General features: G+C 39.4%; 106 protein-coding genes (2 of these 106 cut by a window edge). 48 read left to right on the top strand and 58 right to left on the bottom strand.

All coding sequences use genetic code 11. The features are described 5' to 3' along the window. From OM33_RS10835 to OM33_RS10825, 3 genes are all read left to right on the top strand, one after another. A protein-coding gene (locus OM33_RS10835; protein ID WP_038641622.1) for a hypothetical protein crosses the window boundary here: on the top strand, window positions 1-348 show its 3' portion. It extends 78 nt beyond the left edge of the window; only the last 348 of its 426 coding nucleotides appear in the window; its start codon lies beyond the left edge, outside the window; its stop codon occupies window positions 346-348. A 138-nt stretch (window positions 349-486) separates the two neighbouring features. Then, entirely contained in the window at window positions 487-1,146 is a 660-nt protein-coding gene (locus OM33_RS10830) for a hypothetical protein (protein WP_038641618.1), read from the top strand. 206 nt (window positions 1,147-1,352) lie between these two features. Further along, entirely contained in the window at window positions 1,353-1,763 is a 411-nt protein-coding gene (locus OM33_RS10825) for a hypothetical protein (protein WP_038641616.1), read from the top strand. 13 nt (window positions 1,764-1,776) lie between these two features. Here the strand turns inward: OM33_RS10825 and OM33_RS10820 are convergent, their stop codons facing one another. The 3 genes from OM33_RS10820 to OM33_RS10810 all read right to left on the bottom strand — a co-directional run bounded on the left by OM33_RS10820 (window position 1,777) and on the right by OM33_RS10810 (window position 4,421). Continuing rightward, a complete protein-coding gene (locus tag OM33_RS10820; protein ID WP_038641614.1) occupies window positions 1,777-3,033 on the bottom strand; it encodes a Y-family DNA polymerase in 1,257 nt (418 codons plus the stop codon). Continuing rightward, window positions 3,033-3,434: a translesion error-prone DNA polymerase V autoproteolytic subunit gene (umuD, locus tag OM33_RS10815; protein WP_038641612.1), complete on the bottom strand. Its 402-nt coding sequence runs from the start codon at window positions 3,432-3,434 to the stop codon at window positions 3,033-3,035. The genes OM33_RS10820 and umuD overlap by 1 nt, the downstream gene beginning before the upstream one ends. Window positions 3,435-3,629: 195 nt before the next feature. Next, on the bottom strand, window positions 3,630-4,421 hold the full coding sequence (locus OM33_RS10810; protein ID WP_052140976.1) for a substrate-binding periplasmic protein: 792 nt from the start codon (window positions 4,419-4,421) through the stop codon (window positions 3,630-3,632). 503 nt (window positions 4,422-4,924) lie between these two features. On the opposite strand from OM33_RS10810, the gene OM33_RS10805 reads away from it, so the two are divergent. From OM33_RS10805 to OM33_RS10790, 4 genes are read left to right on the top strand one after another with little or no spacing between them, the layout of a single operon-like run. Continuing rightward, the gene (locus OM33_RS10805; RefSeq protein WP_038641611.1) at window positions 4,925-5,830 is read left to right on the top strand and encodes an AAA family ATPase; all 906 of its coding nucleotides are present in this window, start codon (window positions 4,925-4,927) and stop codon (window positions 5,828-5,830) included. Between the two features lie 2 nt (window positions 5,831-5,832). Then, window positions 5,833-6,804, top strand: coding sequence for a DUF58 domain-containing protein (locus OM33_RS10800; protein ID WP_038641609.1), 972 nt, complete (start codon window positions 5,833-5,835; stop codon window positions 6,802-6,804). Beyond that, window positions 6,797-8,740 (top strand): transglutaminase TgpA family protein, encoded by a 1,944-nt coding sequence (locus OM33_RS10795; RefSeq protein WP_052140975.1) that lies wholly within the window; start codon window positions 6,797-6,799, stop codon window positions 8,738-8,740. Before OM33_RS10800 ends, OM33_RS10795 begins: the two co-directional genes overlap by 8 nt. Continuing rightward, window positions 8,737-10,056: a Na+/H+ antiporter family protein gene (locus tag OM33_RS10790; RefSeq protein ID WP_038641607.1), complete on the top strand. Its 1,320-nt coding sequence runs from the start codon at window positions 8,737-8,739 to the stop codon at window positions 10,054-10,056. Before OM33_RS10795 ends, OM33_RS10790 begins: the two co-directional genes overlap by 4 nt. Window positions 10,057-10,079: 23 nt before the next feature. Here OM33_RS10790 and OM33_RS10785 read toward each other — a convergent pair whose 3' ends face one another. From OM33_RS10785 to OM33_RS10770, 4 genes are all read right to left on the bottom strand, one after another. Further along, a complete protein-coding gene (locus OM33_RS10785) occupies window positions 10,080-10,511 on the bottom strand; it encodes an Mpo1 family 2-hydroxy fatty acid dioxygenase (protein ID WP_038641604.1) in 432 nt (143 codons plus the stop codon). A gap of 82 nt (window positions 10,512-10,593) precedes the next feature. Continuing rightward, window positions 10,594-11,019, bottom strand: coding sequence for an acyl-CoA thioesterase (locus OM33_RS10780; protein ID WP_038641601.1), 426 nt, complete (start codon window positions 11,017-11,019; stop codon window positions 10,594-10,596). A gap of 2 nt (window positions 11,020-11,021) precedes the next feature. Continuing rightward, window positions 11,022-11,837 (bottom strand): M23 family metallopeptidase, encoded by an 816-nt coding sequence (locus OM33_RS10775; RefSeq protein ID WP_038641599.1) that lies wholly within the window; start codon window positions 11,835-11,837, stop codon window positions 11,022-11,024. After that, window positions 11,830-12,684 (bottom strand): 6-carboxytetrahydropterin synthase, encoded by an 855-nt coding sequence (locus tag OM33_RS10770; RefSeq protein WP_038641597.1) that lies wholly within the window; start codon window positions 12,682-12,684, stop codon window positions 11,830-11,832. Before OM33_RS10770 ends, OM33_RS10775 begins: the two co-directional genes overlap by 8 nt. Before the next feature lie 148 nt (window positions 12,685-12,832). Here OM33_RS10770 and fabA point away from each other — a divergent pair, with 148 nt between their 5' ends. Then, the gene (gene fabA, locus OM33_RS10765) at window positions 12,833-13,348 is read left to right on the top strand and encodes a 3-hydroxyacyl-[acyl-carrier-protein] dehydratase FabA (protein ID WP_038641595.1); all 516 of its coding nucleotides are present in this window, start codon (window positions 12,833-12,835) and stop codon (window positions 13,346-13,348) included. Window positions 13,349-13,403: 55 nt separating this feature from the next. On the opposite strand, the gene rmf is transcribed toward fabA, so the two are convergent. The 9 genes from rmf to OM33_RS10720 all read right to left on the bottom strand — a co-directional run bounded on the left by rmf (window position 13,404) and on the right by OM33_RS10720 (window position 23,408). After that, the gene (rmf, locus tag OM33_RS10760; protein WP_010560105.1) at window positions 13,404-13,574 is read right to left on the bottom strand and encodes a ribosome modulation factor; all 171 of its coding nucleotides are present in this window, start codon (window positions 13,572-13,574) and stop codon (window positions 13,404-13,406) included. Window positions 13,575-13,994: 420 nt separating this feature from the next. After that, the gene (locus tag OM33_RS10755; protein ID WP_038641593.1) at window positions 13,995-15,836 is read right to left on the bottom strand and encodes a protein kinase domain-containing protein; all 1,842 of its coding nucleotides are present in this window, start codon (window positions 15,834-15,836) and stop codon (window positions 13,995-13,997) included. Window positions 15,837-15,926: 90 nt separating this feature from the next. After that, complete coding sequence (locus tag OM33_RS10750) at window positions 15,927-16,688, bottom strand: SDR family oxidoreductase (protein WP_038641591.1); 762 nt, start codon at window positions 16,686-16,688, stop codon at window positions 15,927-15,929. 1 nt (window position 16,689) lies between these two features. After that, complete coding sequence (mmsB, locus tag OM33_RS10745; RefSeq protein ID WP_199922541.1) at window positions 16,690-17,586, bottom strand: 3-hydroxyisobutyrate dehydrogenase; 897 nt, start codon at window positions 17,584-17,586, stop codon at window positions 16,690-16,692. A gap of 2 nt (window positions 17,587-17,588) precedes the next feature. Beyond that, window positions 17,589-18,692 (bottom strand): enoyl-CoA hydratase/isomerase family protein, encoded by a 1,104-nt coding sequence (locus OM33_RS10740; RefSeq protein ID WP_038641588.1) that lies wholly within the window; start codon window positions 18,690-18,692, stop codon window positions 17,589-17,591. Beyond that, window positions 18,692-19,468, bottom strand: coding sequence for an enoyl-CoA hydratase (locus tag OM33_RS10735; protein WP_038641585.1), 777 nt, complete (start codon window positions 19,466-19,468; stop codon window positions 18,692-18,694). The genes OM33_RS10740 and OM33_RS10735 overlap by 1 nt, the downstream gene beginning before the upstream one ends. Before the next feature lie 10 nt (window positions 19,469-19,478). Then, window positions 19,479-20,636 carry an acyl-CoA dehydrogenase family protein gene (locus OM33_RS10730; protein WP_010560111.1) on the bottom strand — a complete coding sequence of 386 codons (1,158 nt, stop codon included), beginning with the start codon at window positions 20,634-20,636 and terminating at the stop codon, window positions 19,479-19,481. A 35-nt stretch (window positions 20,637-20,671) separates the two neighbouring features. After that, window positions 20,672-22,162 (bottom strand): CoA-acylating methylmalonate-semialdehyde dehydrogenase, encoded by a 1,491-nt coding sequence (locus OM33_RS10725; RefSeq protein WP_038641583.1) that lies wholly within the window; start codon window positions 22,160-22,162, stop codon window positions 20,672-20,674. Window positions 22,163-22,211: 49 nt separating this feature from the next. Beyond that, a complete protein-coding gene (locus OM33_RS10720; protein WP_038641581.1) occupies window positions 22,212-23,408 on the bottom strand; it encodes an acetyl-CoA C-acyltransferase in 1,197 nt (398 codons plus the stop codon). A gap of 287 nt (window positions 23,409-23,695) precedes the next feature. On the opposite strand from OM33_RS10720, the gene OM33_RS10715 reads away from it, so the two are divergent. The 9 genes from OM33_RS10715 to asnB all read left to right on the top strand — a co-directional run bounded on the left by OM33_RS10715 (window position 23,696) and on the right by asnB (window position 34,085). Further along, window positions 23,696-24,094, top strand: coding sequence for a MerR family transcriptional regulator (locus OM33_RS10715; protein ID WP_010560114.1), 399 nt, complete (start codon window positions 23,696-23,698; stop codon window positions 24,092-24,094). Window positions 24,095-24,142: 48 nt separating this feature from the next. Beyond that, window positions 24,143-25,318 (top strand): isovaleryl-CoA dehydrogenase, encoded by a 1,176-nt coding sequence (locus OM33_RS10710; protein ID WP_038641579.1) that lies wholly within the window; start codon window positions 24,143-24,145, stop codon window positions 25,316-25,318. A gap of 8 nt (window positions 25,319-25,326) precedes the next feature. Beyond that, window positions 25,327-26,934 (top strand): carboxyl transferase domain-containing protein, encoded by a 1,608-nt coding sequence (locus tag OM33_RS10705; RefSeq protein ID WP_038641577.1) that lies wholly within the window; start codon window positions 25,327-25,329, stop codon window positions 26,932-26,934. Between the two features lie 9 nt (window positions 26,935-26,943). Continuing rightward, window positions 26,944-27,711, top strand: a complete 768-nt coding sequence (locus OM33_RS10700; RefSeq protein WP_038641575.1) for an enoyl-CoA hydratase/isomerase family protein — start codon at window positions 26,944-26,946, stop codon at window positions 27,709-27,711. 11 nt (window positions 27,712-27,722) lie between these two features. Further along, window positions 27,723-29,684 (top strand): acetyl/propionyl/methylcrotonyl-CoA carboxylase subunit alpha, encoded by a 1,962-nt coding sequence (locus tag OM33_RS10695; RefSeq protein WP_038641573.1) that lies wholly within the window; start codon window positions 27,723-27,725, stop codon window positions 29,682-29,684. Continuing rightward, the gene (locus tag OM33_RS10690; protein ID WP_038641571.1) at window positions 29,684-30,583 is read left to right on the top strand and encodes a hydroxymethylglutaryl-CoA lyase; all 900 of its coding nucleotides are present in this window, start codon (window positions 29,684-29,686) and stop codon (window positions 30,581-30,583) included. The genes OM33_RS10695 and OM33_RS10690 overlap by 1 nt, the downstream gene beginning before the upstream one ends. 34 nt (window positions 30,584-30,617) lie before the next feature. Further along, window positions 30,618-31,316: a CoA transferase subunit A gene (locus tag OM33_RS10685; RefSeq protein WP_010560120.1), complete on the top strand. Its 699-nt coding sequence runs from the start codon at window positions 30,618-30,620 to the stop codon at window positions 31,314-31,316. A gap of 8 nt (window positions 31,317-31,324) precedes the next feature. After that, complete coding sequence (locus tag OM33_RS10680) at window positions 31,325-31,981, top strand: CoA transferase subunit B (protein ID WP_038641568.1); 657 nt, start codon at window positions 31,325-31,327, stop codon at window positions 31,979-31,981. Window positions 31,982-32,423: 442 nt separating this feature from the next. After that, entirely contained in the window at window positions 32,424-34,085 is a 1,662-nt protein-coding gene (gene asnB / locus OM33_RS10675; RefSeq protein ID WP_038641566.1) for an asparagine synthase B, read from the top strand. Window positions 34,086-34,135: 50 nt separating this feature from the next. Here asnB and trhO read toward each other — a convergent pair whose 3' ends face one another. After that, on the bottom strand, window positions 34,136-35,119 hold the full coding sequence (gene trhO, locus OM33_RS10670) for an oxygen-dependent tRNA uridine(34) hydroxylase TrhO (RefSeq protein WP_038641564.1): 984 nt from the start codon (window positions 35,117-35,119) through the stop codon (window positions 34,136-34,138). Window positions 35,120-35,324: 205 nt separating this feature from the next. On the opposite strand from trhO, the gene OM33_RS10665 reads away from it, so the two are divergent. Both OM33_RS10665 and OM33_RS10660 read left to right on the top strand, forming a co-directional pair. Then, window positions 35,325-36,659, top strand: a complete 1,335-nt coding sequence (locus tag OM33_RS10665; RefSeq protein WP_038643268.1) for a DEAD/DEAH box helicase — start codon at window positions 35,325-35,327, stop codon at window positions 36,657-36,659. Beyond that, window positions 36,659-37,495 (top strand): CvfB family protein, encoded by an 837-nt coding sequence (locus tag OM33_RS10660; protein WP_038641563.1) that lies wholly within the window; start codon window positions 36,659-36,661, stop codon window positions 37,493-37,495. Before OM33_RS10665 ends, OM33_RS10660 begins: the two co-directional genes overlap by 1 nt. A 26-nt stretch (window positions 37,496-37,521) precedes the next feature. Here the strand turns inward: OM33_RS10660 and OM33_RS10655 are convergent, their stop codons facing one another. The 10 genes from OM33_RS10655 to gyrA all read right to left on the bottom strand — a co-directional run bounded on the left by OM33_RS10655 (window position 37,522) and on the right by gyrA (window position 48,216). Continuing rightward, window positions 37,522-37,908, bottom strand: coding sequence for a hypothetical protein (locus tag OM33_RS10655; protein ID WP_038641562.1), 387 nt, complete (start codon window positions 37,906-37,908; stop codon window positions 37,522-37,524). Window positions 37,909-37,998: 90 nt separating this feature from the next. Next, entirely contained in the window at window positions 37,999-38,697 is a 699-nt protein-coding gene (pyrF, locus tag OM33_RS10650; RefSeq protein WP_038641561.1) for an orotidine-5'-phosphate decarboxylase, read from the bottom strand. Between the two features lie 36 nt (window positions 38,698-38,733). Further along, window positions 38,734-39,870, bottom strand: a complete 1,137-nt coding sequence (locus tag OM33_RS10645; RefSeq protein WP_038641560.1) for a heat-shock protein — start codon at window positions 39,868-39,870, stop codon at window positions 38,734-38,736. 3 nt (window positions 39,871-39,873) lie between these two features. Continuing rightward, on the bottom strand, window positions 39,874-40,080 hold the full coding sequence (locus tag OM33_RS22340) for a LapA family protein (protein ID WP_234402735.1): 207 nt from the start codon (window positions 40,078-40,080) through the stop codon (window positions 39,874-39,876). A gap of 69 nt (window positions 40,081-40,149) precedes the next feature. Then, window positions 40,150-40,437 carry an integration host factor subunit beta gene (gene ihfB, locus OM33_RS10640; RefSeq protein WP_038641558.1) on the bottom strand — a complete coding sequence of 96 codons (288 nt, stop codon included), beginning with the start codon at window positions 40,435-40,437 and terminating at the stop codon, window positions 40,150-40,152. A 61-nt stretch (window positions 40,438-40,498) separates the two neighbouring features. Continuing rightward, window positions 40,499-42,166, bottom strand: coding sequence for a 30S ribosomal protein S1 (rpsA, locus tag OM33_RS10635; RefSeq protein ID WP_038641557.1), 1,668 nt, complete (start codon window positions 42,164-42,166; stop codon window positions 40,499-40,501). Window positions 42,167-42,239: 73 nt separating this feature from the next. After that, window positions 42,240-42,932: a (d)CMP kinase gene (gene cmk / locus OM33_RS10630; RefSeq protein WP_038641555.1), complete on the bottom strand. Its 693-nt coding sequence runs from the start codon at window positions 42,930-42,932 to the stop codon at window positions 42,240-42,242. Window positions 42,933-43,039: 107 nt separating this feature from the next. Next, complete coding sequence (gene aroA / locus OM33_RS10625) at window positions 43,040-44,317, bottom strand: 3-phosphoshikimate 1-carboxyvinyltransferase (protein ID WP_038641553.1); 1,278 nt, start codon at window positions 44,315-44,317, stop codon at window positions 43,040-43,042. After that, complete coding sequence (gene serC, locus OM33_RS10620) at window positions 44,317-45,396, bottom strand: 3-phosphoserine/phosphohydroxythreonine transaminase (RefSeq protein ID WP_038641552.1); 1,080 nt, start codon at window positions 45,394-45,396, stop codon at window positions 44,317-44,319. Before serC ends, aroA begins: the two co-directional genes overlap by 1 nt. A gap of 123 nt (window positions 45,397-45,519) precedes the next feature. After that, window positions 45,520-48,216, bottom strand: a complete 2,697-nt coding sequence (gene gyrA / locus OM33_RS10615) for a DNA gyrase subunit A (protein ID WP_038641550.1) — start codon at window positions 48,214-48,216, stop codon at window positions 45,520-45,522. Between the two features lie 154 nt (window positions 48,217-48,370). On the opposite strand from gyrA, the gene ubiG reads away from it, so the two are divergent. From ubiG to OM33_RS10580, 7 genes are all read left to right on the top strand, one after another. Then, the gene (ubiG, locus tag OM33_RS10610) at window positions 48,371-49,081 is read left to right on the top strand and encodes a bifunctional 2-polyprenyl-6-hydroxyphenol methylase/3-demethylubiquinol 3-O-methyltransferase UbiG (RefSeq protein WP_038641548.1); all 711 of its coding nucleotides are present in this window, start codon (window positions 48,371-48,373) and stop codon (window positions 49,079-49,081) included. A 6-nt stretch (window positions 49,082-49,087) separates the two neighbouring features. Next, window positions 49,088-49,762 (top strand): HAD family hydrolase, encoded by a 675-nt coding sequence (locus OM33_RS10605; protein WP_038641546.1) that lies wholly within the window; start codon window positions 49,088-49,090, stop codon window positions 49,760-49,762. Between the two features lie 400 nt (window positions 49,763-50,162). After that, complete coding sequence (nrdA, locus tag OM33_RS10600; protein WP_038641544.1) at window positions 50,163-52,448, top strand: class 1a ribonucleoside-diphosphate reductase subunit alpha; 2,286 nt, start codon at window positions 50,163-50,165, stop codon at window positions 52,446-52,448. Window positions 52,449-52,512: 64 nt separating this feature from the next. Next, the gene (nrdB, locus tag OM33_RS10595; protein WP_038641542.1) at window positions 52,513-53,643 is read left to right on the top strand and encodes a class Ia ribonucleoside-diphosphate reductase subunit beta; all 1,131 of its coding nucleotides are present in this window, start codon (window positions 52,513-52,515) and stop codon (window positions 53,641-53,643) included. Beyond that, window positions 53,643-53,906, top strand: coding sequence for a class I ribonucleotide reductase maintenance protein YfaE (yfaE, locus tag OM33_RS10590; RefSeq protein ID WP_038641540.1), 264 nt, complete (start codon window positions 53,643-53,645; stop codon window positions 53,904-53,906). The genes nrdB and yfaE overlap by 1 nt, the downstream gene beginning before the upstream one ends. Window positions 53,907-54,075: 169 nt before the next feature. Beyond that, window positions 54,076-56,571 carry a TonB-dependent receptor gene (locus tag OM33_RS10585; RefSeq protein WP_038641539.1) on the top strand — a complete coding sequence of 832 codons (2,496 nt, stop codon included), beginning with the start codon at window positions 54,076-54,078 and terminating at the stop codon, window positions 56,569-56,571. A gap of 131 nt (window positions 56,572-56,702) precedes the next feature. Beyond that, window positions 56,703-57,416 carry a nucleoside-binding protein gene (locus OM33_RS10580; protein WP_199922444.1) on the top strand — a complete coding sequence of 238 codons (714 nt, stop codon included), beginning with the start codon at window positions 56,703-56,705 and terminating at the stop codon, window positions 57,414-57,416. A gap of 58 nt (window positions 57,417-57,474) precedes the next feature. Here the strand turns inward: OM33_RS10580 and OM33_RS10575 are convergent, their stop codons facing one another. Further along, entirely contained in the window at window positions 57,475-59,169 is a 1,695-nt protein-coding gene (locus OM33_RS10575) for an NAD-dependent malic enzyme (RefSeq protein ID WP_038641537.1), read from the bottom strand. 185 nt (window positions 59,170-59,354) lie between these two features. Beyond that, window positions 59,355-61,094: a gamma-glutamyltransferase gene (gene ggt, locus OM33_RS10570; RefSeq protein WP_038641536.1), complete on the bottom strand. Its 1,740-nt coding sequence runs from the start codon at window positions 61,092-61,094 to the stop codon at window positions 59,355-59,357. Window positions 61,095-61,244: 150 nt separating this feature from the next. Between ggt and rrtA the strand changes: the two genes are divergently transcribed. Further along, window positions 61,245-61,751 carry a rhombosortase gene (rrtA, locus tag OM33_RS10565; protein WP_234402690.1) on the top strand — a complete coding sequence of 169 codons (507 nt, stop codon included), beginning with the start codon at window positions 61,245-61,247 and terminating at the stop codon, window positions 61,749-61,751. A 34-nt stretch (window positions 61,752-61,785) separates the two neighbouring features. Here rrtA and OM33_RS10560 read toward each other — a convergent pair whose 3' ends face one another. Continuing rightward, the gene (locus OM33_RS10560; RefSeq protein WP_038641532.1) at window positions 61,786-64,263 is read right to left on the bottom strand and encodes a S9 family peptidase; all 2,478 of its coding nucleotides are present in this window, start codon (window positions 64,261-64,263) and stop codon (window positions 61,786-61,788) included. Between the two features lie 307 nt (window positions 64,264-64,570). Between OM33_RS10560 and OM33_RS10555 the strand changes: the two genes are divergently transcribed. Beyond that, window positions 64,571-64,864, top strand: coding sequence for a hypothetical protein (locus OM33_RS10555; protein WP_038641530.1), 294 nt, complete (start codon window positions 64,571-64,573; stop codon window positions 64,862-64,864). 30 nt (window positions 64,865-64,894) lie between these two features. Here the strand turns inward: OM33_RS10555 and OM33_RS10550 are convergent, their stop codons facing one another. Further along, window positions 64,895-66,040: a 5-(carboxyamino)imidazole ribonucleotide synthase gene (locus tag OM33_RS10550; RefSeq protein WP_038641528.1), complete on the bottom strand. Its 1,146-nt coding sequence runs from the start codon at window positions 66,038-66,040 to the stop codon at window positions 64,895-64,897. A 1-nt stretch (window position 66,041) separates the two neighbouring features. After that, a complete protein-coding gene (gene purE, locus OM33_RS10545) occupies window positions 66,042-66,524 on the bottom strand; it encodes a 5-(carboxyamino)imidazole ribonucleotide mutase (RefSeq protein ID WP_038641526.1) in 483 nt (160 codons plus the stop codon). Between the two features lie 213 nt (window positions 66,525-66,737). Here purE and OM33_RS10540 point away from each other — a divergent pair, with 213 nt between their 5' ends. Beyond that, on the top strand, window positions 66,738-66,941 hold the full coding sequence (locus OM33_RS10540) for a hypothetical protein (protein ID WP_038641525.1): 204 nt from the start codon (window positions 66,738-66,740) through the stop codon (window positions 66,939-66,941). Between the two features lie 30 nt (window positions 66,942-66,971). Here OM33_RS10540 and htpX read toward each other — a convergent pair whose 3' ends face one another. From htpX to bioB, 5 genes are all read right to left on the bottom strand, one after another. After that, window positions 66,972-67,832 carry a protease HtpX gene (gene htpX, locus OM33_RS10535; RefSeq protein ID WP_038641523.1) on the bottom strand — a complete coding sequence of 287 codons (861 nt, stop codon included), beginning with the start codon at window positions 67,830-67,832 and terminating at the stop codon, window positions 66,972-66,974. Window positions 67,833-67,965: 133 nt separating this feature from the next. After that, a complete protein-coding gene (bioD, locus tag OM33_RS10530) occupies window positions 67,966-68,652 on the bottom strand; it encodes a dethiobiotin synthase (protein ID WP_038641521.1) in 687 nt (228 codons plus the stop codon). Next, a complete protein-coding gene (gene bioC, locus OM33_RS10525) occupies window positions 68,649-69,407 on the bottom strand; it encodes a malonyl-ACP O-methyltransferase BioC (RefSeq protein ID WP_038641519.1) in 759 nt (252 codons plus the stop codon). The genes bioD and bioC overlap by 4 nt, the downstream gene beginning before the upstream one ends. Continuing rightward, window positions 69,404-70,534, bottom strand: coding sequence for an aminotransferase class I/II-fold pyridoxal phosphate-dependent enzyme (locus OM33_RS10520; RefSeq protein ID WP_038641517.1), 1,131 nt, complete (start codon window positions 70,532-70,534; stop codon window positions 69,404-69,406). The genes bioC and OM33_RS10520 overlap by 4 nt, the downstream gene beginning before the upstream one ends. Continuing rightward, on the bottom strand, window positions 70,535-71,575 hold the full coding sequence (gene bioB / locus OM33_RS10515) for a biotin synthase BioB (RefSeq protein WP_038641515.1): 1,041 nt from the start codon (window positions 71,573-71,575) through the stop codon (window positions 70,535-70,537). 96 nt (window positions 71,576-71,671) lie between these two features. Here bioB and bioA point away from each other — a divergent pair, with 96 nt between their 5' ends. Then, the gene (gene bioA, locus OM33_RS10510; protein ID WP_038641512.1) at window positions 71,672-72,949 is read left to right on the top strand and encodes an adenosylmethionine--8-amino-7-oxononanoate transaminase; all 1,278 of its coding nucleotides are present in this window, start codon (window positions 71,672-71,674) and stop codon (window positions 72,947-72,949) included. 16 nt (window positions 72,950-72,965) lie between these two features. On the opposite strand, the gene OM33_RS10505 is transcribed toward bioA, so the two are convergent. After that, entirely contained in the window at window positions 72,966-73,397 is a 432-nt protein-coding gene (locus tag OM33_RS10505) for an ATP-binding protein (protein ID WP_038641511.1), read from the bottom strand. Then, on the bottom strand, window positions 73,394-73,741 hold the full coding sequence (locus OM33_RS10500; protein ID WP_038641509.1) for a hypothetical protein: 348 nt from the start codon (window positions 73,739-73,741) through the stop codon (window positions 73,394-73,396). The genes OM33_RS10505 and OM33_RS10500 overlap by 4 nt, the downstream gene beginning before the upstream one ends. Window positions 73,742-73,910: 169 nt before the next feature. Between OM33_RS10500 and asnS the strand changes: the two genes are divergently transcribed. Next, on the top strand, window positions 73,911-75,308 hold the full coding sequence (asnS, locus tag OM33_RS10495; RefSeq protein WP_038641507.1) for an asparagine--tRNA ligase: 1,398 nt from the start codon (window positions 73,911-73,913) through the stop codon (window positions 75,306-75,308). A 268-nt stretch (window positions 75,309-75,576) separates the two neighbouring features. On the opposite strand, the gene OM33_RS10490 is transcribed toward asnS, so the two are convergent. Both OM33_RS10490 and OM33_RS10485 read right to left on the bottom strand, forming a co-directional pair. Further along, complete coding sequence (locus OM33_RS10490; RefSeq protein ID WP_038641505.1) at window positions 75,577-76,503, bottom strand: electron transfer flavoprotein subunit alpha/FixB family protein; 927 nt, start codon at window positions 76,501-76,503, stop codon at window positions 75,577-75,579. Continuing rightward, window positions 76,503-77,252: an electron transfer flavoprotein subunit beta/FixA family protein gene (locus tag OM33_RS10485; RefSeq protein WP_038641503.1), complete on the bottom strand. Its 750-nt coding sequence runs from the start codon at window positions 77,250-77,252 to the stop codon at window positions 76,503-76,505. The genes OM33_RS10490 and OM33_RS10485 overlap by 1 nt, the downstream gene beginning before the upstream one ends. A 169-nt stretch (window positions 77,253-77,421) precedes the next feature. On the opposite strand from OM33_RS10485, the gene OM33_RS10480 reads away from it, so the two are divergent. From OM33_RS10480 to OM33_RS10465, 4 genes are all read left to right on the top strand, one after another. Next, the gene (locus OM33_RS10480; RefSeq protein ID WP_038641502.1) at window positions 77,422-79,068 is read left to right on the top strand and encodes an electron transfer flavoprotein-ubiquinone oxidoreductase; all 1,647 of its coding nucleotides are present in this window, start codon (window positions 77,422-77,424) and stop codon (window positions 79,066-79,068) included. Between the two features lie 119 nt (window positions 79,069-79,187). After that, the gene (locus OM33_RS10475; protein ID WP_038641500.1) at window positions 79,188-79,664 is read left to right on the top strand and encodes an acyl-CoA thioesterase; all 477 of its coding nucleotides are present in this window, start codon (window positions 79,188-79,190) and stop codon (window positions 79,662-79,664) included. 62 nt (window positions 79,665-79,726) lie between these two features. Further along, window positions 79,727-80,437 (top strand): tRNA (N6-threonylcarbamoyladenosine(37)-N6)-methyltransferase TrmO, encoded by a 711-nt coding sequence (gene tsaA / locus OM33_RS10470; protein ID WP_038641498.1) that lies wholly within the window; start codon window positions 79,727-79,729, stop codon window positions 80,435-80,437. A gap of 91 nt (window positions 80,438-80,528) precedes the next feature. Further along, window positions 80,529-82,253 carry a proline--tRNA ligase gene (locus OM33_RS10465; RefSeq protein ID WP_038641496.1) on the top strand — a complete coding sequence of 575 codons (1,725 nt, stop codon included), beginning with the start codon at window positions 80,529-80,531 and terminating at the stop codon, window positions 82,251-82,253. 112 nt (window positions 82,254-82,365) lie between these two features. Here OM33_RS10465 and OM33_RS10460 read toward each other — a convergent pair whose 3' ends face one another. The 11 genes from OM33_RS10460 to lrp all read right to left on the bottom strand — a co-directional run bounded on the left by OM33_RS10460 (window position 82,366) and on the right by lrp (window position 96,472). Further along, entirely contained in the window at window positions 82,366-83,643 is a 1,278-nt protein-coding gene (locus OM33_RS10460) for a sensor histidine kinase (protein WP_038641494.1), read from the bottom strand. Continuing rightward, window positions 83,633-85,000, bottom strand: a complete 1,368-nt coding sequence (locus OM33_RS10455) for a sigma-54-dependent transcriptional regulator (RefSeq protein ID WP_038641491.1) — start codon at window positions 84,998-85,000, stop codon at window positions 83,633-83,635. The genes OM33_RS10460 and OM33_RS10455 overlap by 11 nt, the downstream gene beginning before the upstream one ends. 6 nt (window positions 85,001-85,006) lie before the next feature. Then, the gene (locus OM33_RS10450; RefSeq protein ID WP_038641489.1) at window positions 85,007-87,397 is read right to left on the bottom strand and encodes an ABC transporter permease; all 2,391 of its coding nucleotides are present in this window, start codon (window positions 87,395-87,397) and stop codon (window positions 85,007-85,009) included. Window position 87,398: 1 nt separating this feature from the next. Further along, on the bottom strand, window positions 87,399-88,121 hold the full coding sequence (locus OM33_RS10445; protein WP_038641487.1) for an ABC transporter ATP-binding protein: 723 nt from the start codon (window positions 88,119-88,121) through the stop codon (window positions 87,399-87,401). A 12-nt stretch (window positions 88,122-88,133) separates the two neighbouring features. Next, the gene (locus OM33_RS10440) at window positions 88,134-89,384 is read right to left on the bottom strand and encodes an efflux RND transporter periplasmic adaptor subunit (RefSeq protein WP_038641485.1); all 1,251 of its coding nucleotides are present in this window, start codon (window positions 89,382-89,384) and stop codon (window positions 88,134-88,136) included. Between the two features lie 239 nt (window positions 89,385-89,623). Next, window positions 89,624-90,916, bottom strand: a complete 1,293-nt coding sequence (gene serS / locus OM33_RS10435; protein WP_038641484.1) for a serine--tRNA ligase — start codon at window positions 90,914-90,916, stop codon at window positions 89,624-89,626. A gap of 6 nt (window positions 90,917-90,922) precedes the next feature. Then, the gene (crcB, locus tag OM33_RS10430) at window positions 90,923-91,309 is read right to left on the bottom strand and encodes a fluoride efflux transporter CrcB (RefSeq protein ID WP_038641482.1); all 387 of its coding nucleotides are present in this window, start codon (window positions 91,307-91,309) and stop codon (window positions 90,923-90,925) included. After that, window positions 91,296-92,639 (bottom strand): replication-associated recombination protein A, encoded by a 1,344-nt coding sequence (locus OM33_RS10425; RefSeq protein WP_038641480.1) that lies wholly within the window; start codon window positions 92,637-92,639, stop codon window positions 91,296-91,298. The genes crcB and OM33_RS10425 overlap by 14 nt, the downstream gene beginning before the upstream one ends. Continuing rightward, on the bottom strand, window positions 92,632-93,315 hold the full coding sequence (gene lolA / locus OM33_RS10420) for an outer membrane lipoprotein chaperone LolA (protein ID WP_052140974.1): 684 nt from the start codon (window positions 93,313-93,315) through the stop codon (window positions 92,632-92,634). Before lolA ends, OM33_RS10425 begins: the two co-directional genes overlap by 8 nt. A 1-nt stretch (window position 93,316) precedes the next feature. Beyond that, window positions 93,317-95,908: a DNA translocase FtsK gene (locus tag OM33_RS10415; protein ID WP_038641478.1), complete on the bottom strand. Its 2,592-nt coding sequence runs from the start codon at window positions 95,906-95,908 to the stop codon at window positions 93,317-93,319. Between the two features lie 96 nt (window positions 95,909-96,004). Continuing rightward, window positions 96,005-96,472 (bottom strand): leucine-responsive transcriptional regulator Lrp, encoded by a 468-nt coding sequence (lrp, locus tag OM33_RS10410; protein WP_038641477.1) that lies wholly within the window; start codon window positions 96,470-96,472, stop codon window positions 96,005-96,007. A 147-nt stretch (window positions 96,473-96,619) separates the two neighbouring features. Between lrp and ald the strand changes: the two genes are divergently transcribed. Next, complete coding sequence (gene ald / locus OM33_RS10405) at window positions 96,620-97,738, top strand: alanine dehydrogenase (RefSeq protein WP_038641475.1); 1,119 nt, start codon at window positions 96,620-96,622, stop codon at window positions 97,736-97,738. A 70-nt stretch (window positions 97,739-97,808) separates the two neighbouring features. Here the strand turns inward: ald and pssA are convergent, their stop codons facing one another. After that, entirely contained in the window at window positions 97,809-99,134 is a 1,326-nt protein-coding gene (gene pssA, locus OM33_RS10400) for a CDP-diacylglycerol--serine O-phosphatidyltransferase (RefSeq protein ID WP_038643262.1), read from the bottom strand. A 245-nt stretch (window positions 99,135-99,379) separates the two neighbouring features. Here pssA and trxB point away from each other — a divergent pair, with 245 nt between their 5' ends. The 4 genes from trxB to infA all read left to right on the top strand — a co-directional run bounded on the left by trxB (window position 99,380) and on the right by infA (window position 102,105). Next, window positions 99,380-100,333 carry a thioredoxin-disulfide reductase gene (gene trxB, locus OM33_RS10395; RefSeq protein ID WP_038641473.1) on the top strand — a complete coding sequence of 318 codons (954 nt, stop codon included), beginning with the start codon at window positions 99,380-99,382 and terminating at the stop codon, window positions 100,331-100,333. Between the two features lie 41 nt (window positions 100,334-100,374). Beyond that, window positions 100,375-101,094, top strand: a complete 720-nt coding sequence (aat, locus tag OM33_RS10390) for a leucyl/phenylalanyl-tRNA--protein transferase (RefSeq protein WP_038641471.1) — start codon at window positions 100,375-100,377, stop codon at window positions 101,092-101,094. After that, a complete protein-coding gene (locus tag OM33_RS10385) occupies window positions 101,087-101,797 on the top strand; it encodes an arginyltransferase (RefSeq protein ID WP_038641469.1) in 711 nt (236 codons plus the stop codon). The genes aat and OM33_RS10385 overlap by 8 nt, the downstream gene beginning before the upstream one ends. Window positions 101,798-101,886: 89 nt before the next feature. Further along, a complete protein-coding gene (gene infA / locus OM33_RS10380) occupies window positions 101,887-102,105 on the top strand; it encodes a translation initiation factor IF-1 (RefSeq protein ID WP_010560183.1) in 219 nt (72 codons plus the stop codon). Between the two features lie 62 nt (window positions 102,106-102,167). Here the strand turns inward: infA and clpA are convergent, their stop codons facing one another. After that, on the bottom strand, window positions 102,168-104,438 hold the full coding sequence (gene clpA / locus OM33_RS10375; protein WP_038641466.1) for an ATP-dependent Clp protease ATP-binding subunit ClpA: 2,271 nt from the start codon (window positions 104,436-104,438) through the stop codon (window positions 102,168-102,170). Window positions 104,439-104,460: 22 nt separating this feature from the next. Continuing rightward, complete coding sequence (gene clpS / locus OM33_RS10370) at window positions 104,461-104,778, bottom strand: ATP-dependent Clp protease adapter ClpS (RefSeq protein WP_038641464.1); 318 nt, start codon at window positions 104,776-104,778, stop codon at window positions 104,461-104,463. A gap of 257 nt (window positions 104,779-105,035) precedes the next feature. Here clpS and cspD point away from each other — a divergent pair, with 257 nt between their 5' ends. The 8 genes from cspD (at window position 105,036) to OM33_RS10330 (ending at window position 113,419) form a co-directional block, all read left to right on the top strand. Continuing rightward, window positions 105,036-105,251 carry a cold shock domain-containing protein CspD gene (gene cspD, locus OM33_RS10365; RefSeq protein WP_038641462.1) on the top strand — a complete coding sequence of 72 codons (216 nt, stop codon included), beginning with the start codon at window positions 105,036-105,038 and terminating at the stop codon, window positions 105,249-105,251. Between the two features lie 274 nt (window positions 105,252-105,525). Next, window positions 105,526-107,754: an NADP-dependent isocitrate dehydrogenase gene (locus OM33_RS10360; protein ID WP_038641460.1), complete on the top strand. Its 2,229-nt coding sequence runs from the start codon at window positions 105,526-105,528 to the stop codon at window positions 107,752-107,754. A gap of 90 nt (window positions 107,755-107,844) precedes the next feature. After that, window positions 107,845-108,513 carry an rRNA large subunit pseudouridine synthase E gene (locus tag OM33_RS10355; RefSeq protein ID WP_038643259.1) on the top strand — a complete coding sequence of 223 codons (669 nt, stop codon included), beginning with the start codon at window positions 107,845-107,847 and terminating at the stop codon, window positions 108,511-108,513. A gap of 87 nt (window positions 108,514-108,600) precedes the next feature. Then, the gene (gene mnmA, locus OM33_RS10350; protein ID WP_038641459.1) at window positions 108,601-109,701 is read left to right on the top strand and encodes a tRNA 2-thiouridine(34) synthase MnmA; all 1,101 of its coding nucleotides are present in this window, start codon (window positions 108,601-108,603) and stop codon (window positions 109,699-109,701) included. After that, a complete protein-coding gene (gene hflD, locus OM33_RS10345) occupies window positions 109,701-110,300 on the top strand; it encodes a high frequency lysogenization protein HflD (RefSeq protein WP_038641458.1) in 600 nt (199 codons plus the stop codon). The genes mnmA and hflD overlap by 1 nt, the downstream gene beginning before the upstream one ends. Before the next feature lie 28 nt (window positions 110,301-110,328). Beyond that, on the top strand, window positions 110,329-111,699 hold the full coding sequence (gene purB / locus OM33_RS10340; RefSeq protein ID WP_038641456.1) for an adenylosuccinate lyase: 1,371 nt from the start codon (window positions 110,329-110,331) through the stop codon (window positions 111,697-111,699). Between the two features lie 80 nt (window positions 111,700-111,779). Next, window positions 111,780-112,949: a cupin domain-containing protein gene (locus tag OM33_RS10335; RefSeq protein ID WP_038641454.1), complete on the top strand. Its 1,170-nt coding sequence runs from the start codon at window positions 111,780-111,782 to the stop codon at window positions 112,947-112,949. 11 nt (window positions 112,950-112,960) lie between these two features. Continuing rightward, the gene (locus OM33_RS10330; RefSeq protein WP_038641452.1) at window positions 112,961-113,419 is read left to right on the top strand and encodes a GNAT family N-acetyltransferase; all 459 of its coding nucleotides are present in this window, start codon (window positions 112,961-112,963) and stop codon (window positions 113,417-113,419) included. On the opposite strand, the gene OM33_RS10325 is transcribed toward OM33_RS10330, so the two are convergent. The 3 genes from OM33_RS10325 to gltS all read right to left on the bottom strand — a co-directional run. After that, complete coding sequence (locus tag OM33_RS10325; protein WP_038641450.1) at window positions 113,403-113,843, bottom strand: DUF4826 family protein; 441 nt, start codon at window positions 113,841-113,843, stop codon at window positions 113,403-113,405. The genes OM33_RS10330 and OM33_RS10325 overlap by 17 nt on opposite strands. Window positions 113,844-113,911: 68 nt before the next feature. Beyond that, window positions 113,912-114,442, bottom strand: a complete 531-nt coding sequence (locus OM33_RS10320) for a DUF924 family protein (RefSeq protein WP_038641448.1) — start codon at window positions 114,440-114,442, stop codon at window positions 113,912-113,914. A 2-nt stretch (window positions 114,443-114,444) separates the two neighbouring features. Further along, on the bottom strand, window positions 114,445-115,343 hold the 3' portion of the coding sequence (gltS, locus tag OM33_RS10315; RefSeq protein WP_038641446.1) for a sodium/glutamate symporter. The gene runs 307 nt beyond the window's last position; 899 of the gene's 1,206 nt are visible here — the last part of the coding sequence; the start codon falls outside the window, past its right edge — the gene reads right to left on this strand; its stop codon occupies window positions 114,445-114,447.

Raw genomic sequence — 115,343 nt, 5'->3', positions numbered from 1 at the left:
GCCAAAAGTAATCAAGATCCAATTTTCATAGAAAAATGTGAACTATATAAACAAGCGCTGAAAGAAGGAGATTTACCTTTGCTCAAAAGCTTTGTAGAGAAACGTTGGCTTGAAGGCGACAAAGCGCCGCGTGTGGAGCAACATATTTTAAAAAAGGCCAATCGTTATCAGCAAGTTTTGTCAGATGCAGGTAATTATATAGTTCAAGAAAAACGCCTTTCAACAATGACTAAGGACAATGTGGCACAAGTACTGATTACCTGGACAAATGGCGATAAATTTACCATGCATGATGGCTGTGTCTTTGAGAAAATAGAGTCTTCTGAGTTGTGGGAAATAGATCTTTAAGTTTTCTTATTTAGCATACTGACTTTATTATATTTTTTTAGTTAAAGTTTTTTTGATAAAGACCATTAATTAATAAACATCTTTATTAAATAATGGTATATGACTAGTCTATTAGTGTACTCACATTTTGAGCCTGTCATGAAACGTTATTTCACGCTTACATTTATAGCTTATCTGTTATCTATTTTTAGTGCTTTTGCCTTGGACACTGATAATGATAAAGTTCTAGATCAATACGATTTAAGCCCACAACAAAAAGCTAAATCGTTTGCAAAAACGGATGCTTATCTTGTTCAGCTTTCAGGTGTTTATTCAGACTCAATAGCGTCTGGGCGCTATCGTTATGGTGATGAAGTTATTATTAGCGGTAATCAACTTAGTAATTTGGCAAATCCAATCATTGTCATTTACCAACATAATAATATTTTTAATTTTTTACCTATAACAAATACACTCGATGGGCTCAGCTTTAAGCTTGATGTACCTAAAAGTAAATATTCCTTATTTATTTACGATAACGATCAAAAAACCAATGAGCTCAAACTGGAGCCTTTCGCCGCCAATACACCGCTTATTTTTGGCGAAACATCAGTGACTCTTGAAAAAGGTAAAAGTGTTTCTCTTGCAGGTATTGGTTTTAATAAAGATTCAAAAGTCGTTTTAGGATCGTTAAAAATTGTCCCTAAGTCTTTTTCAACTACACGTTTAGTATTTGATGTTCCTTATAATGCTGCAGGACTTCAACTTTATATTGAAAATAAGGACCTAAAAGGGAACATTATCAAAGTAAGTTATTAGTTTGGTATGTAGGTACACTATTATTTGGGATTTAATCCTTCATCTTAATGCTGTAATCGTTTTTTATTTTTAATATAGTTACTTATTTTGTTCATATTTGATTAAATTATCGTTGCTTATTTTAAACGTATTAACTTTTGAAAGTCCGATATAATCTACACAGCTTATTTTTTAAGGTTTTATCTTTTTGTAAAGGGGTTTAACAGGTGCTATTTTCAAAACGTTTTTTGATTATTTTGCTTTTCTTTTTTGTTACTGTAGCCGGCTGTAAGAGTACTGCTAAGCCGTCGCTAACTGTATCAGGTCTCGCTTTTTATAATGATGCAAATAGCACCATCTTAAATATTAAATTAACCGTTGTTGAATCAGCTAAAATGGTAAGTTGTAATATTGTCGAACCCCAAAGTTATTGTGGTACCGGATTTCCGCAAGCGCGCTATCAGGGGGCTGATTTAATGCTTTCTTGGCAAACACCACAAGGAGAAATCATCTCGCGTCCAGTTCAGCTAGCACAACCAGATACTTTTGATGCTTCTAAGCGTTATGCGGCAGTTATTAAATTCACTGACACAGCAAACTTCGAGGCTTTTTTTACTATTAACCCTAGACCTTTTTAATTGCGAATTGCCATTAACATTTTATTCTAGGAATATCTGACCAACGGGTCGTATATTTTGGGGATAAAAACTCACGTCGCATGCGCCAAAAAGAGGTTTGCTTTTCACTCGCAAGCTTAAGCGTGTCATTACCAAAACGTTGATTAATCGTATCTAAGCACTTCATGAGCTCAGGTTTATCCTGGGAGAGATTAAACAAATCACCTTGTCGATACATTTCATCTTCTAATTCAATAGCCCCAACACCACATTTTTGAAAGCGTACATTTGGGCTATAAATATTTAAGAATAGGTGTTTAACCGCATTGGAAAATACGCTGACATCGTTTGATGCTACAGGAAACTCGTAAATAAAGCTGCGCTTATAGTAATGATCTTCAAAAGGGGAGCTGTGGGCAAAAATCACAATACGTTTTGCAAGTGAACCTTGCTTTCTGAGCTTACGGGCTACAATATTGCAGTGTGCCGCAAAGGCTGCACGTAAAGAGTGAGGATCGGTAATACGTTCACCAAACGAACGGGTGGAGTACACTTCTTTTTTTTTCTGTTTTACATCATCCCATGATAAACAAGGTGTGCCATTTAGCTCATTAATTGTACGTTCAAGCACCACACTAAACTGCTTACGCATTAATTTGGCTGGTTGATTTGCTAAATCAAGCGCAGTGTGGATATCCATTAATTTTAGCTTTTTACTAATTCGCCGACCAACTCCCCACACATCTTCTACAGACATGAGTTTCAGAATGCGTTTACGAGACAGCTCATTATTGATGACGGCTACACCATCAAATCCGGGTAGTTTTTTTGCTGCATGATTGGCAGCTTTTGCAAGTGTTGCCGTAGGGCCAAAACCTACGCCAACAGGGATTTTAGTTTTACGCCATACAGCTTTACGAATGGTGTGGCCATATTCATTCCAGTCGTTGATAAGATGATTAAAGCCGGTAAAATTTAAAAACGACTCATCAATTGAATAAATATATTGGTTGTCACTAAACCTGCTTATTTCGTTCATCATGCGGGCACTGAGATCAGCATAAAGCTCATAATTAGATGAACGCACAACCACATTATATTTATCCAGTTGGGCTTTCACTTTGAAATAGGGTTCAAATTTAGGAATGTTAAGCTTTTTAGCGATTGGGCAAACGGCACATATGCAGCCATCGTTATTCGTTAATACAACTACTGGGCGCTTACGAATAGTAGGATCAAATACTTTTTCGGCACTGGCATAAAACGATACCGCATCTACAAGCGCAAACATTAAAATAACGCCTTGCGGGCACGATGTAAGCGAACTGATGTACTGACAACACCCTCATATTGAAATGTATCGCCTTTACTCACTAAAATTGGCGAGTAGTGTGGTGAACTCGATATCAACATACCTCGCTGTTTATCAAAAATTTTACAAGTGAATACGCCATTGAAATTAGCCACAATTACATCCCCTTGATGAGGTTCAAGTGCGCGATCCACAATTAAAATATCACCATCAAAAATACCACTACCGACCATAGAGTCACCTGTTGCCACACCGACAAAAGTGGCGTTAGGGTGTTGGATCAGCAGTTCATCAAGAGATAATCCAAGCTCTTGATATTCGGCAGCAGGGGACTCAAACCCAGTAATGCCAGCTTCAATTTTTATTGGTACAACTTTCACAAATTTGCAAACATCAAAATAACTGTATAAATATACAGTTTAGTGTAAATTTGAAAAATTAGGTAGTACTAGATTGCTAACCTGTAAAAGTTTTTAACACCTTTAAAATATACACTTATTAATCAATATACTGGGCGTTTAAATAGATATAAATAACAGCGAGGCTGTTGGATGAACTGTACTAAAAGCCGTTAATTATAGGTGCTTAGTATCATACCAAGGTTCGGTATTATATTGGTTCAGGATCCGTTGGAGCTTGCCATCTGTTTTTAATTGGGCAATACCGTTATCAAAAAGAGTGATGACTTGATCATTGAATTGTGCATTAAAACCAATATAGAGAGGTGTTAAATTACCCTCAGTCGCGACACGAACGATATTGTGCAAATTAAGTTCTGACAATAGATAATTTAGATTGAAACGAGAATCTAATAAAAAGTCGATTCGACCTTTTTGTAACAGTCTAATATTTCGCTTCAGTGGCGCGTTTCCTGTTGCATAATAAACACTATCAGGTTGTTTTGTTAAGAGCTTTTCGAGTTTATTACCGTAATGGTATCCTTTAATTACACCAATACGATGATTGTTATTAAAAATAAACGGAACGGTATAGGCTTGCTTTGAAGTCTGATTAGCAGCTTGATTTAAAGTATAAAAATCATTGTACCAACCACCAAACGTTGCATTAGAACGCTTTAAGTTAAATTCGGAAATATGCTGTTGAGTCAGTGCTAATACAATATCGACTTCATTTTGAGTAGCCATTTTAAGTGCACGCGATAATGGCATAATTTGAATATCAAGTAACAGTTGATTATTAAGGGCAATTTCATTGATGATTTCAATTAAAATACCAGGAGCATGCCGATTATCACAAATAAATGGGCACCAATAATCAGAAGCAACTCTAAGCGTTTTTGCATTTAAAGAAATACTGCTAACAAGAAGTAATATGAATAATGAAAATCGAAACAACGATTGGTACATACCTAAAGGAATATCTTATTTTAAAATAAGCAGTTGCATAAGATCTTATCTAAAATTGGTACGTGATACTAGCTAAGTTTTAAAGCTATGATGATTATTAGGATTAGGTTAACGATGAATCAAAGTAACTCATAATGTATATTATGTTAAATCAGATGTGCTTTTATAATTCATTAGTATCGGTCTCAAATTATCGATGCTTCTACACCCTTTTTTGGCACATTAATTTGATAATATGCGTTTAAAAATAGATGCTTTGATGCGCGAGTGAATTTTGCAAGCTATATTAAGTGACACTTCCTAGTGATTGTAATCAAACTAGATACCTGTATATTAAGTTCGACAACAACCTTTTAAGAGATTTGATACATTCACGTTACGGCTATGAATGCTATCTTTTAAATAAAAAACAAACTTATTAGATTTGGCTAATTACTTTCTCCGCTGTTAACTTCGTGAGATATAAACGTGTAAATCTAACCAATGGAAAATAGCAAAACATAATGAATCAAGCGCTTGACCAAATCATCCAACAATTAAATTCTGTCATTTTAGGCAAACAACAACAGATTAAACTCTCTTTGTGCTGTTTACTTGCAAAGGGTCACCTACTTATTGAAGATTTGCCTGGTATGGGTAAAACCTCTCTTGCGCATGCACTTTCAAATATACTGGGGTTAGATTATCAACGAGTACAATTTACAAGTGATCTCTTACCGTCCGATATTACAGGCAGCACTATATTTGATCCAAATAAGCAAACATTTCACTTTCACCCAGGACCATTATTTAATCAAGTTGTTTTGGCTGATGAAATTAATCGTGCGGGTCCAAAAACACAAAGCGCATTGCTCGAAGCAATGGAAGAACAGCAAGTAAGTATTGATGGTAAAAGTCACCCATTACCGGTGCCATTCTTTGTTATAGCTACCCAAAACCCAATGCATCAGGCTGGTACATTTCCACTTCCAGAGTCACAACTTGATCGCTTTTTGATGCGTATTGGATTGGGGTATCCGGATAAACAGTCTGAAAAAGCCATTTTACTTGGCGAAATTAATACAGCGGCTAAAAAAATCAGCGCGTTACTTGACCCAACGACATTAGTTGAGATGCAGTCTTTAGTAAATGATGTGATGTTATCTGATGCGGTTGCTGAGTATATTCTTGATTTAGTGAATGAAACAAGAAATAGCCCAGATTACCCTATGGCGTTATCACCAAGAGCGTCAATTGCTGTCGCAAATGCGGCAAAAGCTTGGGCATTTATTCATATGCGTGATTATGTAATACCCGACGATGTACAAGCAATTTTCCCATCTGTTGCAGAGCATCGCCTTGGGCTTTCAAGTAATACCTCTAATAAATTGTCTGATAACCTACTGAGCAAAGTAAAAATTAAGCCTTAGTTATGTCCGATACTAAAAGTGGCGTACGAAGCCGATTAAACGCCTATATAAATGCATGGTTCAATAAACAACTAAAAAAACGTAAACACAGTGCAAAAACAATCAAGTTAAGCCATAAAAATATCTATATTTTACCGAGCAAATTTGGTTTAGCGTATTTGTTGGTTAACTTATTAGTGTATGTGTTGGGTATTAATTACCAAAATAACTTAGTAATTATGTTCAGCTATTTAATGCTGTCATTTTTATTAGTAAATTTTATCGTTGCCTTTATAAACCTCTATAACCTGACTATCACACTGTCTCATACTAATGCAGGATATCAACATACTGGCTATCAAGCTCAGTTCCATCTAAGTAATCGAGATGGAACAACAAGCCTTGAAATTCAAGGTGAAAACATCAAAAATTTGTTCGTGGATGGTATCGGTGAAGAATTTATCAAATTAGATGTAACAGTAAATGAAGCGATGCGAGGTGCCCATCGTTTACCAAGGATAAAACTACTATCACGTTACCCATTTGGCTTAGTGACAACCTGGAGCTATTTTGTTTCAGAGGCAATGACATACATCTACCCTACTCCATTGGCCTTTTCTTTTCACCAAGTAAGCCAAGCTGAGTTGGAGTCTGATAACGACAACAATAAAACAACTTTTGCCAGTGAAAATTATCAGGGAGTGCGTCCCTATATTGAGGGTGATAAAGTAAACAGAATTTCTTGGAAGCACTATGCGAAACATCAAGTATTAGCAACAAAAGACTTTACCTCTGGCAGCTCAAGCGAATACGAATTCAGTTTGAATATTGTTCCAGGCAATTTGGAACAAAAGTTACAGCACTTAAGCTATTTGATTACCCATGCAGAAAATGAAAGCTTGCAATACAGTTTAGTATTACCCAATAGTAAAGTTGAACTCAATAATGGTATGCATCACATGACTCAGTGTTTAGAGAGGTTGAGTGATGTTTAATCAAAATACGGTAAAAAGCCTTTCAGCGCTGATAATCGCAATAGTAAGTGGATTGTTGTTTGATCAATTAGCATTATTATTTTTGGCAACCGTCGCATTGCTAATTATATGGGTTTTTGCAATTTGTTACACCAAAGCGAGCGCTCCAACCACAGTTGTTGCCAATATATTAGCGCTGGCATGTACCATTACCTTATTTTTAACAATAGGAATAAGTGAGCTTGTTAACTTGTTTGTCGCGATGTTGTTGCAAGCAAATTGTTTGAAACTACTCATTGCAAAACAGTCGAGGCAACTAAAGACAATAGTATTGGTTAATTTCTTTATTGCCTGTTGTGTGTTTTTATTTTATCAATCATTGCCTGTTACTTTTTTAGTGCTGCTTTTATTTTTAATAAATATTACCGCACTTTATTTACTAACAAATCGTAAGGTAATTAGACAGAGCAGCATTCGTGCTTTAAAACTTTTAGCACTAAGCTTGCCCATTACCTGTGTATTGTTTTTATTTCTGCCAAAACTCCCTGCATTTTGGCGTATGCCCAATATTTCCAGTGCGCAAGTAGGTTTATCGGAATCAGTAAACCCTTTTAATATTTCTGACCTTACCAAATCAGATAAACTCGCATTTCGAGCCTTGTTACCGAATACAAAAAAGGCCCCATTTTATTGGCGAGCAATGGTACATGAAGAGTTTGATGGTAAGTCGTGGAACATTCTCAATTCAGCAGACCAAAAACTGCCATTGCCAACAGTTAAAGAAAATGGCAGTACAATTAAAATATACCATGAACAATCATCTTTAAATTGGCTTCCTACCTTGTTTAATAGCAAGACAAATACAGCTAATATCTTTACAACCATTAACGGTAACTTATATCGAACAAACCCGAATAACCAAAAATTCAGTTACGAATTTAGCGAAATCGAATTGAATGCCAACCTGACTAGACAGCAACGCTGGCGAAATTTGACATTGCCATCTAATTTAAATAACGACAGTATCGCTTTGGCAAATAGACTGAAAATGCAAGCAGAAACATCTGAAGCTTTTATAAATTTATTAGCCCAGTATTACCGAAATAATGGCTTTATCTATACATTAAAGCCGCCTATTTATAGTAATCAAGACGCTATCGACCAGTTTATGAATAACAAAGCTGGATTTTGTGGCCACTACGCCAGTAGTAGTGCGTTTATTTTCCGAGCTGCGGGCATTCCTGCCAGGGTTGTCTCAGGTTATTTAGGGGGCGAATTTTCTGAAAATACCGAATATTTATCAGTTTATCAGTATGATGCCCACGCATGGACAGAAGTTTGGGTAGAAGAAAAAGGCTGGGTAAAATTTGATGCTACTGAATTTGTAGAGCCTGATAGACTGTATGGCTCGCTATCACAATTAGACAGCACTCGTAATGAGTTTGAAGATAATATAGGGCTTGGCTTGATTAGTTTAAGTGAAATAGCCCTCTTTAACGAATTACGTTTGTATTTAGAACAGTTAGATTATCAATGGACTGCATGGGTACTTAGCTTTGATAATACGGCGCAAGAAAAGCTATTAAAAGAGTTAATGGAAGATGTCAGTGCGATTAAAATAGCCATTATCATAATGTCATTGATTGGCTTATTTTTACTCTCCTTTTTAGCATTAAAATTGTGGCAGCGAAGAGTTCGTTATGAGGACCCGATTATTTACTATTTACTCGCAATTGAAAACTACGCAAAAGGAAAAGGCTTCGAACGAACAGATGGAGAAACAGCAGAGGTATTCCTAACACGCCTAAGCAATGTCATACCACAACATAAGAAAGATTTTATGAGCTTTTTAACACTCTATAGTCGCCATCGCTACGGTGGTAAAACACTGACTAAAGCACAAGTTAAAACGCTTAAACGCAATGTCAATAATATAAAATATAAGAGACAACTATGAACTCAGTCGTACTCGGCGTTAGTGTAATGCTGATTTTAAGTTTACTACGAATTAATGTCATTGTGGCAATGACAATTGCTGCAATTACAACAGGACTTACCGCAGGACTTGGTTTAGAACAAACCCTGCAAGCATTCAATGATGGATTGCAAGGTGGTGCTAAAACGGCACTTAGCTATGCCATGTTGGGTGGATTTGCGGTTGCTATTGCCAAATCAGGATTGACCGATATTCTTGCTGAAAAATTGATAAGTCAGATTAAAGGTGAACAGTCACGTTACTCAGCACTTTTTATTAAAGGCAGTGTTTTATCTTTAATACTATTGGTTTCAATTAGTTCGCAAAATTTAATCCCTGTACATATTGCATTCATACCTATTTTGATCCCGCCACTGCTCATTATATTTGATCACTTAAAACTCGACCGACGTGCAATAGCGTGCGTGTTGACCTTTGGTTTAGCAACAGCATATATGGTATTGCCCTATGGTTTTGGTGGAATTTTTCTATACGATATTGTACATGCAAATCTTGAAAAGAATACGCTGGTAATAGCCCCTGATAGCGTTCCTTATGCCATGGTAATTCCGGCATTGGGCATGTTAGTTGGCCTTGTGATTGCAGTGTTTTTCAGTTATCGCAAAGAACGTACGTATAAGGAAATAAACCAAGGTTCTGAAATCAAATTACCTAAAAATAAAAGCAAAGTAATTGCCGTTGGCATTATCGCCATTGCTACTTCTTTGTATGCCCAAACAATCACGAATTCAATGATTTTGGGTGGCTTAATTGGTGTGCTGATTTTTACCATTTTTGGTGTAGTTAAATGGCAAGAGTCGTCTGATATATTTAGTAAAGGTGCTGCGATGATGGCAATGATTGGCTTTATTATGATTTCAGCACAAGGTTTTGCCTCTGTGATTCAACAAACTAATGAAGTATCAACACTTGTAGAAAGTATTTCAAGCTCAATTGGCGATAGTAAAGCATTTGCTGCAGCGTTAATTTTGATTATTGGTCTATTGATTACCATGGGCATTGGTAGCTCATTTTCAACGGTGCCCATTGTTGCAACTATTATCGTGCCCCTAGCAATTACACTTGGTTTTTCTCCCATGGCAACTGCGGCCTTAGTAGGCACAGCGGGTGCGTTAGGTGATGCGGGCTCCCCTGCATCCGATTCAACACTCGGGCCAACATCGGGCTTAAATGCCGATGATCAACATGATCATATTAGGGATACGGTTATTCCAACCTTTATTCATTTTAACATTCCATTATTAATATTCGGTTGGATAGCGGCAATGGTGTTATAAAAAAAGGCCTGAAAAGGCCTTTTTTACTTTTTATCAAAGCTAAATATCGGATTGAATACCCAGGCAGGGCCAATTAATAAAAAGCTTAAATCATCGAAAAATGATGGCTTCTTCCCTTCAACTTTATGACCTACAAATTGAAAAATCCATGCAATAACAAACACAGTAATCGCAATTTCGATAACATAGTTCGCAACACTATTCGCAGCATAAATACACAACGCGGTGAAAATTGTCATAACAAAACCGAGTTTAATGCTAAGCACAAAATAAAAAATTAGTGCGGCAAGCGAAACTGCAGCAAGAATAACTTGTCCTGTAAGGCCAGGTATAGCAGTTATAAGAGCAACTACAGAGAAATAAATAAGTGGTACGGCAACTTTGTGAATTTTGATATTGGTAGGATTTTGGTGGCTCTCGCCATATAAAGAAAACCATTGTTCAATCGTTTTCATAATTACCTCAGCGTTATTAGATTTATTAGAATAATTACACTAACAACATTAATACACTGAGGTATAAAAAGCCAGTTGCTTATTAATTGTCGAAACCTGTAAGCATTTTATCGCATACAACCGGTGTTGGTTTGTGTTCTGCATCAACGGCAACAAAAGTGAAGCTACCTGAAATAGCTTGGTGTTTATCGTCTTTATGCATTGTCTCAAGGTAAATAATTACCTCGACTTTTAAACTCGTATTACCAACATGTACAACACTTGCAACTAGTTCAGCAAAGGTGCCTGCAGGAATTGCTTCTTTAAAATCAACACGATCTGAAGAGATTGTAACAAGAGGCTTACGGCAAAAGCGCGTTGCAGCAATAAATGCTACTTCATCCATCCAAGCTAAGGCATCACCACCAAATAAAGTATTGTGGTGATTTGTACGGCTTGGGAATACCGTTTTAGTGACTGAAGTGATGGAGTCTTTAATACGTTGATCAATAATATCTTGTTTTGTCATGATTACTTTTGTTTACTTGCAAGTTCAACTTGCATCAATAATGCGGGATCTAGGCGAACCTGACCCCAGTTTAAGCGCCAATCTAAATGAGGCCCAGTAACGCGGCCAGTAGCGCCAATTTCAGCGATTTTGTCGCCTAATTTTACTTCCTGCCCTGCTTTAACGTGCAATTTATGAAGGTGAATATAGGTTGTTGTGACACCATAGCCATGGTCCAGAATTAAAGTACCACCCGAATAGTATAAGTCATTATTTGCGAAAACGACTTTGCCAGATACTGGCGCGTAAATAGGTGTGCCCGTTTTATTTGCAATATCTAACCCAAAGTGTGGGCGTTTAGGCGTACCGTTAAAGTAGCGCTGGCTACCGTAAACACCAGAAATTCTACCCGTTGCCGGTCGATAAAGCGGTGATAAAAAGTCTTCTCTATGTGAAAAGGTATTTCGGGCTTCTTTAACTGCTTTCGCTTCTTTGCGAGTTCGCTCTAGCACTGATTTTGGTGGCGACACATACTTTTTCTCAACACCAGTGATTTTATCGATGTCATAATCACGCTTGGTAATAATCAGTGGCTGTTTATGCCACTGACCATCCGATGTTTGCCAAGAAAGTGTATGCGTTAAGGCCTCATCTCTACCAAAACCAAATACAAAATGACCACCAGGTGTAATTGCAAGGTTTGTATCGTTTAACTTAACTTGCTTCACATTAGTTAACTGACCAGTAACTAAGCCGCCTTGCGTTAAATGGCCTTTTAGTTCAAGCGCATTGGCAGAACTGAAAACACAGAGGGTTAGTGCTAAAAGACGTTTAAGCATAGGCGATAGCCCCTTTGCCGACACCTTCATAAGCGGCAACACGGAAACTTGAGTCAGGATTGTCGAGTTTTAAAGTTTGAGCAATGTGTTGCGCAATACATTCAACGGTTGAATCAACGGGTAAAATATCAACAACCGCTTCACTGATACTTAATTCAAAATATCCTTGTGATGCGGTGTATGCCGAATGTACACCGTTCTCGATTGGTGTTACAAACTTTAGTTCAGCTGCGCTAATACGGTCTTCTGCACTGACAAGATAAATGTCCTGCCACTTTTGACACCAAAGTTTATTAAGCCTAGGGCTGCGCATGCCATTTTCTTCAATTTCAATGGTGCTACGGTGGCCGTGAATAATACGCTGACAATTACCATCGTGTTTTTTCAAACCATGACTGTAGTGATAATAAAAACCATTGGTGTGTTCAGGTCTTAAATTAAGCACTATTTTACTCACATTTTTCGGTAATTGAGGCAAAATAGTGTCTTCTAGAAATTGCTTTACACTTGCTTCATTTATCTTATCTGTATCAATTAAGCAAAATGCTTGGTGTGGCGAACTTACAGCAAGTTGATGGTTTCCAAATGAAAAATTAACATTTGTTTGTTCACCTGATGTTGAAACAATCGCATCACCTTGGGTAGCAATCGCTAATTTATGGTCAATCACATCATCAATAATCCGTTTTACTTGCTTTTTTACTAATGAGAAATCAAGCACCATAGATTCTTCGTTAAGATCACCGTGCATTTCAAGGTCAACTATCCAGCTTTCGCCAAGCGGGCCTCGTGCACTGCAAAGGTAAGAAAAATCGATAACAGTTAAGTCTTTTACAAATAAAATCATAGATAAGCTGCGCTTTTTAACAATGCTGTAATTATAAAGGGATAACTTCGCTATTAGTAGCAAATTTACAGAATTCAACTGTTCGGAGTTGTTTAGCGTACAAGTGTAAGCTAAAGTAGCGACAAAAATTTATAAAGTTAAAGAAGTTATGGAACAGAAAAACAGTTATAACAAAGCCGAATTAGAAGCATGTGGTCGTGGTGAAATGTTTGGAGAAGGCAATTGCCGCCTACCTTCAGATAATATGCTAATGATGGATCGCATTATCAATATCACTGATGAAGGCGGTGAATATGGTAAAGGTGAAATCGTAGCAGAACTTGATATCGACCCTAGCCTTTGGTTTTTCGACTGTCACTTTAAAGGTGACCCAGTAATGCCAGGTTGTTTAGGCCTTGATGCTATGTGGCAATTAGTGGGCTTTTTCTTAGGTTGGTCTGGTGGTCCAGGTCTTGGCCGTGCACTCGGTGTAGGTGAAGTTAAATTTACGGGTCAAATTTTACCTACAGCTAAAAAAGTAACGTATCGTTTAAATATGAAACGTGTAATTAAGCGTAAATTATTTATGGGTCTTGCAGATGGTACGGTAGAGGTTGATGGCCGTGTAATCTATGAAGCGAAAGATTTGAAAGTTGGTTTATTCCAAGATACTAGCGCGTTTTAATTTAAAACGAGTTAATACAAAAACGCCCACTAAATGTGGGCGTCGTCTCCTAAAACTATGATTTAAACATTGTGCGATCTTCCATCGCTTCTCGCCATCCACCGAGCCATTGAGATCTTGGGTCAATATTGTCATACGGACACATTTCTTTGGAACGACCTGCTAGGCCTGCTTTATAACCTTGAGAATGTGCTCTTTCTAAACGATCTCTTTTTTGTCTCTTCATAGGTAATGTCCTCACCTTTTTATTAAACTAATTGGATGTTGAAGTTGGGTCTTTTGCCCTAAACCAATAACTTAAAATTAGTAACGAAAACCGTTACAGCTAAGGGTGTTTAACATTTCCTTGTTAGTAATTTTAACTAACAAATGGAAGTGCTCTACATAGATTTAAGTTGCTCCTTACTTACATATTGAGATTGTAAATTGGCTTAAAAGCCACTTGTCTAGAAGACCATATTTATAAGGTTAGATCAAACATTCGATCCGTGCTAGATAGAATAAACATGACAAATGTATGAAGATTTAATTGCATATTTGGGAAAACAATGCAGATAAATTTGAATAGGAAAATTATATTTTACTCAAATGAATTTAAGCGAATAAAAATTTTTATTTATGTTTTTTTCAAAACAAATTTGGAACTTTATGATTGACTCTTATCCATTTGATTTTCAATGAATAATTTGGGGTTTTTCGGGTAGTAAAAGCTAGGATGTTGATCACAAAGAGAAAATTCTCGCGTGTTCTTATAAGGTAGTTTCATAAACCCTGCAACGCCAACATCACGTATACGTACGATGTTAGACATAATACGATTAAGTAAGTTTTCAAATAGGCCTTTTTTAGCAGGATCTAGCAAACGATAGTAATAATGCACTTTTATACGCTCAGGCAGTGACTCTATGATAATACAGCCTGTGTGGTGAATTTGGTTTAAACCGAATACCGCTTTTAGAATTTCATTTGGTAAAGATAGTTGTTCGTCAGGGTCTTTGCCGTCTTCAAAGTAACTGTGCGGCCTTACTATTTCACTGTCAGGCATTTCTGAGACAGAATATTTTAAAGTAGGTAATTCATCAAAAATAAGCGCGCCCTCTTGGTCTCGCTCAAGCTGAATTGTCTGCCTTGCATCAAATAAACAACACTTAAATAACCCTTTTTGTTTTATGCCCTGCGCAATACGAATAGTGTTATTTACAGCTTGTGTAAAGGCTTTACGGTAAGTTTCATCATGCAGCACCAAATTAGATTCAACATATAGATTATCTTCACGCCATTGATAGCTTAGGCCGCCTACCACAGGGTATTTTGCTAAACGTGAAATAGATGCTAAAAAGGCCTTTTCAGTATCACCCATATCCACTAAAAACTCTCTGTAGTATCTATCTAATTGGGCATCTTCCACCTTTGTGAGTTGTTTTTCACTATCAGCTTGGCGTAAGAACTGTTTTCGTGAACTGTAAACAACAGTATCCGGTGTATCATCAAAGGGATGGTGCCAAAATGGAATGAGCGGTTTATCTTGATGCAGGGTTAAATCAGGCAAATAACTTTTGGCAATTTTGGGCATATTTTTAATAAAATAATCACCAGATAAATCTCGCGTTGTTTTATCTTTACTAAGCATACCATCAATAATATTGGCAAACTCAACCGGTAAGCCTAAACTTTTAGCGGGTAAGATTTGATTACCAAAACGACATGATTGCGCAGACGCTAACGCATAAAGTGTAGATGCTACACCTTGCTCATCAAAACGAGGCGAGGATTTAGCGCCCGACATCTGCTCATCACCAATAAAATACACATCACCCATACGAGCATTAGAGTAATTGGCATCATGGCTCATTAAATCCATCATGTTGGCAGCTACAGGGTTGCCAAAGCCATCTTCTTGCGCAAACACACTGGAGCCCCAATCCACTAGGGAAAACTGGTTAGTGTCTTTATCCCAAACTATGTTAGACGGTTTGATATCACCATGAACTATAGGTTGTTCTGTAAAGCCAGTCTTATGATTACGAAGGGCCAGCAATATATTGCGAAGTTCGAGACCAAGATTTACTAAAAAAGGTACTGACACGCGGCCTTGTTGTAAACTAACTTGCTCAAGGTTATCGCCTTTAGCATAGGCCATCATTAAGATACCTTGTTTTTTTATGCGTTCAAATGCATAAAATTCCGGCACCATGGGGTTTTTTACTTGCGAAAGCATATAGCCCTCGTCTTCTAAGCGATCCCGTACACTTTGTGCAAGCGTTATACGAGAAAACTTAAATACACACTCTTTACCTTGCGAATTAGTACCAACAAAGACAAAGCCAAATGCGCCTGAACCAATTACTTTGACATCATGGTAACCCAGTTTTTCGAGCTGCTTTTCACAAATTTTAAGCCATTTCTTGTGTTTTTTAGCATCAATATGGGAAAGCAAGTAAATAGATTGCTCTTCATTGATATAAAAATTACGAATGGCTTTAGACATGCAAGGAAAATAAATTGAATTTTTTATTGATTATAAAGAAAAAAACGAGTGAAAGCCCACTCGTTTTTAGATTTAAACATGCTTTAATGATTAGAAAGTGATACCACCATCAATTTCCATTACGCGGCCAGTAACAAAGTCGTTTTCAAAAATAAAGTTTGCTGTATGCGCAATTTCATCTGCTTCACCTAAACGACCAACAGGTTTCATTTTAAGTAAACGCTCTTTTGCTTCAGGCTTCATTGCATCGGTCATTGCGGTGCGAATAACACCAGGTGCAATCGCAGCTACACGAATACCATAGCGGCCTAATTCACGTGCCCAAGTGGTTGTCATTGCAACAACACCGGCTTTTGAAGCAGCGTAATTGGTTTGCCCCATATTGCCAGCACGCGCCACACTCGACATATTAATAATAACGCCTTTGTTACCGTTATTAATCATATGGTTTGCCGCTTCTCGGCCACATAGAAATACGCCGGTTAAGTTAACATCAATGACCGATTGAAACTGCTCAAGTGACATTTTGTTTGCAACTTTGCCATCTTTTACTTTTAAGAATAAGCCGTCACGTAAAATACCCGCATTATTTACTAAGCCATCAATTTGACCAAAATCATTGTTAATTTGGTTAAACGTGTCTTCAACTTCTTGTTCTTGCGTTACATTACAGACATAAGTACGAATAACACCCGTGGTAGTGCCTAACTCTGATTTTGCATTTACAAGCATTTCTTGTTGCATATCAATAAGGGCAATACTTGCGCCTTTATCTGCAAAGTGTTTTGCCATCGCAAGCCCTAACCCTTGCGCACCACCGGTAATAACAATGGTTTTACCATTAACTTGCATGTTAAGAATCCTTATTAAACAATTTAAAGATTGATGAGAAGTCTAGATTACCCATCTCTTGATTTTGCATTAACTGGTATAAGCTTTGTGATAAACGCCCTAGCGGTACATTTGATTGACTGCTATTTGCAGTTTCCATCGCAAGGCCAAGATCTTTTGCCATTAAGTCAACCATAAAGCCACCTTTATAGTCATTTGAGCTTGGCACATTTTCAAGCACATTCGGACATGGGTTATATAATTCTAACGTCCAGTTACGGCCAGAGCTTTGCAGCATAATATCTGATAAGACTTTTGCATCAAGGCCATTATCGATACCCATTTGAAGCGCTTCGCTGGTACCTGCCATTAAAATTGCTAGCAGCATGTTGTTGCAGATTTTAGCAACTTGCCCTGCACCATGATCCCCTGCATGAAAAATGTTTTTGCCCATATCAGCTAAAACAGTTTTTGCATTTTCAAATTCTGTATCGCTACCGCCAACAATAAAGGTTAATGTGCCATTTGTAGCGCCAGCTACACCACCAGAAACCGGTGCATCAACAAAACTTACGTCGCGCTTAGCAAGTTCACTTGCAACAAATTTAGCCGTATCAGCATCAATTGTGCTGCAATCGATCACTTGTGTATTATTTGTAAGTGCTGCGCCAACACCGTTTTCATCTAAATAGATAGACTTAACATGTTTGCCTGCAGGTAGCATGGTAATGACAAAGTCTTTTTCTTCAGCACATGCTAAAGCCGTTGTGGCACTATTCGCACCTTTTTCAACCAGTTCAGATACAGCAGAATCATTCAAGTCAAATACCGTAACTGCATGACCCGCTTTAACAAGGTTTGCAGCCATTGGGCCGCCCATATTACCTAAACCAATAAATCCAATATTTGCCATGATTATTCCTATAAATCCGTTAGTGGGTGCCCGTTTGGCCATTCAACATTAAAGAATGATTCAATCACACCGCTATCTACATTGCTGATGGCGTCAAATTGCCATTTAGGCGCATTGTCTTTATCAATGAGTAATGCACGCACACCTTCTTTAAATTCACCAAGCTGACCACAGCGTACACTCATGCCTAGCTCCATTTGAAAGCAGGCTTTGAGTGATAAGCCATTTGCATGTTTAAGCTGTTGATATACTAAATGGGCACTCAGTGGGCTACCATGTGAAAGGCCTTTTTGCGCACGTGTGAGCCATTTATCGTTTGTTTCAAACGATAAAATGGCATCTACCTTATCAACAAGTTCCTCAACTTCTGCCATTGCAGCAAATACTGCGTTGTGTGATTCCACATTGGCTGGCAGCTCAATATCACTTTTCGCATTAAACATTGTTAATAAATGACTTAATGCCTGATGGTTTTCATCCGCATTGGTGGACCATTTTGTACTTATCAGTGAATCAATTAGCTCACTTTTAAACTGATGTTCAATTACGGTATCGCCTAAACCAATATAAAGTGCATCTTGGGCATTAATCGATGCGCCGGTTAATCCTAAAAATAAACCCACTTGTGTTGGCATTTTATTTAGAAAATAACTGCCACCGACATCTGGGTATAAACCAATGGTAATTTCAGGCATCGCGATACGTGATGATTCGGTTAATACTCGGTGCGATGCACCTGCCATTAAACCAAGGCCGCCACCCATAATAATGCCGTTACCCCACACACATAGTGGCTTTGCATAATTATGTATAAGGTAATCTAAACGATACTCTTTAGTGAAAAACGTCTCGATGTAGTCGCTTGGCTCGCCGGTATGCATTGCATTGAACAAGCTAACTACATCACCACCGGCGCAAAACGCTTTATCGCCCGCACCTTGTAATAGCACCATGCTAACGTTTTCATCACTTTGCCAATCAAGTAGCTGGTTATATAGCAGCTCAATCATTTCAAGATTAAGCGCATTAAGTGCCTTTTCAACGTTTAAGGTTGCGATACCGATAACAAAGCCGTTATCGGTATTTTTTGTTTCAAACGTAACAACAGCCATTAGCCGTTCACCCAGTTTGCTTTACGCTTTTCTAAAAAGGCATTCACGCCTTCTTTTTGATCTTGCGTATCAAATAGGTTGATGAAAAGTTCACGTTCAAGTGGTAAAGCTGAACTCATAGTGCCTGAGCGGCTATGTTGGATCAGTGATTTACACGCAGCAACAGAAGTTGGGCTTTGTTCTTCTACTTGCTTAGCAAGCGCCATTGCTTTATCAAACGCTTCGCCTTTAGCAACAACCTCTTCCACAAGTCCAATATTATGGGCTTTTTCGGCAGTTAATCGCTCACCACATAAAATCATGCGTTTCGCCCAGCCTTCTCCAACAAGCCATGCAAGGTTTTGCGTACCGCCAGCACAAGGTAATAAACCCACTTTTGCTTCAGGCAATGCCATTTGCGCTTGTTCTTCAGCAATGCGTAAATCACATGCAAGTGCAACCTCTAAACCGCCACCCATGGCATAACCGTTAATCGCTGCAATAGATACACCACGGAAGTTACTTAACGCTTCAAACGCCTGGCCAAAAATAATCGACATTTCAGCGGCAACGCCTTTGTCGCCACTTGCAAATAGGTTTAGGTCAGCGCCAGCTGAGAAGAATTTTTCACCTTCCCCTGTGATCACAAGCGAATACACATCTTTATTGTTATTCAGATCAGCGACCATATCTCGAAGTTGCGTCAGTGTTTCTTTGGTCCACGTATTTGCCGGTGGATTAGACATAGTAACAACTGCGATATGCCCTTCAATCGATAATTTGATTTGTGCGCTCATTATGCTCTCCTTACAGAATCTCTTGTGAACCTTCAGCTAAAATACGACGACCAATTATCAGGCGCATAATCTCGTTGGTGCCCTCTAAAATTTGGTGTACACGCACATCACGGAAGTGACGCTCTAACGGATATTCTTTGATATAACCGTAGCCACCGTGAAGTTGCAGTGCATCGTCACATACTTTAAAGCCAACATCGGTTGCATAGCGTTTTGCCATAGCACAATACGTAGTGCGCTCAGGATCTTTTTCATCTAATTTAAATGCAGCAAGGCGTACCATTTGACGGGCAGCTACCAGTTCTGTGTTCATATCAGCTAATTTAAATTGCAGTGCTTGGAACGCTGCTAACGGTTTACCAAATTGCTTACGCTCAAGCATATATTCTTTTGCTGTGTTAAGTGCTTGCTGCGCAGTACCAATTGAACAGGTCGCAATATTAATGCGGCCGCCATCTAAGCCCATCATGGCAAATTTAAAGCCTTCGCCTTCTTGACCAAGTAAGTTTTGTTTTGGAATACGCACACCATCAAACGAAATCAGACGTGTAGGCTGTGCATTCCAACCCATTTTTTCTTCAGCTTTACCGTATTCAATACCAGCTGCGTTTGCATCAACAACAAAAGCCGAAATGCCTTTCGGGCCATCTTCACCAGTGCGCGCCATTACAACTAATAAATCAGTTTCGCCAGCGCCTGAGATAAACATTTTTGAACCAGAAATAACGTATTCATCCCCTTCTAAAACCGCTTTGGTTTTAAGAGATGCCGCATCAGAACCTGAACCTGGTTCTGTTAAACAATACGATGCAAGCAATTGACCCATCACAAGTTCGTCACAATACTGCGCTTTAACCTCATCAGTACCAAAACTTGCAATCATCCAGGTAGCCATATTGTGAATGGTTAACATGGCAGTGGTTGCTGTACAGCCCATTGCCAACTGCTCGAAAATAATGCTCGAATCAAGACGCGATAAACCAAGACCGCCAGCTTCTTCTGGTGTATATAAACCACAGAAACCTAGTTCACCCGCTTTTTGGATTACGTCTTTTGGAAAAATATGTTCTTGATCCCACTTGCCCGCATTTGGTAATAATTCGCTCATTGCAAATTGTTTCGCGGTTTCTGCAAACGCTTGTTGATCTTCAGTTAAATTAAAATTCATAGTCACCCCTTTGAACGGCAGATAAGGCAAATGCCTTATCGTAGGTTGATACTCATATTTGGACCGGTTGCGATATCATCTTCAAACCAGCGTGCAGTAATTGTTTTGGTCTCAGTGTAAAAGCGAACACCTTGTTTACCATAGGTATGTTGGTCACCGTAGAATGAGCCTTTCCAACCGGTAAATGAGAAGAAAGGAAGAGGTACCGGAATTGGCACGTTAATACCTACTTGGCCTACTTCAATTTCATGCTGGAATTTACGTGCGGCCGCCCCGCAAGCAGTAAATAAAGACGTACCATTACCGTATGGGCTTTCGTTGATGATTTTGATTGCTTCTTCTAATGTATCAACGCAAATACACGCAAGCACAGGGCCGAAAATTTCTTCTTTGTATAAGTCCATTTCACGCGTTACATCAGTAAATAACGTTGGGCCTATCCAGTTACCTTTCTCATAACCTTCAACAACAAAATCAGAGCCATCAATTAAACACGTTGCACCTTGTGCTTTACCACTTTCGATAATTGATAAAATACGTGCTTTTGCTTGTGGCGATGTTTGTGGGCCATAGGCAGCTTCTGGGTCATTCCAAACGCCAGGACGTACTTTAGTAAATTCTTCTTTTAATTCGTTAATCCATTCTTTTGATTGACCTACAAATACAGCAACTGAAATACCCATACAGCGCTGACCAGCCGCACCAACCGATGCACCAACAAGGTTTGAAATGGCGCGCTCTTTTTTTGCATCAGGCATAATTACCATGTGGTTTTTAGCACCAACACAGGCTTGAACACGTTTAAGATTCGCTGTACCACGTGAATAGATGTATTCACCAACACCACATGAACCAACAAATGAAATTGCACGTACACTTGGCTCGTCTAAAATACGGTCTACTTGATGTTTTGTACCGTGAATAACCTGTAATACACCTTTAGGTGCGCCAGCTTCTTCAAACAGTTCAACTAAACGCATTGGTGTAAGCGGATCTTGCTCAGACGGTTTTAAAATAAAGGTATTACCGCAAACAATCGCCATTGGGAACATCCAAAGTGGGATCATCGCAGGAAAGTTAAATGGTGTAATACCAGCACACACACCAAGTGGCTGCATATACGAATAGGTATCGATATTACGCGCTACGTTTTCAACAGTTTCACCCATCATTAATGCAGGCGCGTTAGCTGCTTGTTCAACAACTTCAATACCACGCCACACATCGCCTTTAGCATCTTCAAAGGTTTTGCCTAATTCATGGCAGATAATCGTTGCTAACTCGTCATGGTGTTCTTTTAAAAGTGCTGCGTAGCGCATCATAATGCGTGCACGTTCTGTTACAGGTACATCTTTCCACGTTTTAAACGTTTCTTTAGCAGACGCAATCGCTTCGTCAATTTCGCTGTCTGTTGCTAGAGGCACTTGTGCCAGTACTTCTTGGTTAGCTGGGTTTACAACATCTAACCATTCGTTTGATTCCGATTGGCGCATTTCGCCATTAATATATAAAGGAACCTTTACCATTATTCTTCTCCCCAAATAAAAAGGCGCATAAACGCGCCTTCATTTTTAATTATTTTACTTCGATTGCCATTGCAACCGCTTCACCACCACCAATACACAGTGATGCCACGCCTTTATTTAGGCCACGGTTTTTAAGTGCATGAATAAGCGTTACTAAAATACGTGCGCCACTTGCACCGATTGGGTGACCAAGTGCACATGCACCACCATTCACGTTTACTTTATTGTTATCAAGTTGCATTTCGTTAATAGCAAGCATAGTTACCATGGCAAATGCTTCATTAATTTCCCAAAGATCAACGTCTTCTTTGGACCAGCCAGCTTTGTCTAACACTTTTTCCATCGCACCAATTGGCGCTGTCGTAAATTCAGCTGGAATATGTGAATTTGTCGCATGGGCTTTAATTTCACAAAGTGGTGTTAAACCAAGCTCTGCTGCTTTAGATGCTTTCATTAAAACAAGTGACGCTGCACCGTCAGAAATAGACGATGAATTTGCCGCTGTAATGGTGCCATCTTTTGCGAATGCTGCACGTAGGCTTGGAATTTTTTCAGGACGGGCATTACCTGGCTGCTCATCGATTGCTACTGTCACATCACCTTTACGACTTGAATAGGTATGTGGCGCAATTTCAGCTTCAAATGCACCACTTTCAATTGCAGCGTTGGCTTTAGAAAGAGATGAAATGGCAAACGTATCCATATCATCACGGGTTAAGCCATATTTATCAGCTGTTTCTTGAGCAAAACAACCCATTGCTTTGTTGTCGTACGCATCTTCTAAACCATCGGCCATCATATGATCTTTAATTTCACCATGGCCCATACGGAAACCGCCACGTGCTTTTGGTAAGAAGTAAGGTGCATTACTCATGCTTTCCATACCGCCAGCAACCGCAACATTAATGCTGTCTGCTTTAATTAAGTCATGAGCTAACATCGCTGCTTTTAAGCCTGAACCGCATACTTTATTAATAGTTGTTGCGCCTGTTGCTAAATTAAGCCCTGCTTTTATCATTGCTTGACGTGCTGGTGCTTGACCAAGACCTGCTGGTAAAACGCAGCCCATAATTACTTCGTCGATGATATCAGCGTTTAAGTCGCAGCTTTCAATACTACTTTTAATAGCAGTAGCTCCTAAATCAGTTGCATTTACCGATGATAAAGCACCCATAAAACCGCCCATTGCAGTGCGTTTTGCACTCACAATTACTACCGGATCGATTTGAGAATTTTCAACAGACATTTGTTATCTCCAAAATTTATATGTTTTCAGCATACATAAAAATTACGTTTACGCAAACGTAAATCTAGATGTCATACCTTTTATAGTGTTAAGAAATAATGACAATGAAGGGTAATTGTGTAATGAAATTAGTCCGCTAAGGCTTGTGTGCTTTGAAACTAGTGAAGTGTCTACCCCGCTAATCTAAGACTAATTAGCTAACATAAACATCTTACACAAGCTCACAGCTTTACCTTTACGTAAACTTCACTTATAGTTAATTACCAAATTAATGAGGTGTAGTTTAGATGAGTACAGAAAATACAGAACAGACCTTTAGTATTAGCGAACTTGCAAAAGAATTTGATATTACAACTAGAAGCATTCGTTTTTATGAAGACCAAGGTTTGGTAACGCCCCGCCGTCAAGGGCAAACACGTATCTATAGTAAACGCGATAAAGTGCGTTTAAAACTGATCTTACGAGGTAAACGCCTAGGATTTACGCTAGCTGAAACAGGCCGTTTGTTTGAGCTATATGATGCCGACAAATCAAGTGCAACTCAACTTAAAATTATGCTTGAGCTAATCTCAGATAAAAAAGCGCATCTTGAGCAGCAAATGGATGACATTAAAGTTGTTTTAATGGAACTCGTTACCGCTGAACGTCGCTGTCGTGACACACTTAAAAACCTAGACGACGCTTAAAATAATAATCACACCTTATGACAACAATACATCAATAGGATACACACAATGAGCACCGTTTCTCTTTATAAAGAATTAAATTTTGGTCTTGGTGAAACAGCCGACATGATCCGTGACCATGTAAATAGTTTTGCAAGCAACGAAATTGCCCCTCTCGCCGAAAAAACTGATATCGACAATATGTTCCCAAATCAGCTTTGGCCAAAGTTTGGTGAAATGGGTTTATTGGGTCTAACCGTTGATGAAGAATTTGGCGGTTCTAACCTAGGTTACCTTGAACACGTAATTGCAATGGAAGAAATCAGCCGTGCAAGTGCGTCTATCGGCTTAAGCTACGGTGCACATTCAAATTTATGTGTAAACCAAATTGCCCGTAACGGTAACCAAGCGCAAAAAGAAAAATATTTACCAAAACTAATTTCAGGCGAACACATTGGTGCGCTTGCTATGAGTGAGCCAAACTCAGGCTCTGACGTAGTTTCAATGCGTTTAAAAGCTGAAAAGCGTGGTGATAAATACATTCTTAACGGTAATAAAATGTGGATCACTAATGGTCCAGATGCAGATACCTTTGTTATTTACGCTAAAACAGATTTAGAAGCAGGCCCGAAAGGCATCACTGCATTCATTGTTGAAAAATCTTACCCTGGTTTTAGCCAAGCACAAAAACTCGATAAATTAGGTATGCGCGGCTCAAACACCTGTGAACTTGTATTTGAAGATTGTGAAGTACCAGAAGAAAACATTCTTGGTGAATTAAACCAAGGTGTAAAAGTACTGATGAGTGGTCTTGATTATGAGCGTGTTGTGCTTGCAGGTGGCCCGCTTGGCATTATGCAGGCATGTATGGACATTGTTGTACCTTATATTCACGAGCGTAAGCAGTTTAATACTGAAATTGGTAACTTCCAGCTAATTCAAGGCAAGATTGCTGATATGTATACGCAAATGAATGCCGCACGTTCTTACGTTTATACCGTTGCAAAAGCCTGTGACCGTGGTGAAACAACCCGTAAAGATGCTGCTGGCGCAATTTTATATGCCGCAGAGCTGGCTACCAAAATTGCACTCGATGCCATTCAAATTCTAGGTGGTAACGGCTACATCAATGAATATGCAACAGGCCGATTACTGCGTGACGCAAAACTATATGAAATTGGTGCGGGTACATCTGAAATTCGCCGTATGTTGATTGGTCGTGAACTATTTAACGAAAGTAAATAGGAAGTACCATGACCATATTAACTTCAAATATAAACCCGCTTGATTCAGACTTTTTAGCAAAAGCTGAATCAATGCAGGCACTTGTTGATGACTTAAAAGCTAAAACGCAAGAAATAACTCAAGGTGGTGGCGAGCGTTTAGTCGAACGTCATCGCAGTCGTGGTAAGTTATTTGTCCGTGACCGCATTAATTGTTTATTAGACGAAGGTTCACCGTTTTTAGAAGTATCGCAATTTGCAGCTTTTGGTGTGTACCCAGAACAAATACCATGTGCTGGTGTAGTAGCAGGCATAGGCCGCGTTAAAGGCGTTGAATGTATGATCATCGCAAACGACGCAACGGTAAAAGGCGGCACCTACTTCCCTATTACGGTTAAAAAACACCTGCGTGCGCAAGAAATTGCAGAGCGTTGTCATTTACCATGTATTTATCTTGTTGATTCAGGGGGGGCTAACCTGCCTGAGCAAGATGAGGTTTTCCCAGATAAACTGCACTTTGGCCGTATTTTCTATAACCAAAGCCGTATGTCAGCAAAAGGCATTCCGCAAATTGCTGTGGTAATGGGCTTATGTACCGCAGGTGGTGCTTATGTGCCAGCAATGGCAGATGAAAGTATCATCGTAAAAGAACAAGGCACCATCTTTTTAGCAGGTCCACCGCTTGTAAAAGCAGCTACCGGTGAAGAAGTATCAGCTGAAGAGCTTGGCGGTGCTGATGTGCACTGTAAAACATCCGGTGTTGCCGATCACTACGCTGAAAATGATGAGCATGCGCTTTCAATTGCACGCCAATGTGTATCGCGTTTAAACCATACACGACCTACCGCACCAATTTTAACAAATTTCAAAGCACCTCGTTATGATGCGAAAGAAATATACGGCATTGTTGGTACCGACCTTAAAAAACCATTTGATGTTCGTGAAGTGATTGCCCGTGTTGTGGATGATTCATCGTTTGATGAATTTAAACAATACTTTGGCGAAACCTTAGTAACCGGCTTTGCTGAGATATTTGGTATGCCTGTAGGCATTGTTGCCAACAACGGCATTCTTTTCTCAGAATCAGCGCAAAAAGGCGCGCACTTTATTCAACTTTGTGCCCAACGCAATATTCCATTAGTGTTTTTACAAAATATTACCGGCTTTATGGTGGGTAAAAAGTACGAAGCTGAAGGTATCGCAAAACACGGCGCGAAAATGGTGACAGCTGTAAGCTGCGCCGATGTGCCAAAATTCACTATATTGATTGGTGGTTCGTATGGCGCTGGTAACTACGGTATGTGTGGCCGTGCATTTGAGCCAACCATGATGTGGATGTGGCCTAATGCTCGTATTTCAGTAATGGGTGGTGAACAAGCCGCTGGGGTATTAACCCAAGTAAAACAAGATGGTTTAAAACGTAAAGGCCTTGCAATGAGCGACGATGACGTTACCGCCTTTAAAAAACCTATTATTGCGCAGTATGAAGAACAAGGTCATCCGTATTATGCCAGTGCGCGATTATGGGATGATGGCATCATCGACCCTGCTGAAACACGAAACGTACTCGGACTTGCTTTAAGTGCAGCGAAAAATGCACCAGAGCAAGAATCGAAGTTCGGCGTATTTAGAATGTAGGAGTAAGAGATGTCTGTAACCTTAACAATAACAAAACAAAAAGTTGCGACCCTTACAATTGAACGCAGCGAAGTACATAACGCATTTGACGCACATACCATCGCTCAACTTATTCAACAAATTGAATATGCCAACACATTGGATATTCGCGCACTTGTTTTAAAAGGCGAAGGTAAGCATTTCAGTGCAGGTGCTGATCTTAACTGGATGAAATCCATGGTGTCGAATACGTTTGAAGATAACGTAGCAGATTCAATGGAGCTTGCTCGTTTAATGCAGGTACTGTTTGAAACTAAAGTGCCAACGTTATGTCTAGTGCAAGGCGTAGCTTTTGGTGGTGCCCTTGGTTTAATTGCCTGTTGTGATATTGCTGTTTCTGATGAGAAAGCGAAATTTTGCCTAAGCGAAGTAAAACTGGGCCTTATCCCGGCGGTAATTAGCCCGTATGTAATTAATGCCATTGGTGAGCGACAAGCACGTCGTTATTTCCAAACGGCCGAAGTATTTTTTGCCGATAAAGCACTTGCCCTTGGGTTAGTGCATGAAGTGTCAGATTCACCTGAAGACACACTCGACACCCTACTTCATGCAATTTTACAAAACGGACCTGAAGCTACAAAGCAAGCAAAACAGCTTATTTGTGATGTTGCGAACAAACCGATAGATGACGATTTACGACAACTGACTGCAGAGCGTATTGCTCAAATTCGTGTATCGGATGAAGGACAAGAAGGTCTGCAAGCCTTTTTTGATAAACGCAAACCAAGCTGGCAATAGAGAGCATCACCATGATCAATAAACTTTTAATAGCAAACCGCGGTGAAATTGCGTGTCGCATTATTAAAACAGCACGTCGTTTAGGCATTAAAACTGTTGCGGTTTATTCCGATGCTGATATTCATGCAGAGCATGTAAAGGCAGCGGATGAAGCCTACCATATTGGCGCAGCACCAAGTCGTGAATCGTATTTAGATGGCGATAAAATTATTAATGTTGCGCTTAAAGCAGGCGTAAATGCAATTCACCCAGGCTATGGCTTTTTATCAGAAAACACGCATTTTGCTGATAAGTGCGAGCAAAACAACATTATTTTTATCGGCCCAAGCAGTGAAGCGATTAACGCAATGGGATCAAAGTCGCGCTCAAAAGAGCTGATATTTGAAGCCAATGTGCCGCTTGTACCCGGTTACTATGGTGAAAACCAAGACCCAGCATTTTTACTTACAGAAGCGGAAAAAGTAGGTTTTCCCGTTTTAATTAAAGCGACCTATGGCGGTGGCGGTAAAGGTATGCGTGTGGTGCGCGATAGCGCATCATTTAACAAAGAGTTAGAAGGTGCAAAGCGTGAGGCACTTGCTGGCTTTGGTAACGATAAAGTGCTGATTGAACGCTATGTTGAGGCGCCTCGTCACGTAGAAGTACAAGTTTTTGCAGATAACTTCGGTAACTGTATCTATTTAGGCGATCGCGACTGTACACTGCAGCGTCGTCACCAAAAAGTGATTGAAGAAGCCCCTGCGCCAGGTTTAAGCGCAGAGCTTCGTAAAGAAATGGGAGAAGCGGCGGTACGCTGCGCTAAAAAAATTAACTATAAAGGCGCAGGTACCGTTGAATTCTTATTGTGTGGCGATGAATTCTTCTTTATGGAGATGAATACACGCTTGCAAGTAGAACACCCTGTTACTGAATGTGTGGTAGGTCAAGATTTGGTAGAATGGCAATTAGCTGTTGCTAGTAACGAGCCACTTCCACTAGAACAAGACCAAGTTGTGATTTCTGGCCATGCTTTCGAAGCACGTATCTACGCAGAAGAGCCAAGTGATGACTTTATGCCATCTTCGGGTTTATTAAGCCTATTTGATATGCCAAATGAGCATACAAGTGATCTTTCAGCAGTAAGAATCGATACGGGTGTAATTGAAGGTTCTGAAATCTCGGCATTTTACGATCCGATGATTGCGAAACTGATTGTGCATGGTGCAAATCGTAACGTTGCGTTACGCCAGCTATCACTTGCCCTTGAGAAAACAGCCATTTCAGGTGTTGCGACTAACGTAAGCTTTTTGCATACCTTAGCAAATCACCCAAGTTTTATTGAAAGCCCAACTAGCACCCATTTTATAGATGATCACATCAGTGAACTAACGCAAAAAGATGAACAAGAACAGACTCTGCAATTAATAATGGCGGCGCTTGTTTATATTAATGCGAATACGTGTCAAACAAGTACATCACCTTGGAATACACTCACCGCTTTTAGCTTAAATGCCAGTAATCATTACACCTTTCCATTTGTAGATTTTGACCTTGAATGTCAACGTAATAACGATGCTATGACCTTGGTTTACGATACTGAACACTTTGCAGTAAATGCCGATTTTAACGGTAACAACCTCACTGCATTTATCAACGGTGAGAAACACACCGCAAAGTTTGTATTAGATGAGCAGTCTATTGCGATTATGCACAGCGGAAACACCCATCAATTTGCATTAAAGAGTAAGCACTATGTAGCTGAAAAGCAAAACGATGGTAATAGTTTACAAGCACCACTTAATGGCACTGTAGTCAAGCAAGTGGCAAGCGTAGGCGATAACCTTAAACAAGGTGATGCGGTTATTATTATTGAAGCGATGAAAATGGAATACACCTTAACGGCACCATTTGATGGCCAGTTAAGCCAATTTTATTTTGCTGAGGGCGATCTTGTATCGCACGGTGACCTACTTGCTAAAGTTGAGGAAGCGTAATGCAACCAAAGTTTGTAAAAGTAGTTGAAGTAGGCGCTCGTGATGGCTTGCAAAATGAAGGTTCAGTTTCAACCCAAGATAAAGTATTGCTGATTAACGCGCTTGCAAAAGCGGGTGTTAAGCATCTCGAAGCCGGCGCATTTGTGTCACCTAAATGGGTGCCACAAATGGCAGATTCTAGCGACGTATTAAGTCAAATTGATAAAACTGTGCTCACTACATTCAGTGCGCTTACTCCCAATTTAAAAGGTGCTGAGCTTGCATTTAATGCAGGCGCAAATGAATTTGCGATATTCACGGCGGCAAGCGAAGCCTTTACACAAAAAAACATTAATTGTTCAATTGATGAATCAATAACACGCTTTCAACCTGTAATGGATTTTGCTAAACAACATAATATTCCAGTACGCGGTTATGTGTCGTGTGTTATGGGTTGCCCCTACGATGGTGCTGTTAGCCTTGATACTGTTGTAAAAGTAACCAAAAAGCTGTTATCTATGGGCTGCTACGAAGTATCGCTGGGTGATACCATAGGTGTTGGCACACCTCAATCTACCGAACAATTATTAAACGCCCTGCTTGAGCAAGTATCAGCTGACAAGTTAGCTGTACACTTTCACGATACCTATGGCCAAGCACTTGCTAACGTGTATACCGCGCTTAATATGGGCATTAAAACCGTTGATTCAGCGGTTGCGGGCTTGGGTGGCTGCCCTTATGCCGCTGGTGCGTCAGGAAATCTTGCCACTGAGGATTTAATTTATATGCTTAATGGACTTGGCATTGAGCATGGAATTGATTTAGAAATGCTAGCCCAAGCAGGTTGGCAAATTAGTGAAGCATTAAATAAACAACCAACAAGTAAAGTTTCACTGGCATTAAAAGCCAAACTAACTTAACCGATTTCTCGCCCTACTCGTTCAGGAGAATTTTATGGCAGGTTTTAATAAGGTCGTCGACAATTACCAAGACGCACTTGAAGGCATTAAAGACGGCGATACTGTTATCGCAGGCGGATTTGGCTTATGTGGTATTCCAGAGGGCTTAATCGCAGAAATTAAACGTAGAAAAACCACTGATCTAACCGTGGTTTCAAATAACTGTGGTGTGGATGATTTTGGCTTAGGTATTTTATTACACGACAAGCAAATTAAAAAAATTATCGCATCATATGTCGGTGAAAACGCCATTTTTGAACAGCAGTTACTTAACGGTGAAATTGAAGTTGAGCTAACGCCGCAAGGTACGCTTGCTGAAAAAATGCGTGCTGGCGGTGCCGGTATTCCTGCATTTTATACCGCAACAGGTTACGGTACGCCGGTAGCTGAAGGCAAAGAAGTAAAAGAGTTTGACGGTCGCCCGTATATTCTTGAAGAATCAATTACCGGTGAATTTGCCATTGTAAAAGCGTGGAAAGCAGATCGCTACGGTAACTTAGTGTTTCGCCACACAGCAATGAACTTTAACCCAATGGCCGCTACAGCAGGCAAAATTACCGTAGCTGAAGTAGAAGAGATTGTTGAGCCAGGTGAACTATCACCAAGCGAAATCCATACTCCGGGCATTTATGTTAACCGCGTGATTAAAGGTAACTTTGAAAAACGCATCGAACGTGTAACTACAAAAGATTAGGAGGCAACATGGCGTTATCAAGAGAACAAGTTGCAATGCGTGTTGCACAAGAACTTCAAGACGGTTATTACGTTAATTTAGGCATTGGTATTCCTACCTTAGTGGCAAACTATGTACCCGATGGTATGGAAGTAATGCTGCAGTCTGAAAATGGTTTGTTAGGTATGGGGCCATACCCTACTCGTGACCAAGTTGATGCGGATATGATCAACGCGGGTAAAGAAACCGTTACAGCAGCCACAGGTGCGGCAATATTTAATAGTGCCGAAAGCTTTGCAATGATCCGTGGTGGTCATGTAGATTTAACAGTACTTGGTGCCTTTGAGGTTGATCAACAAGGAAATATTGCTTCTTGGATGATCCCGAAAAAGCTCGTGAAAGGCATGGGTGGTGCAATGGATTTAGTGGCAGGTGCAAAAAATATTGTAGTTACCATGACCCACGCCAATAAGCACGGTGAATCAAAGTTACTTGAATCATGCACGTTACCACTGACAGGCGTCAACTGCGTTAAGAAAATCGTAACCGATTTAGCCGTGTTAGAAGTAAAAGACGGTGCATTTTATTTGTTAGAGCGCGCACCTGGTGTAAGTGTTGATGAAATTATCAGTAAAACGGCTGGTAAGTTAATTGTTGAAGGTGATATTCCTGAAATGACAGTGTAAACCGCTTACACACTAACAGTTCCTCATTCCCGGTGTAATGAACACTGAGAAACCCAACAAAAACCCCTCAATTGAGGGGTTTTTTCTTTTAAACCTATCGACAAAACGACTTAATAAATTTATCACGTCGCATTAAAAGGCTATTAAATGTCTTTGTTGAAGCCAAAATCTAGTTTTTTGATTAACTGCATAAACTAGCTCAAAAACACTTTTTTGTTCGAAAAATGCACTAAATTGTCGATTTGATAATATTCATTGTAAATCATCGTTAATTATTAACAATCCAATCGTTGAAAGTTTATTTTTTTAAAGAATGCACAATCAAATTGATTAATCATTATTTTTTGTTCATTTTGATGTGACATTTGATTTTTGGTTTGGTACAAATTAATTAACAAACTTATCCAAGATAAGAAAAATTGACAGGAATGAGGAAAGAAGTATGTGTTCAATTTTTGGCGTACTAGACATTAAATCTGATGCAACGCAGTTGCGTTCACAAGCAATCGAAATGTCGAAGTTACTTCGTCATCGTGGCCCAGATTGGTCGGGCGTATATTCATCAGAAAAAGCAATTTTGGTACACGAACGTTTAGCCATCGTTGGTGTTTCAAGTGGCGCGCAACCACTTTATAACCCTGAGCAGACACACGTACTGGCAGTAAACGGTGAAATTTATAACCACAAACAATTAAAACAAGATCTAAGCGTAGACTTTGAGTTTCAAACTGAATCAGATTGTGAAGTATTACTGGCACTTTATAAACAGAAAGGCCCTGAATTCTTGGATGACTTAAACGGTATTTTTGCATTTTGTTTATACGATGAAGAAAAAGACGCATACTTAATTGGCCGTGACCACATTGGTATTATTCCTCTTTATACTGGTCATGATGAGCATGGTAACTTTTATGTTGCATCTGAAATGAAAGCACTTGCACCTATTTGTAAAACCATTGAGGAGTTTCCTCCAGGTCATTACTTATGGAGTCAAGACGGTGAAATTCGCCCTTATTACGCACGTGATTGGCAAAGTTATGATGCGGTAAAAGATAACGAAGCAAAAGTAAGCGATGTAAAAGAAGGGTTAGAAGCGGCAGTTAAACGTCAATTGATGTGTGATGTGCCTTACGGCGTATTATTATCGGGCGGTTTAGATTCATCGGTAATCTCAGCAATCACGCAAATGTTTGCCGCTAAACGTGTTGAAGATAACGATGAATCGAGTGCTTGGTGGCCTCAGTTACACTCTTTTTCTATTGGCTTAGAAGGTTCGCCAGATCTAGCCGCTGCACAAAAAGTAGCAGACAGCATCGGCACAGTACACCACCCTATTACCTTTACAATTCAACAAGGTATCGATGCGCTTAAAGAGGTTATCTACCATATAGAAACATACGATGTAACTACCATTCGTGCGTCTACGCCGATGTATTTGATGGCACGTTATATTAAAGCCATGGGCATTAAAATGGTGTTATCGGGTGAAGGTGCAGATGAGTTATTTGGCGGTTATTTATATTTCCACAAAGCGCCAAATGCGAAAGAGTTCCATGATGAATTAAACCGAAAAGTAAGTAAGTTACACCAATTTGATTGTTTACGTGCAAACAAATCGATGGCAGCTTGGGGTGTTGAAGCGCGAGTACCATTCTTAGACAAAGAATTTGTTGATACCGCAATGCGTATCAACCCTGAAGGTAAAATGTGTAAAGAAGGTAAAATCGAGAAACACATTATTCGTGAAGCATTCGATGGCTACCTACCAGATGAAGTATTATGGCGTCAAAAAGAGCAGTTCTCGGATGGCGTTGGTTATAGTTGGATTGACACCTTAAAAGAGCATGTTGAATCAATCGTAAGTGACCAAATGATGGAAGCTGCTGCGTTTAAGTACCCGATTAACACGCCACAAACAAAAGAAGCCTATTACTATCGTTCAATTTTTGAAGAGCACTTCCCTGGTGATGCTGCAGCGAAAACTGTACCACATGGTAAGTCGGTAGCTTGCTCTACTGAAGCTGCTCTTGAATGGGATGAAAGCTTTAAGAACAACGCCGATCCATCAGGTCGTGCAGCGGGTGTTCATAACGAAGCCTACTAAAATTTGTTATAAAAAAACCGGCAATAAGCCGGTTTTTTTATTATTTCAAACTATGCATTTTGTGATTGTGCTTTTTTACGCGCGGCCTTTTCTGCTTTGCGTTTCGCGATTGTTTCTTGTGCTTCGTTACCAATATGACCTTCGCCACGCGCTTTAGCTAATTCTATTTGCTTTTGACGCTCAGCAAAGCGCTCTCGTTGCTCATCACTTACTGTGTCAATACAATGATGACACGATAAACCTTCTTGGTAAGCATCGAGTTGCTTTTCATCTTCGGTAATTGGCATACGGCAGGCGTGACATTGGTCATAAGAGCCTTTGTTTAAGTCATGATCTACCGCAACACGATTATCAAATACAAAACATTCACCTTTCCACATGGTTTCTTCTTTCGGTACTTCTTCTAAGTACTTAAGAATACCGCCTTCAAGGTGATAAACTTCTTCAAAGCCTTGTTCTTTCATATAGGCTGTTGATTTTTCACAGCGAATACCACCGGTACAAAACATAGCAACTTTTTTATTTTTACTAGGATCGAGGTTCTTCTCAGCCCACTCAGGAAATTCTCTGAAGGTTTTAGTTTTTGGATCTACTGCGTTTTCGAATGTACCAATTTCAATTTCATAATCGTTACGCGTATCTACCAATACCACATCTGGATCTGAAATTAGGGCATTCCAATCTTTTGGTTTTACATAAGTACCAACCACTTCTTTTGGGTCAATACCTTGAACACCCATGGTAACGATTTCTTTTTTAAGTTTTACTTTTGTACGGTAAAAAGGACATTCATCGTCAAAAGATTCCTTAGATACAATATTATCAAGCCCTGGTTGCTTATCTAACCAAGAAAGTAATGCATCGATACCTTCTCTTTTTGCAGCAACGGTACCGTTAATACCTTCTTCGGCTAAAAGTAACGTGCCTCGCACATTATTTTGTTCCATTGTATTTAATAACGGTTGACGTAATTCTTTGTAATTAGACAAAGATACGAATTTATAAAGGGCACACACGACGTATTGTTGAGACATAATTAACCTAATGTTTAGCTTTAAATAATAACCGGAACGTAAATCCGGCGCCAAAATGGGTCGCTATTGTATCAGAAACTTACCTAGGTTCAATTGGGTTGGCTATAATTCACACAGTTAAAATACGTTATTAGCTATGTTTTTGTGTTTCATGTAAAATATGGCCTTATTTTTTGCCACAATCGCATTTAGTGGAGAGACACATTTGTCATTTGTAGATCTTGGCGTTGATAAACGCATCGCAAGTCAACTTTCACATATTGGTATATCAACACCGACAGATATTCAGCAACAAGCAATTCCCGTTGCAATCGCAGGTCATGATTTACTTGCTCAATCTAAAACAGGCTCAGGTAAAACATTTGCTTTTTTATTACCTGCAATTACTCGTTTAAGTAAGCAAAAAGCACTGAGTAAGCGAGACCCTCGCGCTTTAATTATTACGCCAACACGTGAGCTTGCAAACCAAGTATATAAACAACTTACGTTGATTATTGCTGGCACTGCATTAAAAGCAACAAAAATTGTCGGTGGTGATAACTATAATGACCAAGTAAAGGCTTTACGAAAAGATCCACAATTTGTCGTGGCAACTCCAGGTCGATTATGTGATCACCTGGATGATAAAAATTTCTACTTAGAAGGCCTTGAGCTGCTTATTTTAGATGAAGCTGATCGTGTTTTAGAACTTGGCTTTAAAGAACAAATAGAGCGCATAAATGAAGCTGCTAATCATCGTCTACGTCAAACCTTATTTTTTTCTGCCACCTTGGAACATGCCGAGGTTGATGCCCTATCGCGCAATTTATTAAATAATCCTAAGCGCGTTACTATCGATGCGAGTACCCAAGAGCACAAAGATATTACACAAAAATTCTATTTAGCAGATCACCTAGATCACAAAATTGAATTATTAAAAGCTGTAACTAAGCAATCAAATTCTGGCCAACAAATTATTTTTACAGCAACCCGAGAAGATACTGCGAAGCTCTCAGAGATTCTAGAAGAAAGTGGATTTAAGACCTTAGCATTGTCAGGCGAAATGAACCAAAGTAAACGTAATTCAATTATGGATTCGTTCTCTCGAGGTCATGCGCAAATATTGGTAACAACTGATGTTGCCTCTCGAGGTCTTGATCTATTAAACGTGTCTCAAGTAGTCAATTTTGATTTACCTAAGCAGGCAGAAGAATATGTTCACCGTATCGGAAGAACAGGTCGGGCTGGATTTAAAGGTACAGCGTTATCGTTTGTCAGTGCAAAAGATTGGCAAAGCTTTAAAGCGATTGAGAGTTATTTATCTAAACGTATTGGCTTTTCTGAATTAGATGGTTTGGTTGGTAAGTTTAAAGGTTTTAAAGAGAAAACTGAGACTGTTAAAAAAACGAATACGCCAAAAAATGCCAAAAAGTCGTCTCAACATTATAAAAAATCGTTTAAAAAACCTCGTAAAGCAAAACAAGTGAAAGCGATACCTGCTCCATTTGATGTTGATGGTGTTGCACCATTGAAACGCAGTAAATTGAAGGAAGATGAATAATGAGCATTCAACTTGGATTAATTAACAATTTAGTTGTAAATGAGATTGCCTATGAAGGTGCTTATTTAACAGATGCTCAAGGAAATGGGGAAGTCTTTTTAAAAAAAGAAGAACTACCTGAGGGGTTATCAATAAATCAGACTCTTGATGTTTTTGTTTACGAAGAACAAGGTAATTTAACCGCTACGACAAAAACGCCAATTGCTCAATTAGGTGATTTTGCCCTTCTTCAAGTGACTTCTATCAATAAAGTTGGAGCTTTTGTCGATTTGGGAATTGGTAAAGAATTGCTCGTTCCTTTCAATGAACAAAAACCAAAATTTGAATTATCGAGATCTTATCTTGTAAAACTCTATTTGGATAAAGCATCACAACGTTTATGTGGTTCATCGAACTTAAATAAATTTGTTAAACAAGAATCCGATAGGATTAAGAAATCACAAGAAGTTTCTATTATTGTTGCTGGTCGAACAGATCTCGGTTTTAAAGTAATCGTTAACAATGAATTTTGGGGCATGATATTTACTGATCAAGTGTTCAAGCCTCTTTTTATCGGCCAAAAGCTGCAGGCATATGTTGCAAAGGTGCGCGAAGATGGAAAGTTAGACATTCGTTTATCTAAGCCAGGGGTTGCCGGTTCAAGTGAATTATCAGATGTTATTTATGAAAAACTAGTTTCAGAGAATGGCGTGATCCATCTTGGTGATAAATCTGATCCTGTAGCCATTAAAAAAATGTTTGGTTGCAGTAAAGCAAATTTCAAACGTGCCATAGGTCATTTATTCAAAGAAGGGAAAATTGATCTCGCAGCAACAAAAATTAGTTTAATAAAATAAAAAAAGGCGCTTAAAGCGCCTTTTTACTAAATAGTTTTTGTATCAACGAGATATGCAAACTGATTACTTAACACACATTTTTGATAGCGTTTTCCATAATCAATAGCTTCGCTGCCATTGTCAAATTCGACTGGCGCTAAACGGAAAATTTGTAATTCACATTCATCCTGATAGGTATGAATTAAGTTTAAACACTCTTCCATTTTTTCTAAATTGGTTTCATCAGTGCCTATTGCTTGGCAACGTGCTTCAACTTGAGTATTTAATGATTGTTTCAGTTCAAATTGATTGATTGGTTGCACGTCAATTGTTTCTAATAAGGTATTAAAAGCATTTTGACGTGTTTGATTATCGAAATGTTGATAACCTAAATAAGCTGCGATAATCACAGCAGCAACAATTAATATACGCATGAAGTACTACTCTTATTATTATTTTTGCTTCAAGACTTAACACACTAATGCATTTATAAAAATGCATTAGTGTAACTACTTTAATTTAGATTAACGTAATGTATTATTGATTTCAATTAAAGTTGCTTGAGGATTTTGAGATTGCGTAATCGGACGACCAATCACTAAATAATCACTTCCCGCATCGATCGCTTCACGTGGTGTCATCACGCGTTTTTGGTCACCTTTGTCAGCTCCGGCTGGTCGAATTCCAGGTGTAACAAGTTTGAAATCCTTGCCTAACGTCTGTTTTAATATTGAAGCTTCTTGAGCAGAACATACAACGCCATCAAGACCAGAGTCTTTCGCTAATTTTGCTAAAAACTGCACTTGTTCATTAGGCGTTTTATCAACACCTAAACGTTTTAGCTCAGCTTCGTCCATTGATGTCAAAATAGTAACGGCAATTAATAAAGGTGCATCGTCGCCATATTTTTCTAGCGCTTCTTTTGCCTTTCGCATCATCTCAGGTCCACCACTTGCGTGAACATTAACCATCCATACACCTAATTCAGCTGCAGCAGTAACCGCTTTAGCAACGGTATTCGGGATGTCGTGAAATTTTAAATCGAGGAATACGTCAAACCCTAAATCTATTAGTTTTTTGACGAATTGAGGACCAAAATAAGTAAACATTTCTTTGCCTACTTTTAATCGGCAATCTGCGGGAGAAACGCGCTTTACAAAATCTAACGCTGACTGTTCATTAGCATAGTCTAAAGCAATAAGTACTTTGGCATCGTGGTTCATTAATGAGTCCTGATTTGAAAAGTTAATAAAATGTTGTTAAAACCCGTCAACACCATTTAATGGCACTATTGATTCTACATGTTTACAAGAGGGACAAAACCAATACAATTTTTTACTTGTAAACCCACAATGATTACACTGATAAAGTGCTTTTGTGGCAATGTAGTCTTGAACTAGTTTATTTACTTCTGTGAGTACAAGTTTTATATCTTGGCTTTGTTCAGACATCAGAGTTAATAAAAAACTAAAGCCTCGAATGTTCGGTTGTTTACGTAAAACTTGTTTTATGTAATTAATTGCTTCGTCATGCTTTCCTTGTTTCATTAAACTTTTACAATAATGAATCTTTATGAGCACGTTGTCGCTTTTTAAATGTTTAGATAAATGTGAAAAATAGTTTTTTTGTAAATTTAATTTTTCATAGCAAATTTCTAGTTTATCTAAGAAAATGGGTGAAAAAGCACTGTTTTTATCCAACAAGCTGCCCCAATATTTAATTGCTTGAAGGTAATCTTTTTGTTTAAAAGCATTCTCACCTAGGATAAATTTAGGTCTCACTAAATCCTGTGTAAGTTCTGTAATTGCATCAAGCTGGTTAAATTTATTTTCTAGTAAGGCTTTTTCACAGTAAAAATTAGCAACCGTTTTTTTGAGTTGGCTATTATAAAAGTCTGATTCTTTAGCTTGAAACAGTTCAATTCCCTTGTCCCAGTCATGACTTTGTAAATAAAGCATCATAAGCTGGCAGAGCGCATTTTTATCTTCGAGAGAATATAAGTAAACGAGATTATCCTCTGCACGATCTAATAATCCGGCCATCATATAATCTTGAGCCAACTCATACAGAACATGTTTTTTTTGCTCTAATGACAGTGCATCATGCTTAAGTAATAACTCATGAACTTTAATTGCCCTATCCAATTCACCACGACGTCTAAAAAGCGTAGCTAATGTAAGATAGTGTTCTACTGAGTTTGCTGAGATTTCGAGTAAGCTAATCAGGTGCTCTAGCCCCTGATCTTCTTCGCGATCAAGTAAGAACTTTAGACCTTTACTGTATTCATTAATGATTTCTTGATTGTGTTGTTGTGCTTCATTACTTGCGTTGTTTTTCCCCATCACATAACCATATGCTGCGGCAACAGGTAACAACAAAAACAGCAATTCGATCATTAACTATCCATGATTTTGTGAAGAAAGCTTCTGGTTTTGTCTTCTCAATTGACGATTTTGCAGTTTAGCTTTTGACAATAGAACAGTACTTAATGCGATACCAAGAAATAACCCTAGTGCACAGCAAATACTTATTATGAAAGCGAGAGGAATTTCTGCACTTGCTATTATAAAGTTTATTTGGACTAAATGAGGGTTTTGCGAACCCAAAACAAATAGCAAAAATAGCAAGCACAGGAGAAAAGTGGTTTTGAGAATTTTTGTCAAAATAACCCCAAATTATGCAATACTTGCATTTACGCGATCGCGTAATTCTTTTCCTGGCTTAAAGTGTGGTACATATTTACCTTGTAGCTCAACTTTATCACCCGTTTTAGGGTTACGACCCACACGAGGAGCGCGGAAGTGAAGTGAGAAACTGCCAAAACCACGGATTTCAATTCTATCTGAACTAGATAAAGAATCAGCCATAAGTTCTAACACTTCTTTTACTGCGTTTTCTACATCTTTCGCTGGAATATTTGCGTGCTGTTCAGCAAGTTTTTCAATCAGTTCTGATTTTGTCATGTAAGTACCCTTTATAATTGTAATAGGAAGAGCAGCTAAGCCGCTCTTCCAAGTCGACTAATTAGTCTTTTTGAGCATTTTTGAAAGCTGCAGCCATAGCGTTTTCGAACTGTGGCTCTTCTTTCTTAAGCTTGTCTAGAGCTTCTTTCTCTTCAGCTTCTGAAATTGCTTTGATTGATAGGCTGATAGCACGGTTCTTGCGATCAACACCAACAAACTTAGCTTCTACTTCGTCACCTACAGAAAGTACTGTTGAAGCGTCTTCTGTACGCTCAACTGCAACGTCAGCTACACGGATGTAACCTTCAACGCCTTCGATAAGCTCAACTGTAGCGCCTTTAGCATCAACTTCAGTTACTTTACCTTTAACAATAGCACCTTTTTTGTTTGCGTCCAGGTAGTTATTGAAAGGATCAGCTTCGATTTGCTTAACGCCTAGAGAGATACGCTCACGCTCTGGGTCAACTTGTAAAACGATAGCTGTGATTTCGTCACCTTTCTTGAATTCACGTACAGCTTCTTCGCCTGGCGTGTTCCAAGAAATGTCTGAAAGGTGAACTAGACCGTCAATGCCGCCTTCTAGGCCGATGAAGATACCGAAGTCAGTGATTGACTTGATCTTACCAGTAACTTGGTCGCCTTTGTTTTGTAGACGAGCAAATTCTTGCCATGGGTTAGCTTTACATTGCTTAAGACCTAGAGAAATACGACGACGCTCTTCGTCGATTTCAAGAACCATAACCTCAACAGTGTCACCTAAGTTAACAACTTTTGAAGGGTGGATGTTCTTGTTAGTCCAATCCATTTCAGAAACGTGAACTAGACCTTCTACGCCTTCTTCGATTTCAACGAAACAACCGTAGTCAGTTAGGTTAGTTACACGACCAGAAAGTTTAGAACCTTCTGGGTAACGACCAGCGATAGCTGCCCATGGATCTTCGCCAAGTTGCTTAAGACCTAGAGAAACACGTGTTTTGTCTTTGTCGAACTTAAGTACTTTAACTAAGATCTCGTCACCAACGTTAACGATTTCGCTTGGGTGCTTAACGCGCTTCCAAGCCATATCTGTGATGTGTAGAAGACCGTCAACACCGCCTAAATCAACGAATGCACCGTAGTCAGTAAGGTTCTTGATGATACCTTTAACTTCTTGACCTTCAACAAGGTTTGCAAGAAGTTCATCACGCTCTTGTGAGTTTTCTGACTCGATAACAGCACGACGAGAAACAACAACGTTGTTACGCTTCTGGTCAAGCTTGATAACTTTGAATTCTAACTCTTTACCTTCAAGGTGAGCTGTGTCACGTACTGGGCGCACGTCAACTAGTGAACCTGGTAAGAATGCACGGATAGTGTCAACTTCAACAGTGAAACCACCTTTAACCTTACCATTGATGATACCAGTAACAGTTTCTTGCTCTTCACATGCTTTTTCAAGACGGATCCAAGCTTCGTGACGCTTAGCTTTCTCACGAGAAAGGATAGTTTCACCAAAACCATCTTCGATTGCATCTAGTGCAACATCTACTTCATCACCAACTGCTACTTCTAATTCACCAGCAGTGTTTTTGAATTGCTCAGCAGGGATTGCGCTTTCAGATTTAAGACCAGCGTCAACTAGTACGATGTTATTTTCAATTGAAATAACAGTACCTTTAACGATTGAACCTTGTTCTGCTTCAAAACCCTTTAGGCTTTCTTCAAATAACTGTGCAAAATTTTCTGACATTATAAGTCTCTAAATAATATATCCATTTGGCTATCCTGCCGCGTGGGGTTGTTGTAAAAATTAACTTAGTCCGTTAGTTAATCAATAAATTCTTTTCAATACACAAAGACACTACTTTCTCAAATGCTTGTTTTGCATCAAGTTCTGTAGTGTCTATAACAATTGCATCTTCCGCTGGTACAAGCGGTGCCACTGGGCGATTCATATCGCGATCATCGCGGGCTTTAATATCTGCAACTAGGCTGTCTATTTTAACATCAACACCACGTTGCTTCAACTCAAGAAAACGACGATTTGCACGCTCTTCCGCTGATGCAGTTAAGTATATTTTTAAAACAGCGTCAGGAAATACAACCGTGCCCATGTCACGCCCATCTGCAATTAGGCCTGATTCATTTCTAAATGCACGTTGTCTTCGTAATAACGCTTCTCGAACACTCGGTAAAGCCGCTATTTTAGAAGCCACACCACCCACCTCTTCGGTACGAATAGATTTGGTGACGTCTTCGCCCTCTAAAACAATTTTACCATTACCAGTGTCAGTATCTACCACAAATTGCACATCTAAATTGGCCGCTAACGGCAATAAAGCTTCTTCATCTGTTGGCGCTATCATATGGTGGCTAGAAGCTAATGCTAATACACGATAAATCGCACCACTATCTAATACGTCCCAGCCAAGCTTATTTGCTAATAAACGGCAAACGGTTCCTTTACCTGAACCACTTGGTCCATCGACTGTAATAACTGGTTGATTAACCTTCATTACAACCTCCCAAAATGTACAAAACTAAAATCGCCGCGCAGTATAAGCGATAATTAAAAAATTATCGCTACTTTACGGTGAAAAAACTGTGATTTCTATCAAAGAATCTAGTTTGAAACACTTGCAAGTGTTTCAAAATATGTAGGAAATGTTTTATAGGTACATTTAGGGTCATTAATGATGATATCGTGACCGCCGACAGCAACCATTGAAAAACACATGGCGATACGGTGATCATCATAAGTATCAATTTCCGCAAGTTGTATGCTTTGTGTTGGTGTTACTTCAATAAAGTCATGTCCTTCAACAACCTCAGCACCCAGTTTACGAAGTTCTGTTGCCATCGCATACAGTCTGTCTGTTTCTTTAACACGCCAGTTATAAATATTGCGTATAGCGGTTTTACCTTCAGCAAAAAGCGCTACAGTGGCAAGTGTCATAGCTGCATCTGGAATTGCATTAGCATCAATATCAACACCCTTAAGTGCACCTTTAGATACGACTAGGTAATCATCATGCCATTCGATGTTTGCACCCACTTGCTCCATCACTTTGGCAAATCCAATATCACCTTGCACGCTTGCTGCGCCAACACCATTAATACGGATTGTGCCACCATTAATAGCAGCTGCTGCGACAAAATATGACGCGCTAGAAGCATCACCTTCTACCATAATGCGACCAGGTGATTGGTATGTTTGATTACCCTTAACGACAAACCTTTCGTAATTTTGATTATCTACAGTAATACCGAATTTAGTCATCACACCTAATGTAATATCAATATAAGGCTTTGAAACAAGCTCACCTTTAATACTAATTTCAGTATCATTTGAGAACAGAGGAGCTGCCATTAACAATGCAGTTAGAAATTGGCTTGATATACTGCCATCTATCTCAACCTTACCACCTGATAATTGCTTACCTGTAATTTTAAGCGGTGGATAATCTTTATTTTTAAGATATTCAACATCTGCATCTAAAGTATGTAACGCATCCACAAGGTGACCAATAGGCCTTTCTTCCATGCGTGGCTCACCGATTAATTCAAATTCGCCTTGTGATGTTGCTAATACAGCTGTTAGCGGGCGAAATGCAGTACCCGCATTACCTAAAAAGAGCGGCTCGTTCGGTGTATTGAACACTCCACCCTTGCCAGTGACTTGGGCAATTGTTTTGTCAGCGTTAAGTGTAACCTCTATTCCCATATCATTGAGGGCTTTTAGCATATGGCGAATATCGTCACTATCGAGCAGGTTTTCAACTTGTGTAGTACCTTCGCATAAAGCCGCTAACAATAGAATACGATTAGATAAACTCTTAGAACCAGGTAATGTTACTTCACCATTTACACGCTTAATGGCTTTTAAATGTAATTGTTCCATTAATTGTGCTCCTTTTCGAATTTATGCATAAAGTCAACCAGTGCTTTTATACCCTCAATAGGCATTGCGTTATAAATACTCGCACGCATACCACCTACCATGCGATGACCTTCAAGTGCGAGCAAACCAGCTTGTTTTGACTGGGCCAAAAATGCTTGATTGAGTGATTCATCATTGAGCCAAAATGGCACATTCATTCGGGAACGAAAATCATTGGCAACGGTATTTTTATAAAACTGACTATTATCAATAAAATCGTATAGTAACGCTGCCTTTTCGATATTAACTTGTTCTATGGCAGCGACACCACCCTGGGCTTTTAGCCACTTAAACACTTCCGCTGCTAAGTACCAAGAATAAGTTGGTGGTGTGTTATACATGCTTTCTTTTTTAGCTTCTAAAGCGTAATCGAAAATGCTTGCTTTCTGTGTGCCTTGTCGTGAAAGAAGTGACTTTTTCACAATTACAATTGCAAGGCCAGAAGGACCAATATTTTTCTGTGCACCAGCGTAGATTAAGTCAAACTGATTGACATCAATTTCACGTGAAAGAATGTTAGAAGACATATCTGCAACAATCGGGGCATCATGTTTAACGGTATCAAAAATTTCAATGCCATCAATGGTTTCATTAGGGCAATAGTGAATATATGACGCATCTTGTGGTAGCGCCCAGTGTTCTGGTTTTAAACAATTAAATTTACCATCTGCATCATTGCGAACATTGATTTCGATTGCTTGCGTAAATTTTTGTGCTTCGTTAAACGCACCATCAGACCAAATACCACTATTAATATAGACCGCTTGCTTGTTTTCAACATGAAGATTCTGCGGGACAGTAGCGAATTGCCCTCGACCACCACCGTGCATAAATAATACAGCATAGTCGTCAGATATGTTCATTAATTCACGTAAATCACGTTCGCTTTGCTCAGCAAGGGCAATAAATTCAGCGCTGCGATGGCTTATCTCCATCACATTAACGCCAAGTCCTTGCCAGTCTAAAAACTCTTTTTGCGCTTTTTCGAGAACCTCTTTGGGCAAACTTGCTGGCCCTGCACAAAAATTATATACACTCATTCCCAAAACCTCTTTTGTACATAACTTAGAAAATAAAAAAGCGGCTGTTAGCCGCTTTTAACATTGTTCATACTGTAACTGATTAAGTATCAAATTACCGCATGTGAAAGATGAATATTTTTTCTATTCAGCTGATTGCTCTGAATTATTTTCATCTGTATTTGGTGTTTCGTTGCTTTCGCTTGAAACTGCTTCATCCTCACCTTCTTCAGAAAGGAATTGAGACTCTTCAATTTCATCGATACGCTGTAATCCAACAACTTGTTCGTCTTCAGCTGTTCGAATTAAAATAACACCTTGCGTATTTCGACCAACGGTAGATACTTCATTAACACGTGTACGTACTAATGTACCTTTGTTAGAGATAATCATGATTTCATCATTATCTTCAACCTGTACAGCACCTACAACTTTACCATTACGCTCAGATACTTTAATCGATACAACACCTTGTGTCGCACGACTCTTCGCTGGGTAATCTTCAAGCACTGTACGTTTACCGTAACCGTTTTCGGTAATCGTTAAAATTGCACCATCATTCTTAGGCACAATCAATGAAACGACTTTCACATCATCAGGCATTTTAATACCACGAACACCTGTCGCAGTACGACCCATTGGACGAAGTGCTAATAATTCTTCACCCGTTTCCGGATCAAGTTTCACTTCACCCGTTTCAGAATCACGTTGCTTTTCATTAAAGCGTACTACTTTACCGTGGTCGGTAAACAGCATGATATCGTTTGTACCGTCGGTGATATCTGCACCAATTAAGCTATCGCCTTCGTTTAGGTTGATTGCAATGATGCCAGATGCACGCTGGCGGCTGTAAGCAGTAAGTGGTGTTTTCTTAACAGTACCGTTCGCTGTCGCCATTAATACATATTTATCTTCTTCGTACTCGCGCACAGGTAAGATAGTAGTAATACGCTCATCTGCTTCAAGCGGCAGTAAGTTTACAATTGGCTTACCGCGCGCAGCACGGCTTGCAAGTGGTAACTGATACACTTTTAGCCAGTACAAACGACCAGATGTAGAGAAACATAAAATGGTATCGTGCGTGTTTGCAACTAATAGGCGTTCAATGAAGTCTTCATCTTTCATCTTAGTTGCAGATTTACCTTTACCACCACGACGTTGCGCTTCATAATCAGATAGTGGCTGATACTTCACATAACCTTCGTGAGAAAGGGTTACTACAACGTCTTCTTCGTTGATAAGATCTTCAAGACTAATATCGTGCGCTGCAGCAGTGATCTCTGTGCGACGCTCATCACCAAAGTTATCCTTAATTTCAACCAGTTCTTCACGAATAACTTCCATTAAACGTTCAGGGCTTGAAAGAATGTAAAGTAACTCAGCAATCAGATCTAACAGATCTTTATATTCGTTTAAGATCTTCTCGTGTTCTAAACCAGTTAACTTGTGTAAACGTAAGTCTAAAATTGCATTTGCCTGTGCTTCTGATAAGTAGTATTGGCCATCGCGAATACCTAAATCAGCAGCAAGCCATTCTGGACGTGCTACATCATCTTCGCCTGCTTTTTCAAGCATGCCTTTAACATTTCCAAGTTCCCAGCTACGAGAAAGTAAGCCAATTTTTGCTTCTTCACGTGTTTGCGAGCGACGAATTACCTCGATAATAGGATCGATATTCGCAAGCGCGATTGCTAAACCTTCAAGGGTATGTGCTCTATCACGTGCTTTACGTAAATCAAATACCGTACGACGCGTTACAACTTCACGGCGGTGGGTAACAAACGCTTCAAGCATTTCTTTAAGGTTAAGTAGTTTTGGCTGACCATTATCTAGCGCAACCATGTTCATACCAAACACTGTTTGCATTTGTGTTTGTGCATAAAGGTTGTTTAAAACAACTTCGCCTACTTCACCGCGTTTAATTTCGATAACAATGCGCATGCCGTCTTTATCAGACTCATCACGCAGTGCACTAATGCCTTCGATTTTCTTGTCTTTTACAAGTTCGGCAATTTTCTCAATTAAACGTGCTTTGTTAACTTGGTACGGGATTTCATGAACAATAATTGTTTCTTTACCCGTTTTTTCGTTAATTTGAACTTCCGCTTTGGCACGAATGTATACCTTGCCTCGGCCAGTCTTATAAGCTTGTTCTATGCCTTTTTTACCACTGATAATACCCGCAGTTGGGAAGTCAGGGCCTGGAATGTATTCAATTAACTCGTCAATTTGAATATCTGGGTTTTCAATAACCGCTAAACAGCCGTTAATTACTTCTGATAGGTTATGCGGCGGGATATTCGTCGCCATACCTACTGCGATACCAGATGCACCATTAACTAATAAGTTAGGTACGCGGGTTGGTAACACCGCTGGAATTTTTTCAGTGCCATCATAGTTATCAACGTAATCGACCGTTTCTTTTTCAAGGTCTGCTAATAATTGATGTGCCATTTTAGCCATACGTACTTCGGTATAACGCATTGCAGCAGCGCTATCACCGTCTACCGAACCGAAGTTACCTTGACCATCTACTAATAAATAACGAAGTGAGAACGGCTGAGCCATACGTACTATCGTATCGTAAACAGCGCTATCACCATGCGGGTGGTATTTACCGATTACGTCACCTACAACACGTGCAGACTTTTTATAAGGTTTGTTCCAATCATTATTGAGTTCATTCATTGCGAAAAGTACGCGACGATGAACAGGCTTTAAACCATCTCTGACATCTGGTAGCGCACGACCTACAATTACGCTCATTGCGTAATCGAGGTATGAATTTTTTAATTCATCTTCAATATTGATTGGAAGGATTTCATTGGCGAGATCTGTCATCCGATTTCTCTTCCTTCAATCGTGTATTAATTCAGTTATTATTTTTATAACCAAAGCATGCTAACACAAAAAATCATTATTTACAGGCTGTAAGCGGTAGTCTTTTTATAAAAAATCCCTTTATAATGCCCTCAAATCACTCTGGATGCTTTTTATGACCGTTCAACAAAATGTAGATGCAAGCGAAATTGCAAAGTTTGAGGCTATGGCCGACCGATGGTGGGACCTTAATGGTGAATTTAAACCACTACACGAAATCAACCCATTAAGACTCGATTTCATTAACCTAAACAGCCAAGGTGTCTTTTCAAAAAAAGTATTAGATGTTGGCTGTGGCGGCGGAATTCTGGCTGAAAGTATGGCCAAATTAGGCGGTGACGTCACTGGTATAGATATGGGTGAAGAACCATTGAATGTGGCAAAACTCCATGCATTGGAAGTCGGTGTGTCACTTAACTATGAAAAAGTAACTGCAGAAGAGTTTGCTCTACAATACCCTGCTCAGTTTGATGTCGTAACATGCATGGAAATGCTTGAGCATGTTCCAGACCCTGAATCAGTTATTGCGTCACTTGCATCTTTGGTTAAACCTGGCGGCCATGTATTTATGTCGACGCTCAATAAAACACTTAAGGGGTATTTGTTTGCCATTGTAGGAGCCGAACATTTACTTAAAATAGTTCCTAAGGGAACGCATGATCACGATAAATTTATAAAACCGGCAACTTTAATCAATTGGGCAGAAAAATACGGATTAAAAGCACGTATTATGAAAGGCCTTAGCTATAACCCAATAGGTCAAACCTACAGCTTAACTAACGATGTTTCTGTTAACTATATGATCCATTTTGAAAAGCTGGCTTAAAACAGCATGTATCAAGCAATACTTTTTGATCTTGATGGCACCTTAATCGACAGTGCAGATGATTTAGGTGCTGCTTTGAACCATGTGTTAAAGCAAAACAATAAAGAAACCGTGTGTGCAAAGCGCTATCGAACGCAAGCATCAAACGGCACGATTGCCCTACTCAAGCTTGGCTTTGGTAGTGAATGGGAGTCGTTTGACAGACAAAAACAAGATAACCTCAAACAGTCATTCCTCAACTTTTACAGGGAAAATTTATGGTGCAAAAGCCGTTTTTATGAGGGAATTAAGCCATTAATAATGTTGTTAGATGATAAACAGATCCCTTGGTCTATTGTAACGAATAAACCAGCACATTTAACAGCCCCATTAATTGCGCAAATACCCGAATTTAAATCATGTCAAAATGTGGTATCTGGTGACACGTTAGAAAAAGCTAAACCCTACCCTGATCCTTTATTGCATAGTTGTCGTTTAATGAATGTTGACCCAGCCCATTGCCTTTATGTTGGTGATGACGAAAGAGACATTATTGCGGGTAATTCTGCGACGATGAAAACAGCTGCCGCTAAGTGGGGCTATCTTAATGGTAATGACGTTTTAAGCTGGCAATTCCACTTTTCCTTTGACTCCCCTTGGTTATTGCTTAACCATATATCTAGTTGCACTGATAAAAAATAACCACAATATATTGTGGTTATTTTATTCATGGACCCAAAAACAGTATCTTGTAAATTTGCAACAAATAAATTTTAAATATTTTTTTTTATCGTATTTTTTTCGTTGTTTTTTCACATTGGCTAAACATACTTTGCTTAACACGTTAGTGGATGCTAACACACTAGTTAGTAAAAATTTGATCGCTTATTTTCTCGCTTTTATAGGCCTTGAAAAATGACTTAGACCCCTCTATCTTGTGATCATCTGTGATGGCGACACCATATCTAGTAGCTAAGCTTAAAAAGCCACTTTTGATGATTTCGCCTGAGCCGTGCGCTAAATAATAGGACTAAAGTCCAACAACACTATTTCGACATAATAAAAATTATTTGCTCGTTTGAAGGAAATTGCAGGCATAACTATGAACCAAGAGCTTTCAGTCAGTAAACGTGACGGTCGCAAGGAACCGCTTGACCTAGACAAAATTCACCGCGTTATTGCATGGGCAGCAGAGGGCCTAAATAACGTTTCTGTTTCTCAAGTAGAATTAAAGTCACATATTCAGTTTTATGATGGTATTCGCACTGAAGATATTCACGAAACTATTATTAAAGCTGCTGCAGATTTAATTTCTAAAGAAACACCCGATTATCAATATCTCGCTGCACGTTTAGCGATATTCCATTTGAGAAAGAAAGCTTATGGCCGTTTTGAGCCGCCAACGCTTTACGATCATATGGTTAAGATGGTCGAAATGAATAAGTACGACCCTCATTTACTTGCTGATTACAGTAAAGAAGAAATCGACGAGCTCGATGCTTACCTAGAGCACGGTCGTGATCTGACTTTCAGTTATGCCGCTGTAAAACAATTAGAAGGTAAATATCTGGTTCAAAACCGTGTTTCTGGTGAGATTTACGAAAGCGCGCAGTTTTTATACATCTTAGTTGCTGCGTGTTTGTTTTCTAAATATCCTAAATCAACACGCTTGGATTATGTAAAGCGTTTTTACGATGCAACCTCAACATTTAAGATTTCTTTGCCTACGCCTATCATGGCAGGTGTACGTACTCCAACACGCCAGTTTAGCTCGTGTGTATTAATCGAATGTGATGACAGCTTAGATTCTATCAATGCAACATCTTCATCAATCGTTAAATATGTAAGCCAGCGTGCAGGTATTGGTATCAATGCAGGACGTATCCGTGCATTAGGTAGTCCAATTCGTAACGGTGAAGCTTTTCACACTGGCTGTATCCCATTTTATAAACACTTTCAAACAGCAGTTAAAAGCTGTTCTCAAGGTGGTGTACGTGGTGGCGCTGCAACCTTATTCTATCCACTATGGCACTTAGAAGTAGAAAACCTGCTTGTACTTAAAAACAACCGTGGTGTTGATGATAACCGTGTTCGTCATTTAGATTATGGTGTGCAATTTAACAAAGTAATGTATTCACGCTTAATAAAAGATGATTATATTACGCTATTTAGTCCATCAGATGTGCCTGGCCTTTATGATGCTTTCTTTGAAGATCAAGAAGAGTTCGAACGTTTATACTTACAGTACGAACAAGATGAGTCAATTCGTAAGAAGCGTATAAAAGCGATTGAATTATTCTCAATGTTTGCCCAAGAGCGTGCAAGCACAGGTCGTATCTATCTACAGAATGTTGACCACACAAATACGCACAGTCCGTTTGATTCTAAGGTTGCTCCTATTCGTCAATCTAATCTGTGTTTAGAAATTGCATTGCCTACCAAACCATTAAAACATGTAATGGATGAAGAAGGTGAAATTGCGCTGTGTACACTTTCTGCATTCAATTTAGGTGCGATCAAGTCACTTGACGAGTTAGATGAGCTCGCTGAACTTGCTGTTCGTGCACTTGATAATCTACTTGATTACCAAGACTACCCAGTACCTGCGGCTTACAATGCAACAATGGGGCGTCGTACTCTCGGTATTGGTGTAATTAACTACGCGTACTACCTTGCAAAGAATGGCGTTAAGTATTCTGATGGTTCAGCAAATGCATTAACACACCGTACGTTCGAAGCAATTCAATATTATTTAATGAAGGCATCAAACGAGCTTGCGAAAGAAAAAGGTGCGTGTCCTAAGTTTAACGAAACAACTTACGCAAAAGGTATCATGCCAATTGATACCTATAAGAAAGACCTTGATTCAATTTGCGATGAACAACTGCATTTAGATTGGGATGGTCTACGTGAAAGTATCGTGCAGCATGGTATGCGTAACTCAACGCTTTCAGCACTTATGCCTTCCGAGACATCGTCACAAATTTCTAACGCGACGAACGGTATTGAACCACCGCGTGGTCATATCAGCGTTAAAGCAAGTAAAGATGGTATCTTGAAGCAAGTAGTACCTGAATATGAGCGACTTCAAGATGCGTATGAATTACTTTGGGACATTCCAAGTAACGATGGTTACCTACAGCTTGTTGGTATTATGCAGAAGTTTATCGATCAAACAATTTCTGCAAACACAAATTATGATCCAAATAAGTTTGAAGGCGGTAAAGTTCCTATGAAGCTATTGCTGAAAGACTTACTGACTGCTTACAAGCTTGGTGTAAAAACACTTTACTATCACAACACCCGTGATGGCGCATCAGATTCTCAGGACGAGCTTAAGCCAGAGCTTGAAGATGACGGCTGTGCAGGCGGCGCGTGTAAAATCTAATCCACATCGGGCAAAGTAATCTTATTTTGCCCGTTAGTTTGTTTTCTCTAGAGTAAAAATTACTATGTCGTATTCTACATTTAGCCGCGAGCATAACGACCAATTAAAAGAACCTATGTTCTTTGGACAAACTGTTAATGTTTCGCGCTACGATCAACAAAAGCACCCTATTTTCGAAAAATTAATCGAAAAACAACTTTCATTTTTCTGGCGCCCAGAAGAAGTTGATGTAAGTAAAGACCGCATTGATTTTGAAGGTTTACCGGCTCATGAAAAACACATTTTTTTAAGCAACCTAAAATACCAAACTTTGCTTGATAGTGTTCAAGGTCGTTCACCGAATATTGCCCTACTACCAATAGTATCAATTCCTGAGCTTGAAACATGGATCGAAACATGGGCCTTCAGTGAAACAATTCATAGTCGCTCTTACACACACATAATTCGAAATGTTACAAAACAGCCTGAACTGATTTTTGACGACATTGTTACCAATGACAAAATTGCAGAGCGCGCTGAAGAAGTAACACGTTATTATGATGAATTAATCAGCTTAACCACGCTTTATAATGAATACGGCGAAGGCAAGCACCAAATTAATGGTGAAGAAGTAAAAATAAACTTGTTTGATCTCAAGAAAAAACTTTACCTTTGTATTATGTCGGTAAATATTCTTGAAGCAATTCGTTTTTACGTAAGCTTTGCGTGTTCTTTTGCATTTGCAGAGCGTGAGCTAATGGAAGGTAACGCTAAAATAATCAAGTTAATTGCGCGAGACGAAGCGCTTCACTTATCAGGTACACAACATATTCTAAATATAATGCAAGAAGGTGATGATGATCCTGAGATGGCGATTGTCGCTGCACAGTGTCGTGAAGAATCGATTGCTATGTTTAAAAAAGCAGCTGAACAAGAAAAAGAATGGGCTGAGTACTTATTTAAAGATGGTTCAATGATTGGTTTGAATAAAGACATTCTGTGCCAATATGTAGAATACATCACAAACTCTCGTATGGCAGCAGTAGGCTTACCAACATTATTTGAAACAAGTTCAAATCCGATTCCATGGATCAATGCATGGCTTGTATCAGATAACGTTCAAGTTGCACCGCAAGAAGCCGAAATTAGCTCATACCTTGTAGGTCAAATTGACGCTGAAGTTGACGCCTCTGAATTTGGTGACTTTGACCTTTAATGTGTAAAGTTACCATTGCGAATACTGATCAGAGTCTTCACTTCGACTCTGATCAGCCTAACCTTCTTACCTTCCTAGAAAAAAATCAATTAAAGCCACAGTTTCACTGTCGTGAAGGGTTTTGTGGTGCGTGTCGCTGCAAATTGAATAGCGGGCAAGTCGAATACCAGCAAGAGCCCCTAGCCTTTGTACGTAAAGGTGAGATTTTATTGTGCTGTGCAACACCTATTGATGATATTGAAATCGATATTCCAAAATTCTAATCAGTGTTCAATAGCCCTATTCTTTAACTAAGCCATGTTTATGTCATGGATTTGCAATAATCACCAAATAGCATATGTAATGTTATAACAATTTATTTATTTATGTGCACTAAGGTGTTACAGTATCACATAACATGAATTTTCAGTTAAAAATTTAGAAGTATTGTTTATGAAAAAGTCTCTCATTAGCTTAGCGGTGTTAAGCGTTGTTTTTCCACTTACCTCTCAAGCAGCACCTGTTTCAGGTCAACTTACCGATGCACAAGGTAACCCAATTGCTGGTGTTGCTGTTCACGTTCATGGTAAAGACAAGCAAGTTGTTACGGATAACTCAGGTAATTACCAAATCGACCTAGATGCAAATAGCCAATTACATTTCAGTAAAGATGGTTATTTAGACAAGCGCCTTGAGGTTCAAAACACAACGCAAACAATCAACCTAGTACTTGAAAAGTCATCAATCGAAGCTATTACTGTGTATGCATCAGCGTTACATAAAAGTAACTTAGAAATGACATCGCCAGTCACCGTAATTTCAGGCGACGAGTTAAAAGACCGCTCATCAAGCACCTTAGGTGAGACATTAAATAAACTACCTGGTGTTAATCAAACGTACTTCGGCCCTGTGTCATCATCTCCGGTTATCCGTGGTTTAGATGGTCCACGCGTTCGTATTATGCAAAACGGATTAGAAAGCAGTGATGCATCACGTGTCGGCCCTGATCATGCGAATACCAATGAAACATTAAGTGCTGAACAAATTGAAGTATTGCGTGGCCCTGCAACACTACTTTATGGCTCAGGTGCAATTGGTGGTGTTGTTAACGTTGTAGATGCGCGCATCCCCTCAACTAATTACGAATCACTCGAAGGTGCGGTTGAGTACAAACATGATACTGTAAATGAAGGCAACACAGCGGCATTTGTGCTGAACGGTGGTGACAATGGCTTTAATTTCCACTTAGATGGATTGAAGCGTAAAACTGAAGATACAACAGTGCCTAAGTTTGAAGCACATCATGATGAACATGAGGAAGAGCATGATGCTGAAGCACATGAAGGCGAAGATCATCACGATGAACATGATGAAGAAGCTATCGATTCTATTGAAAATAGCTTTATTGATACCACAGCGTTCAATTTAGGTACAAGCTATGTAAATGATCACCTAGTAGTGGGTATTGCTTATGGAAGAATTGAATCTGACTATGGTATTCCAGGACACTCTCATGCAGGGCACGATCATGGCCATGAAGAAGAGCATGAAGAAGAAGGCCACGAGGAAGAGCATGATGCACATGAAGAGCATGGTGATGTATTTGCTCGATTAACACAAGACCGTTATCAAGCAAACTTTACATACAGCTTACATGATTCTGCCATTGAACGTTTTGATGTAAAGCTAGGTTACACTGATTACCGACATGCTGAGATTGAAGAAGGCATGGAAGGTACTGTATTTACAAATGAATCAAAAGAGTTACGTGCAACCGCTGAACATAACCTACTCGGCTGGCACGGTGTAGTTGGCTACCACTATTATGATTCAGATTACGGTGCAGATGGTGCAGAAGCATTTACACCTCACAGTGACACAACACAACATGCATTGTTTGCGCTAGAAGAAAGAACCTTTGGAGATTTCCGTGTTGAATTAGGCGCACGCTTTGAAAGTACTGAGATCGACGCACCTGAAATTTTATTAGGCCATGAAGAACACGGACACGATGAGCATGATCACGAAGAACATGGTGATGAAGAACATGGTGATGAAGAACATCATGGTGAAGAGTATGCTTATGTTGGTGAATTTGACAGTATTAGTTTATCTGCCGGTACAATCTGGAATTTTCAAGAAGGCCATTCTCTTGCCTTATCAGTAGGTCACTCTGAACGTTCACCAAGTGCAGCAGAACTATTATCAAATGGTCTGCACATTGCAACAGGTACCTATGATTTAGGGTTAGGCTATGAAATTGAAGAGGGTGAAATCCACTTTGAGCCTGAGAATATTGAGCAAGAAACATCAAACAACCTTGATTTAACATTGCGTAAATTTAATGGTGATTTTGGTTACACGATTAATGCTTTTTATAACCAGATTGATAATTTCTATTTCCAACAAGATACTGGCTTAGTAATCGACTCACACCATGATGAAATGCTTTCAATGGAAGAATTCTTATCACATGGTCATGATGAAGACGAAGCAACACGTGTTTTCCAATATCAATACGCCGATGTTGATTTATACGGTATTGAGTTTGATGTTCACTACCAAGTTAACAGTGACTTAATGCTTAAAGTGATGGGTGATCATATTCGTAACGATGTGAAAGACACATCTGAATATTTACCACGCTTCCCGCAAAATAAACTGGGCTTTGAAGCAGAGTATGACTGGCAAGCATTGCAGTTAAACTTCTCTGCTACTCATTACTTTGAGCAAGATAAACTGGGTGCACATGAAACACATACTGAAAGTTATACTTTGCTTGATATCGCTGCAAAATATAATTTAGATGTTCTAAACACAGACTCTTATATCTTTGCTAAAGTGCAAAACTTAACGGATGAGTTAGCGTTTAGCCATACTTCATTTATTAAAGATATTGCACCGTTACCTGGTCGTAATTTCCAATTAGGTATGCGCGTTTACTTTTAAACACACAAATACTATTAAAATGTAATAAAGGGCGTTAGATACGCCCTTTATTTTTATCTAATTTTCTTAAACCACCAAAATCTCTGCTAAAATTCACATAAAATCAATATAAACAACTCTAAGAGGTAAATGTGCGAGCATTTCCATTAATTACATTGTGTGCATCATGCTGTTTAGCCAGTAATGTTTCTGCAAAAACCCTATTCTCAGATTTTAGTGTCAGTTATTTAAATGGTAGCAACTATGAAGTGGGTGATAATAAACGCCAAGTAATGACACTAGAGCATGTAGCAGCGACGACATGGGGTGATAGTTTTACCTTTGTTGATCGTCTCGAATCAAATAATGGTGATAAAGAAATTTATGGCGAATTCTCACCGCGATTCAAGCTAACTGAATTTGAAAATAGCCCTGTTAAAGCCCTATATGTTGCTACCACAATTGAATATGGTAATTTCTCTTCACACACAGGTGCTGGCTCTAGCTTAACCAACTATTTATATGGTGTTGGCGCAGGCTTTGATGTGCCCTATTTTAACTACTTTAATGTTAATTTTTATTACCGTAATAACGAACATGGTGATAATAATTATCAAACAACCGTTACCTGGGGCTTGCCAATTGGCCCGTTTTATTATGATGGCTTTATGGATTATGCAACAAGTCGTGATAACAATGTTTCACAAATGAATCTTACATCACAACTTAAATATGATGTTGCGCCACACCTGAATTTAGATTCTAAATTGTATATTGGTGTTGAATACGTTTATTGGCTAGATAAGTTTGGTATTGATGGCGTTAATGAAAATAACGTTAATTTACTCGTCAAGTACCATTTTTAAAATTATCGTCAATTAAATAAAAAGCCCTGCATTTGCAGGGCTTTTTAAAATAGAAGACTTAGATACTAACACGTTTATAATCGCGATACTCTGGTAACCAGTAGTTCTTCTCAATTAAGCTTGCTAGTTTTTCATCCGAAATTTCTAAGGCAACACTTTGCTCAATTGCTTTTTTCGCAACGTTAAAGGCGATTTTCTTTGACAGTGCTTCAACTTGAGTCAACGGCGGTAACAAGCTGCCCTCTCCAGTATTTGCTCGCGGTGATGCTGCAGCAAGAGTTTCACTTGCAACCATTAGCATTTCATCTGTAATTCGTTTAGCACCAACAGCAACAACGCCTAAACCAATACCTGGGAAAATATAACTATTATTACATTGAGGAATAATGTGTTCTTTACCATTGAACGTCACTGGTTCAAATGGGCTGCCTGTTGCAACAATCGCTTCCCCATTAGTCCAAGCAATCACATCTTCTGGCATCGCTTCAACTTGTTTAATTGGATTGCTTAGTGGGAAGATAATAGGCTGTTTGCATCCTTGATGCATTGCTTTGATCACCTGTTCAGTGAATAGCCCTGGCTGCCCTGATACACCAATTAAAATATCCGGTTTTGCACAGTGCATTACATCAAGTAAAGACGCGTAATCACCGCTGTAATTCCATTCACTTAATGATTCTTGTTTTTGAGTAAGCACTTGCTGGAAATCACGTAAGTCTTTCATACCTTCGGTCAATAAACCGAAGCGGTCAACCATAAAGATTTGTGAGCGCGCTTGCGCTTCACTAATGCCTTCACTCACCATTTGTGAAATAATTTGCTCAGCAATACCGCAACCCGCTGATCCTGCACCAACAAATACCACTTTTTGTGATGATAACGCTTCACCTTTAACACGACATGCTGCTAATAAAGAACCAACAGTCACTGAAGCTGTACCTTGAATATCATCATTAAAGCTACAAATTTTATCACGGTAGCGCTGTAAAAGTGGCATTGCATTTGGCTGTGCAAAGTCTTCAAATTGCAACATTACACTCGGCCAACGACGTTTTACAGCATTGATAAATAACTCTAAGAATTCATCGTATTGCTCTTGAGAAATACGTTTGTGACGGCGTCCCATATACATTGGGTCATCAAGCAATGTCTGATTATTTGTACCCACATCAAGCATAACTGGTAGTGTATAAGCAGGACTAATGCCACCGACCGCAGTGTAAAGTGATAATTTACCGATAGGAATACCCATACCACCAATACCTTGGTCACCTAAACCAAGAATGCGCTCACCGTCAGTGACAACAATAACTTTCACTTTACCTTTTGTTGCGTTACGAAGAATATCATCAATATTATGGCGATCTTCATACGAAATAAATAAACCACGGTGCTTACGGTAAATATCAGAAAAGCGCTCACACGCCTCTCCTACTGTTGGCGTATAGATGATCGGCATCATCTCTTCTAGATGATCACGTACTAACCTAAAGAATAACGTTTCGTTAGTATCGTGAATTGCACGTAAGTAGATATGCTTATTAAGATTATTAGTAAAGCTCTTGTATTGTTGGTAACAGCGCTCAACTTGCTCTTCAATCGATTCAAAAATTGGTGGCAATAAGCCAGCCAAATTAAACTGTTCACGTTCGCGTTGACTAAATGCACTGCCTTTATTTAACAGTGGAGTTTCAATTAATGTTGGTCCTGCATAAGGAATATACAGGTAATTTTTATTTGTGTGTTCTGTCATTATATTCTTGGTGGTGTGTTGTAATAGTTCTAATTATTAAACCAAAGTTTAAAAATGCAAAACTATAAGATAATTAACGGATAATTAAAAAACATTATCTAAGTAGCAATAAGTTAAAGCAATGGCTGAATTAAAGAATTAACCAAGTTTAACTTATTACTATCATTTTATTTACGTGCTCGAGATTACTCGCCTATTGCGACACCTTCACGCCTTGGATCAGCAGCACCAAGTAGTTTATCACCCTCAACCATAACGGCGTGAATACCTGAATTTAAGTCACGAATAACTACAGTGTGCCCTTTTGCCTCAAGCGCGGGTTTGAGATGTTCGATGTCCGAACCCTTTTCAAGCGTAGTAACGCGATTTCGATTTGTGATATTGGCAAGCTCAATCGCTTGTTGCGGCGAAAGACCAAAATCTAATACACCGACAAGCGCTTTAGCTACATAGTTAATAATGCGTGAACCACCAGGAGAACCGATTACTAATTTAAGACTGCCATCTTGATTAAATACCATTACCGGTGACATAGATGAGCGCGGGCGTTTATTTGGTTCAACACGGTTTGCAACTAGTTTATCATCACGTTTAGGGTTGAACGTAAAATCTGTAAGTTGATTGTTTAATAAATAGCCATTAACCATTAAGCCAGAGCCAAAACCCATTTCAATTGATGTCGTCATAGACACAGCGTTCCCATGGCTATCAACAATGGAGACATGTGACGTATTTGGCTGTTCATAATTTACTTGAGTATCAGACCAATCCTTTGAAAAATCACCCGGTAACGCTGTTCCCATATCTGTATTTTTAATTAGTGAACTGCGTGCTTTTAAATAGCTAGGATTGATCATATTTTGCGTTGGTACATCAACAAAATCCGGATCTGCTATATAAAAATCACGATCAGCAAATGCGAGTCTTGACGCTTGTGTAAAAGCATGTGCTGAATCGGTATCCCAATGCTGTTGTAACGGTGCATTACTGTGTTCTAATAAAGCCATAATTTGCAGCACGGTAATACCACCAGAACTAGGCGGTGCCATTGAACACACTTTGTATGCTTTATAAGGCGCACAAACTGGTTTGCGTTCAATACTACGATAATTGATTAGGTCGTCATACGATAAATGGCCAGGTGCAATCGCAGAAGTTTTAACTGCATTTACCAATTGTTTCGCATTCTCCCCCTGATAAAAAGCGTTAACGCCTTGTTTGGCGACCTTTCTATAGAGTGCAGCTAATTTAGGGTTCTTTTTTACACTACCAGCTTTAAGCGCTTCACCATTTGGCATAAAGTAAGCTTTGGTATCATCAATTAACGCAACCCCCGGGTTTATTTTCAGACTTACAAGTTTTTCTAATCGGGGCGATACCACAAATCCGTTTTCACTCAGTTCAATTGCATCAACAAACAATTCATTCCATGGGAGTTTACCATAACGGGTGTGTGCTTGATGTAAGGCAGCAAACGCACCCGGAACACCAACAGAGCGCCCGCCCACAACCGCTTCAATCCAGCGAATAGGCTTACCATTTTCATCTAAGAACAATGATTCTGTGGCTTTTGCAGGTGCAGTTTCACGACCATCAAAACTGGTTAGGTGTTGCGCTGATTTATCATAATGCATTAAGAACAGACCGCCACCAATACCTGATGATTGTGGCTCAACTAAGGTCAATACTAATTGCACTGCAATTGCAGCATCCACCGCACTGCCACCTTTAGCAAGTACTGCAGCGCCTGCTTTTACGGCATAGGAGTTGGCTGCTGAAACCATGTATTTATTTGCTACAACTTGTTGTTTTTCTGTCAGTCCCGTACTTGCTTCTGGTTCACCCACAATGGTTGCGAAGCTATTAATTGATACTAAGCTTGACGCCAGAATTACACGAGAGAGCGTTTGTTTTAGTTTTTTCATAATTATGGAATCTGTTTATTTGTGATAATCTTACCTACATTTAATGCTTATTAACACCTATCAATTATGTTAAACCTGCCGTTTGAAAAGCGATTTATCTCTGCCCCTATTATTCTAATCATTTCCGCCATTGTAATTTTCGCCACACCATTGAGTGAATTGTTCGAGTACAATCGTACCCTATTTGCCACAGGAGAATACTGGCGCATTATCACAGGACATTTTAGTCATTCAAATGGCTACCACTTAATGCTTAATTTAGCAGGTGTTGCGCTTATTTGGGCACTTCATGGCGAGTACTATGACAGTAAAAAATATGCCTTAGCACTATTTTTACTCGCTCTTTACACTGGCGGCGGCTTATATATTTTTTACCCTGAAAATACCATTTATAACGGGCTTAGTGGCGTATTACATGGTTTGATTATTATTGGTGCATTAATCGATTGCCAAAAAGGTATGAAAACTGGCTATTTACTATTTATTGGTGTGTGGTTAAAAATTGCATGGGAGCAATATACTGGGCCAAGTGCAGAACTTGGTGAACTAATAGAAGCACGTGTCGCCATTGAAGCACATTTAATTGGTGCAGTTTCAGGGATATTTGTTTATGCCAAGCTAAACCGAAACGCACTACGTGAACAATTAACGCAATAAAAAAGGCCGCGAAGCGGCCTTTTTACTGCTTAAATTATAAGTTCTGTTCAAATAACTTATAGATGCGACGATATTCATCTAACCAGCTTGATGGCTGTTTAAACCCATGTGGTTCTACAGGGTAAATCGCCGTTTCATAGTTTTCTTTTTCAAGCTCAATAAAACGCTGTACCAAACGCACTACATCTTGGAAGAATACATTATCATCAATCATAGGTGCGTTGATAAGTAACGGTTTTTCAAGCCCCTCTGCAAAGTAAATTGGTGAGCTACGCTTATACGCAATTGGATCAACATCTGGGTGGTTTAAGATATTTGAGGTGTATGGGTTATTATAATATGCCCAGTCAGACACAGGACGAAGTGCTGCACCCGCTTGGAATAACTCAGGACGCGTTAATAACGCCATAAATGTCATAAAGCCACCGTAAGAGCCACCATAGGTACCCACTCTATCTTTATTAACATTGGCATTTTCTGCCATCCAGTTTACGCCATCAGCCAAATCTTCGATTTCTGGTTTACCCATATGACGATAAATCGCGGTACGCCAATCTCGACCATAGCCTTTAGACGCGCGGTAATCCATGTCCATTACCACATAACCTTGCTCTGCAAGGAAAGAATGGAACATAAATTCGCGGAAGTAACCTGACCAACCTAAATGAGAGTTTTGTAAATAACCCGCACCATGGTTAAAAATAACGGCTTTACGGGCTTTGCCAGTTTCACCTTCTTTATAATCACGCGGGTAATACACTTTGGCATAAATGGGTTGATCAGTATGACTTGATGGCACCGCAACCACTTTTGGCGCTATCAGTTGGGTATTTAAGAACTTTTCAGAAACAGTATTGGTTAAACGCGTCACTTTTTCGCCATCAACATTTGATACATAGAGCTCTGGCGGTAACGCTAATTTAGAATGCGTCAGCAATAACTTTGTTTCATCCGGACTTAACTGGTAATCCGTCATTCCGTTTAAATCCGTTTGCGCACTACTTTCACCCGTGGTCAGATCTAACTTATAGATTTCATAAATACCAGGGTGTTTCTTATTTGCTTTGTAGAAAATAGATTGGCTATTACGCGTTTGTGTTAATTCTGATACAACAAACTGGCCTTTGGTTAATTGCTTGGCTTTACCGTTTAGCGGTTTTGTATAAATATGGCTATACCCTGACTCTTCAGACAAATAATAAAGCGTATCGTCTTGCTGATTTAACCAGCCAAAGTTATTGTACGTGTAATTTACCCATGCTTTGTCATGCAGGCGATGTTGAGATACCAGCTTGTTTTGCTTAAAATCAACGGTTGCAATCCAACGGTCTTTATTGTCAAACGCTTCCAGCATTATAGCCACTTGAGCGCCAGATTGATTCCATTGAATAGCACTTTGCGACCAACCCCAGTCCATCATTAGGTTGATGTGACGTGGTGCGTTTTGAGATTTGTACGTTTTACCTTCTGCTTTTGCATTTTCAGCCTTAACATCCGCTAAAACATCTTCATCAAAACCCGGTAATGTATCAAACGGCAAAGTTGTTTGCGTGTTTTCAGTTAAGTCGATAAGGATAAGTTCAGAGCCAGACGGTTTTGTATCAGCAACACGACGACGTACTTTTTCAGCAACAATTTCACCATTTTGACCAATGTAATTTGGCATTATATCGCCATCATCGCGCCAGGGTTTGCTTTCAGTAATCACTGTGATTAGCTTATCGCCCGCTGGTGATAAAACGGCACTTACAATACGATTACCTTTACCAAGGTAATAGGTATCGTTCATGATACTGTTGTTTTGCTCTGTAAGCCGTTGATTATAATTTTCTTTATCTTTTGTGTTTTTGTGAGTTAGCGCAACAAAATCAATTAGTTTATGTTGCTCTTTTGCAATGTAGCTAGTTGGCTCAGCAACACCTTGTGGTTTGTCAGCCGCTTTTAAGGCAACAATTTGCTGACGCATACCAGATTCAACATTAACTTTATAAAAACTATCTTTAACACGGTATGATAATTCACCTGATGTTAAAAATTGAAGTTGTGAAGCGCTATCGTCAGTTAAAGTCAATTGCTTTAACTGGCCGCTTGACTGCTCTAACGCAAAAATATTGCCTTTGAAAGTGTAAGCAACCCATTTATTGTCTTGGCTGAATGTGAGTTGTTTGGCACCCAGTGTATGTAATTTATCTAAGCTAACTAACTGACCGTTACCTTCACCTGTGAGTGATCGTGTGAATGTATCTCTTAGTTCATTTCCCGCTTGTTTACGTGAGTAATGTACTGCACTTGAATCAAGCGACCAAAACGCACGCTCAGGCTGTCGGCCTAACCAATCGGGATGTGCCATTGCCTGTTTTAGAGTGATAGTTTCAGGCCCCTGATGGGTAGTTGTTTCAACAACCGAAGGAAACGATTGTGCTGTTACTTGTTGTGTTGAATTGGTTGTTTTACAACCTGTTAAACTGATACATGCAGTAACAGCTAACGCGATAAGAGATTTATTATACATGGGTATTTTTTTATGGTTTAAATTATCCCAATTTAATCAAACTACATTGCAAATTAAAACTGTTCTTATCGTTTAAATATGTGATTTTGACGATTACATTTGCAGTAAAAAAAAGGCCAACAAGGTGTTGGCCGAATACTCTGCGCTAGCAATTTAGGTCGAAACGAAATGATTAATTGTCGTTTCATAGTAATAGACCGTGACCATTTCAAAATAGTTCAAAATTTATTCAAAAAATTTAAATTTATTTCTCAAAGTTGAAGACCATTGTCTACCCTTAACATATATGGAACAAGGTTAACCCGTTATGAGCAAATTTAGATTACGCATTTATCGCGGACCTGATAAAACAAGTATGGCTAAATGGCTTAAACAAGACGAGCTTGCTAATTGGTCTCGCTACCAGCACTTTTATTGCGATGGCAATGAGTCAATTATTTCTCTCGATATTGGTGACTTTTGGCAAAATATGCTGCGAAATAAGCAACCCCATTATGAACAGAGCCTTCATGGACAAGAGCGCTTACTGCAAGGCAAATACATATCACATGCAGCCGTGCCATTTTATGTAGAAGTGGATATTCAAAGTGAAGCAAACTGACACTAGCGTCGCGTCAGTTTGCTTAAAAGATTAGTTAGACAGCAATTGTGCCCTTGCTGCAACTCCTGGGTAGGCATCTTCTGGTAAATAATGTGCAAGCTGCGCTAACTTTTCACCAAGTTCTCGGTCATTCTTAGCAACCACGTTAATGTGGCCCATTTTACGGCCTGCTCGAACACCTTTGCCATACCAATGACTGGTTACACCTGGCACAGTTAACACTTCTTTTGGAATATCAGCTTGACCAAGCACATTGATCATCGCACTTGGGCCAATCATCTGCGTATCACCTAGCGGTAAATTAGCCACTGCACGAAGATGATTTTCAAACTGACTACATAACGTACCTTGCTGAGTCCAATGGCCCGAATTATGAACACGCGGTGCAATTTCATTGACCATCAGTTCACCATCAACATCGAAGAACTCAATAGCGAGCACGCCTACATAATCCATTTCTGCACTTAACTTATTAAATGCGTCTAATGCTTGTGACTGAATACCAGCATCCATGTCTGATGCAATTGATAATGTCAGTACACCGTTTGTATGTTCGTTTTCAGTAACAGGATAAACAGCGGTATTACCTTGTTTGTCGCGTGCACCAATAACAGACACTTCTCGGTTAAATGGGATCATCTTCTCAGCAATAATGGTATGCGGGAAATCAGCTGTACCACTTGCAATAAATGCCGCCATTTCAGACCAAATCTCATCCACATTTGAATCAGCTTTGATACGCCATTGGCCTTTTCCGTCGTAACCTGCTTGACACGTTTTAATTACAAGTGGCAATGCTAGCTTAGCAATCGCCTCGTCTAAATGCGCACGTTCGGTAATTAATTGGTATGGCGCGCAGTTAACACCGGCTTTATCAAGTAACGCTTTTTCGATACTGCGATCACCGCCTGCTTTAATGGCATTTTTACCAGGATAGAATTTGCCACTTTGGCAACAAAGCGCAAGCACATCATCAGGAATGTGCTCAAACTCTGCGGTAATCGCATCACTCTCAGCGATCGATGCAGTTAAATCTTGTTCATATACGTGTAATGTCAGTGGGTGAACTACCTGTTTAGTTCCAACATCATACGCTTTGATATTTAAATTAAGTGGTGCACCAGCTAAGCTCATCATACGTGCTAACTGGCCTGCCCCTAACACTAAAATATTCATATTATTCTGCTGGATTTGGGTTCGCTAAAACAGTTTCTGTTTGGTTCTTTCTGAACTCATCAATTTTTGCAAGCAGCTCTGGCTGTTGGCAACCTAAAATCTGTGCTGCAAGTAAACCTGCGTTAGCTGCACCAGGATCACCTATCGCCAAAGTACCAACCGCAACGCCTTTTGGCATTTGGCAGATTGAAAGAAGTGAGTCAACACCGTTAAGTGCTTTTGATTTAACTGGCACACCTAATACAGGAAGGCTTGTAAAGGCTGCAGCCATTCCTGGAAGGTGCGCTGCACCACCTGCGCCAGCGATAATCACTTTAATTCCACGCTCAGCTGCAGTGCTGGCATAATCGGCTAATAACTGTGGCGTACGGTGAGCTGAAACCACTTTTGTTTCATACTTAACACCGAATTTATCAAGCATCTCGGCAGCATGTTGCATGGTAGGCCAATCTGATTTTGAACCCATAATAATGCCAACAGTCATAGTCACTCCTTATCGTTAGGCACTTAATTCACAATATAAACGCGGCTAGATATGCATCATTTACAATGTGGAATATAAAATTTTTGATTTCGCGATGTGGGATTGCGAGTTGCGAATTATCTAATAATCGCCGGGTTTTCTCAATTAAAAACTGTGAATTAACGCCACGCTAAGGTAAATTACGCCAATCATTTTTAATCGCTAGGGTGTTAGATGACCAAATTTAAAGTAATCCCACCTACCACAACGGTTTATTGCAAACAGCGCGGCGAAGGTTGGACATTAACAGGCATTACAGATATCAACGAAAATACATCGGTGATGTTTGGCGGTACCCGTTACACCATTCCGGCAAAAGAAATTATTGAAACACTTTTACCGAATCAAATTGAACGTGAAAAACAAAAAGGCGCCTAATGGCGCCTTTTTAGTGAATGTTTAAGTAGATTATTTTAACGCATTAATACGTGCATCTAGCGGCGGGTGTGAACTCATTAAGTCCATTAACCCCTTACCCGATGCAATACCAAACGCCATCATCGACCCTTCAAGTTGTGATGGGTGATTTACTTTTAAACGCTCAAGAGCAGCACGCATTTTATGTGCACCCACTAAATCTGCTGCGCCCTTGTCGGCTGCAAATTCACGTTGACGGCTGAAATACGCAACAACAAAGCTTGCTAAAATACCGAATAACACTTGGAAAATCATATCGAAGATAAAATAAGTCCAAGAACCGCCTGACTCTTCTTCATCGCTATTTAGGAAATTATCTACAATTCCTGCTAACACCTTAGAAATAGCAATTACAAAGGTATTCACTACACCCTGAATTAGTGTCAGGGTTACCATATCACCATTTGCAATGTGCGATACTTCATGAGCAAGCACGGCTTCTGCTTCGTCTTGACTCATATTATGTAAAAGGCCTGTGCTTACTGCGACAAGTGAATTATTTTTACTTGGTCCCGTTGCAAATGCATTCATTTCAGGGCTGTCGTAAATTGCCACTTCTGGCATCGCAATATTAGCTTTCTTCGCTTGTTCTGCAACACGGTCAACTAACCACTTTTCAACATCTGAACGTGGTTGCTCAATTACGTGTGCGCCAGTTGATTTTTTAGCCATCCATTTCGACATAAACAGTGAAATAAATGAGCCACCAAAACCAAATAATGTAGCAATAAGTAAAATACCACCTAAGCTACGGTGCTCTATACCCAGTACTGACATAATCACTGACAGTACAATACCTAACACTAGCATTACCGCTAAGTTAGTAATTAAAAACAGAACGACTCTTTTCATTGTTACCTCAAAACGTGTTTTCTACTGCTTTATATAGTGTCAATAGCGCTAGATTCAAGATAAATTTACAAAATGACACAAATATTATTGGTTACTAAATACAGCTTAAAATTTATGTGAAATTGATTTAAATTCAGTTATCTAGTTTAAGTACCGTATTCAGTTCTTTATACACTTGAAGCTTAGGCTTTTCATTTTGAGTATTGGGTGCGATTGCAAGTAACGGGCAATCTAGTCGCGCTTTTAACGTTGCGAGATTTTCATCTTGCTCAAGCATATGCGCATCAACATAGTTTGCTATCCAACCAACACATTTTGCGCCACTTTGTTTTATATGACTCAATGTAAGAAGAGCATGATTTAAACAGCCTAGTTTTAAACCCACCACCATAATCACAGGTAATTCCTCATCAGCAACCCACTCAGATAATAAATCATTATCATTGATTGGCAGTGCCCAACCACCGGCACCTTCTACGATAAGATGATCAAGTTCTTGCTGGTTTAAAACGTTAAGGTGCTGCGACAACTCTGCTTTGGTAATGGTTACGCCCACCTGTTTAGCTGCAATATGCGGTGCAATGGGTGGTTCAAAAACATAAGGATTAATTAACTTGTATGGTAATGCAACATTACCGGACTCCATCAAGGATAACGCGTCTTCATTGACCAGTTCACCAAATGCACGCTCTGCACCCGCTGCAATTGGTTTAAACCCTGTCACAGCTTTTTGGAATTGTTTAATGTATTTAATTAAAAGGCTCGACACATGGGTTTTACCTACTTCAGTATCAGTGCCGGTTATAAATATTGATTTCATTTTTCTATCACTATGTAAGCAACATGATAGCTAACAGGGAACTGTGATTGCTCTTTTTTATAGCTAGCTAACAATGTCTTATATTTTTCTTTGCCCATTAAACCAGTGGATTTTTCACCGCTATTCACTTTATGGTTGGCGCCAATCTCTTTAATCGAGTTAAGTGCCTCTTTTGCAGTTTCGTAAAATACTTTGTGATGACAAAAACTCGTTGAAATACGTTTAAACGTGGTTTGTTTTAACGCAGCTTCGATGTCATTTTGTGATACAAACTGATTGATATGGCGTTTTGAATCAACAGCTGCAAAGGCATTTATCATTTCACTCAGCGTACCATCAGCCACTAAGCTAAAATGCGCTCGACCACCCGGTTTCAATACCGCATAAAGTGATTGAAATAGTGCTGGTAAATTGCTACTCCATTGCATTGCAAAATTACTAAACACCAAATCAAAACTATTATTTTTAAACGGTAAGTTATCCATATCAGCACACACACTTGGTGTTACCTGCTGTTGTAGCATAGCTTGGCTTAAGTCCATACTGATCACAGTGTTGCAGCGTTTTTTAAGCTCAAACGAGTTAACAAACGGCCCGCAACCTAAATCAAGGGCAACACCATAATCAGTATCTAATGACTTAATTAAGATATCAGCAGCCTGTTTTTGCACATGAGCATGATTGTGATAGTGCTTAGCAGCTTTTGAAAAATGCTGCGCAGTTATCTTCTTTTGGGCGTTTAATAGTTGGCTCATAACGTCTTTAGGCCTGTTACAAGGTGGCTTATTAATTGGTCAATGTCATCGTGATGATGCGCTGCTGTTAACGTAATTCGTAACCTTGCTGTATTATGGGGCACTGTTGGTGGCCTAATGGCTGTTAACCAAATACCTTTTTCTTTCAAATAACCACTCAGCTTTAAACATGCTTCACTATCACCTAACACCAAGGGTTGAATGGCACTATCTGAAGGCATTAATGCTAATTTATGCTCTGCTGCAAGCCCTCTAAAATACTCAATATTATGTTGCAGTTTTTGACGTTCAATTGTTGCATTATACACTTGCTGCAAGCGCGTGAGAGTTGCGCTTGCAAGCCACGGTGACATTGCTGTTGAGTAGGTGTAATCTCGATTAAATTGCAAAAGATAATTTGCTACTTCTTGACTACAAAGCACAGCTGCGCCACTACTCGCACACGCTTTACCAAAGGTAATAATTAAAATCTCAGGCTTAATTTTTGTCGCGCTGCCAAGTCCATTTTCCCCAATCACACCAAATGCATGAGCATCATCAATCATTAACCACGCATTATGTTCAGATGCTATCGCTGCAAGGTCTTCAATTGGGGCGTTATCGCCATCCATTGAAAACACACCTTCACTCACAATCAGTTTGTGTTTTGCTTTTGATTTTTCTAAACGGCGCTTTAAATGTTTGAGGTCGTTATGATTAAAACGCGTATTAGTCGCGCTTGCCGCTAAACCACCGTCAATCAAACTGGCATGATTAAGCTTATCTTGAAAGATTTCACTTTCCGGTGCATTCATTAAACTTTTTAGCACACTGGCATTTGCACTAAAGCCTGAATTAAACAGTAAACACGCATCGTATTTAAGTGTTTCTGTTAAATACTGCTCTAACGCCAAATGTGCATGTTGATAACCCGTCACTAACGATGAGCTCGTACTGCCAAGTTGTGATTCAAGCGAATTGATAGGCGCTTGGCTGAGTGCTAAATAATCGTTCGATGCAAAGTTTAGGTATTCACGCCCATTGTACGTTAATGTACACGGCCCTACTTTATCAAACGCAATTCGTGTGCGATATAAAGACACTTGTTTGCGTTCAACAAGTGCCTTTTGAATATAATCAAACGCCATTTATGCAGGGTAAAATAGTTCTGAGGTTTCTTTATCAGCAATTGCAGATTCAAGCGATGCGGCATAGGCCTCATCCGAATAATCTTCAACACTTTCAGGCGACATACCCAGCTTTTTAATCAGCATCATATCGCTATCAGCTTCAGGGTTATCAGTAGTTAATAACTTATCACCATAAAAGATTGAGTTAGCACCAGCAAAGAAACACATTGATTGCATTTGCTCGTTCATTGCTGTGCGCCCTGCACTTAAACGTACATAACTCTTAGGCATCATAATACGCGCTACCGCAATGGTACGAATAAACTCAAAGTGATCTAAATCATCTACATTTTCAAGCGGTGTACCTTTTACTTTAACGAGCATATTAATTGGTACACTTTCTGGTTGTTTTGGTAGGTTGGCGAGTTGCATTAGTAAGCCGTAGCGGTCTTTTGCTTCTTCACCCATACCCACAATACCACCAGAACATACTTTCATACCTGCATCTCGCACATGATCTAGGGTATCTAAACGGTCTTGGTAAGTACGCGTAGTAATAATCTGCTGATAATACTCAGGCGATGTGTCTAAGTTATGGTTATAGTAATCAAGACCTGCATCTCTTAGTGCGTGCGCTTTATCGTTATCAAGCATACCTAAGGTCATACAGGTTTCTAAGCCAAGTTCTTTTACTTCTTTAACCATTTTCTCAATGTATGGCATATCACGATCTTTAGGATCAGACCATGCTGCACCCATACAAAAACGTGTTGCGCCTTTACTTTTAGCAATACGTGCTTGCTCAACAACTTTTTCTACTTCCATTAAACGTTCACGTTCAAGATCTGTTTTGTAATGACCTGATTGCGGGCAATACTTACAATCTTCTGGACAGGCCCCAGTTTTAATCGAAAGTAATGTCGAAATTTGTACTTTATTTGGATTAAAGTTTTGACGATGCACACTGGCTGCTTGAAAAAGCAGGTCGTTAAACGGCATATTAAATAACGCTTTTACTTCACTAAGCGTCCAATCATTACGAACCTGTGCTTGTTCCATGGAATTCTCTTTTTTATTTGTTTCTCGAACTTAATTTCGCTAGTCTACGCAGCAACTCTTAATTGTCAACCAAGCAAGCGATAACAAGGTTTACATTTGAACATAAATAAAACGATTGATTTAGATTTTGATAGAAATCACTTGTGGCACCCCTACACTTCAATGATTAACCCATTACCGGTGTACCCTGTAACGCATGCAGATGGCGTTCACATATACCTAGAAAGTGGTGAGAAATTACTCGATGGCATGGCATCTTGGTGGAGTGTGCTCCATGGCTATAATCACCCAGAGCTAAATCAAGCAATTAAAGATCAAGTTAATCAAATGAGCCATGTAATGTTTGGCGGGTTAACCCATCGTCCTGCGGTTGAACTTGGTAAGAAGTTAATTGAAATAACCCCTCCGTCACTCACTCGCATCTTTTTTGCCGATTCAGGCTCCGTTGCGGTTGAAGTTGCCATTAAAATGGCGATGCAATATTGGCATAGCAAAGGCATAAAAACCAAAAATAAGCTAATGGCCCTAAATAAGGGCTATCACGGGGATACGTTTGCTGCGATGAGCGTCTGCGACCCTGTTAATAGCATGCATTCGTTGTATAAAGGCTTTTTACCCGAGCATTATTTTGTGCCAGCGCCAACAAGTCGTTTTAATGAATCATTTGATACTAACGAAATTAAGGTTCTTGAACAGCATTTTGCCGAGCATCACAATGAAGTTGCCGCATTTATTCTGGAGCCAATCGTGCAAAATGCCGGAGGTATGAACTTTTACCATGCTGATTATTTGAATGCTGTAAGAGAGCTTTGCAACAAATATAATGTGCTGTTAATTTGTGACGAAATCGCTACTGGTTTTGGCCGCACAGGCAAGATGTTTGCCGTAGAACATGCCGGTATTGAGCCTGATATATTGTGTATTGGCAAAGCAATTACTGGCGGCTATATGACATTATCGGCCACCCTTACTAGTGACAAAATCGCGCTTGGTATTAGTGAAGGCAAAGCTGGCGTCATGATGCATGGGCCAACCTTTATGGCAAACCCGTTAGCATGTGCAGTGGCCAATAGAAGTATAGCGTTATTACTTGAAAGTGAGTGGCAAAAGAATATCTTGCGTATTGAAACCTGCTTGAAAACTCATTTAACACCACTGGCCCGTTATGATTCAGTAGCTGATGTGCGCATTCTAGGCGCAATCGGTGTGGTTGAAATGAAACACGCAGTAGATGTTGCCGCAGTACAAAAACACCTTATTTCAAAAGGCGTTTGGCTTAGACCTTTCGGTAAACTAATTTATATGATGCCACCGTATGTGATGCAAGATGAAGAGTTAATTCAAATCATTGATGCCATCAAAACAATGCTGTGATAGCACCAATAATGGCTTACCATTCAAATTGGTAAGCCATTTTGTTAATTGTTTTAAGCGGAACTTTATGAATATTACGCTGGTAGTATAAATGCTGCATCGCTTTGTCTTTTATTTCACCGACGACCACTTCTTTTACTTGATAGCCGAGGGCATGCGCAGCTTCAGCGTAGGCGACAAATTCCCATTTTCTAATATTGGTATTATCTAAAATTACTAATGGAATGTGTTGGCTGAGCGCTCTAATAAAACGAGCAAGATTCAGATTGTGATATTCACTTAGCTTTGATTTATCAAAACGGTATTCACCATCAGTCATAAAATAATCGTCGGTAGAGCACACAACATATTGCGCTTCATCACCATTTACCATTTCATCACACAAATTCTGTGCATAATGGCTTTTACCAGAGCCCGGTAGCCCTCTTAAAATAAATACTTGTTTCATTTAAATACAATAACCAATAAACAAATAATGCAAACAATCAGTAAACTAATCTGGTTTACGCCTACTCCATTCTCAGAGCGACTGTCATATTGCCCACGAACAATTAGCGAAATACTCGACATAATACCAGTTAACATTAAAAAAAGAATCAGCAGGTTGCGGGGCGTAACAAGCCAATGATCACGGTACTCCATACCAAAATAACGAATTACACCATACTCAAGTTCAGGGCGCGCATAATGAAAAATAATTAATGCGAGTATAAAAAAGAACCAAGCAGTAATAGACAATGCATGAATTAACAATTGTCGAATACGCTTGTTTTTCTGCCTTTGTGTACTCATATTACTATTCGTGAATGAAAATTTGCTATTTTGTTAGCTTATTACCAATTAACGCTCAATTTGCTGTTTTTTTATTTTTCTTTCACAGGTAAGATAACAAACTTTCTTAGCGCATGCTAAGTCAGAACAAAAAGAATTTTATTTAGGCATTTTAATCATTGGAGTGAAAATGAGCCATATAGCTATCACAGATCTTTTGAAAGGTCGTGTAGAAGTAGGTGCAACCGTTACTATTAAAGGTTGGATCCGTACACGTCGCGATTCAAAAGCAGGAATCTCTTTCTTAGCCGTGCATGACGGTAGTTGTTTCGATCCTATTCAAGCTGTGGTACCGAATTCACTCAATAATTATGAAGAAGTGACTAAACTTACAGCGGGTTGTTCAGTAACAGTTGTTGGTACTCTGGTAGAATCACAAGGCCAAGGCCAGTCATTTGAAATTCAAGCTGAAACTGTAGAAGTAATGGGCTGGGTAGAAAACCCAGACACTTACCCAATGGCTGCAAAACGTCACAGTATCGAATACCTTCGTGAACACGCACATTTACGCCCTCGCACTAACATTATCGGTGCGGTAACGCGTGTACGTAACTGTTTATCTCAAGCAATCCACCGCTTTTATCACGAGCGTGGCTATGTGTGGATCTCGACACCTATTATCACAGCAAGTGACTGTGAAGGTGCGGGCGAAATGTTCCGCGTATCTACACTTGATATGCAAAACCTTCCGCGTACAGATAAAGGTGATGTAGATTACAGCGAAGATTTCTTCGGCAAAGAAGCATTCCTAACCGTATCTGGTCAGTTAAATGGTGAGACATACTGTTCTGCAATGTCAAAAATCTATACTTTTGGCCCAACATTCCGTGCTGAAAACTCAAATACTTCTCGTCACTTAGCTGAATTCTGGATGGTAGAACCAGAAGTTGCATTTGCTGATCTAAACGATATTGCAGCACTTGCTGAAGACATGCTCAAGTATGTGTTTAAAGCTGTACTTGAAGAGCGCCGAGATGATATGGAATTCTTTGCACAACGTGTAGAGAAAACTGCAATTTCACGTTTAGAAGACTTCGTTGAAAAAGATTTTGCACAAGTAGACTACACTGACGCTGTTGAAATCTTAAAAGGTTGTGGTAAGAAATTCGAATTCCCTGTTGAATGGGGTGTAGATTTACAATCTGAGCACGAGCGTTACCTTGCTGAAGAGCACTTTAATGCACCGGTAGTTATCAAAAACTACCCGAAAGACATCAAAGCATTCTACATGCGTCAAAACGAAGACGGTAAAACAGTAGCAGCGATGGACGTAGTTGCACCTGGTATTGGTGAAATCATCGGCGGTTCTCAACGTGAAGAGCGTTTAGACGTATTAGATGCACGTTTAGAAGAAATGGGCTTAGATAAAGAAGACTATTCTTGGTATCGCGACTTACGTAAGTACGGTACGGTTCCTCACTCAGGTTTTGGCCTAGGTTTTGAACGTCTTGTAGCTTACGTAACAGGTATGGGTAACGTACGTGACGTTATCGCATTCCCGCGTACAAAAGGTTCAGCGACTTACTAAACGTATATGATTTAGTTTGTGAAAAACCGGCTTAAATGCCGGTTTTTTTATGCCTATAAATAACCTATGAACAGTCTTATAAGTCAACTAATCAATAACTTGATAGCGATGGCGCTAATATCCTCTAGCTCACAAGGCTCAAATACATCGAGATACTGATGTAATGAGATACTCGAGATAGATAAAAAGAGTTAACTCTCATACACATGCCAATAAAAAAGCCTTGTTATTAACAAGGCTTTGAACAACTGGAATACTACTTAACGTTTTATAATGAGGCTTCTAACTCAGGAAGTACATCAAATAAATCCGCAACTAAACCATAATCAGCCACTTGGAAGATTGGCGCATCAGGGTCTTTATTTATTGCAACAATCACTTTTGAGTCTTTCATACCTGCGAGATGCTGAATTGCACCGCTAATGCCAACAGCAATGTAAAGCTGCGGCGCAACAATTTTACCCGTCTGCCCTACTTGCATATCATTTGGTACAAAACCCGCGTCAACAGCGGCACGAGATGCACCGATTGCTGCACCTAATTTATCAGCAATGCCGTTTAACAAAGCAAAGTTTTCACCATTTTGCATACCACGACCACCTGAAATAATCACATTCGCTGCGGTTAATTCTGGACGTTCACTTTCTGTCTCTTGCTGTGAAACAAAGCTGCTTAAGGTATTTTCTTTCACCGCACCAATTGAAGATACAGCTGCTGCTGTTTGCTCACCTGCAGCATCAAATGCACTCGATCGTACCGTTACAATGTGTTTGTCTTCATTGCTTTGTACTGTGGCAATTGCATTACCTGCGTAGATTGGGCGTTTAAATGTATTTTCATCAATTACATCGATAATATCTGAAATTTGAACCTTATCTAACAATGCAGCTACGCGTGGCATAAAGTTTTTGCCGGTTGTGGTTGCTGCTGCAAAGATATGCGAGTAGTCACCAGCAAGTTCAACAACTAAATCAGCTAAGTTCTCAGCAAGTTGATGCTCAAATGCTGCATTATCAGCGACAATCACATTTGATACACCTTCAATTTTGCTGGCAGCTGCAGCCACGTCAGAAACGTTAAGACCTGCAACTAAAACAGTAATAGCTTTACCTAATTTTTGAGTTGCTGAAACTACTTTAGCTGTGTCACTTTTAAGCACGCCATGTTCGTGCTCTGCAATAATAAGTACTGACATTAGATCACCTTCGCTTCATTCTTTAGTTTTTCAACTAGCGTTGCTACGTCTGCCACAATTTCGCCCGCTTCACGCTTGCTTGGCTCTTCTACTTTTAATGTTGTAATTCGTGGCGCAAGGTCAACACCAAGATCTGCTGCACTTATTACATCAAGAGGTTTACGTTTTGCTTTCATGATGTTCGGTAGTGTTGCATAACGCGGCTCATTTAAACGTAAATCGGTAGTCACAACTGCAGGTAAGTTAACTGCAATGGTTTGTAAACCACCATCAACCTCACGGGTTACATTTAGTTTGTCACCTTCAACAATCACCTCTGATGCAAAGGTTGCTTGTGCACGACTCGTGAGAGCTGCAAGCATTTGACCTGTTTGGTTGTTATCTGAATCAATCGCTTGCTTACCAAGAATAACTAACTCAGGATTTTCTTGTTCAACTACTTTCGCTAACAACTTTGCCACATGTAATGATTCAAGCTTTTCAGCGGTGTCAATTTGAATTGCTTTATCTGCGCCAAGCGCCAGTGCGGTGCGAAGTTGCTCTTGGCATGATTTGTCACCAATTGAAACAACCACAACTTCTGTTGCTTTGCCTGCTTCTTTAATTCGGATAGCTTCTTCTACAGCGATTTCACAAAATGGGTTAAGGGCCATTTTTACATTGTTAAGATCAACATCACTATTGTCGGCTTTTACGCGCGCTTTTACGTTATAGTCGATCACACGTTTGACCGGAACTAGGATTTTCATAACCTCTCCTTTAATGTTTACGCGTACGTAAACCTAGGTAAACATATTTAGTCGTTATTTGGTTTTAAGGCTACTTCCTGTTGACGTAAACGTCAACCTAAAATATGCTAAAGCCCATCACAGGATATTTGTTTAACAAATACCAGCTTAATTCAACAGGGGCATAATCATGGTAGAACGTGAAACCATGGAGTTTGACGTAGTTATTGTAGGCGCTGGGCCTGCAGGCTTATCAAGCGCTATTAAACTGGCACAATTAGCACAAGAAAATGAACAAGAGCTAATGATTTGTGTCGTTGAAAAGGGTTCAGAGGTCGGAGCACATATTTTATCAGGTGCTGTTTTTGAACCAAGAGCATTAAATGAATTGTTGCCAAATTGGCCTGAATTAGGTGCACCACTTAAAACAAAAGTAACACAAGATGACATTTACTGGTTTGGCAGCGAAACGTCAGCAAGAAAATTACCTTCATTTGCTACACCTAAAACATTTCACAATGAAGACAACTTTATTGTCTCTATGGGTAATGTATGTCGTTTCTTAGCTGAACAGGCTGAAAGTTTAGGTGTTGAGATTTTCCCAGGCTTCAGCGCCCACTCATTAATTATTGAAGATGATAGTGTAAAAGGCATCATCACTGGTGATATGGGGGTTAGTGAGTCGGGAGAACAAAAAGACGGTTTTATGCCGGGAATGGAGCTTCGCGCTAAATATACAGTTTTTGCTGAAGGGTGTCGTGGTCACTTAGGTAAAGAGTTAATTAGCACCTTTAAGTTAGATGACGGCAAATCACCACAGCACTATGGTCTTGGGTTTAAAGAAATTTGGGAGATCCCAGCTGAGCATCACAAACCTGGTTTAGTCGTCCATGGCGCAGGCTGGCCACTTGATAAAGACACTGGTGGTGGCTCTTACATGTACCATGGTGATGATAACCAAGTGGTTGTTGGTTTAATTATTGATTTGAACTACAGCAACCCTCACCTTTCGCCGTTTGATGAATTTCAACGAATGAAGCATCATTCAATTTTTGCAGATACGCTAAAACATGGGAAACGAATCGCTTATGGTGCCCGCGCAATTGCGAAAGGTGGTTTAAACTCACTGCCTAAAATGACCTTCCCAGGTGGCGTATTAGTTGGCTGTAACGCTGGTACGCTTAATTTTGCTAAAATCAAAGGCAATCACACTGCAATGAAATCAGGCATGCTTGCTGCTGAAAGTATTTTTACAGCCATTTCAGCAGGTAGTGAGCACACAGAGTTAAGCGATTTTGAAACGCGTTTTAAAGAGTCATGGTTATTCCAAGAGCTTGATAGCAGCAAAAACTTTGGTCCTGTTATGCACAAATTAGGCAAGTTTTTCGGTGGCATGTATAACACTATCGATCAAAACATTTTTAATGGCGGTTTACCATTTAGCTTTAAAGATGACACACCGGATCACGCATGCCTAGAACCTGCAAGTCGTCATACTGAGATTAACTACGCAAAACCAGATGGTGTTTTGAGCTTTGATAAACTGAGTTCAGTGTTTTTATCCAACACTAACCATGAAGAAGATCAACCATGCCATTTAAAACTGGCAGATATGACTATTCCTCTTGCTAAAAATTTAACTGACTTTAATGAACCTGCGCAGCGTTACTGCCCTGCGGGTGTATATGAAATCAATGAAGTTGAAGGCAAACAAACCTTTGTGATTAACTCGCAAAACTGCATTCATTGTAAAACCTGTGACATTAAGGATCCGAGTCAGAATATCACTTGGGTAACTCCAGAAGGTGCTGGTGGCCCTAACTATCCTAATATGTAATTTTCCAATTGTATTTATCCAAGGCATGTTAACACTTGTTAGCATGCCTTTTTTATTTCTTGTTAAAAACCCACTTTTAGCTAATACTCAATAAACAACATGCTGATTATCAAGTGATTATGAGTAAAGATAACGTAACTTTTCGCTTTTTAGCTGAACCTACAGATGTTAACTTTGGTGGTAAAGTCCATGGTGGCATTGTAATGAAGTGGATCGATCAAGCAGGCTATGCTTGTGCTGCACAGTGGAGCGGACATTACTGTGTAACCGTCTCTGTTGCGGCTATTAAATTCCACCGCCCTATTTTAGTGGGCCAACTGGTTGAGGTAGAAGCAAAAATTGCCAACACAGGCAAAACCAGCATGCAAATATTTATAGCGGTGCGCTGTGGCGATCCTAAAACTGGGCAAATGGTGGAATCTAATAATTGTATTATTAATTTTGTTGCCACCGATCAAGCAGGTTATCCAGTACCTGTACCCGCATTTGAGGCGAAAACAGCCGATGAAAAACGTATTCAAAAATACGCACAAAAAATGAAAGAGATGTCACTACAAGCGGAAAAAGTATTCGAACAAGAAATGAAAGAAGAATAATATCAATCAGCCTTAAATACTGGCAAAATAGGCACTTTTAAGTGCCCTATTAAGTTTGTTTTATGAGCGACTACCAAATAAGCCCCATCGCCTTTATCGAATCTCCCTATAAACAAAAATTTGCTATCCCTCGCCAGCCTCGTCTTATTCCAGAAGCAAAAGCAAAGTGTAAATTTGTAGGTGAATTTAACCGTGAAGAATTTGTACGCGGTATTGAAGACTTTAGCCATGTTTGGCTTATTTTCCGCTTTCATGAAACAGCTGATAAAGGGTGGTCACCATTAGTTCGTCCGCCTCGCTTAGGTGGTAATGATAAAAAGGGTGTATTTGCAACACGCGCCACCTTTAGGCCAAATGGTATTGGTATGAGCGCGGTTAAACTTGAAGCTGTTCACTATGAAAACGGCCAACTTTGGCTTGAACTGTCTGGCATTGACTTACTCGATGGTACGCCAATCTTAGATATTAAACCTTATTTGCCTTACTCAGATAGTTTACCAAACGCTACCGCAGGATTTGCTGACACGCGACCTGAAACTCCTCTTTTAGTTGAGTTTACTGATGAAGCCACTGCGTTTTGCATGAGTAATTCGGCACTTTATCCTGAATTACAAAGCTTTATTGAAAAAGTATTAAAACAAGACCCACGCCCAGCCTACAAAAAAACAAAAGCGGGTATTCAAGAATATGGTATGAGCTTGTTTGATTTGAATATCAAATGGCAAGTGCAAGAAAACCAAGTAAGCGTATTAGAAATTAGTAAAAATACCTAAAAGCCTCTATTGTTAGGCTTTTGAATTTGCCAAGACACTGATAAACTTGGCGCCTTACTTATAAAAACAGATTTAACATTTCGGAAAGCAAATGCGTACCAGTCAATATATTTTAGCGACGTTAAAAGAAACGCCATCTGATGCTGAAATTATCAGCCATCAGCTTATGTTACGCGCGGGTATGATCCGCAAACTAGCATCGGGTTTATACACTTGGTTACCAAGTGGTTTAAAAGTACTACGTAAAGTAGAAAACATTGTTCGTGAAGAAATGAACAAAGCTGGTGCAATTGAAATGTTAATGCCCATCATCCAGCCAGCAGATCTATGGCAAGAATCTGGTCGTTGGGAGCAATTCGGCCCTGAACTATTACGTATTAATGACCGCCATAATCGTCCTTTCGCGTTAGGTCCAACGCATGAAGAAGTGATCACAGAATTTGTACGTAAAGAGATCAGCAGCTATAAGCAGTTGCCAATCAACCTATACCAAATTCAAACGAAAGTACGCGATGAAGTGCGCCCTCGTTTTGGTGTAATGCGTGCGCGCGAATTTACCATGAAAGATGCGTACTCATTCCATTTAAGTGAAGAGTGTCTTGATGAAACATACAGAAAAATGCACCAAGCTTACTGTAATGTTTTTGAGCGCCTAGGTTTAGATTACCGCCCAGTAATTGCTGATACCGGTTCAATTGGTGGCTCTGTTTCGCATGAATTCCACGTACTTGCTGAATCAGGTGAAGATGCTATTGCATTTAGTTCTGAGTCAGATTACGCAGCAAACATTGAAAAAGCGGAAGCGGTTGCACCAAGTATTGAACGCCCTGCACCATCTAAAGAGCTAAACCGTTTTGATACGCCAAACGCAAAAACAATTGAAGAATTAAAAGAACAACACGGTGTTAAACCACATCGCGGTGTTAAAACATTAATTGCTTATGGTGCACCTAATGAAAACGAAGAGCGTGGCTTAGTAGCCTTAGTTGTTCGTGGCGATCATGAACTCAATGAACTCAAAGCTGAAAAGCTTGTACTTGTTGACTCACCGCTTGAATTTGCAACGGAAGAAGACATTGTTAAAGCAACTGGTGCAAAACCTGGTTCGCTAGGTCCTGTTGGTCTAACTATGCCAATTATTGTCGATCGCTCAGCGGCTGTAATGGCTGATTTTGTTGCTGGTGCGAACGAAGATGGTGTTCACTACAGCGGCATTAACTTCGACCGCGACGTAACCAACTATGTTGTTGAAGATATTCGTAATGTTGTTGAAGGCGACGCAAGTCCATGCGGTAAAGGTGTATTAAACATCAAGCGTGGTATTGAAGTTGGTCATATTTTCCAACTAGGTACTAAGTACTCTGAAGCAATGAAAGCAGGTGTACTTGCTGAAAGCGGTAAAAACCAAATTATGACCATGGGTTGTTATGGTATTGGTGTATCACGTATTGTTGCTGCAGCAATCGAACAAAACCACGACAAATACGGTATCAAATGGCCAACTGCCCTTGCCCCGTTTGAGCTTGCAATTGTGCCAATGAACATGCACAAATCGCATCGCATTCCTGAAATTGCAGAAAAGCTATACGCAGATCTGCAAGCAGCTGGCGTTGATGTGTTATTTGATGACCGTAAGGAACGCCCAGGTGTCATGTTTAACGATATGGAGCTTGTTGGTGTACCACATACGCTTGTTATTGGTGAACGTAACCTAGACAATAATCAGGTCGAATATAAAAACCGCATTACTGGCGAGAAAGAAGTGATTGATTTAGACAAAGCTATTGAAGTATTACTAAATCATGTAAAAGGTTAATTACCATTTAAATGAAAAAGCCGTCTTGTGACGGCTTTTTTGTTTTCTTGTATTATGTCGTATCAACTTTAACTCTTACTATTGGGCTAAATATAGCCTTGAATCCCTTACATCACTTCACAGATTTTTCAGTTATGCGCTCTAGTGAAAATGTCACTAATGCCCCGCCACTTGCTTTGTTACTAAGTACTAATTGCCCTTTATGATTTTCCACTATTATGCGTGACAACATCAAACCAATACCATTACCACTTTGTTTGGTTGTATAAAAAGCAGTACTCGCATCTGCTAAATTTGAAAACCCGGGTCCATTATCTGACACACTAAAGTTAAGTTTTCCGTGGTTAGCATTAATTGAAAATTCAATATGGGGCTGTGGTGATTGTGCTTCTAGTGCATTATTAATTAGATGACACAAAACTTGCTTTATTTGGCTAACATCAAAAAAGCCGTGCAGGTTTTCTTCACATGAAATCTGAATTGACGGGTATATTTCAGCAATTTCATTACTTAAATTATCACAACTTTCGACTGATTTATTCGCTGATGGTAATTTGGCAAGCGACACATAATTATCCATAAACGATTTTAAGTAGTTGGCACGCTCATTTATAAGGGCGAGTCCTGTTGCAAAACTATCCACATTAACATCATTCGACAGCCGCTTATTAAGACTTCTAGCAACAGTACCTATCGGTGCAAGAGTGTTATTTATTTCGTGGCTTAAGATGCGCACGAATTTTTGTAATGCATCTTTTTCTTGTTGGTACAAAATAGAGTCAAGTTGCTTTAACACTAAAAGAGTAAAAGGCTCGGCGCCCATGTAACAAATCGAGTGTTCAACTAAAAAAGTATGTTGTTTGCCATCCAGGGTAAGATTAACACGTCCATTTTGACTTTTATCTAATAAACCTTGATACCACTGCCAGCGGCTATTTAGCGTCTGATTGTTAAAGGTATTTTTTGCGTAATCATTTTCATAAATACACTGTTCTTGATTAAACACCATCAGTGCAAAATCGACTTTTTCAATAATTTGTTTCAATAAGTCTTGTTGTTCTGCAAGTAATCTTTGGTCGTTTTGCATGGTTGTTGCCAATGCATTTAAATGATCAACCGTTGTACTCAACGCATTATCTTGAGCTTCATTAGCTCTAATTGAGTAGTCTCCTTGTCGTAAGGAGATGAGTAATGTATCGATAAGATTAATGGTATTTTGTTTAGCAACTGTGTCGCGATAGGTTTCTATCAAAAACCAAAAAATTGCGATTAAATCGATAAGTAAAATCAGTGATACTGGGTAATTGTGTCGAAATAACAACCAGTTCACCAGCATCAATAACAGTAAACTCGTTAACCAGCGTCCTGAAAATAAAGACTTAAATTGCATCGTATTTTGTCATTTTACGATACCAAGCACTGCGCGACATCCCTAAGCTTTTAGCTGCTTTGGATGCGTTACCATTAAAGTACTCAAGTCTTAATAACATCGTCTGCTCGATAACCTCATCCAAGCTAAGCGTGTTATCTTCTAAAGGCAGACTTTGGCTTGAATGAGTGTTAATAGGCGTGCTCAACATTAAGTTATGCGCCATAACAACTTCACCCTCAACCATAAAAATAACACGTTCTATAATATGTTTAAGCTCGCGTACATTGCCCGGAAAGTGATAGGTTAGTAAAGCATCTTCGGCGCACTTTGATAAGGACTTGAGCGATTTATCATAATGGTTACAAAAGTGTGTTAAAAATGAATTAGCGAGTGGCAAGATGTCTTCTTTGCAATTCCTAAGAGGTGGGATTTCGATTTCAATGGTATTTAAACGGTAATACAAGTCTTGACGAAAATCGCCACCGGTAATTGCATTTGCCAAATTTGCATTTGTCGCTGATATGATACGTGCTTTGTTTTCTAAAACCTTGCTGCTTCCAAGTGCTGAGTATTTACGTTCCTCAAGCACATGTAATAACTTTGCTTGCGATTTCTTTGATAAATTAGCAATTTCATCTAAAAACAAGGTGCCATTTTCTGCTAGTGTAAACGCGCCTAAACGATCCTTACTTGCATCAGTAAACGCGCCTTTTTTATGGCCAAACACTTCGGAGTTAAACAATTCATCATTCAAAGCCCCCATATTGAGAGCGATAAAACTTGCCCCTGAACGTTTAGAGTGTTGATGAATATACTGTGCGTAATAGCTTTTACCCGTGCCATTTTCGCCCGTGAGCAGTATATTCATATCACTCTTCGCAAGATTTTCAAGTTGGCTCAACACCTGTTGCTTTTGCGGGCTGTGTGCCTGTAAGGCTGATTGGTTTACTGTTGTACGTTGTTTTTCTTGGGTTAAACGTGCTAATGCTTGTTTGTCCCGACGGGCGTTTAGCTGAAGTTTTATTGCATGGGCTAAGCGTTCGTCTTGCCAGGGCTTTTCAATAAAATCTGCTGCACCAGAGGTTAATGCTTTCACTGCCAAGTCGAGTGTTGCCCAACCTGTCATGACAATAACAGGCAATAAGGGATCTAATTCTTTGAGGCCTACAATCGCATTTATCCCCTCATCGCCACTTGTCGTATTTTGGCTAAAGTTCATATCAAGCAGTACTAAATCAACACTGTTTTTTGCAACATAATCCAGTGCTGTATCAGGAGATAGTACTCCGTGACAAAGATACCCTTCGTCCTCTAAAAAAAATTTAAGACTCGCTTGAATGTCAAGCGAGTCGTCAACAACTAGAATTGTTTTCAATTGATGTTAATCCATTTTCAAACTTGCTGATGGTTGTTGCTTTACTACTCGTTTTACAGGTACATATAATGCGAAGCAAACAGAGATAAATATTACAAAAACAGTGAAAAATCCAGCTTGTAACATAATCAGCAAGGGCACATTGCCGCGAAGCACATCCGCAGCAAGATAGCATAAAATAGCAAATATTATCAAAGATATGAAAATGCCGTTTAGAATGTGTTTAATGTTTTTTCTAATAAATAACATTAAAATTTCTTGGTCTTTGGCGCCAATGGCTCTTCGAATACCAATTTCATAGCGCGATTTGTTAATATTACTAATGCCCATTGCATAAATCCCAATCAATGACAGCGATAAAGCAAAACCGCCAACAATAAAAAACACTGATATCATGGCTTGAATAGAGTTAATCATTGATAAATGATTATAGTGATGGTCAAGCACATACGTTAAATTTACTGGCTGAGATAATTGCATCGTAATTCGATAAAGCTCTTCTAAAGTTTCATCAGAGCTTGCTCTAGTTAACAGACGAAGATTTATAGTGTTACCAACAGGTAAAACTTGCCTTAAACTTAAATAAAGTTCGTGACGAGAATCATCTACTACACCGCTTATCTCATCATAGGCGATACCAATTATTTCAACAGTGGGCCACTTTCCATTTTTAAGTCTTAATTGTTGCCCTAAAACATCTGTTGAAGAAAATAGTGCGATTGCAAGGGATTCACTAATAATCGCTACCGGTTTAGCTTCACCATTATCGTTTTCGTTAAAGTTTCTGCCCTGTTTAAGTGTACGGCTAAATAACTGAGATTCTGCGCTGATTTCAACAAACTTTTCATTAAAGACCTCACCACTAGGATACAACACTTCACCGCTTATTCTTTGCTCATATAATGCAGCTTCATTGATCATCTTAGAGGTATTTAGTTTAGTTGCTAATGTATTAATTAGGGTGAGCTGACCATTCCTTGAGATTTTATCCGCCTCTTCCAGCTCTAGAGAAATAGAATAAACACCTTTTACTCTTTCTTCATCAATATTGTTCGCTATTGAATACATCACATAACCAACAGTGCTGGCAATCATTAACAGAAAACTCACTAGCGAAACTTGAATACATAATAAACGCCGAGACATTAACATGGTTTCTTTACCGATGGCGCCTCGCGTGCCATCTCGTAGCACATTGTTAATATTAAAATTTGCTGACTTATAAGCGGGTAGCAACACTGAAAAACTAAAAATTATTAATAACAATAATAAAGAAACTAAGACGGTGGGAGTGTTGAGTTGCCAGTACCACCAGTAAGGCATTTTTTTAAACATCATATTCATATGAAAGTTTAAAATATGTATCGCAACTGATGTGCACAATAAAGTGAAAACCCAACTTATACTGCAATATATCAAGCCCTCAATAATGTGTTGTTGGATTACGCGCTTTTTCGTTGCTCCCAGCGCAGCGCGAATTGCTGACTCTTTTTGTTTTTCCATGATTTTGGCAAAAAGTAAATTGCCGATATTTACGCCAGCAATAAATAACACAAGCACAATACCGAAGACAAAAAGCGAAAATACAAAAACCGCTTCACCGTCAGTATTCAGCTCGACAATGGTTAACGATTCTACATAAACATTTTTGCTAGACTGTTTCGAACTTTCACTTAGCGAATCTTTGATACTGTGATAGAAAAATTGTGATAACTGAGTTTCAAATGCTTGCTCAAAATTGCGATTCGGTAACTTATAAAGAATATCGATTGCATCGTTCGGCTTTAAAATGTTCTTTTTAGTTGGTAACCACACTTTTGAGAAAATAGGAAAGTGATTACGTTTGGCCATAACACCGACAATTGTATGAGGTTTACCTTCAATTTGAAGTGCTTGACCTAATATATCTTCTCTACCTTGATATAGCTCTTGCCACACAACATGAGAGATAATAACTACATTCGGTGCATTACTGTCAAAGTCGCTGTTGGAAAATGGGCGACCCAATTCAGGTGCTTGACCTAAAAATCGAAAAAATGCTGAGTCTACGTAAGCCCCCCGATAATGATTAGAGCGTTTAATAGAAGATAACCAAAATTGCGAGCGTTTTATGCTGATCCATTCATCTAACTGATTAACAGCTTCAAGCTCACTAAAACTGTTTAACATTTCGTAAGTAAACGCGCGTTTATCTGACAACCTATTAGTAACTTTTAAAATTCGAATGTCATCATTGTTATTGAATTCTGAATGTGAAAACGCGATCGTGTGAACAAAATTAAAGCCAGCTAACGAAATCGTTAAGCTGCCTACCATAATAAAAATGATTAACAGTGAAAAACGTAATGACTTAATCATATTTCGCAAGGCGTATCGAAAATCAAGTACAAGTCCCATACTACACCTCTATCACACTTATATGTGACGATTCACTGCTTTGTTTTTTATCACGAACAATAGCACCGTCTAGCATATTTATTGTGCGGCTTGCAAAATGTGTAGATTCAAGATCATGGGTTACCATACAAATTGTTTTCCCTGAAAGGTGTAAATCTTTTAGTAACTGCAACACCTGTTGCGCATTTTTTGAATCTAAGTTACCAGTTGGTTCATCTGCTAAAATTAAATCGGGCTCGTTTATAAGCGCGCGAGCTACTGCAACACGCTGCTGCTGACCGCCAGACAACTGGGATGGAAAGTGATTTATGCGGTTTTCAAGGTCAACCAACATCAGCGCCTTACGTGCTTTTTCAATCATCTCTTGCTCTGAAAAACCACCAATATAGGTTAATGGTAACATTACATTTTCGAGTACATTTAAGTCACTAATCAGATTAAATGCCTGAAAAATAAACCCAATATGATTGGCCCGAATCTGTGCTCTTTGGTCTGAACTTAAATTAACGGCTTGTTTGCCACTAACTGTGTAATCCCCTGCTGTTGGCTCATCAATCAATCCTAATACAGAGAGTAACGTTGATTTTCCGCAACCAGAGGGCCCGGTGATGGCAACAAACTCTCCTTTATTAACTACTAAATTAATGCCATTAAGTGCTTGTGTTGCAATTTCATCGGTTTTGAATAATTTTTCGATGTTTTTTAATGTGATAACTGGTTTCATTGTTTGGTCCTTCTAACGAACAAGCACTTGCGTGTCGTTAATGAATTCTTCCATATCTGAAATAATGATTTCTTGGTCGCGAGATAATCCGGCAAGTACTTCGATATGATTTACCGAACGTCTGCCAAATAGTACTTGTTGTCTGGTTGCTAGATGCTTATTGATTACGAACACATTGTTGCTACTCTCTGCAATCGCGTTACGTGGTAATGCTACAAAAAGCGTTTTTGACTTAAAGCTGGTATTGATAATTCCCTCAATATTTAATTTATCACGTGCTTCTGATGGAATTTTATCGACCAGTGACAATTCAACTTCGACATGGCCATTTTTTACTTTAGGTGAAACACGTGTCACATTTGCTTTTAAACGTGAAGAATAGGTATCAATCATTGCTTGTTGCCCTACTTTTACGTTGGGCGCATCGAGTTCTGTGACATTAATTTTGGCAATCAATTTAGTTTGATCGGCAACTTCTGCAACTGAGCCTGTGCCTGCTAGCTGCATACCAAGTTCAACAAACACATCTTGAATTTGCCCAGTAATTGGTGACACGACGTCTAATTGCGCAATCTGTTGACTAAGTAAACTAATCTCCGATTTCAAACTTTGTTGTTCAGCCTCTTGAGCATGCTGTTTTGCGACGAGTATTTCTTTTTGAGTAGCGACTTTCGCCTTTTGTAACGCAAGTTGTTTTAAGCTGCGTTTAACCGTAAATTCACTGCGCTGATGTTCAAGTTTCGAAATGGTGCTATTGCCTTGTGCAATTAAGGTGGCCTGCGCTTGCCATTCCATTGTATTGGCTTTGTGTGCAAGCTCCGAGTCATGGTGGGTTGTTTCAGCTTCTTGAAGATAAGCTTTTTGCTGTGCAATCTCTGCTTTATGCTGCGCAACCATCTTAAGCAAAAGGCTATTTTTTTGAATAAGTGTCTCTTTTATTTGCGGGTTGTCTAAGCGCGCAATTATTTGACCGCGTTCAACATATTCACCCGGCTTTACTAACACTTCAACAATCTTGCCGCCTGCATTTGAAGTAATTAAATGACGTTTTTCAAGTGCTAGACTACCTAGGCCTTTCACATCTACCGCAAAATCACCTTCTTGTACTTTCGCAATGACAATGTCATCACGATTAACTAAATTTGAGGCATTTTGAGTGTAATTACGCACCAACATAACAGAACTAAATACCAAGCAGGCACCACCGAGATAGAATAATCTCTTTTTTAGCGTTCTAGGGCGGTTATCTATTTTTATATCCATAAAGCGTGTTCCTATAAGGTCTATGCTTTAGGTATTACAAATTTCAGACCAAAATAATACAGCTAAAATTTCAATGACTTAAGTTTTTAGAACGATATGAGAAAATAAAAAGTGTCTCATTTTCGACACATAAAATATTTCCAATATGTCCCATTATCGCAACACAAAAAACGAAGAGAATATTTATTATACAGGCATAAAAAAACCGGCATATCGCCGGTTTTTAATATTATTAACTGTTATGCAGTAATAATTTCTAAGCCACCCATATATGGACGCAGTACTTCTGGAACCACTACCGAGCCATCAGCTTGCTGGTAATTCTCTAAAATAGCGACTAGTGTACGGCCAACTGCTAAACCAGAACCGTTTAGTGTGTGCAGTAACTCAGGCTTTTTCTCACCTTGACGACGGAAACGTGCTTGCATACGGCGTGCTTGGAAATCTTGCATGTTTGAACAGCTTGAAATTTCACGGTACGTATCTTGTGCTGGTAACCATACTTCTAGGTCGTATGTTTTACTTGCACCAAAGCCCATATCACCTGTACATAAAATTACTTTACGGTAAGGGAGTTCAAGTGCTTGTAGAATACCTTCAGCGTGGTTAGTTAGCTCTTCTAACGCTTGCATTGAATCTTCAGGCTTAACTAGCTGTACTAATTCAACTTTGTCGAACTGGTGCTGACGAATAAGACCACGTGTGTCACGACCATAGCTACCTGCCTCACTACGGAAACACGGCGTGTGTGCAGTCATTTTTAATGGTAATTCAGCTTCATCAAAAATAACATCGCGGCCGAGGTTTGTAAGTGGTACTTCAGCTGTAGGAATTAGGCTAAACCCGTCGTTGTGCTCGCTGATTGCTTCAGTGTGGAAAAGATCTTCAGCAAATTTTGGTAACTGACCTGTGCCGTATAAGCTGTCTTTGTTAACTAAATACGGTACATACATTTCGGTATAACCGTTTGTGTCTGTATGCGTATCTAGCATAAATTGCACAAGAGCACGGTGCATACGTGCTACTTTTCCGCGCATTACAGTAAAGCGTGCGCCTGAGAGTTTAACACCCGCTTCAAAATCTAAACCTTTTGCAAGGCCTTCACCTAAATCAACATGGTCTTTAACTTCAAAGTCATATTGTTTTGGTTCGCCCCACTTAACAACTTCAACATTATCGTCTTCATCGTTACCAAATGGCACTTCGCTATCAGGTAAGTTAGGAATAGTTGCAGCAATGGCATTTAGCTCAGCAAGGATTTCGTCTTGTTCTTTTTTAGCTGCATCTAGCTCATCACCTAAAGAACCAACCGCAGCGAGTAATGGCTCAATGTCTTCGCCTTTTGCTTTTGCTTGACCAATTGCTTTGGAACGCGTGTTACGCTCATTTTGTAATTCTTGTGTTTTAACTTGTAGTGCCTTACGCTTTTCTTCAAGCGCTTGAATTTCGGCTACATTTAATTCAAAACCACGGCCTTGTAGGCGTTCTGCGGCTTCTTCGATATCTTGACGTAAAAATCGTGGGTCTAACATTCTTTTTTAACCTTTTTGCATTGCTAACTGCATACCTAAATAGGCAACAAAAACACAACCAATTACATTTAAAAATACATTGAGCGTTGCTTTCAACCATTGTCCTTGTTGTAACAGCAAAAGTGTATCCAACGAGAAAGTTGAAAATGTTGTTAATGCTCCTAAAAAGCCAATGCCAATAAGCGATTTGGCAGGGTTAACAACAATTAATTCTTTTTCTAATAGGCCGTACAACACGCCTAACATTAATGAACCGAGAATATTAACTGTCAGGGTTGCAAAAGGGAATCCCTTTCCTAAAAGTTTTATCATTGATTCACTAATAAAATACCTTAAACAGGCCCCTGTTGCACCGCCCATGGCAACATAAAGATAAAGTTTAATCCCTGTCATACCGTTTCCTTGGTGAAAGCGCATCTTGCTCAAGTAGAAAATCAAGTTTCGCTTTAATTTTTTGCTCGAGTCCGCGCTCAGTCGGTGAGTAGTATTTTCTATCAGCTAACTCTTCTGGCAAATACTTTTCACCTGCAGCATAGGCACCCGGTTCGTCATGTGCATAACGATATTCTGCGCCATAACCCAAGTCTTTCATCAGATTGGTTGGCGCATTACGCAGATGATGCGGTACTTCAAAGCTCGGTTCATTTGCAATATCTTGCTTGGCCTGTTTAAACGCCGTGTATACCGCGTTACTCTTTGGCGCACAGGCAAGGTAAATTGCTGCTTGCGCGAGCGCGCGCTCGCCTTCAGAAGGGCCAACTCGGTGATAAATATCCCATGCATTAAGCGCAACTTGCATAGCTCGCGGGTCGGCATTACCAATATCTTCGGTGGCAATCGCTAAAAGCCTTCTGCCCACATAGAACGGGTCACCACCACCGGCTAAAATACGACACAGCCAATAAAGCGCGCCATCCGGGCTTGAGCCGCGCACTGACTTATGAAATGCAGAAATTAGGTCGTAGTATAAATCACCACCTTTATCATATTTTGCAATATGCGCAGGCAGCACTTGCGCAAGCACATCGTCAGTTACGCGATATGTATCATTATGTTGATCGGCCATATCAATGGCCTGTTCAAGTAAGTTAAGTGTGCGTCTTGCATCACCATCTCCTGCGAGAGCCAACTTTTCAATTGCTGCATCATCGATTTCGATATGTTTATGCTGTAACTGTTCGTCGTTTTTAAGTGCACTGTGTATTGCTTGTATTAAGTCTGGCTGTTCAAGGGCTTTTAGTTGGTAAACACGCGCACGTGATAAAATTGCGTTATTAAGTGAAAACGATGGATTCTCCGTAGTCGCACCAATAAAAATAAAAGTGCCATCTTCGATATGGGGTAAAAATGCATCTTGCTGAGATTTATTAAAACGATGCACTTCGTCAATAAATAAAAGGGTGCGCTGACCTTGCATTGCTAGATGATCTTTGGCATTTGCAACACTTTCACGAATTTCTTTTACACCCGATGTAACTGCAGACAGGCGAATAACATGAGCATCTGCATGATGGGCAATCACCTCTGCAAGTGTGGTTTTTCCAACACCTGGTGGTCCCCATAAAATTAGGCTATGGCAGCGACCGGCCAAAATTGCATTGTAAAGTGGTGAGCCTTGCGCTAATAAGTGTTTCTGCCCAATATACTGGCTCAAATGTGTTGGCCGCATGCGAGCAGCAAGCGGCCTAATTTCAGGGGCAAATGAAAAGCTTAAATTACTCACCTTGACTCTGGTCGTCTACTAGCACATCAGCTGGGATGGTGAATGTAAAAAATGAATCATCAATAGGTTGGTTAAGCTGTTGGTTAGTAAACTCATAGACAGATGTTTGTCCGGTATTGTCGAACACTGTCATCAAGGTTAATAAATCGCTTAAAAACGTTAGTTCTAAGCGCTCTACTTGACTTTGACCTTGATTGTTTGGGGTAATCACAAATGCATTGTTTGAATGCGTGACTGCATAATTTTGCCATAAGTTTTCATCTGCAGATGTTAATAAAGCAAACGGCGTGTTATCTATCAATTGTTTGCTATTTAAAATAGTTACTTGCTCTGCAAATTCATCATAATAATAGGTTTTTGTACCATCAGATACCAGCAAAGTTTCATCCGGTGAAGTTTGCTTCCAATACAGTTTTTCTGGTCGGTTAATTTTTAACACGCCTGCGCCTTGCATAATCTCAGCACCGGTATTATCAAAAACTTTTTGGCTAAAATCCGCTTGTAGATTCTCAAGCAGCATTAAACGAGCTTTTAATTCTGTTTGTGCCTTATTTAGTGTATCTGACGCTGTGTTATTAACTGATGAAGAGTTATTTAAGTTTTCTGTTGATGCACTTGCATGTAACGTACTAAACGCAACACTTAAAGCGAAAAGATAAGAAAGTTTTTTAATCATATTATCCTGCATTATTCGGTACTATTACTTCGCGTGTGCCGTTATGACCCGGTGCAGATACAATGCCAGACATTTCCATCTGCTCAACTAAACGTGCGGCACGGTTATAACCGACACGTAATTTACGTTGCACACTTGAAACTGACGCGCGACGACTTTCAATCACAAATGCAACCGCTTCATCGTATAATGGGTCGCTTTCTTCGTCGCTTTCAGCAGTCTCACCTGGTAGTAAGACATCTTCAACTGCCTCTCCGTTCAGTATTTCGTCGACATAATTAGGTTTACCACGCGCTTTCCAGTCATTAACAACCGCATGCACTTCATGATCGTCAACAAATGCGCCATGCACACGAATTGGAACACTAGTCCCTGGTGGTAAATAAAGCATGTCACCCATACCTAATAAATGCTCAGCGCCTTGCTGATCAAGAATTGTGCGCGAATCAATTTTACTTGATACTTGGAACGCCATACGGGTTGGAATATTTGCTTTAATTAGACCAGTAATCACATCCACTGACGGACGCTGAGTTGCAAGCACTAAATGAATACCTGCAGCACGTGCTTTTTGTGCAATTCGTGCAATTAATTCTTCTACTTTTTTACCAACAATCATCATCATGTCAGCAAATTCATCGATTACTACCACGATAGCAGGCAATTTACCAAGCTCAGGGGCTTCCGTTTCCATACCATCAGTGTCTTTCCAAAGTGGGTCTTTGATTGGTTCGCCTGCTTCAATCGCATCCAACACTTTCTGGTTGTAACCCTTTAAATTACGAACACCTAAGGCAGACATTAATTTGTAGCGACGTTCCATTTCACCTACACACCAGCGAAGTGCATTTGCAGCTTCTTTCATGTCGGTAACGACTTCACACAATAAGTGTGGAATTCCTTCGTATACCGATAATTCGAGCATTTTAGGATCGATCATGATCATGCGTACATCATCAGGTGTTGATTTAAAGAGTAATGACAAAATCATCACGTTTACACCAACAGACTTACCTGAGCCAGTAGTACCTGCAACTAATAAATGCGGCATCTTCGCAAGATCCGCCACAACAGGTACGCCCGCAATATCTTTACCTAACACCATCGCTAAGTCAGAAGGGTTATCCGAGAACTTTTTAGCGCCAATTACTTCTGAGAGACGAACTATTTCACGGTGTTGATTTGGCAATTCAAGACCAACATAGGTTTTACCCGGAATAACCTCAACAACACGTACACTCACTGCAGAAAGAGAACGCGCTAAATCTTTCGCTAATCCACTGATTTTCGCAACCTTGATACCCGGCGCTAAATCAAGTTCAAAACGCGTAACAACTGGACCAGGATACACACCAACCACTTCTGCTTGCACGCCGAAATCAAGCAGTTTTACTTCAACTAAGCGAGATACTGCGTCAAGTTCTTCTTTTGTAATCGGGTTTTCTTTTTTGTCTGGTCTATCAAGTAAATCAAGGGTTGGCATTGGACTCGCAGGAGGTGTTGCCTCTAGCAAATCTTCGAATTGTTCTTTAGCCGATTTAGGTTTCACATAGGTTGATTTTTTAATTTCTGGTTCTACAACATCTGTTGTTAGCGCAGTTTGATTATCAACTTGTGGTTCTAATGTACTTAAAAAATCCTCAGAAACAGCAACAGGCTGTTTAGTTTGCTGTTCGTCATCAAATGGAATATCGTCCAGAGCTGAGAAGCTAAGATCATCACTAATCATTTCGTCAAATTGTGCTAGCGCAGGATGAGTATCACCTTTATTCGGTTTTTCGTTGATTGCCGTGTCTTCGAGAGGGGTTGCGTCAAGAGCTTGTTCACCAAACGTAGGTTCAATCGCTTTTACTTGTTCTTGTTGAACTGGTGGCTCATTTGGTAATTCTTCTGGCTCTAAGTTTGCTTCAGGCAATTCATCCACATGGTAACTCACTTGTTTGGGTGTTTGCTGTACTTGTTCATTAGACATAGATTTAGCAGCATTAACTGGTTTTTCTTGATTTTTAAAACGAGAAATGAGTGTTTTTATATAAACCACAGCATTCATTGCCAACTGACCTATTTGGTCAACAAATTGAACCCACGAAACGCCAGTTAAAAGGGTTAAACTTGAGAAAAAGAAACACAGTAAAATAATACTCGTGCCCGTAAAGTTAAAGGCTGGCAACATCGCATTGGCGAACACATCCCCTATTACTCCGCCTGATGAAAACTCATAAAAGTCATCAAAATTAATACTGCTAATTGCAGTAGACGAGATAACAAATAATACGAGACCAACGACGCGCAAAGAGAGTGTTAAGTAATCTAGTTTGAAAACTTGATGAGTCTTTTTGAAAAGTAAGTAACCTAAGCCTTGAATAATTACCGGTACCAAAAGCGCTAACCAGCCAAAACTGAAATACAATAAATCAGCGGTCCACGCCCCTGCTGTGCCCGTTAAATTTTTAACTTTTATATAGTCACCCGTTTGTGACCAAGATGGATCCACAGGATCAAATGTTAATAAAGCAACTAAAACAAACGCTGCGAGTGCAGTTGTTAAAATAAGGCCTGCTTCTAATAGTCTTTGAACACCGTTCAGGCGCATTACAACTCCCCTTTATTCTTTTTATACTCCAGCTATTTATCTTGAATGTCATAGCGACTGAATCAATCGCAAGAAAATAGCATCACTATTCTATTACTACGGTGCTACTTTTAGAAGCGAAACATCATCACTTTTCACTTCTTCCATGACAACATACGTTCTACTTTCGGAAACTGCTGGCAATCGCAGGAGAATATCCCCTAACAAATCTCGATAGGCAGACATATCTGTTACGCGAGTTTTCAATAAGAAGTCAAAGTTACCAGAAACTAGATGACATTCCAGAATTTCATCATGTGTTTTTACCGCTTGGCTAAACTCTTCAAAAACATCGGGTGACGTTTTTGTTAACGTAATTTCGACATAAACAAGTAATGCCATTCCAACCTTTTTAGGGTCAACAATTGCTTTGTAGCCTTTGATATACCCTTCCCTTTCGAGTTTCTTTACTCGCTCTAAACAGGGCGTTGCACTCAGTCCGATACGCCTTGCTAATTCAACATTTGATATTCTGCCATCTTTTTGTAATTCGACTATTATCTTTTTATCAATACGATCTAACACTAGCTTAACCAAATTAGTTATTTATACTTTATATTTTAATTGTATAGTGTTTTATGTTTCATTTTCAATTAAATAAAGTTACATCACCTAATTTAACCTAGATATAATAGTGTTATCTAATACCACAGTTCAAAGTAAGGTGAATTTATGATTATCGGTGTACCTAAAGAAATTAAAAACCACGAATATCGTGTAGGTATGGTTCCGGCAAGTGTTCGTGAGTTAATCAATCACGGCCACAGTGTTTTTGTTGAAGCAAACGCAGGTATTGGTATTGGCTTCACAAATGAAGATTATGAAGCAGCAGGTGCAGAAATCCTGAATACTGCGGAAGAAGTTTTCGCTAAAGCTGACATGATTGTTAAAGTGAAAGAGCCGCAGGCTGTTGAACGTGCTATGTTACGTGAAGACCAAATTCTATTCACTTACTTACACTTAGCACCAGATCTTCCTCAAACAGAAGACCTTATTAAGTCTAAGTCGATTTGTATTGCATATGAAACAGTAACAGACGCACGTGGTGGTCTACCATTACTTGCTCCTATGTCAGAAGTTGCTGGCCGTATGTCAATTCAAGCTGGCGCACAGGCACTTGAAAAATCAAATGCTGGTCGCGGTATGCTGCTTGGTGGTGTACCTGGTGTAGAACCTGCAAAAGTAGTTGTTATTGGTGCGGGTATGGTAGGTAACAACGCTGCGCAAATGGCTGTAGGCATGGGTGCAGATGTGGTTGTTCTTGACCGCAATGTTGATGTATTACGTCGTGTTGACGCGCAATTCGGTAACCGTGTTAAAGCTGTTTACTCTACAGCTGATGCCCTTGAAAAGCATGTTTTAGAAGCGGATTTAGTAATTGGTGGCGTTTTAATCCCTGGTGCAGCAGCACCAAAACTAGTTACTGCTGACCACATCAAACGCATGAAGCCAGGTGCTGCAATTGTTGACGTTGCAATCGACCAAGGTGGTTGTATTGAAACGTCAAAAGCAACAACACACGCTGAGCCAACTTACATTGTTGATGACGTTGTTCACTACTGTGTAGCAAATATGCCAGGTGCGGTTCCACGTACTTCTACCTTTGCACTTAATAATGCGACACTTCCATACATTATTAAGCTTGCTAACAAAGGCTACAAAGCTGCGTTACTTGAAGACTCACACTTCTTGAACGGTTTGAACGTATTTAAAGGCAAAGTAACGTGTAAAGAAGTTGCTGAAGGCTTCAACATGGAATACGTATCACCAGTAGATGCTTTAAACAGCTAAATAAACTACAGACATCAAAAAAAGCAGCGAAAGCTGCTTTTTTATTGCGTAATTTTTATGTTTAAAGCACTTAGATAAAACGTTTGATAATAAAGTCCACTTTTACACGTTTAGCTTGACCTAATAATTTAGCTACTGGCTCTGGGTATTGATGCATTGATTCAAGCTCTTTGTAACTATTAAGTTTTGTGCAATGGGTTAAGATCTGTTGTTTTTCTTGTTCTAGTTGCTCAGTCAACACACCTTCGGCATCATCAAATAAAATTCCATTTTCTATATCTAACCCCCACGCTCTCGGGTTTAGATTGTGACCCGTCATCATTTGATAACGATTGTCGACACTAATACCTTTAAGATGGAATGAGTTCGTCTCATGACGCCAGAGGTAAACGTTTAATAGTCCCGATTGCACGTATTTGTCATTGAGTTTGAGAAATTTGGCTAAGATGGTTTCATATAAATAGGGTAATGCGCCAATTTTACTAAATGGCTTATCGGGAGAGATGTAAAAATCATTTGCGGTTTTATCACCAACCACGATGCTAACCTTAAGCCCTTGTTTTAACTTCTTTCTAAGTACTCTAAGTAATGGTGCAGGGAAATTAAAATACGGGGTATAAAGTACTAATTCCTTTTCACCTAATTCAAACAGGTTTTTTATCGCGCGGTTAAGCATGTTACCACGGCGGCCAAAGCCTAAAAATAAAAAGCTATCTATCGTACCCGACTGTGCTGTAGTGCTGCTTGGGTATTTAGCTCGCTTCAATGACTTCATTAAAGCTCTGTGATCTGACTTGCATTGAGCTAACTTTTTAATTGGGCGCTGATCCAGTCGAATAACGGCATGTGATGAAATTAGTTCATCATCGATAAATTTTAAAAAAGCATTAGCAAGCGATGAATTGTTAATAGTGAAATAACGGTCTAGGCGATATCGCGATTCATATTGTAGATAAACATTATTGAGACTTGCCCCACTATATAAAACAGTGTCGTCAATCACCATGCCTTTAAGGTGTAAAACACCAAATACTTCTTTACCTTTAACTGGTACACCAAATATTCTTACATTGTTTTGGTGTGATTGAAGCTCTTGATAATAAAGCCCTGCATTCCCTTCACTTTCGGCTTCACCAATCAAGCCACGTTGTGCACGGTGATAGTCTACTAGAACATCGACACGTAAATTAGGGTTCGCATTGGATGCAGCATGTAATGCTGCAAGTATTTCTCTTCCAGCTTCATCATCTTGTAAATAAAGCGCTGTAATAACAATACGCTGTTGAGCAAATTTGATTAGTGATAATAATTTTGCTCGATAAGAAGCCGCATCAAGCAGAATTGAAATTTGCTCGCTCTCTAGTTTAAAGCTTGGCTCTTTTTGCCAAAAATCCAAACGCACGCTGTTATCCTGTAGCATCAAAGTTATTTAAAAGCGTCAACATAACAAATTATTAGATTAAACGCACAATTTTTACATCAAAGATTGCCTAAGTGGCTAAATTTACGACGAGTGTTACGTTAAATTGACGCTTTGCAGAAGTTGGTAATATCAAATTCCGTAAAATAATTTACATCTGACTTGTTTTTAATAGAATCAACCGCATTAATTAGCAAAAGCAGTATTAATTAGGAAATGCCATGAGCGCAAGCAAACACAGTAAATTACTTATTTTAGGTTCGGGTCCTGCTGGATACACAGCCGCAGTTTACGCTGCACGAGCTAACTTAAACCCTGTATTAATCACAGGTATGCAGCAAGGTGGTCAGTTAACAACTACGACAGAAGTCGAGAACTGGCCTGGTGATGCACACGGTTTAACCGGACCTGCGCTAATGGAGCGTATGAAAGAACATGCAGAGCGCTTTGAAACAGAAATTATTTTTGATCATATTCATACCGTTGATGTGAACAACCGTCCATTTACCTTAACGGGTGATTCGGGTACTTATACATGTGACGCACTTATTATTGCAACAGGTGCATCAGCACGTTACCTTGGTCTAGATTCTGAAGAAGCATTTAAAGGTCGTGGTGTTTCAGCATGTGCAACCTGTGACGGTTTCTTTTATCGCAATCAAAAAGTTGCGGTTGTGGGTGGTGGTAACACAGCTGTTGAAGAAGCGCTTTATCTTTCAAACATTGCTTCAGAAGTTCACCTAATTCACCGTCGTGACACTTTCCGAAGTGAAAAGATCCTAACAGATCGTTTAATGGACAAAGTTGAAAACGGCAACATTACACTTCACCTTAATCAAACACTTGATGAAGTACTTGGTGATGATATGGGTGTTACTGGTTTACGCACTAAGTCAACGTCAGACGAATCAACAAACGAGATTGATGTTGCCGGCGTATTTATTGCTATCGGCCACTCTCCAAATACCGGTATGTTTGAAGGTCAACTAGAAATGAAAGACGGTTACCTTGTCGTTGAATCTGGTTTAAATGGTAATGCAACCCAAACAAGTGTTAAAGGTGTATTTGCTGCAGGTGATGTAAGTGACCATATCTATCGCCAAGCTATTACCTCAGCAGGTACCGGTTGTATGGCAGCGCTTGATGCAGAACGCTACCTAGACAATCTTAAGTAAAATTCGTTACACTGAAGGCTGCAATTAACGCAGCCTTTTTTATGACAGCACAACTAACACTACTCGATTCATTATCAACTCAATTTCCTCCTGCAAATCTTGCTTTGACAGAGCCAGACGGCTTACTCGCTATTGGCGGTGATTTATCCACTGCTCGGCTAACTAATGCCTATCAAAATGGTATTTTCCCTTGGTTTAATCAAGGTGAGCCTATTATGTGGTGGTGCCCGAGTTCACGTGCCATTCTCAATATTGGACAAATTAAAGTAAGTCGTAGTTTGCGTAAGCTAGCTAAACAGAACAAATACACCATACATATAAATAGGAATTTTGTTGGTGTAATAAATAACTGCATAAAGCAACGAGAAGCTAAAGAAGGTACTTGGATTACGTCAGATATGAAGTCAGCTTATATTGCTCTTCATCAATTAGGACTTGCACATAGTATTGAAGTTTATAATTTAAGGAATGAACTGGTTGGTGGGTTATATGGCATTATGGTTGACCATGTATTTTGCGGTGAATCGATGTTTCACTTTGAAAGTAATTGTTCGAAACTTGCATTCTGGGCACTACATAATCATCTAAAAAACAATAACGTGAATTTTATTGATTGCCAAATTGAAAACCCACATTTGACCTCACTGGGTGTAACGACAATTTCAAGAAGTGATTTTTTAGCTAAACTTAACACTAAGAATACATTTACGCCGAATACTGCAATGTGGCAACCACAACAATTAATAGGGATTTATGACTGAACATTTGCCTGTAAAACTTGGGATCAGCCAACAATTTCCATGTAGCTACATAGAAACAGAACAAGAGCGTTTACTGGTTGTACTTGATCACGAATTTTATACAGAACAGAAATTTGAGCACCTATTAGCGTTAGGATTTCGCCGTTCTAGCGATCAAATATACCGACCGCACTGCCCTAAGTGTGATGCATGTAAAGCAATTCGTCTGGAAGTGTCTGAATTTACCCCGAGCAAATCTCAAAAAAGAATACTTAATAAAAGTAAGCAGTTTAGATTTGAAGTAAGTCACCAAAGTAAAGATATTTATTACACCTTGTATGAAAAATACATTCTTTTACGCCATCATGATGGCGCAATGTTTCCTCCTTCAATTGAACAGTATGAGAGTTTTTTAACTTGCCGCTGGCTTACTATTCATTATTTAGAATTATGGCAAGAAGATAGATTAATCGCTGTTGCTGTTACTGACACTCTTTCACAATCTCTTTCCGCCATTTATACGTTTTTCGACCCAGAGTACGAAGAGTTTAGTCTAGGGACTATGATGATCCTTAAACAAATTGAATATGCAAAACATCTCGATAAACGCTTTTTATATTTAGGTTATCAAATCGATGCTTGCAGAAAAATGAATTACAAAACTAAATTTAAGCCTTACCAAAAACTTAATAATAACGTTTGGCACTTAGATATTAAAAAATAGCTCGAATTACCAATGAGCTCTTTACTTATGCATGGGTTTTCGGCAAAATCTGCAGCTTTAAAGAATACAACTGAGGTTATACGCTCAATATGGCGAAAGAAGACGTAATTGAAATGCAAGGCACGGTCCTTGACACACTCCCTAACACTATGTTCCGCGTTGAATTAGAAAACGGTCACGTGGTTGTTGCACACATTTCTGGTAAAATGCGCAAAAACTATATTCGTATTTTAACAGGCGACAAGGTTACGGTTGAGTTAACGCCATATGACCTTTCAAAAGGTCGCATTGTATTCCGTGCACGTTAATTAGTTTAACGGTATCGAATATAAAAAAGCCCGCTTAAAGCGGGCTTTTTATTGAATAGCTTTTAAGCTTCTACACTTTCTTTTTGATAGCTAAATGTCAGCTGCTTATCTTTAATGCTGACTTTAACATTGCCACCATCAGATAATTCACCAAACAAGATTTCATTAGCAAGTGGTTTTTTCAGTTTCTCCTGAATTAAACGTGCCATCGGACGCGCGCCCATTGCTTTGTCATAACCTTCTTTCGCCAACCATTTACGTGCAGGCTCGGTTACTTCTATCGATACCGATTTAGCATCCAATTGAGATTCCAGTTCGACAATAAACTTATCGACAACTTGCAGTATTACTTTTTCATCTAAGTGATTAAACCAAATTGTATTATCTAAACGGTTTCTAAATTCAGGTGTAAAGGTTTTATTGATCTCACTCATGGCATCATGACTGTGATCTTGTTGTTTGAAACCAATTGATTTACGAATGGTTTCTTGTACACCAGCATTTGTGGTCATTACTAATACCACATTTCTGAAGTCAGCTTTACGACCATTGTTATCGGTTAGCGTACCGTGATCCATCACTTGTAGTAGCACATTGTAAATATCAGGGTGCGCTTTTTCGATTTCATCAAGCAGCACAACACAATGAGGTTGCTTAATTACCGCATCTGTTAATAAGCCACCTTGCTCATAGCCAACATAACCAGGAGGCGCACCAATTAAACGGCTAACCGCATGTTTTTCCATGTATTCAGACATATCAAATCGAACTAGCTCAACACCGAGACATTTTGCGAGTTGTTTTGTAATTTCTGTTTTACCTACTCCTGTAGGTCCCGCGAATAAGAATGAACCAATAGGCTTATCTTCACTTGATAATCCCGAGCGCGATAATCGGATTGCAGCACTTAATGCATCAATGGCATCATCTTGACCAAATACCACCATTTTTAAATTACGATCAAGCAATTGCAGTACTTGCTTATCTGAATTTGATACATTTTGTTCTGGGATACGAGCGATTTTGGCAATAATGTGCTCAATGTCCGATACTGTGACTGTTTTTTTGCGACGTGATGCTGGTAAAAGGCGTTGGCTCGCCCCTGCTTCGTCAATCACATCAATTGCCTTATCAGGTAAATGACGTTCGTTGATATATTTAGCAGAGAGTTCAGCTGCAGCTTTTAATGCCGTTTGCGTGTAACGAATACCATGGTGCTCTTCGTAACGTTCTTTCAAGCCCATTAATATTTTTGTGGTATCTGCAATAGAAGGCTCAACAATATCTATTTTTTGGAAGCGACGAACAAGTGCTCTGTCTTTCTCAAAAATGTTTTTAAATTCATTGTAAGTGGTCGAGCCCATGCAGCGAAGCTTACCACTTGAAAGCAACGGCTTGATTAGGTTAGACGCATCCATGACACCACCAGAGGCCGCACCGGCACCGATAATTGTATGGATTTCATCAATAAACAAGATTGCGTTTTTGTGCTGCTGAAGCTGTTTTAATAATGCCTTGAAACGTTTTTCAAAGTCGCCGCGGTATTTTGTGCCCGCTAGTAGTGCGCCCATATCAAGTGAAAAAACAGTCGCATCTGAAATCACTTCAGGTACTTGCTCATTAACAATGCGATATGCAAGCCCTTCGGCAATCGCTGTTTTACCAACACCTGCTTCACCAACAAGTAAAGGGTTATTCTTCTTACGACGACACAATACTTGTATCGTGCGTTCAATTTCACTATCACGGCCAATCAGTGGATCTATCAAGCCTAGTTCAGCTTGGGTATTTAAGTTAGTCGTAAAGTTCTCAAGCTTCGATTTTTCGTCAACACCTTGTTCAGTATTGCTTTCAATCTCTTGCTCTTCGTCATTACTATGATGATTCTCTTCTTCATCTAATCGAGAAATACCATGCGAAATATAATTAACGATATCAAGACGCGTGATATCGCTTTTTTTGAGCAGATATACAGCTTGGCTCTCTTGTTCACTGAATATAGCAACAAGCACATTAGCGCCATTTACTTCGCTTTTACCGGAAGATTGAACATGAAAAACAGCACGTTGAAGAACACGTTGAAAACCTAGAGTTGGCTGTGTTTCTCGTTCCTCTTCAAGTTCAGGAATAAGCGGTGTGGTTTCATCTATAAAATCAGAAAGCGCAATTTTTAATGATTGCAGGTCAGTACCACAACTCGATAATGCATCGATTGCAGATGGATTATCTAAGAGCGCTAACAGTAAGTGCTCCACCGTCATAAATTCATGACGACGACTACGCGCTTCTCTGAATGCGGAGTTTAAGGTAATTTCCAAGTCTTTATTAAGCATAATAAACTCCTATATAACTTCTTTATTCGGGCTCAAAACTACATAAAAGTGGATGTTCATTGTCACGCGCATATTGATTTACTTGCGATACTTTAGTTTCGGCTACTTCCGCGGTATAAATCCCGCATACTGCTTTACCATCGTAATGAACTTTCAACATGATTTCAGTGGCCCTATCTGAATCCATGTTAAAAAAACGTGCTAGAACCTCAACAACAAAGTCCATAGGCGTATAGTCATCGTTATTTAAAATGACTTTATATTTACGCGGTGGCTTAATACTTTGTCGTTGTTTTTCCTTTTGGCTATCTACTAAATCTGAAAATTGTGTACCACTCATAATTTAATATAGTCATCTCTTGTAAACTCAAGCAACTTTGAGTATTAAAAATTAAAAAATTATTTAAATTGTTAAAAACAATTAAAAAATACTTGACTGTTTGCTCATTTAAACTACAGTCAATAGGTGTTTATTTACTAAGCAATTGACGAACAAAAGCTTGTGTAATCCGCAACACCAGTTCGTTTTAAACTTGGTAAATAAATTACCATGTAGAATAACATGATTTTAGTCAACTTATAGAAGGATGTTGAGGTATGGCTTGCGGAAAAGTCAAATGGTTTAACAACGCAAAAGGGTTTGGGTTTATCGTAGAGGAAGGCAGCACGGAGGATATCTTTGCGCATTTTTCAACCATTCAAATGGATGGCTACAAAACACTTAAAGCCGGCCAAGATGTAACATTTGAGTTGCAACAAGGTCCTAAAGGCCTACACGCGACCAATATTGCGCCATCTGAAGGCGATGTTTAAGTATTGATACTTAAATAATATATTATTAAAGAAGCGGATTACACCGCTTTTTTTATCTCTTAATTTTCCCAATACCTGTCAATTGAACATTTTGTGATTGCTAATTCTTTTTATTTAAACTAGCCCTGCTATACTATCGGCCAATTGTCAGCCATTAAAATATCGCTAGACTAACTCAACTAAATTCAGTTTTTGTGATTTTGCAAAATCACACCCCTTTCAATGTAAGTATTGAACGCCGTGTTTATATGGCATTTAAAAGTTAGGAATAATAATGACTAGTAAATCTAAGATAATTTATACAAAAACGGATGAAGCACCGGCATTAGCCACCTACTCGTTTTTACCAATTGTAAAAGCGTTCAGCGCTGTATCTGATGTAAACGTAGAAACTCGTGACATCTCTTTAGCAGGCCGTGTGATCGCAAATTTCCCTGAGTATTTAACTGAAGAACAACGTATCGGTGATGCGCTTGCTGAATTAGGTGAATTAGCTAAAACACCTGAAGCAAATATTATTAAACTTCCTAACATCAGTGCTTCTATTCCACAGTTACAAGCTGTTATAAAAGAACTTCAAGCACAAGGTTATGCACTTCCAGAATACCCAGAAGAACCTAAGAACGAAGAAGAAGCAAAGGTTAAAGCAACCTACGACAAAATCAAAGGTAGTGCTGTAAACCCTGTACTTCGTGAAGGTAACTCTGATCGTCGCGCACCTGGTTCAGTTAAGAATTATGCTAAGAACAACCCACATTCAATGGGTGCATGGTCAAGTGAATCAAAATCTCATGTTGCTTCAATGAACGAAGGCGATTTCTTCGCATCAGAGCAATCAGTAACCGTTGAGTCTGCTGATGATGTTCGTATTGAGTTCGTAAACGAAAACGGTGATGTTGACGTATTAAAAGCGTCTGTACCTCTTCTTGCGGGTGAAATCATCGATAGCTCAGTAATGAGTGCTGCTGCGTTAAACAGCTACCTTGAGCGTGAAATCAGCGCAGCAAAAGACGAAGACGTTCTGCTATCATTACATATGAAAGCAACGATGATGAAAGTGTCTGATCCAATCATCTTCGGTCACGCAGTAAAAGTATTCTACAAAGATGTATTTGCAAAACACGCTGCAACATTTGAAAAATTAGGTGTTGATGCAAACAATGGTATTGGTGACGTTTACGCTAAAATCGCACAATTAGATGACGCAACACGCGCTGAAATTGAAGCTGATTTACAAGCTGTTTATGCTAACCGCCCTGCACTTGCAATGGTTGATTCTGACCGTGGTATTACTAACTTACATGTTCCAAGTGACATCATCATTGATGCGTCAATGCCAGCATGTATTCGTTCATCAGGTCAAATGTGGGGCCCGGATGGCAAGTTAAAAGATACTAAAGCGCTTATTCCAGATCGTTGTTACGCAAGCGTTTACCAAGCAACAATTGATTTCTGTAAAGAAAACGGTGCATTTGATCCAACAACTATGGGTAGCGTACCAAACGTTGGCCTTATGGCTCAAAAAGCAGAAGAATACGGTTCACACGACAAAACTTTTGAAATCAAAGCTAAAGGTCAAGTACGCGTAGTTAACCAAGCGGGTGTTGCAGTGATGTCGCATGACGTTGACGCGGGTGATATCTTCCGTATGTGTCAGGTTAAAGATCTACCAATTCAAGATTGGGTAAAACTTGCTGTTAATCGTGCACGTGCAACTGGCACACCAGCGGTATTTTGGTTAAACGAGAACCGTGCTCACGATGCACAGTTAATTAAGAAAGTTAACCAATACTTACAAGACCACGATACAAATGGTCTTGATATTCGTATTCTTGCTCCATTTGAAGCAACACAATTCTCATTAGCACGCATCAAAGAAGGTCAGGATACAATTTCTGTAACAGGTAACGTACTTCGTGATTACCTAACAGACTTATTCCCGATCCTTGAGCTTGGCACAAGTGCAAAAATGCTATCAATCGTTCCTCTAATGAATGGTGGTGGTTTATTTGAAACAGGCGCAGGTGGTTCAGCACCTAAACACGTTCAACAGTTCGAAAAAGAAAACCACTTACGTTGGGACTCTCTTGGTGAATTCTTGGCATTAGCGGCTTCTTACGAGCACCTTGCTGTAAATACAGGCAACTCAAAAGCACAAGTACTCGCAGATACTCTTGATGCGGCAACAGCTAAATTCTTACTTGAGAACAAATCACCTTCTCGTAAAGTAAATGAACTAGACAACCGTGGTAGCCATTTCTACCTAACCATGTTCTGGGCACAAGAACTAGCTGCACAAGACAAAGACGCTGAACTGAAAGCTAAATTTGCACCTATTGCAGACCAATTAACTGCAAATGAAGCTGTTATTGTTAAAGAACTTAACGATGCACAAGGCGTTGCCGTTGATATTAAAGGTTACTTCCAGCCTAGCGAAGAGCTTGCATACAAAGCAATGCGTCCTAGCGACACATTCAACAACATTATCGCGCAAATCGCATAATCACACTGTTTGAATGATAAAAAGGGCAACATGTTGTTGCCCTTTTTTATTTGCTACAATATCAACCTTGCTTGTAATACACCCAAAATCATGACCCGATTATCTAAACCTAAATCTGCGCATATTAAAAATACCCCCAAACGTACGACTCAGCGAAGTGTTGGTACAGTTAAAAAGCATGGTAAAACCCGTGACGTAAAACCCCACCAAGGTCCAACCCACATCGTACTATTTAATAAGCCATTTGATGTACTCAGCCAATTTACTGACGAAGGAAATCGAAAAACACTGGCTGATTTTATCGATATTAAAGATGTGTATGCTGCCGGTCGTCTCGATAGAGACAGTGAAGGTCTACTGTTACTGACCAATAATGGAAAGCTACAGCATAAAATCGCTTCGCCCAAACATAAATCGCCTAAAACCTACTGGGTGCAAGTAGAAGGTGACGTTACAGAAGAAGCAATCAATGCACTATCGCAAGGTGTTCTACTCAAAGACGGTAAAACCCTACCAGCTAAAGTTAAGCGCATCGCCGAACCAGATGTATGGCCGCGTAATCCTCCTATACGTGAACGCAAAGCTATTCCAACCACTTGGTTATCCATCACCATCACCGAAGGCAAAAATCGTCAGGTAAGACGAATGACCGCACATGTTGGTTTCCCAACATTACGCTTAATTCGTTATTCAATTGGTAAATATACACTTGATGGTATTGAAAATGGCCAATTTAGACTTATAACTGAGAATAATTAAGCACCGCGCACTATCATTTTTAATCATGTTTTATTAAAACAGCTATGATATAATTCGCGCCTCAAATTTTCGGAGTAATTCAATACCATGAGTGATAACAGTAACATCAAAGTCATCGTTGGCATGTCTGGCGGTGTAGACTCTTCCGTTTCAGCTTATTTACTTAAGCAACAAGGCTATCAAGTAGAAGGCTTGTTTATGAAAAACTGGGAAGAAGATGATACTGATGAATACTGTGCAGCTGCAGAAGATTTAAAAGATGCACAAGCAGTATGTGAAAAACTCGGTATTGAGTTACATACAGTGAACTTTGCCGCAGAATATTGGGATAATGTGTTTGAGTATTTCCTTGCTGAATATAAAGCAGGTCGCACGCCAAACCCTGATATTATGTGTAACAAAGAGATCAAATTTAAAGCATTTCTTGAGTTTGCTGCAGAAGCACTCGGTGCTGACTACATTGCTACAGGTCACTATGTTCGTCGTGGTGAAAAAGACGGTAAAGCGACCCTAGTACGTGGTCTTGATGACAATAAAGATCAAAGCTATTTCCTATACACCCTTGGTCATGAGCATGTCGCGCAAACCTTATTCCCAGTAGGCGAAATTGAAAAGCCTGAAGTACGCCGCATTGCTGAAGAACAAGGTCTTATTACCCATGATAAAAAAGACAGCACGGGTATTTGCTTTATTGGTGAACGTAAATTTAAAGACTTCCTACAAAAGTTCTTACCGGCACAACCAGGAAAGATTGAAGATTGCGAAGGCAATGAAGTGGGTGAACATGAAGGTTTAATGTATCACACACTAGGCCAGCGCAAAGGATTACTTATCGGTGGAATGAAAGAAGGGTCAGGTGAACCTTGGTATGTGGTAGATAAAGACATCGCAAGAAATGTGCTTGTGGTTGGTCAAGGTAAAGATCACCCTCGCCTTTATTCAAATGGCCTAATGGCAAATCAACTGCATTGGGTTGACCGTGTAGGTCCACAATCAACATTACGCTGCACAGTTAAAACCCGCTATCGCCAAACGGATATTCCGTGTACTTTACTGGTAGGTGAAGATGGTGTCGCTCGCGTATTATTTGATGAACCGCAAAAAGCTGTCACGCCAGGCCAATCAGCAGTTTTCTATGTTGAAGAATCCTGTCTCGGCGGTGGTATTATTGATTCGGTGATCCGCTAATGGATAAAAATCAGGTTATGGCACTTGCCGCTATGTGCCAAATTACCAAAGCCGTGCAAAAGGTTGCTCAAACCGGTTCAATCACAGATTATGAAATGCAGCAGTTATTGTCGGGTATTTTAGTCACTAGCCCAGATTCACCGTCTGATGTGTTTCGTGACATGGACTTACGTAAAGGCTACCAGTTGGTGGTTGAGCAACTCGATGCGGGTCAAAACAAAAGCATTGAATTAGTCAAATACGTGGGTGGATTAATTCAATTAGAACGTGCTTTAAATGCAAACCCAAAAGCCCTTAATGAACTCGGCTCACGCATTAGTTCAATTGACGCACGTTTGGCTCATTTATCCATCTCAGATGACGCCATTATCGCAAGCCTTGCGGATATTTATGCCGATGTAATTAGTCCGCTTGGACAACGTATTCAAGTATTTGGTAAGCCAGCATTATTACAACAAAAATCGGTGCAACATCGTATTCGCGCCCTGTTGTTAGCTGGTATACGCGCCGCAGTATTATGGCGCCAAGTAGGTGGTAAACGCCGCCACTTCTTTTTTGGCAAAGGTAAAATTGTCAAAATTGCAAAACAGTATTGTTAATCTCTAGTACAAAAATTTAGGAGTGATTATGGAGCTTTCAGCGTTAACTGCTATTTCACCTGTTGATGGTCGTTACGGCAGCAAAACAACTGAGCTTAGAGAAATCTTTAGTGAGTATGGCCTAATTAAATACCGTGTTACTGTTGAAGTACGTTGGTTACAAGCACTTGCTGCTGCAGAAGGTATTGACGAAGTACCGTCACTAAGCGCTGAAGCAAATCAAATCTTAGACAACATTGTTGCAAACTTTAATGAAGAAGATGCAATGCGTGTTAAAGAGATTGAACGCACAACCAATCATGATGTAAAAGCTGTTGAATATTTACTGAAAGAAAAAGTTGCTGATAACGCTGAGCTAAACGCAATCAACGAATTCATCCACTTTGCATGTACTTCAGAAGACATTAACAACCTATCGCACGGTTTAATGCTAAAAGAAGCTCGTGAAAATGTATTACTGCCTTACTGTGACAAACTACTTGAAGCAGTACATGCGCTTGCAAAAGAATACCAAACAATCCCGATGATGTGCCGTACTCACGGTCAGCCAGCTTCTCCATCTACTATGGGTAAAGAAATGGCTAACGTGTATATGCGTTTAAAGCGTCAGCGCGACCAAATTGCTAATGTTGAGCTACTTGGTAAAATCAATGGTGCCGTTGGTAACTACAATGCACACCTGAGTGCTTACCCTAATTACGACTGGCACGCACATGCTGAAAAGTTTGTAACGAGTCTAGGTCTTGAGTGGAATGCATTTACAACACAAATCGAACCGCATGATTACATCGCCGAACTTTACGATGCAATTGCACGCTTCAATACTATCTTAATTGATTTTGACCGTGACGTTTGGGGCTACATTGCGCTTAATCACTTCAAGCAAAAAACAATTGCAGGTGAAATTGGTTCATCAACTATGCCACACAAAGTTAACCCAATTGATTTTGAAAACTCTGAAGGTAACTTAGGCATTGCGAACGCTATTTTTGCTCACTTAGCACAAAAACTACCAGTATCTCGCTGGCAGCGTGACCTTACGGATTCAACCGTATTACGTAACTTAGGTGTTGGTATGGGTTATGCGTTAATCGCTTACCAAGCAACACTTAAAGGTATTAGCAAATTAGAAGTTAACCAAGAGAAGCTACTTGCTGAACTAGACCAGAACTGGGAACTACTTGCTGAGCCAATCCAAACTGTAATGCGTAAATATGGCATTGAAAAGCCATATGAAAAACTTAAAGAGTTAACACGTGGTAAGCGCGTTAACAAAGAGATCATGGCTGATTTCATCGATAATCTTGATTTACCAGAAGCGGTAAAAGAAGAATTAAAACAACTTACACCTGCCAATTACATTGGCCGTGCAGTTGAATTTATCGACGACATCAAATAACCAGCAGTTTTAGCTTGAATAAAAAGCGAAAGGTATTTCTAATATCTTTCGCTTTTTTATTATAAAAATTAGAGACTCATATGTACCAGCTCAGTTTCAATATCAAAACACCAAACGGTGTGAAAACCCTCTCTAAACAAGAATTCATTAATGAATATTGGCAAAAAAAGCCGGCATTAATTAAGTCTGGTTTTAATGATTTTGTTGATCCAATTAGTCCAGATGAACTTGCTGGCCTTGCAATGGAAGAATGCATTGAGTCACGTCTTATTTCAAATCACAATAATGAGTGGCAAGCACACCACGGTCCTTTTGAAGATTTTGAGTTACTAACACCTAAAAATAGTACCCTACTTGTGCAAGCTGTTGACCATTGGCACCCTGAGGCTGCCGCCTTAATCGAACCGTTTCGCTTTATCCCTAACTGGCGCATCGATGATTTAATGATCAGTTTCTCAACACCGAATGGTGGCGTAGGGCCTCACTTGGATCAATACGATGTGTTTATTATTCAAGGCCAAGGTAAGCGACATTGGCGCGTTGGAGAATCTAAGCAAACCTTCAATGAAGTGATTCCGTGCAAAGATCTATTACAAATCGATGGATTTGATGCCTGTATTGATGAAGTACTTGAAGCTGGTGATATTTTATATATTCCGCCTGGCTGCCCACATGAAGGCTATGCAGTTGAAAACGCTATGAACTACTCAGTCGGTTTTAGAGCACCTAATCAACGCGAAATGTTATCGTCGTTTTCAGATTACTTAATTGATAATGATTCAGGTAATAAACGCTACAGTGACCCTAATCTTCAATTACGTCAAAACCCTGGCGCGTTTTTGCAAAGCGAGGTGAATGACGTTAAAGCCCAAATGTTAGATGCTCTTAATAACAGTCACGATTTTAATTTGTGGTTATTACAGAGCCTCAGTGAAGCTAAACACGATTTAGACTTAGCACCGATTGAAGATGAATTTGATGAAAATTATCTCATTGAATTGTTACAACAAAGTTGTGAAATCAATCGTTTAGGTGGTCTTCGTTGTTTCTACTTATCAACAGATCACTCTGTGTTATTTGCCGTAAATGGTGAAGTATTAACACTACCAGCTTCCTGCTTGGAATGGGTGAAGGTACTTTGCGAGAACGTGACTGTGACCTCTGATCAGATAAAAAGTTCCACAAGTTGTTCACACTTTATACAAAACTTTACTAATCTTTTAAATGAGGGCTATTGGTACATCGATTAGTAGAGGCACAAATGAGCTTTACATTTAAGCAAGTGACATGGCGAGAAAAACGCAAAGAATTACAGCAAGTGAGAGAAAAAGTATTTGTATATGAATACCATATCCCTGCTGATATTGAATTTGATAAATGCGATTTAAATTACCAGCACTTGCTTGGTTTTGACCATAACGGTAACAGTATTGCGACAGCGCGCATCAATAACCAAGGTGAAATTGGGCGTGTCGCTGTGTTACAAGCTTATCGTACTAATGAATTTTACACCCTAATGTTTCAACAGATTGCATTGTGTGCAAAACAATTAGGTGCAGAAGAATTATCTTTTAACTGCAATATTACTGAAAAAGATAAATTCACACAGTGTGGTTATGCAGCCCGTGGGAACGTGTTTATGGAAGCAGGCATTGCGCGACAACGTCTTGTGTGTCCGCTGTCACGCTTTGATCCTAAACCTTTTACGCTGGTACACTAGCCCAAAGTTTGTCGTTATTGTAAAGATCATATAAACCGTGTGCGCGGTTTACTAGCAAGTTTGCGAAATCGACTTGCGCTTTTTCGCGTACACCTGCATTCATAATCTCTTCCGCTTTCATTTGCCATTGGAATGAAAAATATCGCAATGCATCACGCGCATTCGTTGCTGCAGTCACTTCTACATGATCTGTTGGTAGATTGCCAGAAATTACCCAGTATGTTTTACCTTGTTGGCTTTTGATCTTCCAAATAGCACACATAGGAGCAAGGTAACGGCTTTCTTTATCTAAAATTGCTTTTGGTAAAATACCTTTTTCTGCAAGGTGTTTATTCGCACGATCTAATGTTTCGCGTGTCCATTGGTTTCGTGCAGCATCAATTTCAGCTTGTGTTGGTTGTGGTTTTTGTTCTTGGTTTTCCATAATACATCTTTAGAAAATTTCAATTGCCCCACTCTACTGATTCAACACAACCAAAGCAAGCGGTAACGTTAAAAAGATGAATTGGGTTGTGTCAGAAATGTTAATTCTTGTTCACTCGATACTCGGCCAAGAATTTGATTACGATGAGGGTAGCGTCCAAATTGGTCGATAATGTTTTTATGTGCAACTTCAAAGTCATAACTCGGATGATTCTTATACAGAGAAAGCGCTATTTCATGAATTATCTTACTTTCACTGTGCATATAAGGTAAATATAAGAAACCTACCTCGGTTTCATTCAGTTGTTTATCAAACCATTTTTCGATTGCCTGTTGTGCTAGAACGAGTGCTGTTGCATCCTGATTAAATGCAGCAGGCGTTCCGCGGTATATATTTCGTGAAAACTGGTCTAAGACAATAATTTCACAGAGTGCGCCTTGAGCAGAAGTACGCCACTCAAACAATTCGCCAGCCTTTGCCGCTTCTAACGTAGATTTAAATTTTTGTGATATTAATTCATCAACATCATGGTCCACTGCAAACCATTGCTCAGCCGTTAACGTGTTAAACCAAAAGTCATATACCGTTTGATAATTCATTTTTATCCCAACCAAGTTATAAATTGATTAATAACGAGTGCATTTACAATATCAATAAAAAATGCGCCGACTAAAGGCACAACGATAAAAGCTTTAGGCGATGGCGTGTAATGCTGCGTGACTGCCGTCATATTTGCAATTGCGGTTGGCGTTGCCCCCAAAGTCAGTCCAGCATAACCGGATGCCATCACCGCAGCATCATAATTTTTGCCTAAACTTGGAAAAACTGCGTAGGTACAATAAAGCACGGTTACCAGTACTTGACATAATAAAAGCACAAAAAATGGAATCGCCAAATTAGCCAAAGTCCAAATCTTTATACTCATCAATGACATCGCCAAAAATAAACCTAAGCAAACATCTGAAATAAATGATAAAGATGCACTGTTAGTTGGCCACATCTTTAAATCGAATAGTTTGGGCAATATATTGGTAATGATAATGCCTGCAAACAAGCAACAGACAAATAACGGCAACTCAAAATTAAAGTATTTTAATGTTGCTTCAATTCGGTCACCTAAACCTATCGCCAATAAAATTACAAATACACTGATCAAGAACTGGTCGATGTTCACACTTGCAAATTTTGCATTTTCATGGGAAACACCAATTTGCAAAGGCTGAGCAGAATAAACAGTTTGTTTGAGCTGATGCTTTTCAATTATAAATTTTGCAATCGGTCCCCCAAGCACACCACCAAATATAAGTCCAAAAGTGGAACATGCTAAAGCCAGCTCAGCTGCACCAGTTAAGTCATAATTTTTTTCAAAGATTGGAGACCACGCAATTGCTGTACCATGGCCACCACTAAGCGAAATCGAGCCACCTAGGAGACCCGTAATTGGTGGCATACCAAAAGCACTAAACACTGAGATACCAACAATATTTTGTAAAAACAAAA

The sequence above is a fragment of the Pseudoalteromonas piratica genome (assembly GCF_000788395.1).
Classification (GTDB): domain Bacteria; phylum Pseudomonadota; class Gammaproteobacteria; order Enterobacterales; family Alteromonadaceae; genus Pseudoalteromonas; species Pseudoalteromonas piratica.
The sequence above is the reverse complement of the archived record's forward strand: the minus strand, read 5'-3'. Positions and strand labels throughout refer to the sequence as shown.

Bases quoted from the DNA above. Each gene is read 5' to 3' on its own strand.
- OM33_RS10830 (WP_038641618.1), top strand. From the start codon at position 487: ATGAAACGTTATTTCACGCTTACATTTATAGCTTATCTGTTATCTATT.
- OM33_RS10820 (WP_038641614.1), bottom strand. From the start codon at position 3,033: ATGTTTGCGCTTGTAGATGCGGTATCGTTTTATGCCAGTGCCGAAAAA.
- OM33_RS10810 (WP_052140976.1), bottom strand. From the start codon at position 4,421: ATGTACCAATCGTTGTTTCGATTTTCATTATTCATATTACTTCTTGTT.
- OM33_RS10805 (WP_038641611.1), top strand. From the start codon at position 4,925: ATGAATCAAGCGCTTGACCAAATCATCCAACAATTAAATTCTGTCATT.
- OM33_RS10800 (WP_038641609.1), top strand. From the start codon at position 5,833: ATGTCCGATACTAAAAGTGGCGTACGAAGCCGATTAAACGCCTATATA.
- OM33_RS10795 (WP_052140975.1), top strand. From the start codon at position 6,797: ATGTTTAATCAAAATACGGTAAAAAGCCTTTCAGCGCTGATAATCGCA.
- OM33_RS10790 (WP_038641607.1), top strand. From the start codon at position 8,737: ATGAACTCAGTCGTACTCGGCGTTAGTGTAATGCTGATTTTAAGTTTA.
- OM33_RS10785 (WP_038641604.1), bottom strand. From the start codon at position 10,511: ATGAAAACGATTGAACAATGGTTTTCTTTATATGGCGAGAGCCACCAA.
- OM33_RS10780 (WP_038641601.1), bottom strand. From the start codon at position 11,019: ATGACAAAACAAGATATTATTGATCAACGTATTAAAGACTCCATCACT.
- OM33_RS10775 (WP_038641599.1), bottom strand. From the start codon at position 11,837: ATGCTTAAACGTCTTTTAGCACTAACCCTCTGTGTTTTCAGTTCTGCC.
- OM33_RS10770 (WP_038641597.1), bottom strand. From the start codon at position 12,684: ATGATTTTATTTGTAAAAGACTTAACTGTTATCGATTTTTCTTACCTT.
- fabA (WP_038641595.1), top strand. From the start codon at position 12,833: ATGGAACAGAAAAACAGTTATAACAAAGCCGAATTAGAAGCATGTGGT.
- rmf (WP_010560105.1), bottom strand. From the start codon at position 13,574: ATGAAGAGACAAAAAAGAGATCGTTTAGAAAGAGCACATTCTCAAGGT.
- OM33_RS10755 (WP_038641593.1), bottom strand. From the start codon at position 15,836: ATGTCTAAAGCCATTCGTAATTTTTATATCAATGAAGAGCAATCTATT.
- OM33_RS10750 (WP_038641591.1), bottom strand. From the start codon at position 16,688: ATGCAAGTTAATGGTAAAACCATTGTTATTACCGGTGGTGCGCAAGGG.
- OM33_RS10740 (WP_038641588.1), bottom strand. From the start codon at position 18,692: ATGGCTGTTGTTACGTTTGAAACAAAAAATACCGATAACGGCTTTGTT.
- OM33_RS10735 (WP_038641585.1), bottom strand. From the start codon at position 19,468: ATGAGCGCACAAATCAAATTATCGATTGAAGGGCATATCGCAGTTGTT.
- OM33_RS10730 (WP_010560111.1), bottom strand. From the start codon at position 20,636: ATGAATTTTAATTTAACTGAAGATCAACAAGCGTTTGCAGAAACCGCG.
- OM33_RS10725 (WP_038641583.1), bottom strand. From the start codon at position 22,162: ATGGTAAAGGTTCCTTTATATATTAATGGCGAAATGCGCCAATCGGAA.
- OM33_RS10720 (WP_038641581.1), bottom strand. From the start codon at position 23,408: ATGTCTGTTGAAAATTCTCAAATCGATCCGGTAGTAATTGTGAGTGCA.
- OM33_RS10715 (WP_010560114.1), top strand. From the start codon at position 23,696: ATGAGTACAGAAAATACAGAACAGACCTTTAGTATTAGCGAACTTGCA.
- OM33_RS10710 (WP_038641579.1), top strand. From the start codon at position 24,143: ATGAGCACCGTTTCTCTTTATAAAGAATTAAATTTTGGTCTTGGTGAA.
- OM33_RS10705 (WP_038641577.1), top strand. From the start codon at position 25,327: ATGACCATATTAACTTCAAATATAAACCCGCTTGATTCAGACTTTTTA.
- OM33_RS10700 (WP_038641575.1), top strand. From the start codon at position 26,944: ATGTCTGTAACCTTAACAATAACAAAACAAAAAGTTGCGACCCTTACA.
- OM33_RS10695 (WP_038641573.1), top strand. From the start codon at position 27,723: ATGATCAATAAACTTTTAATAGCAAACCGCGGTGAAATTGCGTGTCGC.
- OM33_RS10690 (WP_038641571.1), top strand. From the start codon at position 29,684: ATGCAACCAAAGTTTGTAAAAGTAGTTGAAGTAGGCGCTCGTGATGGC.
- OM33_RS10685 (WP_010560120.1), top strand. From the start codon at position 30,618: ATGGCAGGTTTTAATAAGGTCGTCGACAATTACCAAGACGCACTTGAA.
- OM33_RS10680 (WP_038641568.1), top strand. From the start codon at position 31,325: ATGGCGTTATCAAGAGAACAAGTTGCAATGCGTGTTGCACAAGAACTT.
- asnB (WP_038641566.1), top strand. From the start codon at position 32,424: ATGTGTTCAATTTTTGGCGTACTAGACATTAAATCTGATGCAACGCAG.
- trhO (WP_038641564.1), bottom strand. From the start codon at position 35,119: ATGTCTCAACAATACGTCGTGTGTGCCCTTTATAAATTCGTATCTTTG.
- OM33_RS10660 (WP_038641563.1), top strand. From the start codon at position 36,659: ATGAGCATTCAACTTGGATTAATTAACAATTTAGTTGTAAATGAGATT.
- OM33_RS10655 (WP_038641562.1), bottom strand. From the start codon at position 37,908: ATGCGTATATTAATTGTTGCTGCTGTGATTATCGCAGCTTATTTAGGT.
- pyrF (WP_038641561.1), bottom strand. From the start codon at position 38,697: ATGAACCACGATGCCAAAGTACTTATTGCTTTAGACTATGCTAATGAA.
- OM33_RS10645 (WP_038641560.1), bottom strand. From the start codon at position 39,870: ATGATCGAATTGCTGTTTTTGTTGTTACCTGTTGCCGCAGCATATGGT.
- ihfB (WP_038641558.1), bottom strand. From the start codon at position 40,437: ATGACAAAATCAGAACTGATTGAAAAACTTGCTGAACAGCACGCAAAT.
- rpsA (WP_038641557.1), bottom strand. From the start codon at position 42,166: ATGTCAGAAAATTTTGCACAGTTATTTGAAGAAAGCCTAAAGGGTTTT.
- cmk (WP_038641555.1), bottom strand. From the start codon at position 42,932: ATGAAGGTTAATCAACCAGTTATTACAGTCGATGGACCAAGTGGTTCA.
- aroA (WP_038641553.1), bottom strand. From the start codon at position 44,317: ATGGAACAATTACATTTAAAAGCCATTAAGCGTGTAAATGGTGAAGTA.
- serC (WP_038641552.1), bottom strand. From the start codon at position 45,396: ATGAGTGTATATAATTTTTGTGCAGGGCCAGCAAGTTTGCCCAAAGAG.
- gyrA (WP_038641550.1), bottom strand. From the start codon at position 48,216: ATGACAGATCTCGCCAATGAAATCCTTCCAATCAATATTGAAGATGAA.
- ubiG (WP_038641548.1), top strand. From the start codon at position 48,371: ATGACCGTTCAACAAAATGTAGATGCAAGCGAAATTGCAAAGTTTGAG.
- OM33_RS10605 (WP_038641546.1), top strand. From the start codon at position 49,088: ATGTATCAAGCAATACTTTTTGATCTTGATGGCACCTTAATCGACAGT.
- nrdA (WP_038641544.1), top strand. From the start codon at position 50,163: ATGAACCAAGAGCTTTCAGTCAGTAAACGTGACGGTCGCAAGGAACCG.
- nrdB (WP_038641542.1), top strand. From the start codon at position 52,513: ATGTCGTATTCTACATTTAGCCGCGAGCATAACGACCAATTAAAAGAA.
- yfaE (WP_038641540.1), top strand. From the start codon at position 53,643: ATGTGTAAAGTTACCATTGCGAATACTGATCAGAGTCTTCACTTCGAC.
- OM33_RS10585 (WP_038641539.1), top strand. From the start codon at position 54,076: ATGAAAAAGTCTCTCATTAGCTTAGCGGTGTTAAGCGTTGTTTTTCCA.
- OM33_RS10575 (WP_038641537.1), bottom strand. From the start codon at position 59,169: ATGACAGAACACACAAATAAAAATTACCTGTATATTCCTTATGCAGGA.
- ggt (WP_038641536.1), bottom strand. From the start codon at position 61,094: ATGAAAAAACTAAAACAAACGCTCTCTCGTGTAATTCTGGCGTCAAGC.
- OM33_RS10560 (WP_038641532.1), bottom strand. From the start codon at position 64,263: ATGTATAATAAATCTCTTATCGCGTTAGCTGTTACTGCATGTATCAGT.
- OM33_RS10555 (WP_038641530.1), top strand. From the start codon at position 64,571: ATGAGCAAATTTAGATTACGCATTTATCGCGGACCTGATAAAACAAGT.
- OM33_RS10550 (WP_038641528.1), bottom strand. From the start codon at position 66,040: ATGAATATTTTAGTGTTAGGGGCAGGCCAGTTAGCACGTATGATGAGC.
- purE (WP_038641526.1), bottom strand. From the start codon at position 66,524: ATGACTGTTGGCATTATTATGGGTTCAAAATCAGATTGGCCTACCATG.
- OM33_RS10540 (WP_038641525.1), top strand. From the start codon at position 66,738: ATGACCAAATTTAAAGTAATCCCACCTACCACAACGGTTTATTGCAAA.
- htpX (WP_038641523.1), bottom strand. From the start codon at position 67,832: ATGAAAAGAGTCGTTCTGTTTTTAATTACTAACTTAGCGGTAATGCTA.
- bioD (WP_038641521.1), bottom strand. From the start codon at position 68,652: ATGAAATCAATATTTATAACCGGCACTGATACTGAAGTAGGTAAAACC.
- bioC (WP_038641519.1), bottom strand. From the start codon at position 69,407: ATGAGCCAACTATTAAACGCCCAAAAGAAGATAACTGCGCAGCATTTT.
- OM33_RS10520 (WP_038641517.1), bottom strand. From the start codon at position 70,534: ATGGCGTTTGATTATATTCAAAAGGCACTTGTTGAACGCAAACAAGTG.
- bioB (WP_038641515.1), bottom strand. From the start codon at position 71,575: ATGGAACAAGCACAGGTTCGTAATGATTGGACGCTTAGTGAAGTAAAA.
- OM33_RS10505 (WP_038641511.1), bottom strand. From the start codon at position 73,397: ATGAAACAAGTATTTATTTTAAGAGGGCTACCGGGCTCTGGTAAAAGC.
- OM33_RS10500 (WP_038641509.1), bottom strand. From the start codon at position 73,741: ATGAGTACACAAAGGCAGAAAAACAAGCGTATTCGACAATTGTTAATT.
- asnS (WP_038641507.1), top strand. From the start codon at position 73,911: ATGAGCCATATAGCTATCACAGATCTTTTGAAAGGTCGTGTAGAAGTA.
- OM33_RS10490 (WP_038641505.1), bottom strand. From the start codon at position 76,503: ATGTCAGTACTTATTATTGCAGAGCACGAACATGGCGTGCTTAAAAGT.
- OM33_RS10485 (WP_038641503.1), bottom strand. From the start codon at position 77,252: ATGAAAATCCTAGTTCCGGTCAAACGTGTGATCGACTATAACGTAAAA.
- OM33_RS10480 (WP_038641502.1), top strand. From the start codon at position 77,422: ATGGTAGAACGTGAAACCATGGAGTTTGACGTAGTTATTGTAGGCGCT.
- OM33_RS10475 (WP_038641500.1), top strand. From the start codon at position 79,188: ATGAGTAAAGATAACGTAACTTTTCGCTTTTTAGCTGAACCTACAGAT.
- tsaA (WP_038641498.1), top strand. From the start codon at position 79,727: ATGAGCGACTACCAAATAAGCCCCATCGCCTTTATCGAATCTCCCTAT.
- OM33_RS10465 (WP_038641496.1), top strand. From the start codon at position 80,529: ATGCGTACCAGTCAATATATTTTAGCGACGTTAAAAGAAACGCCATCT.
- OM33_RS10460 (WP_038641494.1), bottom strand. From the start codon at position 83,643: ATGCAATTTAAGTCTTTATTTTCAGGACGCTGGTTAACGAGTTTACTG.
- OM33_RS10450 (WP_038641489.1), bottom strand. From the start codon at position 87,397: ATGGGACTTGTACTTGATTTTCGATACGCCTTGCGAAATATGATTAAG.
- OM33_RS10445 (WP_038641487.1), bottom strand. From the start codon at position 88,121: ATGAAACCAGTTATCACATTAAAAAACATCGAAAAATTATTCAAAACC.
- OM33_RS10440 (WP_038641485.1), bottom strand. From the start codon at position 89,384: ATGGATATAAAAATAGATAACCGCCCTAGAACGCTAAAAAAGAGATTA.
- serS (WP_038641484.1), bottom strand. From the start codon at position 90,916: ATGTTAGACCCACGATTTTTACGTCAAGATATCGAAGAAGCCGCAGAA.
- crcB (WP_038641482.1), bottom strand. From the start codon at position 91,309: ATGACAGGGATTAAACTTTATCTTTATGTTGCCATGGGCGGTGCAACA.
- lolA (WP_052140974.1), bottom strand. From the start codon at position 93,315: ATGATTAAAAAACTTTCTTATCTTTTCGCTTTAAGTGTTGCGTTTAGT.
- OM33_RS10415 (WP_038641478.1), bottom strand. From the start codon at position 95,908: ATGCGCCTGAACGGTGTTCAAAGACTATTAGAAGCAGGCCTTATTTTA.
- ald (WP_038641475.1), top strand. From the start codon at position 96,620: ATGATTATCGGTGTACCTAAAGAAATTAAAAACCACGAATATCGTGTA.
- trxB (WP_038641473.1), top strand. From the start codon at position 99,380: ATGAGCGCAAGCAAACACAGTAAATTACTTATTTTAGGTTCGGGTCCT.
- aat (WP_038641471.1), top strand. From the start codon at position 100,375: ATGACAGCACAACTAACACTACTCGATTCATTATCAACTCAATTTCCT.
- OM33_RS10385 (WP_038641469.1), top strand. From the start codon at position 101,087: ATGACTGAACATTTGCCTGTAAAACTTGGGATCAGCCAACAATTTCCA.
- infA (WP_010560183.1), top strand. From the start codon at position 101,887: ATGGCGAAAGAAGACGTAATTGAAATGCAAGGCACGGTCCTTGACACA.
- clpA (WP_038641466.1), bottom strand. From the start codon at position 104,438: ATGCTTAATAAAGACTTGGAAATTACCTTAAACTCCGCATTCAGAGAA.
- clpS (WP_038641464.1), bottom strand. From the start codon at position 104,778: ATGAGTGGTACACAATTTTCAGATTTAGTAGATAGCCAAAAGGAAAAA.
- cspD (WP_038641462.1), top strand. From the start codon at position 105,036: ATGGCTTGCGGAAAAGTCAAATGGTTTAACAACGCAAAAGGGTTTGGG.
- OM33_RS10360 (WP_038641460.1), top strand. From the start codon at position 105,526: ATGACTAGTAAATCTAAGATAATTTATACAAAAACGGATGAAGCACCG.
- OM33_RS10355 (WP_038643259.1), top strand. From the start codon at position 107,845: ATGACCCGATTATCTAAACCTAAATCTGCGCATATTAAAAATACCCCC.
- mnmA (WP_038641459.1), top strand. From the start codon at position 108,601: ATGAGTGATAACAGTAACATCAAAGTCATCGTTGGCATGTCTGGCGGT.
- hflD (WP_038641458.1), top strand. From the start codon at position 109,701: ATGGATAAAAATCAGGTTATGGCACTTGCCGCTATGTGCCAAATTACC.
- purB (WP_038641456.1), top strand. From the start codon at position 110,329: ATGGAGCTTTCAGCGTTAACTGCTATTTCACCTGTTGATGGTCGTTAC.
- OM33_RS10335 (WP_038641454.1), top strand. From the start codon at position 111,780: ATGTACCAGCTCAGTTTCAATATCAAAACACCAAACGGTGTGAAAACC.
- OM33_RS10330 (WP_038641452.1), top strand. From the start codon at position 112,961: ATGAGCTTTACATTTAAGCAAGTGACATGGCGAGAAAAACGCAAAGAA.
- OM33_RS10325 (WP_038641450.1), bottom strand. From the start codon at position 113,843: ATGGAAAACCAAGAACAAAAACCACAACCAACACAAGCTGAAATTGAT.
- OM33_RS10320 (WP_038641448.1), bottom strand. From the start codon at position 114,442: ATGAATTATCAAACGGTATATGACTTTTGGTTTAACACGTTAACGGCT.